The sequence below is a fragment of the Priestia sp. D3YE.R1 genome (assembly GCF_049199565.1).
Classification (GTDB): Bacteria; Bacillota; Bacilli; order Bacillales; family Bacillaceae_H; genus Priestia; species Priestia aryabhattai.
On record NZ_JBLTHW010000001.1, the window covers coordinates 2,113,550 to 2,226,281 of the forward strand.

A 112,732-nucleotide genomic window follows, 5' to 3' on the forward strand; every position below is an offset into this window, starting at 1 on the left:
GGCGGATATGGTTTCGATATGTTTAGAGTATGTTTTCGATAGAGCAAATAAAATATATATATATTGTTCTTATGAAGAAGGTCTTATTTTAAATGATTTTTTTTATAATATCAATGGTAAAATTGTCGAGAGACATAAACTTAATGATGCATTGATCAATGTAGAGAATAAAGACGATTTTTCTTATGATACTTCTGTAGTCCGTCAAAAAGCAGTTGTTAAAATAATCAATGAAGATATTAAAGAAATGATTAAATTATGCAAAGAATACAATCGTGAAATGCCAACAGAGATTAAACTGGTTTACGATGTTAAAGCAAATAAATTAACCGCAGATTATAAGTATGAGCTTGTGCATACAATTGATTCTAACGAAACTGCAAGTTCCGTTGCTAGGCGGTGGTTTGAGCAAGTTAAGAGGGAACATATTTAATAATAAAATAGCTTTTTACTTATTAAGAACCCTTGATTGAGTGTCAGTTACTCGTTAAAGGGTTTCTTTTTATAAAAGGCAGTTTCGCTACTGAGAGAAGGCGTAAATTTTGAGGAGGCTCCTAAGGGTACGTTTGAAGTTGCGCAGAAGAGCCCAGCTAGAACCTTTAACAATACGTATGGAGAAAGACTTGCACAAATACCGGTGAATAATGGAAAATAGAATGAAGAACGTGGTGACTCCACATTTGCTTATAAGAATGAGAGGGTCAATGAAACCCTAAGTGGAGTTTTTAAGGCAGGTAAAGTGAAAAAACAAGTAGAGGGTGGCAGCAATGAAGACCATTCAACATAAAATGTTTGGAGAATTAGCCTACTACCATGGTTGGAAGAGGGCTATGAACATTACCTTGTTTGGACATGAAAAGACTGTAACATTAAATATTGAAGCGGAAGATGATGCAGAATTTGAAGATGCACAGGTCAATGCTTATCATAAATTTTTTAATGATAAAGAACGTCTTTTGAACTTGGCTGAGGATGCTATATTGAACTATTATTTAGAAGTTTACGAAGATTACAGACAGCGACTTGATGAGAAATTCGCTGATAAGATGGCTCCTATCATATCCACAAAGGACGAGATAGCTAATATTGTTGAACCTAAGCAACTGATATTTCCTATGGTCTTTGATGAAGATGTAAGACAAGTTGGTTTGTTACTTGAATGCACGTGGGAACCTGAGCATGGTCTTGCGGTAAAATTTGAAGATGAAGAAATAGTCGAGGTTGGTTTTCAAGATATCGTTTTATAATTTTGAGGGCTACCTGGTAAAGCATACTGTAGAGTAAAGAGAATAACTCGGACTTGATACATATGTTCAGAGATAATGGTGTCCAACTAAATGAAAAAGCATTGACGTTGAACTTAAATTTGGAGCGGCTAAAGGAGTAAAGGTAGTATGAAAGAATTTGAAGATAAGTTTAGTGAGTTACAAGCTGATATGATATCTATATGTATGGAGTACGTTGAAGATAGAGCTGATAAAGTATATGTTTATGCTTCACTTGAAGGAGGAATTGTTTCAGGCAGTTTCTTTTATTGTATCAATAATAAGTATGTAGAATGTCATAAAGTGAATGATGCATTGGAGAATGGAGACGAAAGATATGATGTGTCTCAAAAAAGAATGCTTATGGTGTTGCGAATAATATGTGAAGATATCGAAAAGATTGAAGAATTATGCAAAGAATATGAAAGAGATATGCCAACGGAGATGAAGTTAATCTATGATGTTAAGAGTGGCAATTTTAAAGCTGGATACAAGTATGATTTAGTATATACTAACGATGATAGTAAAACAGCTGATCATGTTGCTGATGAGTGGTTTGAAGAAGTGAAAAATAACAAGCTTTAATTTAGTATTGGTGTGTGGTAATGAAGCAGTTAGTGCATATGGTAATAACATGATGAGAAATTACACCAATTTTAGAACTATCATAGATAATAAAATAATTGTTACTTTATAGTACATCAAATGGTTTGACTTAGTAAGCGATAATTGGTAACCCAATTATCGCTTTTGGTTTTAAATAAGGATACGGATAAAGCCAAGCATTTAGATGATATACCTAGAACAAAAGAAATTAAAGTGAAATTTACCTACAAAACTAAATTCGATTCATAAGAATTTACAAGACAGTTAAAAGATCAAGAAAAAGGGATGAATGAATTAACCATATATGAATATCAGAAAAATCGAGAGCAATTTATTGATAAAGGTAGAGCGAAAGAAGGAAATGCAGTTCAAAAATAGCTAGACAAAAAGCTTATGTACAAAAGGTAAATGAACTTCAAAGTGAGGGATTACCGTTATCACAAGCAAAGAAAAAAGCTCAGGCATGGTTAGTTACTCAAGCACCCTGACTCCTGACTAGATAGCAGGTGGAAAAGCTGAAATAATAGGAGATAAGAGGATTAATTTCTCTATATGTAGTTAATGGAGGTCTAGAATCAAGAGTATTGATAAACAAATAGAGGAAGTAGCGAAAAACATGACACCAGAACAATTTAAAAATACGTATTTGAATGTAAAGTTAACACTTTAGGGGAGGAGTTTGAATGGAGCAATATTTAAAAGATTTTAAGTTGCATAGTAAAGTTCCGAGTGAAATCATTGAAAAGTATAAAGAATTAGTACCAAATGAAGTGATAAATTTTTGGAGTAATTATGGATTTGGTACATTTATGCAAGGGTATTTTAAAAGCGTAAATCCAGAGGAATTTATAGAAATCTTGGAGGAGAGTTGTCCAAGATTTAAGGATTCAATCGTATTGTTTGCTACGAGTATGGGAGACTTGATTATTTGGGCGGATGGATATGTTGGATTACTTAATTACAGGTATGGCATAGTAAAGATTATTATGTTTACATTTGAATTCTTCTTTCAAAATATTGCTGATGTAGAATTCAGGGATGAAGATTTATCTTGGCAGCCTTATCCCGAAGCGCTTAAACAATACAATGAGTTAGAGTATGATGAGTGTTTTGGTTATACACCTCTATTAGGGTTAGGTGGAGCAGAAAAAGTAGAGAACTTAAAAAAGGTCAAATTGAAGGAACATATTCTTATTATTACTGGTTTTATGGGGCCAGTAGAGGTATAAGGTTCGTTCTAATGAAGTAGACTTACTACTTATTTTATATTTTACAAGCAGATCGTATAGGAAACACAATAACGAATATATAAATAAAAAAACAAAGTACGAGTGAAATGAGTAGAAAAAGAATTACGAGTCTAGGTGAGATGACATTTTATCATTTTAGTCTAGAAGACCCCTACCTGAAGGAGCGGAACGAGCTTAGCTCAGCGAGTAAGTGGGGGGAAGTTCCATGTATGACAAGTACAAAGACGTATATAAAAAAACATGGCATGAGTTAGGTTGTGATGTTAGTTAAAATAGGCATTACCTAGAAACTGAAAACACTGACCAAATACTTGAAATAATTAGCCTAGTGGGTATTATTGTTTCGTATAAGGATATTTATGATGAACGTGATATTGGACTAACATTTGATTGTACATGGGATATAGAAAATGGATTGGGACTTCGTTTATTAGATGAACAGGTGAACGACGTAGGGTGGCATGATGTGACCATCTAAATAAACTGTTTTTTATCCGACAACAATCTATAACCATATTTACAAGAGAAAACACGGTAGAAAATAAAGATAGTTTAATAAATGAATTTAAGCGGATAAATAGGAGTGATTCTAAGTGGATAAGTTGTCTTTTCTGCAACAATACAGAAAAAGTATGGAGTTTGTATCTAATGAAGACTTACTAAATATTAAGAAAGAGAACATCCCGAAAGAATGGGTGGAAGTATTTATAGAAACTGACAAGACTGAGAGGAAAGATAAACTAATTGCTTTATGGAATCGGGTATGTGAAAAAGAATTAAGTCACACGATTTCATATTTAAAAGAGAATTTAGTAGATGTTGAACTCATTATAGATAATGGACAGTACGCCAGTCTATATAGCGTGAAGAGTGAAAATGACGAAATTCTTTATTATGAAGGGGGAATACCAAACAAATCAATTTACAATTTAGACATGCAACAAGCCTGGTCAAGTGTTCCCCAATCTATTGTTAAATTTTACGGAAAGTTACATAATGGCTTTTATTATATGCCAAGTCGAGCAATGGGTCTAGTACCGTTAGAGAGAGTAACTTATTTTAAAGAAGATGAATGGGGGATTCTTGATGATTTAGAGCATCCATTAGAAATCAATCTTGATACCACTTATGGATTTTTTGAGAATGGTATGGGTGGATACGTTGCGGTAGATTTGAACAATTGTACGGATAATAGAGCAACACTGTGGTTCACCAATGACCAGCCTGAATATAGTGTTGATTTCTGGGATATTGTAGATGAATGGATTTTAATAGGGTTACAAGATAATTAAAAAATAATGTGTAAATAGACTAAGTAAGTTTATATAGCATATAGCACTTGATTGTCCATAAAAGGAAGCAGGTGCTTTCTTTTATGGACAATCAGTACAATCATAGAAAAGTTCAAAAATGAATTACGTGTACGTTAAAAAAATGGAAAGATTATTAAATAAACATAAAGAGGATTTTGTGAAAAATAAATTCATTCTTAATTTGCAAAGTGAACGAAAAGTTGGGGTTGTTTTAATTGTTGCTGAAAGAGTATTTTCTGTAATAAGTAAAGGTGATGAAAGATATCCAGCAGGTAGAGAAGCGTTAGACAAATGTTGGTTATGGGGTGAATCTCATACTGTAACTGGAGATGAACTCTATGAGCTTATTGACAATGCAGACTATACAGGGATCTCAGAATTTGCTGAGGAAGAAGAAGACTTGAATATGGCTAGGCTATGGTCACTACTAGTGGATGCCGCCGCTTATACATCTTGGGAAGCTTATAAAAACGAAAAAGTAAAATATGTACCGCAAGCACTGGAAGGTATCGGTGCAGATAGTAGCACTGTCTTTTTGAATAGCGCAGTTGAGACCGGTTTTATCATAGTAGAGGAAATTGAAAGAATGGAATTAGTTTTTTATGATTATGAGTGTACAAGCAATGAAACCTCAATAAAAAGAGAAGATTTTATGAAATTATTTTAACTCAGTGTATGGAACCCATTAAATAAAGAGAACGAATGAGTAAGTGTAGACCACTACAGCAAATAGTGAGAACTAACAGTCAGCAAACCTCAAAAAGCAGTTAAATGCATTATTTTTAACAGTACGTAATTGTTAAAGGAAAGAAAAAGGTGTTTTTTACGTTTTAGGATAGGGATCAATAGATCTGGTCAAATTTTATAAGTGCAAAACTATTAAATAACAATGTATCTTTAGTCTTAACAAGTCATCCCATTTTATTAAGGAGAATGTAAATGGAAATGGAATTAAATATCCAACAAAGAGTTGGAGAATATAGAGTGAAAAGTGATCAGTTATTTGAACAGAAAAATTATCAACAATCTGTTGATGTATTAATCAAAGGGTGGGAAGAAATTCCGCTTCCAAAAGGGTTATATAATGATACTTATGAGGTGGTAAAAGATATCATTGATACCTTTATCATAATGAATGACTATGAAAGTGCCCAATATTGGCTAACTCATCTATACTCATCAGGCTTTAAACGATTTGATGATGGTGAGAAAGAGTTTATTTCAGGCGTTATTTATTATGAATTGGGATCCCTTTTACTTGCCAAAGAATTTTTTGATATTGCTAATCGAAAATCAGAAGGAAGATTATTTGAAGGGAAAGATACGAAATACATAAAATTACTCAAAAGGTAACCATGTATGAAGGAGGATCACCCAATCGAATAAATCGATTTAATAATTTGAGCAAGGATGCTAAAGTCGTATATCTATTGTCGCTATCTAATTTAATTATCAACAAGATTTCTGAATCTAAAGGATTTGAAGTAGCGGTTGAGTCATTAGAAAAAGCTTGGGAATGGCTAAAATTAAAGGATTTTGACGCAGATAGCCTGTATGTATATTTAGAAAACATAGATGAAACAGATATCATGACTTATATGCAACTGGCCGATGATAAAGATAATGAAAAAGTATGGATATGTATTGGAAATGCTCTGGCATATACAATCTGGGAGGCGTATCAATATGAAAAAGAAAAGTATCTTCCCCAGACTATTGAAAGTGTTGATTATCAGACTGTTGAAAGCTTCATAACAAATTTTGAAAAGGTATATGAGAATAATAGTATCTCAGATAAGCTATTACACTTTCTTGAAGAAAACTATCCAAAGAATGCTGATAAAAGGGTAGATTTAATTTCAATAAAGACTTTTATTGATGAGTCTATTGAGAAATAGATAACTAAGAAACTTCTAAAAATGTGTAATGATTTAGCTATACTTTTAAAAGCAGATTTCAACTTCAATGATAAGCAGATGAGACTTTTATATGACAGCTGCTTTTGTTTTTTTGAGATATTTACATTTTGTATACTTGAATGATGCTTTATTAAAGTTCATGATTCATGAAGGTAGTATCATCAAGGAATATCAAGTTAATATTTGAATTTTATGAGAAGGACGATGATCAGAAGCCAAATGGATATATCGCCTTTTAATATTCATAATATTACACTTCATCATAATGTTAAGGAGGTATACAAATGGAATGTAAGGATGGATCAATCTTTTATCCCTTGCCGGACGATACTGTGCTTTCTGAAAAGGAAGGTAAATAGAGAATAAATTTACCAGAAACGTATAAAGAATTTGTAAAAAAATATAATAGTGGCGCTCCTATAAAGAATCGTTTTAAGTGCAGTAACTATATGTATATGATTGATAGGTTTTTATGTATTTTAAACATAACTGGGGAGAGAGATGATGAGTATTACGATATAGGAGTGGTTAGAACACAATTAGACGAAAGAAGTGTTTTTGATAAAAATTTAGTAGGTACGGAACTGCTACCAATAGCTGTTTTGTTTGCAGGTGACTTTGTGTGCTTAGACTATCGCAACAATGTTAAAGAGCCTATTGTATGCGTTCGGAAGCATGAAGAGTCTACAGATTTAAATCCTGTGACGTCTATTATCAGTAATAGCTTTGAAGAATTTCTAAATATGTTAACAGAATAGATGCTTGTTGGCAGTATTATTGTTTAAAAAACAAAGCGGATGGTATGAAAGAAATTGATAAAAGGAGTGCGATATAGTATGAAAGAATTTGAAGATCAATTTAGTGAATTGCAAGGAGATATGATACCCATTTGTATGGAATATGTTGAAGATAGCGCTGATAAAGTGTATGTGTATGCTTCGTGTGAAGAAGATATGATATCAAGCAGCTTCTTTTATTTAATTAATGATAAATACGTAGAGCGTCGTAGAGTGAATGATGCGTGGGAAAATAGAAAATATGATGTATCTATAAAGCGACAGTCCATGGTATTGAACATTATCAATGATGATGTTGAAAAAATTGAAGAACTATGTGGAGCGTATGAAAGAGATATGCCGACAGAGATGAAGCTGATCTATCATGCAAGGAGCGGCCGCTTTAAAGCAGAATATAAGTATGATTTTGTACACACAAATGATGATATTAAAACGGCTAGTGATATTGCTGATGAGTGATTTGAAGAAGTGGAAAATAATAAGTTTTAATTTTGTATTGATATGTGTGCTTAACAGAATTCAGTTTGGTTGGCACTGACAAATCATCTTTAAACCAATTCTTGATTAGTAATAAAAACAGCACTGTTAGTAGAAATATTATGGGAAGGTGTACAAGTGACTATGGAAATGTATTATTGTGACGAATGGTCAGATATCAAAAAGAAGCCTTGGAACATTCTCGATGAGCATACTGCATACACATACCACCAAAAACATAAACCCTATACGGTCGTACTAAGGGAAGATGAGAAGCACAAGTATATTATAAATATTACAAATGAATGGGTTTCGGTAGGGTTTTATGATGAACTAATTCGTAAATATTTAAATTATGATTTCGAAGTTATGAGTGAAGGTAAGCTTTTTTTAAGAACAGCCATGTATTGGGAATATGATGATAAAACTAATACAGAAGTAAGTAGTTTGATTTTGAATTTCCGAGAAGATGGTTACATAGCAATGGAAAAGCGAGATTTAAAGAATGGTTCAGTAGAGGAGCGCGAAACAAACAATACCCTTGAAAAAAACTGGGATGTGTTTCCTGAGTTTGGCCAATACTTATATTTGTGCAAAGAAGAACGCTAATTCTTTTGTAAAGCTAGAGTTCATAAGATGTGTCAGCTTAGTAGTTGCTACGATATATATATAAGTATCATACTTTTACTATGAAAGTTACCTCGCAGATTTTTTAAAGAAGTTGAATATTGAAAATAAATGTATGGAAGAAGTAGTAAACTTTGTGAATAAAAATGGTACAAGCTTACTTGAGACATCATTGATTAGTAGAAAGTTTGATACAGCAAAATTTTTACTAGACAACAATTAATTATGTAGGTGCTGTTGATGTAGCTTATAGACTGGTTGAAATGGGCGTGGATTTAAATTTAAAAGATAAAAAATTTGCTAATTCTGCAATATTGTCTCTATGTCAAGAAGTATTAAAAGAACGGACACAGGATGGAAATCATTTAGTTGTACATTGCTTAGAAAAACGACCGAATTTTAATAATTCCAATAAATTTGGTTGTTCATTAAAACAAGTAATTGAAGAACGTGGAACTGAGGATATGAAAAAAGTCATGAAGTCGTTAGATGAAAAAAGTAGTTTTTAATAAAACTATTCATAATTGGATAATCTGAGATAGCGTATTTTTGGCGAAAGGAGAAAAAAGTGAAAATTAAACGAGACACTGTAGTCAAGCCGTTACCTTTAGCGGAATTAATAAAAAAACATGAAAAATTATGGAGGCTTACATTACCAAATTCTTTTTTAAATTTTATCAAAGAAAATAATGGAGTAAAGGTTGAGGGCGCGACATTTGAGTGTAACAACCGTGGTTATGCTGTAGAAAGATTTTTGTGTATAGTAGATGATATCGAGAATCATCCAAAAGGGATTTATGACATAGATGTTGTATTTTCACAAATAGGTGAAAGGTTAACTGATAACGAAGACTTATTAGGAGCAGAGGTATTGCCAATAGCTAGTGTATTTGCGGGTGACTTTGTATGCTTAGATTTTAGAACAGATAAAAATAATCCATCTGTTTGTATATGGTCTCATGAAGAATCCGGTGAGTTTGAGCCTGTTACATATAATGTGGCAGATAACTTTACTGAATTTTTAAATGGTTTATATGAACCTAAATGACTAAAAAATGAAATGTTTATAACATATGAATAGAAAGCATTTGATATTCTATATGAGTATTAAATGCTTTTATTTGTCTAAGAACATATCATTTCAAGCGTCTTAAATTGTAATCAACTAGAACACCTAGCTTGAGAGCAAGAGACGAAAATAGGAAATGTAGAGGAGAGGTCAAAAAATGATTAACTATGGAGAGCTTTATTACGATCATTACAGTAAGTATCTAGGTGAGCCAATAGACAGAGAAATTTATCGGAATAATGAAGAGCTTCCTAGTATACAAATTTTAAAATATGAAAATGTCTTTGAAGAATGTTTCGTTTTTAATACCTTAGGATTAAGTAACTATGAAGAAGTTTTAAGAGATAATATGGAAATTTCAATGGTAGTGGATAAAGCATTCAATAGTACAGGATATATCTTAGCTAATGTGTTATTTTACTGTCTCGGTAATGAAATAGAAATAGGGCGTGGAACAGCGGTTAGCGGTATTGAAAGTATTGAAAAGTCATTTTATCAAAAATACGATAAAAATACCGTTTATTTTACTGAACCGTTTGCTTTTCCCGAAGAATATCATGAGCTAGATACTGAGAGCACACAACAAATGGGTGAAGTTTTGTTAGGTTTCTTTATTTCTCAGGCTGAATATGACTTTTTTATAACATACGGAGCGGAAAAGTTTGAAGAGTTGTTAGAAGAAAGCGATGTAGATCCTTTTAATGTTAATAGAAAGTCTGTAATTTGATAGCTGGTACTTACTGAAAACTATAATTGTAAAACACTTAGCTGTCTATATAAGGGCGTCACTGCAAAATACGAAGCAGCAAATGATACAGATGGTTTTACGGGTGACCTGTAATCCATCTCGTAATCGATTACAAACATAACTGATACTAATTCATTTAAAGAATGTACAGGATTTGACTCCGCGGGGAATTTAATATGTTTTGATTACAAAGGGCATGAAAATAATCCAATTGTAGTTTTTGGGGGAAGATGAAAACGCTTGGTAAAAAGAAATGTTAATCGAGGAAGAGGGTTTAACGGAAGAGCGTGAAAGAGAAAATGTATTTTATGTTGCACCAACATTTACTGAATTTCTTGATAAGTTACATGACTAAAGATTACATCAGCAAGTGACCGTGAATGTTTTGATGACTGAGTAGGAGGAGTCGTACATATGCACACCATTAGTTTAGTAGTTTTTAATGGCTCAAATGTTAATAAATATATTCCTTTATTAAGACAAAAAACACTTAAATCTATAAGCGACATAAAACAAAATATCAGTATGAGAATCCCTGTGATTGTATGTGATTATTATGATGCAGAAGCCTTGGAAGGTTTAGTAGCGTCTGCTGAAGAGTTACTTTTAATGGGAGCAAGTATTAAGGTTTATGAAGATGAAGAAGAGATTACACTTAATATGGTGAAAAATTTAATCAAAATGACAGAAGGCATTGCAAAAGATAGGGAAGAAATGGATAACTTAGTGCTTAATGAAGCAGAGGGAAATCATACGTCATTTGAAAATGAACTTCAAACACTTTATCGTAAACTTACTCAAAAGATAAGCGATATGATTCCTGTTGAATGGGGCAGCTTTTACTTTAATGGTGAAGTGAAAGATGGAGAAGGTGGAGTATACTTCTTTTATAAAGTTGTAGGAGAAGAAAATGAATATCAATATTCACATTTAATACCTCGAACATATCAAGTCGAAAAAAAAGCGTACAATCATTCTCTTCATGAATTATTTCATTTAACGGTTCAATTACAAAACGTATTTATGGAGAATCAACAAGAACCTTGGTATTCAGTTACGATGATAGTAAATGATGAAACAAAATTAAAGGTGCACTTTAGTTATGTAAACTGGAACGACTCACTATTTGGCCCTTCAGCTCGAATTAAGTATTTTGAGTACAAATATTTAAGTAGAGAATTGGCGGATGAAAAAGATGAAGAACAAATGATGAAAATGAAAAGATATGAAGAAGATTTTAACAGCAATAATCAATGAGTTATAGTATTTGAGTGTTTTTAAAAGGAGGCACGAACTTATGGATAAGGACGATATTCATTTTCTTAAACAGTTACTTAATAGCACAGATAAGGATTATATAATAAGTTATTTGTAGATGATAATGAAGGAGTTTGCATAGTGGACCGAAACCATAGTAAAAAATTGATAAGAAATGCCATTAAAACTGGCGATATCAACGCAGTGAAAAAACTAATAGGTGATGATATAGAGACTTTGAATACCGTGAATGTATTTGGTACGTGGTTACATGTAGCGGTTAAAAAAGAGAACCTTCAAATCGTCCGATATTTAGTTGAAAAAGGAATTGACGTTAATGCGAAAGGCGGGACATTTGATGCTTCTGCGTTAAATTTAGCAGCTGGGTCCGGTAATTTAGAAATAGTAAAGTATTTAATAGAATCTGGAGCAGAACTAGATGTGAGCTTAGCGAAGAGAAATCCACTGTTTGGAGCAATTTATGGGGGGCATCAAGAAGTAGTTAAATATTTAGTGCAAAAAGGAATAGATGTGTCGATTAGATACACGGGAGAAAATATCAAAAATATGAATGCCTATGAATATGCAAGAGAGTTTGGGCAGACTGAGATTGCTGAATATTTAAAGCAAAGGATGACTGAAAATTGATTGGGTTTAGATTGTCTCTCATGCAGGTGGTACAAATTGCTTAAGAGCAAAAAAATGAGGAGAGAAGTTGTTAAATTAGGAAAAGAATTCGAAAAGAGTCGAATTCTTTTTTTATGTTGGAGTAAAAAGTTAGTATTTGAAATGTAAAGAATGCAATGTAGGAAGTAGAGAGAAAGTATTTAGTACTTTAGTGTTTTATGATAAGAGTAATGATGAGTTTATTGTAGTGGTTTATAATAGTTATAGAGAAACATTAATGGATGGTACAGTAAGGAACGCGTTATAAACTGGAAAAACAGTTAGGTGGTCGAACATATTGAGTATGGAAACAGAAATAAATCAAATTTATAGGGGAATTTCTGAAACAGTGAATGAAATGATTCCTACCAAATGGACAAAGATTTATTTTTACGCTCAAATATCCGAAACGGGCGGAGGCACTTACTTTTTTTATAATACCCTTGAGAATGAAAAGAACTATAAATATAGTTTAGAAATTCCTTGTGAATACGACGATATTGATAAAGAATTTTATAAAATGAAGGATCGAGCTTTATTTGAGTTAAGTAATAGATTAAGAAACGTTTTTAAAGATAATCAGCAAGAACTTTGGTACTCTTTTACACTATCTGTTAATAGCGATGGCAAATTGAAGGTGCATTATGATTATACAAATTGGTTTGACACGGATTATAGCTTTGATGACCAGCTAGTGATTTGGGAATATAAATATTTAGGAACAGAACCAGATGATAGCGAAAGCAAGATTTTAATCAATAAGTATTTAAATGAGTATCCCAATAATCCAATTTAGCATAAATCCAGTATTTTTGGCTAAATTCCCACCTCATGAAGGTACTAAATTAACCCTGGAAAAATTACATCAGCGTTTGCGTAGTGATTACGGTCAAATAGTAAACGTTGATTCAATTAATTATAAAAAGGGGATACGAATGAAGAAGATCGTAGAATTATTTCATGATATAGATTGTACGTTGTCTCCCATGATCAGTTTTTATAGCGCTTTATCAGATCAAAAATTTTTAAAAGTCTTACACTATTTTTCAGAGGAAACTGGTTATGGAAATGAGTACCACATTTGTACATTTTCAGGTGACTTAGAGCCTTGGGAAGAGGGTTATGTTGAAAACGGAATTGAATTTCTAGACGGTACGGGTGACACTGACAAAAGTGTTATTGTCGATTATGAAACGTTTTTAACTTACTTGCACAAAATCTGCCGCGTATATATTGAAGATCATGCCCATGATAAAGAAAAAGTGATGGCTCTTTTACATAAAATTAAACAAAATCATAGTAATGAAGACTAGTAGGAGTATGTAAAGAAGCAACGAATGGAGTCTTGCTATAGAGAACAAGCTCTCCACACTACAGCGCATTACATCAAGCAAAGAGACGATATATTTTGGAGAGAATTCTACAAGGTAGAAAGTAGAGGGAAAACGAAAAATGGCAATAACTCAAATGACAAAAGCTATTAGAGGTGCTATAAAAGGTGGTCACTTAAATAAGGTAAGAGACTTATTTGAGAAAAATCCAGAAATGTTAACATGGATCACACCTTTTGGCACATGGCTACATGTAGCGGCAGCTCATGGTCATTTAGAAATCGTACAATACCTTATTCGTGCTGGAATAGATGTTAATGCACAAGGAGGAACTTTTTCTACCAATGCCTTAGAAAGAGCGGCTGCAAAAGGACATATAGATATTGCTAAGTATCTTATTAACCATAATATTGAACTTGATATTAGTGAACCGGATAGAAATCCGCTGTTTGCTGCCATATATAACGGTCATTTTGAGATGGTTAAACTGTTAGTTGAGAATCATATCAATATATCGATTACATACTCTGGTGAAAACATGAAAGAAATGTATGCTTACACATTTGCGATTGAACGAGGACAAATAGAAATTGCTGAATATTTAAAGGGAAAGTTGAAATAGATAATTTACTTAGGGAAAGGACATAGATAATTTACTTAGCGAAAGCGGGTGTAATGATGGTAGGCTCAAGAAACCTTATGAATAGTATATGGTTTGGTGAAAAAACCACTTTATCTCAAGCTGCAATAAAAGAACATCTATTGAAAAAACATACAGAAAGGGACATTTTATTTAATTTAATAGAGTTATATAAAATAGGGGATTTTACTCAAAAGCCGCTATTAATTCAATTGATGAACGGGACTAAAGATGAAGCGGTTTTGAATTTGTGTATAAGGGTCTTTTTCGCTATCGCAACACATGACGACTTAAGAGATTCAAACAACCTGCGATTTCTTAGTAAAGGTACTGAAGAAACAATTGATACGTTTGCATCAGCAGCGATAACATCACTTTCTCTTGAAGTAGTTCCATATTTATTGGGTTTACTTGAAGACTGGAACGAAATTGACGATACGGCTATTATCATAAGGGATTCGCTTGATTTTTTCCTTGACTATGAAGCGAAAATTGGAGAAGAGGCGACTGCCGAGGAAATAGGAGACTATTATGTTGAGTATTGCAATGAGAATGATCCAGAAAGTTATTACTTTCAACAAAATTTAGCTTTTCCCGGAGACTTAGCAAAAAAATTAGTCCAAAGAGCGATGATTGCAGTACATAACGAAGAACCATTAAAAATGGAGTTGATTCCATCTTTATTATCCATTTTAACTGGGGAAAAGGTGCCTGGAGATTACCGCACAATTATGAATGCAAGCTATTATAAAAAAATGATGGAGTATATTGATAATCTTTCCATTAAAAACTGGGAAAAAGGACAAAAGTATTTTTATGGGTATAAGCTATAGAAAGCAACCTTACGTACTGTCCAAACGCAATATATTTGGCAACAAAATTAGTGAAAAAAGAAAGGGAAGAATAATTGAAAAAATTCGTTAAAAATATAGGGCATAAAGTAGTCGTAGTTCAAGCAGAACACGAATTAAAAATGCAGGTTGAGAGTCTATTTCGTATCTTTGAAACGATAGAAAGAGAAAAATGGACTGATGGCTTTTCGATACAAATAGGGTGGTCGAACTTTATTGTTTCTGTAAAGAATGAAGAGTATTACATTCTTTCACCGGACTATTCAGGGAATCCCTTTGAGGATTATACAGAAGATTTAACGCTTGCTCTATGGGCGCAGTTGGAACAAGTTCACTTTTTGCGCAAGTTAAACATGAAAAATGGTGAAGGTGTCAGCTTTAGAGATAAAGTCGTGGTAGCTAAAAATATACTAGAAGTAGATAGTATTTACTTACAAAGAAGCGGCGGAGCTGAACGAGGAGATTCTGGCTGGTACATAGGGCCGGTAAATGAAGAAGATGATACAGAAGAGCTTGAGGCTTTTTATGTTTATCAATTATTGAAGATTCGTCCATCCCTTATTCAAGTTTTAGCTTTACCATATGAATATATGGTGATTTTTGAAAGAGATCAAGTGAAGGCAGTATTAAATGAAAGAGATGAAGATATTTTGAGTGGAGGAAGAAATGATACAAATTGACCCTGAAAAGCAAGTGAGAATTGAGAAATATAAGACCAAAAGCGATGAATGCTCTGAAAATAATGATTACGAAACATCTATAGATTTATTGGTACAAGCTTGGGGTGAAATTCCACAGCCTAAAGGTTGATATCCTGACACTTGCAATATTGTACGGGATATTATTGATACATTTACAGTGATAAAGAATTACAAAAGCGCTAAGCAGTGGTTAAATCGTTTATATACATCGGATTTTGAAAGAATAGATGACGGAGAGCGTGAATTTTTATCAAGAACTATTTATTATGAGTTGGGCGAATTAAATGTCGCAAAAGAATTTTTTGATATTGCTAATAAAAAGTCAGAAGGAAGATCGTTCGAAGGGCAAGATGTCAAATATATAAAGCTGCTAAAAGGATCATGAAGATGAAACCTTATTATTTCAGTAGGGAGATGCTGTAATGGAAATGAACGATCAACTTCACCAGCAAATTGTCAAGTTATGTGAAGAAGGTAATCAATTCGCTGAACTGAAACAAATGAGTGAAGCGATTGCTTCTTATCAACGAGCACTTGAATTAGTTCCAGAGCCAAAGGAAAAATGGTCAGCGGCTACGTGGATTTACGGAACTTTGGGTGATACATACTTTTTAATAAAAAACTACGAAGATGCTATACGCAGCTTGGAATATGCCTTGAAGTGTCCGGAAGGAAATGAAAATCCTTTTCTGTTGTTGCGGTTAGGGGAAAGTTTTTATGAGCTTGGAGAGTTTGAAAAAGCAAAAGCGTATTTGTACAAGGCTTATCAAATTGAAGATTATAAAATCTTTTTTCAGGAAGATGATAAATACTTTAAACTTATTATAGAATTAATTTAAATAGAGAAAAAATATAGTTTAAGTGAAGAGTAAAACCCTCAGTAGAGCATGCTATTGAGGATTTTTGGTTTTAATGTATATGAGTAGGGCGTGTGAACCAATATGCTGAAATAGAGTAAGAGTTTAATAGAGCACTATTTAAAAGAATATCCACATAATCCTATTTAAATCATTAGAAGAATTCTGGAAGGGGTTTCAGAAGGCTAAAGAAATCTCTCTGATACTATAAATTGGTGAAGAAGCCGTATGAACAAAAATATCTTAGGAGGTTTCTATGGATAATAAGGAAAAAGCAGTTAAAACCTATGATTTCATTAAGAACGGTGATACAGAACAAGCAAAAGAGATTCTGATTACAGATAAAAGGCTGCTTGAGTTTATAACTCCTTTTGGAACGTGGCTACACGTGGCTGCTAGAGCTGGTAGCCTTGATATGATAAAGTTCCTAGTTGAATACGGGATGGATATTAACACAAATGAAGGTGTACCAAAGTCAGCGCCAATTGCACATGCAGCGAGTGTAGGTGAATTTAGCATAGTTCAGTACTTATACGATAGAGGTGCAATATTAGATGTAAGCGATTCGAGTAGAAATCCTTTATTTTCAGCGATTTATGGTGGTCATCTTGATATTGTAAAATACCTTGTTCAGAGTGGTATTGATATTACTGTAACGTATACAGGGGATACGATGAAAAATATGGATGCCTGTGAATTTGCGATTGAACGAGGACAAATAGAAATTGCTGAATATTTAAAGCAGAAGATGGACAGTAAATGGTTTTGAAAGATGTATAGAGAATGCGAATAGTTACATAGAAAGATTAACTTCTTTATTAAATGATGATACGAATAGAAAAACAGTGAATGATCTGCGAACAAAAGTGTTAAAAGAACTACAAGTATGACAGTGAAGTTCACTGAACACAACTATTTAAAAGTAAAAACGGTAGAAACAGCTAAATTATTGAGGGAGATGTCTACATTAAAACACGGCAATAAAGGGCAACTAAATTAAGGGGGATATGCTTTGAAGAAAAACAGCGTCAATAAAGCAATAAGAAATGCAATTAAACGTGGTGACATTAACTCAGTCAAAGAATTAATAGGTAGTAATAAAGCAATTCTACACACCATGACTCCATTTGGTAGCTGGTTGCATATAGCAGCAAAAAAAGGACAGATGGAAATAGTAGAGTATCTAGTGCATAAAGGAATCGATGTAAATATAAAAGGTGATATATTTGATGCTTCTTCCTTACGAGTGGCAGCAGGTGAGGGGCATGTAGAAATAGTACAGTGCTTAATCCAATCTGGAGCAGAATTAGATGTAAGCTTGGCAAAAAGAAATCCTTTATTTGCAGCAATTTACGGTGGTCATAGAGAAGTAGTTGAACATCTAGTTGATCAAGGTATAGATATTTCCGTTCAATATACCGGAGAGAATATCAAGGATATGGATGCGTATCGATATGCTAAGGAATTTGGACAAATAGAAATTGCTGAATATTTAAAACGAAAGCTGAATGAAAAAGTACAAAAGAGAGTGCTTAAAGATTAATTAAATCGTATATAACAGGCCACAAAGCTAATAAAAGCAAGGAGGTCCATCTCATGCTAGAACCCATATATGCTGAAAACGTAATTGTCGGAGTTATACATAAAAAGCAGTTTCAATGGTATGTGACTGACCGAGAGCTATGGTATTTGGATTATGTGAAGTTTGCGCAAGCTTTTGAAAATGAAGGTGATTCAGCGGTTAATGAATACATCGAACCTGAACGAAAAGGGATCGAAGTTCTCAGCAATGAAAATGCTGAGCTTTTTTTAAAACGTATAGAGTCGTATCAAGCAGATACAACTACTCTTTTAAAGCTGTTTGAAGATAAAATAGAAAGCGTAGATGAAGAAGACGTATTAGATTTTAGCCCTTCGTTTTTGGTGGATTTTGATCAAAAGACGTTTTACTCACTGTTTCCTAAGCCGGCTTCATTTGAAGAATATGTTCCAAGCGATTGGAAAGGAACGTATAAAGACTTTACAGGTTTGATTCCAAAAATAGAAAAGTATTGGGTAAATAAGGACGGAGAAAATTTATTTAAGCTGTGAAAGCAAACAGGGCATGGAGGGATAATGTTGTTTCGTGTTCAAACGTTAATTAAGCGTCCAGGTATCTTGATTACCGATTTATCATCTCTATATGAAAAGGAATCGCACTATTTTATCGATATATCAAACGAAGAAGAACTCATTCGTTACGGTAATCAGCTTGATTTTACTTGTCTTGAAGGAGCTATTAAGCTTGAATACTACGGTGAGCCGCTTCTTGATGTATCTGCATGGGATGTTATAGATAGGATGTGGCTTTATTTGTTGGATGCAATGGAGAGTTTAAAAGAGACCGGGTATGGAGAGATGAATTTTCCAGATCAACCGTTAGTATTAACCTTAAAATCGGCTTCTGAACAGTTTGTACTGTATACCTTGCATACATCTCCTCCCGTAAAAGCAGTGCTTCCAAAACAAGACTTTTTTATGGTGGTGTTAGGAGGAGCGGAGCAGTTTTTTAAAACGATGGAGAGATGTTTTAAAGGGAACTTTCGGTATTTCAGTGAAATCAAACGTATTGAAGCGTTAAAAAGGCAGTAAGGAAGACGAGGTTACTAGTAAAAGATTACAGGAACTATGGCCACATTGTGACGGCAAGTGTAATTACTCGGCGTGCGCTTCCTTTTTCGAGCTGTTGTCCGATAGCACTTGATGTTTGCACCCAATTCACTTCATCAGGATAATTTGTAATGACTCCGTCACTTTTTGTTTTCCACAAAAATGAAGCGGGAAGCCGCTTGGTTCCAGACCACGGTGATATTTTCATTCCGGCAGAATGGACTTGGTGGATAAGAGCAGGCGTTAGGATGTCATAAGACGGGTTAAAGTAAGTGGCAAAAGCGGCGAATTGCTGAATTGAGTTTGGGCTTGCGTCTCGCTGTGAAGAAGTTAGTATGCCTATAGGAACGTTTGGGAGAAGCTCATGCATTTTTTTCATGGATGAAACGTTAAAAGACTGAATGATAACGTGATCGAGCTGTCGCTTGTTGATTTCAAAAGCTACTTTTTTTTCAATTCCAGGATAAAGTTCCGGCGCTTTTAACTCTATTAATATACCGATTTTTCCTTGAAATTCATCTAATACTTGCGAAAGAGTTGGAATTTTTTCATTCGTAAAAGAATCCCCTTTCCAGCTTCCTGCGTCCAAGCGCTGAAGCTCCGCGTACGTTAACTCTCGAATGTGTCCGCTTCCGTTTGTCGTTCGGTCTACGGTACGGTCATGCATAATAACGAGTACACCGTCTTTGCTTTGCTGCACGTCAAGTTCAATGTAATCCGCATTCATTTCTAGCGCTTGGTGAAAAGCAGCCATTGTATTTTCAGGTGCGTAGGCAGAGGCTCCTCGGTGCGCGATATTTGTGAGTTTTTCTTCCGTGCGTGCAAAAGCAGAAGAGGCGATTGAACAGCATAACAAGGCGACGGCGCTTAAACCAGCTAAATATTTTTTCATCACGTTTCTCTCCTATGCGTTGGTATAGAAATAGCGTAACGAAAAAATGTGATGCTGATATAGAGGAAGTGTGTAGAAAACGTTGACATTTCGTAAAGAAAACTAGGGATTTTTTCATGGTGATGTTTACAAAAAATGCGCAAACGAATAGGAATTTTAATTAAATATTAAGGAAACAGCGCTATAATAGAAGGTGTGAAAAAAAGAATAGGAATTTCTTAGAAAATAGTTGTATAATAGGTGAGTCAGTCAATGAAAGGAATGGAACATGGATATTCAGTACATACATACGTTTATGATGCAAACGAAAGAGGAGTGCCGGACGCTTCAGCAAAAGCTAAAAGCACAAATTGATTTAACATCAGGCGTCAAAATGACGCATATACATAACTGTGCTGGTGTTGATGTGGCATATTGGGAAGAAAACGGCATATCTTACGGAGCGTGCAGCATTGTAGTGGTGGATTATCAGACGAAAAACGTTGTGGAAAAAGTGCACAGTGTAGGAGAAGTAACCGTTCCTTATCTTCCTGGATTCCTAGCTTTTCGAGAGCTTCCTTTAATTCTTGAAGCGGCTAAAAAACTTCAAATAGAGCCCGACGTGTTTTTATTTGATGGCAACGGATATTTGCACTATGAGCATATGGGAGTAGCTACACATGCTTCGTTTTTTCTTAATAAACCTACCGTTGGAATTGGGAAAAGCTATTTAAAGATCAAGGGACATGATTACGTTATGCCTGAAGATGCAGCAGGCGCTTATGAAGATATTGTGATTGATGATGAAGTTTATGGTAGAGTAGTAAGGACAGCTAAAGGAGTAAAGCCTATTTTTCTGTCGTGCGGAAACTATATTAATTTGGACATGTCGTATCAGCTTATGATGCATTTTATTTCAAAAGAAAGTAAGCTTCCGATTCCGGTCCGCCTAGCGGATCTGCATACGCATGAGCTGCGGAAAAAGTACCGGCAGTCAACAGGGAAGTAAGCTGTTCATAGTGAGTTCATAGTTTCCTTTTATACTGATGGTTGGAATATAGTAGTAGTGTAAAATTATTAAAGAATGAGTAAGGTGATTAAAGGTGAGTTCATTTGTTGCGAGTATTTTGGATTTTTTAACGAGCCTTGGCTATTTAGGTATTGCACTCGGCTTAATGATTGAAATCATTCCAAGTGAAATTGTACTAGCCTACGGGGGGTATATGATTTCTCAAGGCATGATTAGTTTTCCTGGAGCAGTCATTGCCGGAATTATTGGCGGAACGATTGCACAGTGGTTTTTATATTGGATTGGAGCCTACGGAGGACGTCCGTTTCTTCAAAAATACGGCAAGTATTTATTTATTCATGATAAGCATATTGATCTTGCGGAAAACTGGTTTAATAAATACGGCGCGGGCGTTGTTTTCTCTGCTCGTTTTGTCCCGGTCGTTCGACATGCGATTTCGATTCCTGCAGGTATTGCTAAAATGCCGTTTTGGAAGTTTACGTCTTTAACCGTGTTAGCGATGATTCCTTGGTCGATTTTATTTATTTACTTAGGCGGAAAGCTAGGGGAGAACTGGGCGAACATTGAAGACGTAGCAAGCAAATATACGCTTCCGTTTGTGGTTGCGGCATTTGTTATTATTGTTCTTTATTTCGTATTTAAACGCACGCGTACAAAGCGCGTATAAGATTGTTTTTGAACTAAAAGCATGGCAAAAAGCCATGCTTTTTTTGCATGCGCAACCAGAAGCTCTTTTATTTGCTCATGACTTCTTCAAGTGCTATTATTTTTCATACGCACTAAAAAAGGAGACGATTTAACGTGGTACAAGAAATTGTATTAAATGATACGCCTATTCAAATTTACAGCTATGAACAAGAAATTGTAAAAGGCAAAACAAAAGTTTCAGTTGATTTTAAAGTAACGAGTGAGGAATATCATCATATTACTACACTGTTATATAAAGGTACTTTTCATGTAAATGTCCCAGAAGAAGATCTGGATTTTCAAGGGACGATTCATCAGTATTCCACATCTTTTACAAATTTATATGAAAAAGGACAGGTAGGGGATTTTTCATTAAGTTTAATTGAAGTGAACGAATAAGGAGCAGATGCGTGATGAAAGTAAGTATACTCGACCAATCGCCCGTTTCATCCCATCAGACTCCAGCGGAAGCGTTAGAAGCATCGATGCAGCTGGCCAAAGCGGGTGACAAGCTTGGCTATGAGCGCTACTGGATTGCAGAGCATCATGATTTGTCTGGACTTGCCTGTTCGGCTCCTGAAGTGATGCTTGGCTATATCGGCGCACAGACTAATAGAATTCGAATTGGATCGGGAGCGGTGCTGCTGCCTCACTACAAGCCGTATAAAGTAGCGGAAACGTATAATATGCTCGCAACGCTGTTTCCAGGGCGCGTTGATTTAGGGATTGGGCGCGCGCCGGGTGGATCGGCTGAAGCAACAAATGCGCTGTCGGATAATTTCTTGCAGCAAGTATTTAAAATGCCTGAACTTGTTGAAGAGCTTCTGCAGTTTTTAGACGATAAATTTCCGGCTGAACATGAATACGCAAAGCTTTCAGCTTCGCCGCTGCCGCCGGTCTCTCCCGAACCTTGGCTTCTTGGCACAAGTAAAAAAAGTGCTGAGCTCGCCGCTAGAAACGGAATGGCCTATACGTTTGGACAGTTTATGAGTGAACAAGACGGTTCAGCTATTATTGATCAGTACAAACAGGCATTTCAGCCAAGACGGACCGGTGATCAGCCCTATGCGATTGTCACTGTATCGGTCATTTGCGCTGAAACAGCCGAGCAAGCGCATCGCATCGCAACGAGCTCACTTCTATGGAAAATTCAGCAGGATAAAATGGAAGCAAAAGGCGTGCCTTCTATTGAAGAAGCGGCCAGCTATCCGCTTACAGAAGAAGAAGAGAAAAAAATGAAGAAAATGAAAGAAGCCATGATTATCGGAAGTCCAGAAGAAGTGCATGAGCGCCTTCAAGAGGTTCAAGCACGCTACGGAGCGGATGAACTCATGCTTGTCACCATTACGCACGACCCGGCTGACCGATTAAAATCATATGAGCTTGTCGCAGAAAAATGCAAAAAATAAGAGCCAAATGTCGGCTCTTATTTTTTATGCCCGTAATAGTACTCAAATAAATGCTGAAATGCTTCTATAGCACGTGAAAAAGAAGCGGTGTCTTGGCGGTCCTCGTCCTCTATTAACCAGCACGTGGCTAGTACAGAATGAGCGTATCCCCACAGTAAGATGCGTTTTTTACTTACGTTCAGTTCTTGTACAAATATATTGATTCGATGGTCAATTGTCTCTGCCACGTTTGTCTTAGGCAGATGATTTAAAAGAAAAGGGATGATTTCGTACTCTTTTTCTCCAATTAACCCTTTTGGATCAATTATTTTCCACGCCTCACCAGACTGTAAGATGTTATCATGATGCAAATCACCGTGAAGCAAAAAAAGCTGCTGAGAAGTGCGGTTTAATTCAGAGAAAACGGCTAGTGCGTGTTGAAGCGTTTCAGAAGAAAGAAAATCAATACCCCTTGGATACATTTGTGTACACTCCCGAAGCTGTTTCTCTCTTTTAACGGCTGTTTCGATAGTGGAGTCTGAATGCGGCATTCGCCATAGAGGTTTCATGAGCCTAGCAGCGATTAACGCAGCTTCGTCTTTAGTTGATAAAGAGGAAAGCGGGCATCCGGGAGACAGCTTTTCGAGCAGTAAAATGCCTTTTTCAGCATCGCTGTCCACTATTTTTACCGTGTTCTCACCGGCTAGTGCTGTCAGTGCTTCTTGCTCATGAAGCAGCTCTGAAGGCTCTACAAAAAATTTGACAACTAGTTCGCTTCCATCTGCTTTGCGCGCAGGGGCAACAAAGTGGTAAGAAAGGGGAAAGTGACTGTGAATGGTGATATGCCAGCGCTCTTCACAGTAGCGAATCAGCTGAGGAAAGTCAGTTAGCCACTTTTGGCCTTTATGAGAGTGAAGGTGAGTAATCGTATCACAAAACGTTTGAGGCAGCGTATGCATGCGTTTGTCTCCTTTGTTGTTTCCAATTTTTTCTGATAAACTCATCATATACAGCCTACATAGAATCTGTAAAGAAGGAGGAGATCCTACATATGAAGAGAAAGAAGGTGAAATCCCCTTGGGCTCTCGCGGGGTTTCCGATTTATATCATTGGATTTGCCATTTTACTTGCTGGAAGCGCAACGGAGTGGCTAGAAACAGTGAGTAAAATCATGATTGTTATTGGAGTCATTTTGCTTATCATTGCAGGAATTGATCTTAAAAAACGAAAAAAATCAGTACAAGCCTAAAAAACTGCCGTTTGGCAGTTTTTTTATTTGGAGAAAGGGTAACAAGATAACTAGATAAAAATGTTGAATTATTATTCTTTTTGATGTATAAATATAATATAGAAAGCAACGGTATTGAGAGGAGAATGAACGTGTCTTACGTAATAAAAAAAGAGGTTCCGCCATTTGAGCAGTTTGCTGATCTGCATGAAGCGAGCGGATTACATAAAAGTAAAAAAGGAAATTATACAAAAGAGCAGCTGTTTGAAGCCGCAGCCAACAGCTGGTTTAGAGTCGGTATTTATGACAATGAACGATTAATTGCATTTGGCCGTATGATTTCAGACGGAATTTATCAAGCGCTTATTTGCGACGTGATGGTTGATCCCACATATCAAAACAAAGGGCTTGGAAAGCAAATTATTCAAGAGCTGTTGACGAAATGTCAAGAAAGCGGAATTGAATCGATTCAGCTGTTTGCAGCAAAAGGAAAGCATCATTTTTATAAAAAATTAGGATTTCAAGAAAGAGAAGAAGACGCGCCAGGCATGTCGCTTGTTATGTAAAAAAGCTCAGTGATCAATCATACTCACTGAGCTTTTTGTATTATGCCGTTTTTAAAACCGTATTCTTTTGGACTAAATTCCAAGCAACTTTTACTAAATAAACAACAAGCAAAACGTTCAGCATAGACGTAGCAAACATAGAAAACGGGTATGACGTGCTGTTTTGCATATTGCTGTCACCGTATAAAACAAAAAAAGTGTTCATAAAAATACTGATGCTAAATCCAAGGGATAAGTAAAGCAAGTTTTTGTCTTTTAAATAAATATAAGCCACTAAAGCAAGCGCTGCTGCTGGAAATAAGTAGCGTTCATGCATGCTTGAAGAAAACGTAAATACCCCTGAAATTTGAATAAGCGCTGCAAGAGCGGCGTATTTAAAGCTCCGTCCTTTTATATAAATAAGCCAAGAAAAAACAGTTGTCGCGACGATAAAAATAAGTCCCCACGTATGATAGCTGAAAAACAGCAGCGTTGCAGAGCTGTCTTTATAGTTTGCGCCTATTAAACTAAAAAAGTTATAGGCGTTAACAGAAGCATACGGGTACTCTCCAATGGTGGATGAAAATAAATTAATAATCCACGTAGGACTTTTTCCAGCTGAAAAAGGCAATAAAATCACCCCAGCAGTGAGAGCCGCCGTTAAAGCAATTCCGAAGAAATGTTTCACTTGCTTTAGGCGAATGAGTTCGAAAAATAAAATGGGCAGGATAATAATCGCCTGCGGCTTCATTAAGACCGCTGCTGTAAAAATAACGGCTGACGCGTAAATTCTTTTTTCCGTAATCATTACAATCGCTAGGACAATAAGCAAAGTGAAAAATGAATCGACTTGCCCCCAAAACGTTGAATTAACTAAAATGGCTGGATTAAATAAATATCCAATTGCTAACAGATAGGCAAAAGAAGGTGCCAAGTATTTACGAGCTAAACGATAGAGTAAATAAGATGTGACAACATCTGCTAAAATAGGCGGAATTTTAATCAACAGCGAAAAATACTGCTGAAAATCCGGTAAACTGCCAACTTTCCCAACGATAAACAAGATATAAATATAAAAAGGCGGATAATCGCTTCCGCTTTTAGCGTAGAAATTTGAAAAATGATTAGCCGCAACCGATGCCCAGTTTTTGAAAAGCGACGCATCCATATGAGAGCCTACCCACGGAATCAGTGCAATCCGAATAAATAGTCCAGTGCCAAGTAATGACCATAAAATAACGCGAGAATGCCTTATCGAATGATGCCATTTCTTTTTCTTTACTAATCCGTAAACGAAAGCTGCTGCTATAAAAAAGCCCACCGTATAAAGAGCGAGCGGCGTTTCATAGTCTTTATTAGCTCCTTGACTTCCGGCACCGTTATCCATAGATAGATTATGAAAAGGCGTTACGTGTTCTCCGGAATTGCTGGGTGAAGCGGGACCGTTTCCTGAAGGAAGACGATGATCCCTCGAATGATTATCAGGAGCAGATATACCATTCGTAATCTTTTTTAACTGATGACTTTCTTGAATCGAAAATAAATGTTCTTCTCCTTTATAGTGTGATAGTGAAACGATACTGAAAACAAATGCTAAAAGAAAAGCAGCCATTACGATAAAAGCCGTTCTTTTTTGTAGTATGTTCATATAAAATCCTCCGATGACAATGTATCGAATAAGTAGTAGTGTGTATCCATACTATAAGGGGAGTTGGTGAAAATAAAGTGAAATTTCGTTAATAAAGAGCTGATGAGCACATAAAAAAGCAAGGTCTTGGTAGACCTTGCTTTTGGTACTGCTTATAGTACAGCATCAAACTTATTTACTTTCCACTGTGAACCAGATTTATAAAATGTAACGGTGCGTTTTACACTTCCTCCGTCAACTGTTGGAACCGTAAATTGATAAGAGCGAACATCGGCGCGCTGATAAGTTAGTTTTGCTTTTGCTTTGTTCCACTCTAGCATGCTGAATCCGTCACCGACAGGACGAGCAAGCTTTCCGTTATATGTGATGTAGCGATAGTTTGTTAATCCTTTTTGAATAGCACTGTTTGTAAAAGTTTCAGATAAATAGCTTACTAGTTTGCTTTTTGTATTAAAATCTTGACAAAGATATGAGTACTGAGTGCCTTTATAATTAAATGTTTTTTGAGTACATAAATTACCTTTAGATCCATGAAGTGCATTCCAGAAATGGTTGCTTGCGTTTGCTGCAATTTTTACCGCATTAGTCGTTGATAGATTTTGTGATGCTGCTTGAGCTGTAACTCCTGTGCTTAGTGAAAAGAAAAGAGCAAGTGATGCTAAGATTATTCCAAATTTTTTCATTTCCATTTCCCTCCTACTCATTCATTGAAATATATGTAACATTCATGCTGTTAATATTACAATTGTTACATTTATATTACAATACTTCTTTAAAGAAATAAAGAGTATTTCTTATATATGTTTGAATTATTCCCGTATTTTCTTAAATAAAACGTAGAATTAAAAGAAAACATATAAACAGTATGTCAATTATGTGTCACATATTTCGTCGCTTTACAAGTTCGTATATAATAGGAATAAACCGACCAATATGCTGATGTAGATAAATAGGTCAGGCACAAAAGGAGAACGTAGACTAATGGGCGTTTCAGAAGTAACATCAGGAATTATTATTACCACTGCTGTAATTGCTATTGTGATTATTACAGTTGGTGTTTTGGCTACAATGATTGCAATTGCGAAGAAAGCAAATAAAAAGTAAGTGTGTAGAGGAGAGTTAGTATAATAACTAATTCTCTTTTTTTTGAAAAAAACCTATTATTATTTTTATAATAAAAATGCATAAATGACGCGTGCATTATTCATAGAAAAAAGCAGGAAATTTACGTTTTGAAGCTAATAGATACATAAGGCAAGCTGCGCACTTTCATTACAAAAACAATGGAAGGGGTTCTAACAGACTTCAAGTGATATCGCCTATTTTATGTCATAATGAATGATATTCATTAACACAGCATCTTAGACGCACTTTATAACCAAATAATGAGGAGAGTGGTTGAGTTGCAACGACAAAAAGTAGCAGTGAATGGAGAAAGGTTAAAAAATACGCTTGAACGATTTGCCGATTATGGACGAACACCTAATAACGGTGTAACTCGCTTAGCCCTATCAGAAGAAGACCGCTTAGCACGAGACTATTTTTGTTCATGCTGTCGGGACCTTGGAATGGATATTAAAATCGACGATCTTGGATGTATTTATGCCACGCTTGAAGGACTAGAAGATAAGCCGCCTGTTGTGATTGGTTCACACATGGACAGCGTAAAAAAAGGCGGAAGGTTTGACGGAATACTTGGTGTAGTTGCAGGGTTAGAGTTAGTAAGAACGCTGGTTGAACATAATATTAAGCCGAAGGTGCCGATTATGATTGTTAACTTTACGAATGAAGAAGGAGCGCGTTTTGAGCCTTCTATGATGGCTTCAGGTATTTTATCGGGCAAATTTCAAAAAGACGTTATGATGAAGAAGACGGATGTTGACGGCGTGACGTTTGAGCAAGCCCTTCAATCATGCGGATATGAAGGCGACACGAGTAACCGTCTTACTGAAGCATCGGCATTTGTAGAATTACATATTGAGCAAGGGCCTATTCTAGAACGAGAAGCCAAATCGATCGGTGTAGTCGAGTGCGTGCTCGGCATGGTATGTTATGAAATTGAAATTACCGGGGAGTCAGATCACGCTGGGACGACGCCAATGGACATGCGAAAAGATGCTCTTTTTGCAACCAACAATTTAATTGCTGAAGCTCGTCATGAGCTCGGCAGATTAGATTCAAATTTGGTCTATACAATGGGGCGCATGAATGTGCTGCCTAATATTCATACCGTGATTCCAAATAAAGTTATTTTTTCGCTTGAAGCGAGACATACGGATGAAGATGTCATTGCATCCGTGGAAAAAATTATTCAATCACTGCCTGATCAAGTGGAGCTGTTAGAAGGCTGCGAAGTGCGGGTGACCAAGCTTTGGGGGCGCGATACCGTGTGGTTTGATAAAACCGTTTGCGATGAAGTGGAAGAATCGGTTCGTTCGCTTGGATATTCCTATAAGCGAATGGTAAGCGGAGCTGGACATGACGCACAGTTTTTAGCTAGCTATATTCCGACGGCTATGATTTTTATTCCGAGCGTAAACGGAAAAAGTCACTGTGAAGAAGAATTTACTCCTTGGGAAGAATGCGAAAAAGGTGTAAATGTACTTTTAGAAACAGTGATCAAGTTAGCGCAGAAGTAACAGGATGAAAGAGTAAACCTGCGGAGGTTTGCTCTTTTTTAGTGCTTAGAAAGACTCGAACTATTGCATTGAACTTTTGGTTTATTATGGATACAATAAATGAGAAGCATGCGGACGGATGTGAAAGAAGGATGTGAAAAAAAGTGAGATGTTCTCACTTAAAGAAATGAAAATTACTATTATTATTGCAGATGATAATTCGTTTATCCGAGAAGGAATGAAAATTATATTAAATACATATGAAGAATTCGACGTTGTCGCTACTTTAAAAGATGGTCAGGAAGCCGTTCAATATTGCAAGAATCATTCCGTCGATATTGCACTGTTAGATGTAAGAATGCCTATCATGGACGGTGTAGAGGCTACAAAGCTTATTTCAGAGTCAACGAAAGCAAAGCCGCTTATTTTAACTACGTTTGATGACGATGAATACATTATTGATGCTGTAAAAAACGGAGCTAAAGGCTACTTGTTAAAAAATACAGAGCCAGAGCGCATTCGAGACGCAATCAAAAGTGTCTTCAACGGGCATACGGTTCTGCAAGATGTTGTGCTTGATAAGATTAAATCAAGTTTAAACGCTGCAACTGAGCGCCAGTCCAAAGCGGATATGACACAGTTTACCGAGCGTGAAACGAGCATTATGACGCTGATTGCCAAAGGGCTTTCAAATAAAGAAATTTCTAAAACGCTTTTTATTTCAGAAGGTACCGTAGCAAACTATATTAGTTCAATTTTAAGTAAAACGGGGCTTGAGCATCGTACTCAAATTGCTATTTACTATTTAACCGGTAAAGGGAAGTAGGACTATGGAAGTCGGATTAATGATGACTAAGCTCATCCTTATACTGTTTTTGGCTATTACGTACATTCAGTTTAATTATGTACACTCGATTTCAGCTATTGTGTTAGCACTGCTTCTTTACAGCTGTGTTAATATTGCCGCGTCCATTGTGAAAAAGAGCGCGTTCAAGCGCATGTTTATTGTTGTTTCCATTGTCCTTATTCTATATTGTGCGTATCAACTTCATCCTTTGTTTTTTCTTCCTTTGCCGCTAAACCTTTGTGAGCTTATTGGAGAATCAGTCATAAAAAAATGGATGCTGCTCCTTGTTGTTTTGCTTCCAGTGCTGTTTGTTCCCTCTGATAGTAGCGCTCTGTATGTGTTAGTCGCTGCGTTTACTTTTTTTATTTATACAGGAGCAGCTCTCTATCAAAAACGGACGATCAATTACGAACAAAAACTGGATGAAGCGAGAGTAAGTATGCAAAAACTGCAAAAGCATGTGAATGAAAATAAAGAGTATGTGAGACAGTCTCAATATGCTTCAAAATTAGAAGAGCGAAATCGACTATCGCAGGAAATTCATGATAAGATTGGTCATTCAATGACAGGAGCGCTTATTCAAATGGAGGCAGCAAAGCATGTGATGAAGCAAGACGAGGAAAAAGCGCTGTCTCTTCTTCAAAATGCGATTACGATTTCGAAAGAAGGCATTGAAGAAATTAGGTTAACGTTAAAAAGTATAAAGCCTCCCGCTGAGCAAATAGGAATCAGCAGACTTAAATTATTTATTGGTGAGTTTGAGGCTAAGCATAGTATCGCAATGCCTCTTGTATACAAAGGTAATTTAGATCTTATCACGCCTCTTCAGTGGAAAATTATCCATAAAAATATAACAGAAGCTATTACAAACGCTTTAAAATATGCAGAAGCAACAATGATTGCCATTGAACTTCACGTACTAAATAAAATGGTTAAATTAGAAGTAAAAGACAATGGAAAAGGTGCTCACTTGTTTCAAAAAGGTCTTGGCATAGCAGGAATGGAAGAGAGAGCTGCTTCTATTAACGGAACGGTGATTGTTGACGGGGCAAACGGATTTTCTGTTACCACACTGCTGCCGATAGGTGAGAAACTTCATACATAAATAGTGAGATTTCTCATGGGGAAAAGGTGAACTTATGCACTGACGTAAGTTTGCCTTTTTTTCATAAAATAAGGATATACCAACACACTAGAGGTGAAATGATGAACGTATTATCAATTCAAAAATTAACAAAGAAATTTGGAGATTTTATTGCGGTAGATAATTTGTCTTTACAAGTAGAAGAAGGAGATATATTTGGCTTTTTAGGAACAAATGGAGCAGGAAAAAGCACAACGATTCATATGGTGGCTAGTCTGCTTCAAAGCAACAGCGGCGATATTGAAGTGCTTGGGAAAAATATAAAGAAACACCGAAATTTCGCAAAGATGAACATTGGAATTGTTCCGCAGGACTTAGCGATTTATGAAGATTTGACAGCCTATGAAAATGTGAAGTTTTTTGCAGGTCTCTACGGATTAAGAGGATCACTTCTTAACGAACGAGTCGAAGAAGCTTTAGCGTTTGTAGGGCTTTTGGATAAACAAAAGGCGTACCCGAAAAGTTTTTCAGGAGGAATGAAAAGAAGGTTAAATATCGCATGCGCAATTGCTCATCGCCCGAAGCTTATCATTATGGATGAACCGACGGTTGGCATTGATCCTCAGTCGCGAAATTATATTTTAACATCTGTAAAAAAGCTAAATGAAATGGGAAGCACAATCATTTATACCAGTCACTATATGGAAGAAGTAGAAGAGGTATGTACAAAGATTGCAATTATTGATCACGGCAAAATTATTGCAGAAGGAACAAAAGAGCAGCTGAAATCGATTATCACCGATACAAAAGATATTTGGATTGAAGTAAAAGAAGCAGACGATATAGATTGCAGCGGTCTAAAAGACATTCCGGGAGTAACAGCCGTTACGTACGAAGATGGAATCATTAAAATTAATTCAAATGCCGAAGTGAATAACTTGAACAAAGTCATTCATTATTTAATGACGCATCATATCGAAATTAAAGCAGTCAAGGAGCAAGCCCCCAATTTAGAGACGGTGTTTCTGACGCTCACAGGACGCAGTCTAAGAGATTTATAAAAGAAAGGAGGAATAACGAATGAATATTATTGCAATTGCTTTGAAAGAAATGAAAAGCGATCTGCGAGATAAGCGTGCATTTATTTTTATGATTCTTTTTCCGCTAGCTCTTGTCCTTATTTTAGGAACAGCTTTGTCCCAAGCCTTTAATAATGACATGACGATAGACGACAGTTACGTTCTCTACAAAATGGACACAAGTAATGAAGCATCTGCTGCTTTTGAGCAGTTTGCTGCACATGCAGAAAAATCCTGCATTCACTTTAAAGCGCTGAAAAAAGATCAGGATGGAAAAAAAGAAGTAAAAGAACAGCGCTATACAGCTTATGTAGAAGTGAAAGACGGAGGCATTCATCTCTACGGAAATGAAGAAAACAGCATTGAATTTAACATGGTGCAAGGTATGTTAAGCACGTTTGTTGATAAGTATAACGTGGCTATGGAAGTAGCCAAAGTAAATCCTCAGCAAGTGGAGAATCTGCTCCGTGCGTCTAAGCATGACTATATTCAAGAAACATCCCTTCATTCTCAAAAACAGCCCAATTCAATAGACTACTACGCCATTTCAATGACAACTATGATTGTTTTGTACGGATCTATCTCAGCGAGTTATTTAATTAGAGGAGAGCGTATGCGAAATACAGCTAGTCGATTAGTAGCCGCTCCGATTAAAACCGCTGAAATTTTTGTCGGGAAAATTTTAGGTACTGTTTTGGTTCACACTATTTGTGTGTTAGTGGTGATTATGTCGACTAAATACTTTTTTGATGCGAATTGGGGAGATCATTTACTTTTAGTACTCGTAATGTTAGTATCTCAAATTCTTTTTGCTATTAGCTTTGGACTAGGAGTTAGCTACCTTACGAAGACAGAAGCGGCGGCAAGAGCAATTATTATGGTTGTTATTCAAGTGTCTTGTATTGTAGGAGGAACCTATTTTCAAAACGGATCTGGAGAGGGCTTCGTCAATGTATCACCTTTAACTTGGATGAACAATGGACTTATTAAATTGATTTATACAAATGATATCGGCGCTTCTCTTTCAGCTATTGGGTTGAATGTAGGCTTCTCTATTTTGTTCTTGGGCATAGCCATTGTGCTTTTGAGAAAAAGAGAGGGGTTATAACATGAAAAATATCGTGTGGCTTGTCACAAATATGCTAAGAAATATGCTGCTTAGAAACAAAAGGACGCTTGTGCTTGTTATTGGTTTGCCTATTGCAGGAGTTTTAATGTCCGTTCTTATTTATGGAAATGCAGGAGGGACTTCGGTGAATATCGGAGTTGTCAATCACGATTCAACGGATATTACAAAAGATACCGTTCAGTTTTTAAAAGGGCTGCATAAAACAAATGTTAAAATGCTCACGGACAAAGAAGTGGATCATGAGATTACGTCAAAGAAAGTGGATGCGGTTATTACTTTTGAAAAAGGCTTTTCTGACAGCGTCAAAGCGAACAAACCAGATCATATTACGATTACTTCAATAAAAGGAGCAGAGGTAACGAGCTTTATTAAGTCTTATTTGTATCAATATATTGATAATATTTCTGCGCTGAATCAAGCTGCTGAAGGCGACGATGCTGCGTTTAAACAAATGTATGAGAATTATCAAAAAGCGCCATTCCACGTCTCTACGCATGCCCTTGAAGACAAAGGAACCGATCAAAACATTGTCAAGCAGACAATTGGGTATTTAATTATGTTTATGCTTTTTTCTGCGGTGAATTTATCGGCTCTTATCACAAAAGAAAAAGAGCAGCGAACGTATTTCAGACTGCTAGCTTCGCCAGTTAGTGCAAGGCAATACGTGATATCCAATGTTATGACAAATATGATCTTATTAACTCTGCAAGTAATGATTACACTTGTTTGTATTACGACTCTTTTTCACGTCGATATGAACATTCCTGTATGGCAGCTATTTTTTATTTTAGTTTTGTTTGGCCTAGTAGCCATCGGCTTGTCTCTTGTAATTATCGCTTTTACAGAAAGTTCAAAAGCAGCGAATGGTCTTCAGACGCTTATCATCACGCCAACTTGTTTACTGTCCGGCTGCTTTTTTCCACCTGAATTTATGCCGGATGTGATGCAGAAAATAGCCGACTTTCTTCCTCAAACGTGGGTATTAAGTACGTTGAAAAGTGTTCAACAAGGAGCTGGTTTAAGCAGCCTATGGTTAAATATCAGCATTTTACTAACTTTTGCACTCGTTTTTTTCCTGCTGTCTATTTATAAATTAAATCGAAATAATACTGTTCAAAAGTTTATTTAAATGGTAAAGTCAGAGAATACCTCTGGCTTTTTTTGTAATTTTTAAAAAGTTACAAAAAAAGATTGAAAAATATAAGATGAAATTTTAGAATGAAAGAGGAAAGGGGTATACAAAAAGAGAATAAATAGGGGAGAAAAACGAAGTTCATGTTGGTTTTTTGCACAAATAAATGAAATCGCTTACATAAGGCAGCATGAAATACGGAAGGAGAGATTGTCAGCGAGATAACAAAGGGGGAAAAACAGTGGGAATTTATGAACTACTTGTACCACGCACGGTTTTATATGGAGAAGGGTCATTTTCTAAAATTGGAGAACAGGCTGCACTGCTTGGGACAAAAGCGCTGCTTATAAGTGATGACGTTATGGTGAAAGCAGGCAATGTAGAAACTTGCCGTCGTTACTTAGCAGAAGCTGGCATGGACTGTGCCGTGTATACAGGCGTAAATTCAGAGCCGACAGATATTCATCTAGATGAAGCGCTTGCCATATGTAAAATGGAGCAGTGCGATGTGGTTATTGCCTTAGGGGGAGGCAGCTGTATCGATACTGGAAAAGCGGTTGCCATTATGATGACAAATGAAGGGCATCTACGAACGTATTTTCAAAATCAACAAGATTTTCAAGATAGTCCTCTTCCTTTGGTTGCCGTGCCTACGACTGCCGGGACGGGCTCAGAAGTGACGAAAGCGACGGTTATTACAGACACGGCGTACGATGTAAAAATGATGCTCGCAAGGCCTCAATTATTGCCTGATACAGCCATTGTTGATCCAGTATTAACTCTATCATGTCCGAAACACGTAACGGCAGCTACAGGAATTGATGCACTCAGTCATGCAGTGGAAGCGTATTTGTCTAAAAAAGCACATCCTTTTACAGATTCACTTGCGCTTCAAGCAATTGAGTTAATCATGAAAAATATTCGTCTTGTGTACAGAAATGGAGAAAATGTTCAAGCAAGAAACGAAATGGCCTATGCTTCTATGCTGGCAGGAATGGCGTTTTCAAATTCATCCGTTGCGCTAGTGCACGGTATGTCACGACCTATTGGCGCGTTATTCCATGTGCCGCACGGTATTTCTAACGCGATGCTCCTGCCTGCGGTTTTGGACTATACAAAAGAGGCTTCAATCGATCGTTTAGGTGAAATAGGACAAGCTCTTTTTCCGAATGTATCATATACAAAAAAAGAAGGAGCAGATGTGTTAATTGAAGCCATCAAGCAGCTTTGTATCGACTTAGAGATTCCTAATCTTCAATCGTGGGGCATTGATCGTCAGCTATTTTACGCGGCGGTTGAGAAAATGGCAGCGGATGCGATTCAAAGCGGAAGTCCTGCTAACCATCCGGTTGTACCGACGGCAGAAGAAATTATCCAGCTGTATTACACGTCCTATGAATATGAGTTTGAGTCTGCACTTTATAAAAAATAAGATACATTCAAGACAAATTGAATGAGGGATGAAAGGGGAAACATTATGGATTTGCTGATTATTTTGCTGTCTCTGGGGCTTTTGATGCTGATTGCTTACCGCGGATTTTCAGTTATTTTATTTGCTCCACTTTGTGCGCTGCTAGCCGTTATTTTAACGGAACCAAGCTATGCACTCCCGTTTTTCTCAAACGTTTTTATGGAGAAAATGGTTGGATTTATTAAAAACTACTTCCCTGTCTTTCTATTAGGAGCAGTCTTCGGGAAGATGGTTGAAATGTCTGGAGTCGCCGAATCGATTGCGAAAACCATTGTTAAAGTAGTAGGGGCTAAACGCGCCATCTTGGCGATTGTTTTAATGGGAGCAATCTTAACCTACAGCGGCGTAAGTTTATTCGTTGTTGCGTTTGCAGTTTATCCGTTTGCGGCTAACTTATTCCGCGAAGCGAATATTCCAAAACGATTAGTACCGGGAACGATTGCATTAGGAGCTATTTCGTTTACCATGGATGCACTTCCGGGTACACCGCAAATTCAAAACGTTATTCCAACGACTTTTTTTAAAACAGACATCTATGCTGCTCCGACACTGGGGATTATCGGATCGGTTATTGTCTTTAGCTTAGGTCTTTGGTATTTAGAAAGCCGAAGCAAAAAAGCAAGAAAAGCTGGAGAAGGCTACTACGGATTTAATAATGAACTAGCGGCTGCTGCAGAACTAGAAAAAGAGTCTGTGCCTTCTACAGAGCCTAAATATGAACCTAGCGTAGCAAGACAGATTTTAGCATTTGTTCCGCTCGTGCTTGTAGGGGTTGCAAACAAATTTTTCACGGTTTCTATTCCAAAGTGGTACCCAGACGGTTTTGATTTTGCCAAAATTGGTCTTGAAGCGTTCGGAAAAGTAGATTTAACTGCAGTTGTCGGTATTTGGTCAGTAGAGCTAGCACTTGTTATTGGAATTATTACGACGATTGCTTACGATTGGAAAAGAGTGACCACCGGTTTCCAAGCGGGTCTTAACGCAAGTATTGGCGGAGCGCTTCTCGCTGCGATGAACACGGGAGCTGAGTATGGCTTTGGAGGCGTTATTTCATCTCTTCCTGGCTTTGCAACCGTTCGTGATGGTATTTCACATACCTTTACAAATCCGCTTGTCAATGGAGCCGTTACGACAAACATCTTAGCTGGTATTACAGGCTCTGCCTCTGGAGGTATGGGAATTGCGCTTAGTGCAATGGGAGATAAGTATGTAGAAGCTATTAATCAGTACAACATTCCTCCTGAAGTTATGCACAGAGTTGTAGCGATGGCATCAGGCGGTATGGATACGCTTCCTCATAACGGAGCTGTTATTACCCTTCTTGCTATTACCGGGTTAACACACAAACAGTCTTACCGAGATATTTTTGCCATCACTGTTATAAAAACGCTTGCATGTTTCTTAATCATTGGAATCTACAGCTTAACTGGACTCGTGTAACAAATAAAGAGGTTGAGTGTAGTTGCAGAAAGATCCGAACGATTTATCGTCCGGATTTTTTTATTGTTGCAGTGATTTTGTATATCGAGCCTTTTGCTCTAAAACAGATTCTTTGACTTTCTAAACTGTAAGTATTATGATTACACTACTTTCTAGAATACTATATGCCGTTACATTAATTTTTAGCATGTTTATGAAGAAAGGAGAATGACTGTGAAGCTATTTGAAGAAAATTTAAAAGTAGGCGACTGGGTCAAAGGAAAATCTCGCAACGGTGAACTTATATATGGATATATTCAAACGATTAACCCGTCTAAAAAAGCAGCACTAATCAACGTTGTAAAAAGTGATGATGAAAAAATGGTCGGCACAACCATTGGCATGATGGATGGAAAAATAGAGAAGCTGCCCCTTCAAAAAACGGCGCACGAAGAGCAGATTCTTTCATTAATTGATCTTGCGCTGCTAACAAAAGACGAAGCTTGGTTTATCGAATTAACAGCTGAATTAAAAAGAGTACAAGATAAAAAGCAAGGCTGACATTCCTAGTAAAGGAATGAAGGCCCTGCTCTTTTTATTATTCATAGAGAGAAAAGCAGGAATGAAAAGCAGCTTGCGAGAAGAAGTAAATGACGACATTAAGAAAGAAAAGGTGATAAAAGATGAGTAAACGTGTCTTGATTTTAACAGGAGATGCCGTGGAGGCATTAGAAGTTTTTTATCCGTATTATCGCTGTTTAGAAGAAGATATTCAGTGTACCATTGCTTCCCCCGTAAAAAAGAAGCTCCAAACGGTTGTTCATGATTTCCTTCCAGAAATGGAAACTTTCACAGAGAAAACGGGATATAAAATTGATTCTCATGCTTCTGTCGATGAAGTGAATCCCGCTGATTATGATGGACTTATTATTCCAGGAGGACGGGCACCTGAATACATTCGAATGAACACAAAAGTTCAGGAAATTGCCGCGCATTTTTTAAAAGAAAATAAACCTTTAGGCGTTATTTGTCATGGTCAGCTCGTATTAACGACGGTTAGAGAGTACCTGCAAGACAGAGAAGTAACAGCGTATCCTGCTTGTCGTCCGGAAGTAGAAGCGGCAGGTGCTGTGTTTATCGAACAGACGCTTCACGTAGACAGAAACTTAGTAACTGGACAGGCTTGGCCGGATTTACCTAAATTTATGAAAGAGTTTTTTAACGTGCTAAAAAAAGCTGAAAAAGTGAACGCATAATAAAAAAAGCGGGCTGAGAGAAAAGAATTCTTTCAGCTCTTTTAATTGATTATAGATGAGGTGTAGACAACGTGCAGCTAGTGTCTGAACTATCGAAGAAAATTATAAAAGAAGTGCAGCTTGTGATGAACGAGCATGTGATTGTAACGGATCCACGTGGAATTATTATTGCATCAACAGAAGAAAAGCGAGTTGGTTTTTTTCACGAAGGTGCGTGGAACGTGATGCAAAGAAAGCAAAAACTATATATCTCCAAAAAAGAAGCAGCGGATTTAAAAGGAGTTAAGCCAGGCATTAACTTGCCCATCAGTTATCAAGGAGACATTATTGGTGTTATTGGCATTACAGGTACTCCAGAAGCTGTTGAGCCTTTTGCAGAGATTATTCGAAGGTTAACAGAGTTAATTATTCGCGAAGCATACTATATAGAAGCGAAGGAATGGGAAAATAAAGGAGTAGAAGCTTTTTTTCGTGAATGGATTTATAGCCAGCAGGTAGATGCAGAATTTATTGAACGAGGCCATATTTTAGGAGTGCAAGTAGACAGTTCTTACTGCTGCACGCTGTTTCAATTTGATTCATCTCTTTCGAAAAAGAAGCAGCAGCAAGTACAAGAAATGATTCGCTACTGGTTTGAAAGTCATAAAGGTGAAGGAGATTATATCGCAAATTGGGGATACGATCGCTTGCTTTTACTGAAAGAAGCGGTAGGTGAAAAGGTAAGACAAGGATTTAAAGAAGAATTAAAAAAATGTCAGCAGTACATTCAAGCAAACAACCAAGTTATCATCACTATTGGTGTAGGAAAGCCAGCGGAGCAATTTAATTTGCATGCTTCATATGAAGAAGCGAAAAAAGCGCTTAAAGTAGCTTCAAAACGTCAAGCCGTTGTTTTTTATGAGGAGCTGCTGATGGACATGATTTTAGAAGATGTTTCTGAACCTGTAAAAAAGGAATTCTTGAGTCGAGTGCTTTCCGCTCTTTTAAAAGAAAAAGAGCTGCTTGAAACGCTGAAATGCTATTTATCCAATGATCAATCATTAAAAAAAACGGCAGTTGATTTACATATTCATATCAATACGCTTCATTACCGCTTGAAGCAAATGAAAGAACTCACAGACATTGATCCTAAAAGTGTAAAGGGTCTCACGCTTTTTTACCTTGCGCTGTCTCTATTAGAGTAAGTGCGCCCTTCGTTAGATAAACATACAAAAAATGAGTTTTTAAAGCGCTTTTTTTTAGTTTTTTATCCATAGTCCCTCGTGGCTTCTGCAACTATAATAAGAGTAAGAGATATATAAGGAGGAACGTTATGCTTAATGAACGAACAAAAGCAAAGCTCATTGAAGTTGTAGGATCGGCCAACTTTCAAGATAGCAGTGAAGCAAGACTCGTGTACTCTTATGACGCAACCCCTAACTTTCAGTCGCTTCCTGATGCAGTTATTATGCCTGAAAACAAAGATCAAGTGAAAAGAATTTTAACGATATGCAACGAAGATCATGTTCCTATTGTGCCAAGAGGTTCAGGCACGAATTTAAGCGCAGGAACGTGTCCCACGCAAGGAGGAATTGTTCTTACCTTTAACCGAATGAATAAAATTTTGGAAATTGATGAAGAAAATTTAACCGCTACCGTGCAGCCAGGTGTTATCACGTTAGACTTAATTAACGCTGTAGAGGCAAAAGGTTTATTTTATCCTCCTGATCCAAGCTCTATGAAAATATCAACCATCGGAGGAAATATCAATGAATGCTCAGGAGGATTACGAGGCTTAAAATACGGCGTAACAAAAGATTACGTTCTTGGGCTTGAAGTAATTCTTGCAAACGGCGACTGCATTAAGACGGGAGGCAAGCTGGCTAAAGATGTAGCTGGCTACGATTTAACGAACTTGTTTGTCGGTTCTGAAGGAACGCTTGGCGTTGTGACAGAAGCAATTTTAAAGCTCATTCCAATACCTGAAACAAAACAAACTCTGCTCGCGCTGTTTGAAGACATGGACGCAGCTGCTAAGACGGTTTCAGCAATTATCGCCAATAAGATTATTCCAGCCACGCTTGAATTTTTAGATCAGCCGACGTGCGAAGTAGTAGAAGATTTTGCGCAAGTTGGGCTGCCAACAGATGTAAACGCTGTCTTATTGATTGAACAAGACGGACCGCCGGAAGTAGTGACTCGCGATATGGAAATGATTTCACGCATCTGCAGTGAAGGAAGCGCTGTATCTGTAAAAGTAGCAGCTTCGCAAGCAGAAGCAGAAGCGTTAAGTACAGCAAGAAGATCAGCTCTTTCTGCTTTAGCGCGAATGAAGCCAACGACGATTTTAGAAGACGCAACCGTTCCTCGTTCTAAAATTAGTGAAATGGTTAAAGGCATTAATGAAATTGCCGTAAAATATAACGTTAAAATCTGTACGTTTGGTCATGCGGGAGACGGAAATCTGCATCCGACTTGTTTAACAGATGCACGTGACGAAGAAGAGCTTCAGCGCGTTGAACAAGCTTTTGAAGAAATTTTTCACAAAGCCATTGAGCTTGGAGGAACGATTACAGGTGAACACGGAGTGGGAGAAATGAAAGCACCGTATTTGGCGCTGAAGATGGGCGGAGAAGGAGTAGCTGCGATGAAAGCAATTAAGTATGCTTTGGACCCGCAAGGAATTATGAATCCAGGGAAAATTTTTGCTAAAGACACGAGAAAAAGAGTGGTGGTTCGTTCATGACGGCAACAAAAGACATTCAGCAAGCGTTCAAAGAACGGTTAGATTATGACGAGTTAATGAATTGTATGAGATGCGGTTTTTGTTTGCCAAGCTGTCCGACGTATGGACAAACGAATCAATATGAAGCAGCGTCACCGCGCGGAAGAATTGCTTTAATGAAAGGAGTGGTAGACGGACTTATTGAACCTGATGAATCCGTTGAAAAGCAATTGAATCTTTGCCTTGGCTGCCGAGCGTGTGAGCCTGTTTGTCCTTCGGGTGTGAAGTACGGACACTTATTAGAAGAAGCGCGTGATATTATTCAGCAGAAAAAAAGACATAAATGGCCGGTAAAAGCGCTCAGGCATATGGTGTTTGAACACCTTTTCCCGCATAAAGAACGATTAAAAAATGTACATTCTCTGCTTGCTTTCTATCAAAGAAGCGGCTTGCAAAAAGCCGTTCAAAAAACAAACATACTAAATGTCCTGCCCGGTAATTTAGCACAAATGGAAAAAACGCTTCCGCCTGTGCCAACAAAAAAGGAAATGAAGAAACGTTCTTTTTTATTTGAAGCAGAAGGAACAGAAACACGTACGGTTGCTTTTTTTACAGGGTGTTTAATGGATACGATGTTTATGGAAACAAACAACGCGACGATTGCACTTTTACAAAAAGCGGGGTGTAAGGTCGTCATACCAGAAGTGCAGACGTGCTGTGGCGCACTGCATGCGCATGGAGGAGAAAAAGATCAGGCAAAAAAGTTAGCGAAGCAAAACATCATGGCGTTTGAATCTATTCAAGCGGATGATATTGTTCTTAACGCAGGAGGCTGCGGTGCATTGTTAGTGGAATACGATCATTTATTAAAAGAGGAACCGGAATGGAAAGAAAGAGCAGCGGTTTTTTCTGCAAAAGTTAAAGATTTTTCAGAGATTTTATTACAGCAGCAGTTTGTGGAAAAACAAAAGTTATCCCTGCCAAGTCAAATTATTACGTATCAAGACTCGTGTCATTTAAGAAACGTGATGAAAACGTCGAGCGCACCGAGAAAACTGATCCAAGCGATTAACGGAACGGTGTTTAACGAAATGGAAAATGCGGATCATTGCTGCGGCTCAGCCGGTATTTATAACTTAACGGAACAAGAGATGTCTATGCAAATTTTGGATTATAAAATGGAAAAAGTGAAAGAAACGCATGCACATACGATTGTAACAGCAAACCCGGGCTGTCTCATTCAAATGAAGCTAGGGGTAGTCAGAGAAGGAGTAGAAGAAAGTGTAAGAGCCGTTCATCTTGCAGATTTACTTCTTGAAGCAGTAGAAAGCAAATAAAAAGGCCGGACACGTCCGGCCTTTTTATTATTTGAACAGCTGAGAAACAATTTCGTACGAACGAAGGCGAGCTTTGTGATCGTAAATTTGAGCGTTAATCATAAGTTCATCTGCATCCGTTTCTTCAATAAACTGTTCCAGCTTGGCTTTAATTGTTTCAGGGCTTCCGACAATAGAAGAACCCAGCTGCTGTTGGAGAGAAGCTTTCTCAAAGTCCGTCCATAGTTCATCCATATTATCGACAGGAGCTTTTAGTTTACCCGGTGTGTTTCGAATTAAATTTAGGAACTGCTGTTGCATAGAAGTAGCCAAACGTTCAGCTTCTCTATCTGTATCAGCAGCAATTACGTTCACACCTAACATTGCATATGGTTTCTCTAACACGTCGGACGGCTTAAAATAACGACGGTACATGTTAAGAGCTGTCATTGTATTATTAGGCGAGAAGTGACTTGCAAATGAAAATGGCAAGCCTAGCTGTGCAGAAAGCTGTGCGCTAAAACCGCTTGAGCCAAGGAGCCAAATCGGAATATTTAAACCTTGACCGGGAACAGCTTTAACACGCATCTGACTTTTTGAAGCAGGCTTAAAGTATTCCTGCAGTTCAGCCAGCTGTTCTGGGAAGTCACTGCCGTCGCTCCTGCGGTCGCGTCGCAGCGCCTGTGCTGTCAGCTGATCTGTCCCTGGCGCTCTTCCTAAGCCTAAATCAATACGTCCTGGAAATAGTGATTCAAGCGTGCCAAAATGCTCAGCAATAACAAGCGGAGAATGGTTAGGAAGCATAATGCCGCCAGAGCCTACGCGAATGCGTGACGTGCCTCCAGCCACATGACCAATTACAACAGATGTAGCGGAGCTTGCGATACCTGTCATATTATGATGCTCAGCTAGCCAGTAGCGGTTGTATCCCCACTTTTCAGCGTGCTGAGCTAAGTCTAATGTATTTCTAAGTGAGTCAGATACAGTTCCTCCTTCAACTACAGGAGAAAGATCCAATACGGAAATCGGAATATCTTTTAATTCTTTACTCATCAATTTCATCTTCTTTCTTTTAAAGACTTCATAGGCCTTGTTATTTCAATGGAATACAAGTATTTTAACAATAATCTTTCGAGTTCCAAAATATTTTGCTTCGGTTATTTTTCTTTAATTCCTTACTCTTTTATTATACAAGCTCCTAAAAAGCAAAAAGCTTGTACGGTATAAGGCAGAAGCCGCCTCTTTCTATAAAAAGCTGTCATATTTTATAGAAGAAGGGAGGATGAATATGGTTACTTTAAATGAACTAAAAAGCAAGCAGTACGATATGATATACAGCTTAGGCTATAACTGTTTTCCAGGGATATACATGAAAAAATATTCTTTGCGAAAACAAGCCGGCGTGATTGATTGGTGTATTAGCATTTCTCTTTCTCATGTCAATCTGCTGTTGAAAAACCGGTGTAAAGACTTATTTTTATATGAACATTTAACCTATGTCAGTTCTTTCGGAGATGGTTCCACCCTTAGACTGCGTGATAAGGTGTATCAAATTGATTCTGCTCATGATTTTCCGTCGTCTATCAATACAGAAGATAACTGGCTTTCGTACAGTGAAGTCAAAGAAAAGTATGAGCGGAGAACGGAGCGGTTTTTAACGTCGATGGAGACCAGTTCTTGTATATTGTTTATTCGTATGGGTGGAACGTATGAAGAAGCGAAAGAATTAGAGCATATTTTAAAGCGAATGGTCAAAAACGATTTCTATATACTGCTGCTGACAAACAGCGAAAAAGAACTTTTGTCCGAAGCTAACTGGGACTTGCCTTACACGTGTGCCTTATATGCACCTATTTTTTCAATGGATGTACTGCGCGATGATAAAGTATGGGAAGAGCTCTTCAGCGGGCTTGTTATAAAATAAAAGAAACTCTTTTTGTTTAATACGGGAATGAAAAAGCTTGTTTTTTTCATAGACTTTGTTATATCTGTGTATCAAAGGAGATGAAAAGATGGAGTCCAATGTGCGGAAGGCGATAAAAGAAATTGTATGGCTGCTGCTAGAACAAGACCAGTGCTGGAACGAGTATTTAGCACAGCTGGAAGATTTAAAAATACAAGTGGATTTGAATAGTTCCGCATATGAAGTTCTCAGAAAGATGACGGGTAATTACGAAGTGCTGCTTGAACATATGGATCTCATTCAGCAGTTTGAAAATCATTCTAAAAGTGAAACGGCGCTGAATGACTTAGTTACCATCGTCATGAAGCACTATTCGTTAAAAAATTCATAAACCTGCTTTGTGCAGGTTTATGGAGTTTTATCTCTCAATGGAATTGGGTAAAGATAATCGTTTATAATAAGTACATATGGTAATGAAAGGGTGATCGATATGGAAGAGAAACAAGAAATTGTACCCGCTCGTACAGAGGAAACAGCCAAATATTATTCGGAAGAAAAATTTTGGGACAAGCTTAAAAAGTTTGGTAAAAAAGCGGGAGCAAACGTTGTTTATGCCGTATTGCTTTTATACTACACGCTGCAAAAACCTGATATTCCCCCAAAAGCAAAAGCAGTCATTATAGGAGTGTTAGGTTATTTTATTCTTCCTTTAGATTTAATTCCGGACTTTGCAGCAGGAGTTGGATTTACAGATGATTTAGGAGCTCTGGGGCTTGCATTGATTCAAGTTGCCATGTACATTGATGAAGGTGTTAAACTGAAAGCAAAAGAAAAAATTAAAACGTGGTTTTCAGAAGAACACAATTTTTCCATTATTGATGCTAAAATAAAGTAACGTTATGATCGAAATGTCATTATTAAATAAAGTGAGCAAAAGAAGGTGATAGATGAATCATCTTCTTTTTAAGCGATAATATATAGGTCTTTATGACTATTTTAATCCGTTTTATGTAAAAAAAGCAGGATTAAAATATTTTTTTCATTAAAATTTTAAGCAATGTAATTGAATAATTGCCCTACAAATGTTAAGTTAAAACATGTTCATAAATTCGTCACAGAAAGCAGTATACAAATAAGTAAGATTGTTTGTAAAAACTTTGTGAAATTATGGAACTTTTTAACTGAGAGTTTCAAACACTTAGAGATTCTTCCTCATCAATCAGAAGTCGCTTTCTTTCGTTCCAAGATTAAGCATCTTTCATTTGAAGGTGTTTTTTTTCAGCCTAAGTAAGCCAACAACATGATTGTATGACAAGTTTTTGCTAAGGTTGTATAGTTACTGTATTGTATGACAAGTTTTGTGTGATTTGATGTTAACTAAATGAACAGCTGCGAAGTAAATAAATGATTGCAGAAAAACAAAGTCCATGCGTTTTCATGAACCATTATACGTTACTTCATATTTGTAGAGATGTTTAGCAAAAAGGGAGATGAATGGCCTGACGTAAACAATATTCATAGACAAGCCTTAGAAGATAATTATCTTTCTAAGAAAGCAAATTTATAGGATTGATTCTAATCTAAACAATGGAGTGTTCAAAAATGGAAATTAGTCAAATCTTTATTATTTTAACCCCAATCTTTTTTGTTATTTTGCTAGGTTATTTAGCAGGGTACTTTAAAAAGTTTGATGCAACAACATCTAAAGGGTTAAATACGCTTGTAACAAAATTTGCGTTACCTGCACATCTATTCGTTGGTATTACAACAACATCAAAACAAACGCTTATTGAAAAATGGCCGTTTTTATTAGCATTAGTTCTTGGTATTATTGGATTTTATGTTCTTTTCTTACTTGTTGCAAAATATGTATTCAAATACTCACTAACAGGCGCGTCTATGTTCTCTTTAAACTCTACGCAGCCAACGTTTGCGTTTATGGGTATTCCAGTATTAGGTAGCTTGTTTGGCGCGGATGTAGTAGCAATTCCAATCGCCATTACGGGTATCGTAGTAAATGCGATGCTTGATCCTTTAGCAACTATTATCGGTACGGTTGGACAGCGTGAAAGAAGTGAAGGCGATTCAGAAGAAAGCTTATTTAAAGTAACAATTAAATCAATCTTACACGGTCTTTCTGAGCCGTTAGCCTGTGTTCCGTTAATCGCGGTAGTATTAGTATTATGTGGGTTCCAATCTCCAGATTTACTATCAAGCAGCTTAGACCAAATTGGTTCAATTACATCTGGTGCGGCTCTATTCGCAGTTGGGGTAACAATTGGTATCCGTAAAATTCAATTTAGCCCAGCGGCATTTGGTATTGCGATTTTAAAAGTGGCTATTCAGCCGCTTGTAATGTTAGGAATTGCAACAGCAATGGGTCTATCATCAGCTGACATCGTAAAATTAGTATTATTAGTAGCGTTCCCAGGTTCAGCTGTAGCAGCGATGATTTCAGTTCGCTTTGACAGCTTAGCTGGTGAAACAGCTTCAGCATTCGTACTTAGTGCCATTATGTCACTTGTTACATTACCGCTGTTAATTTCTTGGTTAATGTAATCACATATATGGATATAGAACAAAAAAGGCTTTGCTATTTTAGCAAAGCCTTTTTTTGTGCATCTATATTTAAAAAAGCTTTAAAAATTCTTGAGCAATTTTGGGAAGATAACTGTCGGTACGCCACGTAACTAAAGGCTCAATCACAAATGGATTATCTTCTATGTTTAAAATTTTAATATGTTCTAGTGAAAAAGAGGAAAGCATTGAATAAGGAACAATGGCAGCACCAAGGCCACGACATACTAAATTAAGAAGCATCGCTGAGTCATGGCATTCGCATAAAATATTAGGTGTTATATCCATCTTTTCAAATTCTTTTATAATGCGATTGTATATGCTTATTTCCCGGTTTGAGCGAAGAAGGATAAGAGGAAGTGAGGCAATTTCAGCTACCGAAATCTTTTCTTCTGCATAACTGCTTTCTTTGGGAACTGCTACAACAAAAACATCTGGTGCAAGTGTTTTTGTTTTTACCTGTTGATAAGGTAAGTCTGTAGTGGTGACTGCTACATCGATTTTTCCTTCCGTTAATAATTCGTTTAAATGAGCTGGTTCGTTTTCATAGATATTAAAGGTACTGTTTGGATACTGTTTTCGAATAAGAGCTAGCTTGTCGAGAACAGTTGATGCACAGTAGATTGTACATCCGACTTCAAGCTTTTCATTTGTTATGTTTTTACATTCCTGTACTTCTAATACGGATTTTTCGACCCTTTGCACAATTTCTTTCGCTCGTTTTAAAAAAAGCTCTCCTTCTGCTGTTAACAATAAGCGCTTGTTATTGTTTCGTTCAAAAAGCAAAAGACCTAGCTCATTTTCGAGCTGTTTTAGCTGCCTGCTTAAAGGAGGCTGAGCCATATGCAGGCGCTTGGCTGCTTTAGTTACATTTAATTCTTCAGCTATGACAATAAAATAATGCAGCTGTCTTAATTCCACTGTATTCAACTCCATACTTTAAAGGTATTATTATATATTTTATCAATATTTTAATTGTATGGAAAATGAGTGTAAAGTTAAATGTGTAACCAAAAGAGAGAGGAGAAAGAGAAATGAAAATAGCTGTAGGAATCACAGGAGCCACGGGAGCTATTTTAGGTATTCGAATTTTAGAGCTTTTGAAGAAGGCTTCTGTTGAAACGCATTTAGTCATGTCGCCTTGGGCTCATGCCACAATTAAGCTGGAAACACCGTATAGCGTTCAGCAAGTAGAAGCGCTAGCAGATTATTGCTATTCATATCAAGACCAAGCGGCAAAAATTTCGAGCGGTTCTTTTCGTATAGATGGAATGATTGTTAGTCCTTGCAGCATGAAAACATTAGCATCTATTCGAGTGGGGTTAGCAGACAACTTAATAGCGAGAACGGCAGATGTGATGCTAAAAGAAAGAAAGCCACTGGTGCTACTTCCTCGAGAAACGCCTTTGAATACGATTCATTTAGAAAACATGCTGGATCTTTCAAAAATGGGTGCTATCCTTGTACCTCCTATGCCAGCTTTTTATAACAAACCTGAGACAATTGATGATATTGTTACCCATATTGCTGTTCGAACATTAGATCAATTAGGAATTGAGCTTCCTGAGGCAAAAAGATGGAATGGAATTAAACATTTATCACAAGGAGGAAAATAAACATGGCTTATAAAGACTTTAGAGATTTCCTTGATACGCTACATAAAGAAGGGCAGCTGCTGACGATTACAGAGGAAGTGCAGCCAGATCCAGATTTAGGTTCAGCAGGTCAAGCCATCAGTAATTTAGGAGACCAAACGCCGGGATTATTATTTACAAATATTTATGGATATAACAACGCAAAGGTAGCTCTAAACGTAATGGGTTCCTGGTCAAATCACGCATTAATGATGGGACTGCCTAAGTCAACTCCTGTAAAAGAACAGTTCTTTGAGTTTGCTCGGAGATATGAAAAATTTCCTGTTAAAGTGAAAAGAGAAGAAACAGCGCCATTTCATGAGTGTGAAATTAAAGATGATATTAACTTATTCGACCTTTTGCCATTGTTTCGCTTGAATCAAGGAGACGGAGGCTATTATCTAGATAAAGCGTGCGTTATTTCTCGTGATCAGCATGATAAGGCGCATTTCGGTAAACAAAACGTAGGTATATATCGTATGCAGGTCAAAGGAAAAGACCGTCTAGGCATTCAACCTGTGCCACAGCATGATATTGCCATTCACTTGAAACAAGCCGAAGAAAAAGGTGAAAACCTCCCTATATCAATTGCTTTAGGATGTGAACCCGCAATTGTCACAGCAGCTGCTACGCCGCTTCATTACGATCAATCAGAGTATGAAATGGCAGGAGCTATTCAAGGTGAGCCTTACAGAATTGTGAAGTCTCAGCTTTCTGATTTAGATGTACCTTGGGGAGCAGAAGTGATTTTAGAGGGAGAAATTTTAGCTGGTGAACGTGAGTATGAAGGTCCTTTTGGTGAATTTACAGGTCATTACTCCGGTGGCAGAAGCATGCCTGTTATCAAAATCAATCGTGTATACCATCGCAAAGATCCTATTTTTGAAAGTTTATATATCGGTATGCCTTGGACAGAAACAGATTATTTAATTGGAATCAATACAAGCGTTCCTTTATATCAGCAGCTCAAAGAAGCATATCCTGAAGAGATTGAAGCTGTGAATGCGATGTATACTCATGGTCTCGTTGCTATCATTTCAACGAAAAGCCGATACGGAGGATTTGCTAAGGCGGTTGGTATGAGGGCGTTGACTACGCCGCATGGATTAGGATATTGCAAGTTAGTTATTGTAGTAGACGAAGATGTGGATCCGTTTAATTTACCGCAAGTCATGTGGGCGCTATCGACAAAAATGCACCCAAAACATGATGTTATAACCGTGCCTAATCTCTCAGTTCTGCCACTTGATCCAGGATCTGAGCCGGCTGGTATTACAGATAAAATGATCTTAGATGCTACAACACCAATTGCACCTGAAACAAGAGGCCACTATTCTCAGCCTTTAGATACACCACTTGAAACTGAAAAATGGGAAAAAATCTTAACGAATATGATGCAAAAATAAACAAGGAGGAATCGACATGTATACTTGTCCAAGATGTGAAGCCAAACAAGCGAACTTAGTATCTAAATCACCAGTTGAAGGAGCCTGGGAGATTTACTTATGCAACGTGTGTTTGTTTACCTGGCGTTCTTCTGAACCTGAGACGATCACCAATCCTGAAAAATACCCTCGACCATTTAAAGTTAATCCAAAAGCCGTACCGCTGGCAACGCACATGCCTCCTGTGCCACCCCGATCTTAATCAGCAAAGGTGGTAAGTAAAATGAATAAAGCAGAGCTGCCAAAAGCCGTGCGCGTATTTTTAAATGGAAAAAACTTAGAAAGAAAACAGCATGATGCGATGCTGCTATCTACAGTGACATCCGAAGGTTTTCCTCATGTAGCAATGATTAGCGCAGGAGAGCTGGTAGCTATTAGCTCTTCACGCGTCAAGCTGTTAGTATGGAAAGATACCACGTCTTCAACAAACATGATACAGAATCATAAGGCAACCGTTACATTAGTTGTTGAAGGAAAAGCTTATTACATTAAATTTTGGCTGAAAAAAGAAGCTCCTGTGTTATCAGGCTATGAGTTATTTACGGGAGAAGTAGCCGCTGTTAAAGAAGATTACGCAAAATATGCAGTTTTAACATCTGGCATTCAATTTCAGCTTCATTATTCCAAAGAGGTACTGAGCCGCTGGAAGCAATCAATTAAGGCTGTTCTTTCTACTGAGAAAACCGATTCTTAAAAATAAGAATCGGTTTTTTAGCTGTAGTGAAATTTTTTCAAATAGCATGCTAGCTGCACTTTTAATAGATGTTCACTATTTGTAAATGATATGTTCATTTTATCTTCGATTTTCTTCAACCGCTGATAGAGTGTATTAACGTGAATATGAAGCTGCTTAGCTGTAAGTGAAGCAGAGCGGTTGTTATCAAAATACGCTTCTAGCGTTTGTTCTAAAGGTTCATCATTCAAATGATTGTTTTTAAGAGGGACAAATACTTCATCAATAAAGGTTTTTACTTCTTCTTTCGATTGATTAATAAATAACCGGTTAATTCCTATTTCCTCATACAACATGCATCCATCTTGCTGCTGAGACAGAAGGTAAGAGATAGCTTTTTCAGCTTCGCGATAACTTTTTCCTATTTGGGTAAAGTTAGAATAACGACTTCCAATCCCTATTTTTACATGACATTCATTGTAGTAACGCCATTTTGAGAGTAAATCCTTTAATTGTTTGATAATAGCATGATGTTCTTCATAAGGATCAAGCGTAAATACAATGGTTACTTTCGTGTCGAATCCGTATACGACCGGCGCTTTTGAAGTGAAAACCGATTTGATGTCAGATACAAGGCGATGAAGATGTAAGTTTAAGAGCTGCAGGTCAGCTTGTGAACGAATCGTAATAAGAGCGACTAGAGTATGTTTTTTTGTATCAATGTTTAGCTCGTTTGCTTTTTGATACAGTAAAGTGGTGTCATAACATGATAAGTATTCACTAAATAGTTCATGCGTTCGCTTGTAAAATAAATCGACTAACGTTTGTTTTTTCAGCATTTCTAGTGCAATAACAGAGCTGCTTTGTTCGAGTGCCACTTGATCTAGAGAGGAAAGATCTCCTTGATTTGCCTGCAGAATAACTAACCCTAAGAGTGTATCAATGCCGTGTATCGGTTGAATGTAGACGCTGTGCTTCTGGTTGTGTGAATCAATAGTATAAAAGCAAGCCTTTGTATGTAAAAGAAAATGCGTGTGAAATTCAGCTGTTTTTGTGTCTATATCAAGGGATTTCAAGAAGCCATAGGTCTTATTATCAACAAAATCTACAATGGTGACGGGAGATGTAACCATTCGGCGTAATTCGGTAAGTATCGGTTCAATTCCTTTACTTTGAAGGGAAACGTTCATGAATGTGCGATGAATTTGATCGCGGCGTATTAAAAGTTCATTTTGTTTTTTTACATCTTCAAAAAGCGCTGAGTTTAAGAGAGCAATCGAAACTTGATCGGAAAAGCTTTCTAACAATTCTTTATCCTCTTCATTTAAAAGAGGGGTTGTACCGTTTTGATAAATAATGAGTACGCATACCGTTTGTTCCTCCATGCAAATTGGGACAGAAATAATAGATTGAATGTTTGTAAACGTATAGGACTGATTAAGATAGTGAATATTATCGTCAGTCATAGTAGAAGAATCGCGTAATATATCCGCTATTTCCGTATACATATAGCTTTTATTATGCTGAAATGTCTTTCCGATAATTCCTTCGCCCACTTTCATTTTCATGTTTTGAATTTCATTATTTGGCCCCCCGGACCAGGCCCGAGGCAAAAGAAATTGTGTAGAAGAATCAAACATCCACAGCACGCCCATATCCGCAACAGAAATAACTGAAAGAGCATTTTCCAGAATTCTTGTTAATAGATAGTCAGAGTCTTGTAAAAGCGAGATTTCCTTAATGCTTTTCATAAGTACGTTCAAAATGTGCTCATGCCGCTCGAGCTTTTTTTGCAGCATGTAAGAAGAAAAGTTAGCGGATAGCTCTTTTATTTGTTGTGGTGTCCAGTGATGCCTAGCAAATATGCGAACAACAAACGCATAGCGATTTGGAAAAGATAAGTAAATTTCTTCGAACTCTTCATATGCGATATGCTTTTGAATGGAATCACTGCCGTTATGTAGGCTAGTGGGAGGAGCATAAAGCAGAGATGAGCATGAAGAACTGGAAAAAATCATGTTGAAATTTGCAGAATCAATACTTGCCCAAATTTGATACGAACTGTTTTTTATAACAGATGTAAGATAACCTTTCATATTAGCTAATAAATCACTCATGTTAACAACCCCTTATAGACTACTTAATGTAAAAAAATACATAGTTATAGTTCTTATTATATAGAAATGCACATTGAAAAAATAGTCAGAATTTTTTAATATTTATATAACAAATTGATTTGTTACAAAACATTACATTAAATGGAATGAAAAGGAGATGAGTGCATTTATGCTAGCAAGAATGAACTGGAAATACGTCATTTTATTTTTATTATTTTTAGGCTGGTCGCTTGGGAACTTAGATCGTTTTATTATTAATTACGCTATTTTAGATATCTCAAAAGATTTACACCTTAATGCCTCTTCTACAGGCATCATCTTAAGCAGTTTCTTTGCAGGATACGCGCTGATGCAAATACCTGGTGGGTGGCTAGCAGACCGCTTTGGATTTAAAAAAGTTATTACAATTGCCGTGCTTTTATGGTCTTTGTTTACGGTTTTTACCGGAATGGCCTGGTCTTTTGCTTCTATTATTATCATTCGCTTTTTATTTGGATTAGGGGAAGGGAGCTATTTTCCATCTGCGTCAAAAGGAATCGCAGGGTGGTTTCCTCAGCAAGAACGCAGTAGAGCCATGTCCTTTTTGTTATCGTCAGGTACGATCATGGGTGTGGTCACACCGATTCTGGCGACGCAGCTGATGCAAACGATAAGCTGGAGAAGTATCTTTTATATCATAGGAGCCATCGGGCTCGTTATTACAGTTCTGTTTGTTTTTTTACTAAAAGAAAAGCAGCAGGGGGAAAAGAGAGAGGCTTCTGCTATTCCTGCTAAGCAGATGACATTAAAAGAAATTATCAGAACCCCGATGATTTGGAATTTATTTATTGCATATTTCAGTATTTACGCTATTAACTGGGGGCTCATGTCGTGGATGCCTACATATCTAGCCGAAGTACGACATTTAAATTTAACGGACATCGGTTTTCTTTCCGCTATCCCTGCATTTGTAGGTATTATTGGGATGTTTGTTAGCGGTTTTGTTTTAGACAAGCTTCCAGATGGAAAAGACAAGACGATAGCAGCGGTTTTTGGTTTACTGATGGGCGTTTTTCTTTGCTTAATGGCTATTTCACCTAGTGTAGGCATGTTTATCGTTTTTCAAAGCGCAGTGACTTTACTGTTTTCGTTTAATGTAATTTTAATCGCTTCAGCTCCTTTAAAAATGTTGCCTGAATCAGTGGTCGGTTCAGCAAATGGGTTTATTAATACAGGGGCTCAAGCAGCCGGCGTATTAACACCGATGCTTATTGGTTTTTTAGTACAATCGTTTGGCGGGTCGTATAATGCAGCATTTGCTTTATTAATTATCTGCGCTCTTGTCTGTGCTATTTCGTTATTTTCGATTCGACCTGCAAAAGTGTTAGTTGACGCACAAAATGCTGTTAAATAATAAGGGGAAAAAGGAGAGTGTCTCATGGATATTATCAAAGAAGTCGAACAACTTATTGAAAAAAAGCGAAACGAGCTGACTCAAATCAGTGATCAAATATGGGAATATGCAGAAACAAGGTTTGAAGAGTATAAGTCGGCACAGCTGATTTGCGACATGTTAGAAAAAGAAGAGTTTACGCTTCGTACACATATTGCTAACCTTGAAACAGGTTTTGTTGGAAGTTACGGGCATGGTTATCCGATTATCGCTATTCTCGGTGAATATGATGCGCTTACCGGGCTGAGTCAAAAAGATAAGTGTGCAGTAGCAGATCCAGTCAAAAAAAATGGAAATGGCCACGGGTGTGGACATAACTTACTTGGCGTAGGCTCACTAGCAGCTGCGCTTGCTGTAAAAGAATATTTAAAAGAAAAAAATGTTCCGGGGACCGTTCGATACTATGGATGTCCAGCTGAAGAAAGTGGATACGGAAAGACGTATATGGTACGAGAAGGATTTTTTCAAGATGTAGACATCGCGTTTTCGTGGCATCCGGCTACCGTTAATGGTGTCATGCATACGTCATCGAATGCGGTTATGCAAGCAACTTTTAAATTTAAAGGAAGAAGCAGTCATGCAGCTGCTAGTCCTCACCTTGGAAGAAGCGCTTTAGACGCTGTAGAGTTAATGAATATTGGCGTGAATTATATGCGTGAGCACATGATAGACGAAGCGCGGGTACACTATGCGATTACAAACAGCGGAGGGATCTCTCCTAATGTTGTTCAAGCAGAAGCGGAAGTGATGTACTTAATTCGTGCTCCGAAGCCATCTCAAGTAAAAGAACTTTTTGAACGCGTTGTGAAAATTGCAAAGGGAGCAGCTTTGATGACTGAAACACAAATGGAACAGGAAATTCAAGGCGCCTGCGCAAATCTGATTCCAAATCAAACAATGGAGCAGCTGATGCATAAGCAAATGCTGAAGATAAATTTACCTGAAATTAAACAAGAAGACATGGCCTTTGCCAAAGCTATTTACGAGTCTACATCCGCCGAAGACAAAGAAGCAGCAAAAAAACAAGTCGGTTCACTGCTAGACAAAAATTTAGCGAATCACCCAGTCTTCAACCAAATTGCTCCTATGTCTAAAAATGTTTCGTTTATGACGGGATCGACCGATGTTGCAGACGTCAGCTGGAATGTTCCCACTGCACAGTGCGTGACGGCAACATGGGCTTATGCTACGCCGTTTCATACATGGCAAGCTGTTGCTCAAGGGAAAACGGAGTATGCTCATAATGCGATGTTATTGGCTGGAAAAGCCATCGCGGCTACGGCGATTGAAATGATAGAAAATCAAGAGCTGATTAGTCAAGCGAAACAAGAGCTAGAGGGTAGACTAGAAGAAGAAAGCTATGAATGTCTTGTGCCTTCCCATATACAGCCGCCTAATTACTCAGAAAATAAACAAGAAGACTATAGCGTGGTATAAAAACGAGGTTGGGAAAAACGTATTGTAGTTGAAGGGAAATCCGAACGATGAATCGAGATTCTTGGTTGAGAATCAAACTCGTTCGGATTTTTTCATTGTGATAGTGAACGTAAGTTTCAAGTATCCCGTTTGTTCGTCTTTAGATTGGATTCATGTAGTTGTGGCTCAATCTCTTTTTTGTTTTCATTAAAAATAAATGGTTAAAAATATATCTCTTTGCTGAACCTAACCCTATCTAATTGTTCAAGAAAAGAGGTAAAAACATGAGAGCATATAAAGTAGAAAAAGATGGTTCAATTTCAACTTCATTAAAAGGAAAATCGGTTTTATCCACTTCTTATTTAAATAAAGGTTCTGCTTTTACTGAAGAAGAAAGAGAAGAGCTTCATCTGCAGGGACTTCTTCCTCCAACGGTCTTAACGTTAGAAGAGCAGGCAAAAAGAGCATATGAGCAGTTCAAAAAAGCACCGAATGATCTTCAAAAAAATAATTCGTTAAATGATCTGCATAATCGAAACGTCGTGCTGTTTTATCGTTTATTAACCGATCATTTAAGTGAAATGCTTCCCATTATTTATACGCCTACTGTAGGTCAATCCATTCAAGAATACAGCCATGAATACCACCGTCCTGACGGCTTATATTTATCCGTAAATGAAGCCGATCGATTAAGTGAGGCAATTGAAAACTTAGGGCTCGACAGCGAAGATATTGATTTGCTGGTAGTTACGGATTCAGAAAGTATTTTAGGAATTGGGGACTGGGGTGTAGGAGGGATCAATATTGCAGTTGGAAAGTTAGCGGTTTATACAGCTGCAGCAGGAATTGACCCAAGCCGCGTACTGCCTGTTGTTCTTGACATGGGGACCAATAACAAAAAGCTTCTTGAAGATCCTTTGTATTTAGGAAATCGTCATGAGCGAGTAAAAGGAGAAGACTATAATCGCTTTATTGCTCAATTTGTAAAAGAAATAACGACCAAGTTTCCTAAAGCGCTTCTTCATTGGGAGGATCTTGGGAATATTAACGCGCGTCACATTATGAAAGAATACGGCGATAAAATTTTAACGTTTAATGATGACATTCAAGGAACGGGAGTGATTACTCTTGCAGCCGTTTTAACAGCGGTGCGCATTACAGGTACGCCTTTAAAAGACCAGCGGGTTGTTGTATTTGGACCGGGATCTGCTGGAATTGGGAATGCTGATCGTATTCATAGTGCGATGATGCTTGAAGGGCTGTCTGAAGAAGAAGCGTATGATCGTTTTTGGGCATATGATTACAGAGGTCTATTAACGGAAGATATGGAAGATTTAGCTCCTTTTCAACAGCCTTACGTTCGTCAAAATGAAGAGATTAAAGAATGGGAAAAAGACGATGAAAATAAAGTTTCACTATTGGAGCTTGTCAAGCAAGTGAAGCCAACGATTTTAATTGGAACGTCAGGCGTAACGGATGCTTTTAGCGAAGAAATTATTAAAGAAATGGCAAAGCATGTGGAGCGCCCTGTTATCATGCCGCTTTCAAACCCAACCAAACTTGCTGAAGCTGTTCCAGAAAATATTATAAAATGGACGGAAGGAAAAGCCCTTATTGCAACGGGAAGTCCATTTGAACCCGTTGAATATAACGGGCACACTTATGAAATCGGACAGGCTAATAATGCATTTGTGTTTCCGGGTCTTGGTTTAGGTGCAATTGTGGTTCGCGCTCAAAAGTTTACTGAATCTATGTTTGCTGAAGCTGCCAATGCAGTAGCGCGTATAGCAGAAACAGATACAAAAGGAGATACGCTTCTTCCTAATATTAAAGATCTTCAAAAAGTATCAAAGGCGGTTGCTGTGGCAGTTGCCGGTGCTGCTGTAAAAGATAACGTAGCAACTGTTACGGAACAAAATGTAACTGAACTTGTAGAAGCAGCGGTATGGCAGCCTGTTTATAAACCTGTTAAGGCAAGAAATGAATGAGGTGAATGATAAATGAGCATAGGTCAAATTTTTCTCATTCTCGCGCCTATCTTTTTTGTCATTTTACTTGGTTATTTAGCAGGGCATTTTAAAAAATTTGACAAGCAAACGTCTAAGGGGCTTAACACATTAGTAACGAAGTTTGCGCTTCCTGCACACTTATTTGTAGGTGTGACGACAACGCCAAGAAAAACACTCATAGACGAATGGCCGTTTTTAGTTGCGCTGATTTTAGGAATTGTCGGGTTTTATCTCATTATATTGCTCATTGTAAAGTACGCAGGGAAGTATACGTTAACTGCCTCTTCTATGTTTGCCCTAAACTCAGCTCAACCAACGTTCGCTTTTATGGGTATTCCAGTACTCGGAGGATTGTTCGGTGCAGGCGCAGTAGCGATTCCAATTGCCATAACAGGAATAGTGGTGAACGCGATTTTAGATCCGCTGGCAACGATTTTGGGAACTGTTGGCCAAAGGGGACGAAGGGAAGGGGAAGAGAAAACAAGTTTATTCAAAGTAACGGTTCATTCTATTTTGCATGGTTTATCTGAGCCTTTGGCATGTGTCCCGTTAATTGGAGTGATTTTAACGCTTTGCGGCTTTCAGTCACCTAAACTGTTACAGGATATGCTTAATCAAATCGGAAGTATTACATCAGGAGCAGCTTTGTTTGCGGTAGGAGTAACGATTGGAATTGGAAAAATTAACTTCAGTAAAGGTGCGCTTGGGATCGCTGTCTTAAAAGTAGCGGTTCAACCAATCGTTATGCTTGGAATTGCAGTATGGATAGGATTGTCTTCAGATGAAGTGACAAAAGCTATTTTACTGGTAGCTTTTCCTGGGTCTGCTGTTGCTGCGATGATTGCTTTGCGGTTTGAAAGCTTGGAAAACGAAACGGCATCTGCTTTTGTCATTAGTGCTATTTTATCGTTGATTACGCTTCCGCTTCTTATTTCTTGGCTTATGTAAATAAAAAAACGAAAGAGGAGAATTCCTCTTTCGTTTTAAGAAGGATTAATAAGCTAATGCAAATAATCCTTTGATATGAGATAAGTAACGAACGTTACTTGCTTCTTTCATAAGTGATGCTGGTAAACCTTTTAATTGCGTTTTGTTTCCGCCGATTGTACCAATTGCATCTTTGCGTCCAAGACTTCCTAGTGTACCAGAGAAGACAGGAACGAATGATTCCATTGCTCCGCCGCGAATAGCTACTGCTAAGTTCACGCCTACAACTTCACCCATTTGCCAAGCTAATTGAGCAGTAGGTGGGTAAGGGCGACCTTCTGGACCCATTACAACCGCTGAGTCACCAGCAAGGAATACATCTTTATGAGATGTAGATTGTAAGAATTCATTTACAAGTGCACGACCGCGGTTTACTTCGATACCTGAGTTAGCAACTACAGAGTTACCTTGAACTCCGCCAGTCCATACCATTGTTTTTGTTTCAATTTTGCTGCCGTCTTTAAGTTCAACAGTTGTAGCATCCATTTTTGTTACAGGTGTACCAGTAACAAATGTAACGCCACGTTTTGTTAAGCTTGATTGAGCGCGCTCTACTAATTCAGCAGGGAAGCCTGGAAGAACTGTAGGAGCTGCTTCTACACAGTATAGAGAAATTTCTTTTGGATCAACACCGTGTCTTAGACATAGGCTTGGCATTAAGTCAGCGTATTCACCAACAAGTTCGATACCTGTTAATCCGCCACCGCCAACTACGATTGTACCATCAGCTTTATTTTTTGTTTTGCTGTATTCAGCGATACAAGCTTCTACGTGCGCACGTAAACGGTTTGCATCATTTACTGATTTAAGAACGAAGCTGTGCTCTTCTAAACCAGGGATACCGAAGTAAGCAGTTTCACTACCTAAAGCTGTAACAAGGTAGTCGTAGCTTAATTTTGTACCATCTTCAAGAGATACTTCACGTTGATCTGGTGAGATTTCTTTTACCGTTGCAATTTTTAAATCAACGTTGTAGTTTTTAAGTAATTTATCAAGTGGTAAAGCTACCGCTTGTTCAGAAACGCCGCCTACAGCTAGACGGTGTAATTCTGTAATGATTTGGTGAGTAGCAAAACGGTTCACTACTGTAATTTTTGCTTCATCCGCACTTAGGTGTTGGCGAGCTGTCATTGCAGTTAATAAACCACCGTAACCGCCGCCTAAAATTAAAATATGTTTTGACATAGTCGATCCTCCGTCCACACTTTTTAATGAAAATTATTTTTGTTTTTCGTTTGTAATGTCTAAATACGCTTGTGCAAAGCGGAATAGTTTTTGAGCTTGTGGATCTTTAAGCATGCGTAATAAACCGAATAAACCGATTGAATTAGAAGCATTTGCTTCTGCACGATCGTTTGCTTCGATTGCAGTAGCTGCAAGACCTTTTACTGTTCCTTCTACTGGCTCGATAAATTCTTTTACTCCACCAAGTAGATCTTCTTTTAATACGTCGTCAGTTAATAATGATTGCGCAACGTCGTAAGTTTTTGTAAGCACCGTTACCATTTCAGATAATTTTGGTAAATTATCTACAAGAACAGTAAGAGCTTCTTGTACTTCAGGCTTTAACAATTGATCTAACACATCCGCTTGACCTTTGTTAACTGCCGCTTCTGTTTGTACAGCAGCATTTTCCTCTGCAGCTGATTTTTGAATAGTTGATTGAGACATGAAAAGTCCTCCTTTGCTGGATACTGTTGCATATGTAGTTCCTAGTTATCTGCTAGACTTTCAAACTACATTGTGAAGTTGTGAAATCTTGCACATAATTCTATTTTAATTTTAATACGAGATAAAATCAACTCATTTCGTTGAAAAAATAAGTGAAGAACCTCGTAACCCTTTGTTTAATAAAAGTTTATAAAAAATAAAGCGAATAATTGCCTAGGTAAATAAAATTAAAATAGGGAACTAACATGATTCCTCTTCCTACGATAAAACAAATAACGTCATATTTCAACACATACGAACTTAATATTCTATAAGTATTAAAAAGATAGGGCGCATTTACTATTTAAAGAGTTTTCAAAAAATTACATTGACTTACTATAGTGTTCTACATATAATCAGAATATAACATCTTATGTAAGGAGATATAACATGGTTATAGTGGATGAACTTTATCATAATGTGGTCATTACATTGCCTCAATTAAAATTAATTGAATTTATAATGAAGTTAAAAGAAGCTAAAGCACAAGAAATAGAAGATATAAAAACGAAAATTAGTAAATACGAAGAGAAGAAACGTGCTGAAGAAGCTTGGTATCAATCACTATCACCGTTTCGTAAATTTTTTACCGGGCGTCCTTTAAGTCAGCATCAAGCGGTCGAGTATATGGTATACGTAAAGGAACGCTTTAAAAAAATTGATCACCTTAAAGCACAAATGCGAGAACTTCATGAAGTTCTTGAATTAATAAAAGCGGAAAATGAAGAAACAAGTGAAATTACGCTTTCGCCTGCTATTGTACAAGAAATAAAACGATTAAAAAGCAGTGGAGGCGTGGGGATATGAGTGTTAATGAACTAAGTTTAGGTATAAATACAACGTGGGTCGTCTTAACAGCGGCGATGATTTTGTTAATGGAAGGCGGATTTGCCTTGCTAGAGGCAGGTTTTGTCCGCTATAAAAATAGCGTGAATATTATTATGAAAGTATTTGCTGATATTACAATAGGAACGCTTTGTTTCTATTTAATTGGTTTTGGATTAATGTACGGAGATGATTTAGGTGGAATCGTCGGTAAAAGCGGTTTTGCGCTATCAGGTAATTTATCGCACCTTGACATTCCAATTGGGCTTGAAACGTTTTGGTTGTTTCAGTGTGCATTTGTGATTGCGGTCATTTCTATCGTTTCTGGAGCAGTAGCAGAACGAATTAATTTCCGTGCATACCTTTTATATGCGATTTTAATGACTACATTTATTTATCCTGTAGCGGGCCACTGGATTTGGGGAGGCGGATGGATTAGTAAGTTAGGGATGCTTGATTTTGCTGGTTCCGCAGTTATTCATGCTTTAGGCGGTTTTTCAGCTTTAGCAGCTGCAATAATGATTGGACCAAGAAAAGGGAAATTTACGAAGAATGGAATTAGTTCCGTTTCTCTTCCAAGCAATTTGCCGCTTGCATCAGTTGGTGCCTTTTTATTATGGTTTGGATGGTTCGGGTTTAATGCAGGAAGTACGCTAAGTGCCACTGACGTTAGAATTGGTCACATTGCTATTGTCACAATGTTATCAGCAGCAGCAGGCGGAGCAGCTACTTTATTTTATACCTTATTTCGCTACAATCGTTCAGATGCGCCTTCTGTGATAAACGGCTCGCTTGCCGGACTGGTTGGTATCACGGCAGGGTGTGCTTTTGTGAATACACCATCTGCTATTTTTATTGGAGCTGTATCCGGATTATTAATGATGGCAGCTACAAACTGGCTTGAAGCGCGTCAAATCGACGATCCTGTAGGAGCTTTTCCTGTTCATGCAGCTTCCGGAATATGGGGAACGTTGGCTGTGGGTTTATTTTCTACAGACGGCGGAGTGTTTACAGGAGGGAGCTGGACGTTATTAGGTGTTCAACTTCTCGGATTAATTGCTCTATGCGCTTGGGGATTTGTTACAACATGGATAGGGTTAAAGGTTATTTCCTTGGTGGTGCCGCTTCGGTCTACGGAAGAAGAAGAGGAAGTGGGCTTAGATATTAGCTATCATGGCATCATGGCAGCTCATCAAGCTCCTGAGTTTATTGAATATGAAAACTACTATGCGGAAGTGAAAGAAAAAAACGCAGATTCTTAAAAAAAGGCCGCGCTTTATAACAAAAGGGCGGCCTTTTTATGTGGGAAAAAATAGTTTTAAAATACTTGGTTTAAATGATTGAAAAGTCAGAATATTTGTGTTATATTATAAAAAAGCCAAGGAGTTGATTTCTTATGAAAAAGAATTTACTTAATTCACCGCAAAAATCCAACGGAAAGGTGCTTGATGCATTATTCGCTGAGATGGTTTTAGACAAGGCGATTGCAGAATTTCGTAAAGCACAGCTAAAAGAAGAAATCGACCGCACGCTATTGATGAAAAATAAAGAAGAGTTTTTAAAACTCTCATCAGAACTTAAACAAATTTCTTAATTACTTACTATACTTCACACACCATCTATTTTAGATGGTGTGTTTTATTTTTGAGACCTGCTAAAAGGGATTAATTAGTAATAATTATGAATATGTTCCTATTTGAAACTTTATTTACATTAATTGTATTGACTTCTTTTATGGATTTTTTTAACATAAACAAGAATTAAAGAGGAGGGGTTTGGTTGGGACATCTATTATTAGTAGATAGCTTAATTGCAGGTATTGTTTGTATTGTGTTAGGAATTTTATTTAGAGCTCACAAAATAAGCAAATTTTTGTACGGGATAGGAATTGTATTTGGTCTTATTTTTGTAGTTGGAACGGTTAGTCAGTCTTCATCTCATACAGAAACTTCGTCAGTTACAACTGAGAAAGTAGAAGCAAATCAAAAGAGCAGTAAAGACACGTCAGAACTTAAAGCCCTCGTTACTAAGGGAATGACAGATAAAGAATTTCAAAAAGAAAAAGAGAAAGCCGCTTTTCAACAGTCAGACTTAATTGCGTTAGGTAATGGAGAAGTCGGATATGTGATCAAAGCTGAAGATGGTTACGTTGTAGCTGATACGAACGGTGAAACTATTTCAAGCGTTGAAACGTTTAAAACGGCTGATGAAGTAGAACAGTATGGATTAAACGAAGTTAAAAAAGTACATAAAGATGTAAGAACAGTTGATGCTCACTATACGGCTTCAGATTTAGAAAGCTTAGAAGATTTTGATCAAAAAATTAATGAAGTGCTGAAGCGCGTCGATCTTACAAAAAAAGAGTTTAATGAATTAAAATTAAAAGAGGTGAAAACATTAACTTCTCATGAAATAGAAGCGATGAAGACTATTCGTGACTCTGTTTCGCCCATTACAAAAGATACGCTGCTGCAAAAAACGATCCCTGCTAAAGATATTGAAAAGTATGTAGATGGATCTTATACAGCGCTAGGAGGGTATGTAGCTAAAGCTGAAGATGTTCATGATATTACTTCGTACAAAGATTTTGTGGAAAGCTTACGTTTAGATTACACCGATGGTTCAGGCAAAAGGCCGTTTCCTGAAGAAGGATCAACGTACGGTGTAATCAAATTTAAATCGCAAGCGGTAAGCCACGTTGATATTCCCTACGGAACTGTGTTCGGAGGAAAAACAACAGACGGACCTCCATGTACGCTTAATGGGTTTACAGGATCTCGAAACGGGGAAACCGTTCCAGAGTTCAAATTTGATAACTATTATCCACCAGCAAACGGAGCGGAACTATACCAAGTGGTAAATGGGGAAGAAGTACTTTTAGCTACCTATGTGGCAGAAGAAAAACGATTTGTACCAGCGGTTGCTAACCCAATGTAAAGGACTGGTTTTTTGTGATTCGAAAAGGTTTGTATGCAGCATATAATGAACGAGATTACGAATGTTATGAAACGGAAAACGGGTGTGTAAAGCTGATTAGCTATGATAAAGGAGACGTAGCAAATGGATTCATTCCATACAATGACACGACTTTCACAAAAGAAGTTCCTCGTGATGCTGTTGAAGAAGTGTTTTTTGTAGCTCCGTATGCTGCTTATCAAAATGAAACGTTTGGTGTGTCAGCTGCTTCTGATGGTCAAGTACTTCTGACCACATCTGAAAAAGAAAAAGCTGATAAATATCATTTTCAACGAACGGATAAATATCTATACGAAAAACGTGTGTTAAAAGAAGAAGTGAAGTTAATGGAGAAAAAAACTCCTTACTCATAAGACGCCATAATAAAAAGAGGATGCACTCGCATCCTCTTTTTATTTAATCAATTTTCTTGAAGTGTTGCTGTTCGTATTATCATTTGTACGAAGGAAGGTAATACCAAGACCGATTAATCCTCCTACAATAGCAGGAACTACCCAGCCGAGACCCACTCCATACATAGGTAGAATCGATGTAAACAGATCGTTTATTGCCGCAATTTTGAATCCAGCAGCATTTAAGCCATCAAATAAACTAACGATAAACGTGAACAGAAGGCTTACTTGGTAAACTTCAGAACGTCCTTTAAATAAAGGGTGTAAGAATGTTAAAGCAATTAACACAATAGCTAACGGATAAATAGCTGTTAAGACCGGAACCGAAATAGCGATTAATTCCGTTAAACCAAAGTTTGCTACAACGGCACTGAATGCTGATAAAATGACAGCAATCAACTTATAAGAAACACTTGGAAACAGCTTATGGAAAAAAGATGAACAAGATGTTACAAGACCTACACTTGTCGTTAAACAAGCAACGGTAATCATCAGACCTAAAAGAATTCCACCGTAAGAGCCAAAGTAGTAATTTGATACTTCAGCTAAAACCGTACCTCCGTTATCAAGACGTCCAAGCTCTGATACGCTTGAAGCACCCATATAGGACAATGCACTATAAATAAGAGCTAAAATAACGGCAGCGATAGCCGTAGCTTTTGCACAAATTGTGATAATTTGTCGGTTAGTTTTTGCTCCTTTTTCTTTAATTGCATTAATAATAATAATTCCAAAAACAAATGATGCTAGTGTATCCATTGTCAAGTAGCCTTCTTGGAAGCCTTTAAAAAATGAGTGTGTTGTATAAGCTTCGCTTGGTGCTTCAAATTTTCCAATTGGGTTCACAACGGCTACAACTACCAATATTCCAATAAACGTTAATTTAATAGGTGTTAAAACTTTTCCTACTAAATCGACAATTTTCGCAGGGTTTAGCGAAAAAAAGCAGGTAATAGTAAAGAAAATTACCGTGAAAATGATAAGGGGAAGGTGCCCTGGATTTTCTGATAAAAAAGGCTTAACGCCAATTTCGAACGAAACGCTTCCTGTTCTTGGCATCGCAAAAAGCGGTCCGATTGCCAAGTATAAAATCGTAGTAAAGATAATACCGAAAGCTGGGTGTACGCGACTAGCTAAAGACTGCAGATCCTCTTTTCCGGAAAAACCAAATGCGAGAACGCCTAGAAGAGGCAGACCTACACCCGTTACTAAAAATCCAGCGTTTGCTGACCAAATATTGCTTCCGGCAGACTGACCTAACATTGCAGGGAAGATTAAATTACCTGCGCCGAAGAATAGGGCAAAAAGCATAAAGCCAATAACCACTATAAATGAAAAAGGAACTTTGTTTGACACGTTAAAACCTCCAAAATTATAAATGCTTTTTATTATCGTGTTGAATAATTAAAATTTTCAGAATTTTATATTCGAATAATAAAAATAAACATGTATCGTATTATACTAACCTAAAATGCATATTTCAATATAAAATTTTATTTTTTTAATTTATTCGCTGAAATAGCAAAAATAGAAAAATACTTAGCAAAAAAATCTCAGTGTACAACAATTATTTGATATGATAAAACAGAACCGTGGCTTTTAAAAATTTGCAAGTGCGGCCTTACATTCTTATTAGTAAAGAACTGTTTACATAAGGTGCTGTAAGGATGTATATTTATACACGGTTCGTTGAACCGCATATGCTCGATGGATGAAAGTCAACTGTGCGAAAGGAGCAAGAAAGTGAAAAGGTTAGGTCTAGCAACTCAGATTCTAATTGGACTGATTTTAGGCGTAGCTGTAGGTGCTATCTTTTACGGAAGCGATACGGCCATTTCTATTTTACAGCCAATTGGAGACATATTTATTCATTTAATTAAGATGATTGTCGTACCGATCGTGATTTCAGCATTAATCGTAGCGGTCGCAGGAGTAGGCGATATCAAAAAATTAGGTAAGCTTGGCGGAAAAACAATTCTTTATTTTGAGATTGTTACAACCATTGCGATTGTAGTGGGGATTATTGCCGCGAACTTATTCCACCCTGGTGCAGGGGTTGATATGGGACATATTGAAAAAAGCGATATTTCTCAATATGAGGCAACGGCAAAAACGTCTGAAAGTACAGGGATTGCTCAGGAGCTTCTTCATATTGTTCCGACAAACGTCTTTCAATCGGTAGCAGAAGGCGATCTTTTACCAATCATTTTATTTTCCGTACTGTTTGGTGTAGGCGTAGCTTCGATTGGAGAGAGGGGAAAACCTGTTTTAGCCTTTTTTGAAGGCGTCTTGGATGCAATGTTTTGGGTAACTAATTTGGTGATGAAATTTGCTCCAGTAGGTGTATTTGCACTTATTGGTGTTAATATTATAAAGTTTGGTGTCGGATCACTTATTCCATTAGGGAAATTAGTATTCGCCGTTTACTTCACCATGATTTTCTTTGTGCTTGTGGTTCTTGGAATTATTGCTAAAATGGCTGGAACAAGCATGTTTACGCTCCTAAAAGTGTTAAAAGACGAGCTGCTTCTTGCTTTTACAACGGCAAGCTCAGAAGCTGTTTTACCTTCTCTTATCAAAAAAATGGAAGACTTCGGTTGTTCTAAGTCGGTTACGTCGTTTGTAATTCCAACAGGCTACACGTTTAACTTAGATGGTTCAACCATTTATCAGGCGCTGGCATCGCTGTTTATTGCTCAAATGTACGGCATCGACCTTTCCATTATGGATCAAATTCAGCTCCTTCTTGTGCTAATGTTAACGTCAAAAGGAATGGCTGGTGTACCAGGGGCATCGTTTGTAGTTGTACTTGCTACACTTGAATCCATGGGCTTCCCTCTTGAAGGCATGGCATTTATTGCAGGAATTGACCGCATTCTTGATATGATGCGTACCACAGTTAACGTAGTAGGAAATGCTTTAGCTGCGATTGTAATGTCCAAGTCTGAAGGCGAGTTTGATAAGCAAAAATCATTAAATTACACAAACGAATTAAAGAAATCAAACATAGCTTAATGCAAAAAAAGCCGGGCAGCCGCCCGGCTTTTTTGTTTGGGGCTGCCTGTTATCTTTTTTGAAACATATGGTAAAATAAAAGAAATGAGAGACAAAGGAAGTGTCATAATGACGGAAACTGTTCAGTTAATTAAAAAGCTTGTTTCGATTCCCAGTCCTTCTGGAAATACAGAAAAGGTTATTTCGTTTGTCGAAGACTATGTAAAAGAGCTAAATATTCAAACGTATCGCAATCGAAAAGGAGGCTTAGTCGCTACTATTCCTGGGAAAAATACGGATCACCACCGTATGCTGACGGCTCATGTCGATACATTAGGTGCTATGGTAAAAGAAATCAAACCAAGTGGACGTCTGAAAATCGACTTGATTGGAGGGTTTCGCTACAATTCCATTGAAGGGGAATATTGTGAAATCGAAACGTCAGCAGGAGAAATATTTACAGGAACCATCCTTATGCATCAAACATCTGTTCATGTGTATAAAGATGCAGGAAAAGCTGAGCGGAATCAAGAAAATATAGAAATTCGATTGGATGAAAAAGTACATAGCACAGAGGATGTTCGCAGCCTTGGAATTGAAGTCGGCGACTTTGTTTCCTTTGATCCTCGTGTAGAAATAACAAAAAGCGGTTTTATTAAATCTCGTCATCTCGATGATAAAGCAAGCGTAGCTTTATTGCTTCAGCTCATGAAAATAATTCAAGAAGAACAGATCGAACTGCCATACACTACGCACTTTCTCATTTCAAATAATGAAGAAATTGGATACGGAGGAAATTCGAACATCACGCCTCAAACAGTAGAATACTTAGCGGTTGATATGGGTGCCATGGGAGATGGACAATCTACTGATGAATACACCGTGTCTATTTGTGTAAAAGATTCAAGCGGCCCATATCATTACGGTTTGAGAAAGCATTTGGTAGAGCTGGCTAAACAGCATGATATTCAGTACAAATTAGATATTTATCCGTTTTACGGATCAGATGCTTCTGCTGCTATTCGTGCCGGGCATGACATCGTACACGGCTTAATTGGTCCAGGAATTGATTCTTCTCATGCGTTTGAGAGAACGCATCAAGATTCATTGAATCATACGTATAAGCTTCTTTACCACTATGTGCAGTCGAACATGGTTCTGCTTTAAGAAAGGAATATTTAATTAGTGAATTTTTATGCGAAATAAAGAGCAGGACGGGATTGTGATGTCTGTTTTTTCCTTTCCTAGAAAAGAAGCCGGATAGCCGGCTTCTTTTTTAATAGATCGTATATATTTTTTCTGGGGAAGCAACAGTGGGTTAAAAAAGCACCTTTTCAAAGAGGTATAATGCTACTTAAACCTTTTGTACATTTTGTTCATTTAGAGAAGTTAAAATGTTTTTAAATTTTTAAAAGTTTCTTGTGACAAGTTTTGTAGAATGGGTTTTCAAAAGGAAATGGTTTCGTCATAATGTGGATATAGCGATCACTACAATAATCGGAGGCGAATCTTTTCATGTGGGTACTGACGGTATATGCTGGAAAAGAAATGAAAATGTTTGAATTTGAAACTGAAACGCAGGCGAGAGAAGCTTTTGCAAAAACAAATGGCTGTAAAGTTCTTTCAGAAGTCGTGTATTATAATGATCCTCATTTAACATTAGTAGCTATATAATGAAAAAACAAGAGCTAACTTTATGCTCTTGTTTTTTTATAGCCTCTTGTATCTTACGAAAAGAATAGAGTTGAAATAAAAAAAAATGTACGCTATGATATGGTAGTTACTTCTATTATTCTGATAGTTTAAAAGGTTCATATATATCAAACAGCAACAGTAAAGATGCCAAGAAGGCTTAATAGGGAAACTGGTGAAAGACCAGTACTGCCCCCGCAACTGTAAGTGTGGACGAACGAGTATAACCACTGTGGAAAAATCACGGGAAGGTTCTCAAGTAGAATGATACACAAGTCAGGAGACCTGTCTTTATTGTGAAGTTTCTATTTCTCCGGGGAGCGGGAAGGGAAAAGTTGGCTTAAAGTGGCATTCGTGTACACTTTTATTCTGACGTTTTACCCGCTCGCATATTAGCGAAGCGGGTTTTTCTCGTAGCATAAAACTACATATCGTGCAAAAAAGGTGCGCAATATTGAAATTGCGTTAAATGGGAAGTCTGGTGTGAAGCCAGCGCGGTACCCGCCACTGTGAAGAGGAGCTGATTGCATATGCCACTGTATTCGGGAAGGCGCAATCAAGTGATGAATCGAAGTCAGGAAACCAGCCTTTTTCTAATGCGAAGCTTACTCTACGGGATATAGGTGGAAGTGCAAAAACTTAGTTTGAATTTTTCTGCGCCTCTATCACTGATAGAGGCGTTTTTTAGTAAAGGAGCGGATGAGTGTGACGACGTGGAACTTAAATGGAACAAAGCATCACGTATTGATTTGTAATGGAAGCAGCTGTATGAGAAAAGGTGGAGAAGAAGCCACGCAAGCTATTCGAAATAAAGTGACTGAACTGAATCTAGATGAAGCGGTTCATACAACCCGTACGCGCTGTAACGGAAGATGCAAAGATGCTCCTGTAGCTATCGTGTACCCTTCAGGAGATTGGTACAAGCAGGTCACTGAAAATGTAGCTCATCGAATTGTCGAAGAGCATTTAGCAGGAGGCTGCAGTATAAAGGAATCGCTTATTTATGAATATGATCAACAAGGTTTTGTTTCTCCAGAAAACAGTGACTCCATAGAAGGAATCGACAAAGTAAAAAGTAACGTATAAAGGAGGAGCTAGCATGAAAGGTAAACTGTTAGTTATTGGATTCGGTCCGGGAAGCTTTGAACATATTACACAGCGGGCAAGAGAAGCCATTCAAGAAAGTGATATGATCATCGGTTATAAAACCTACGTGGAATTAATTCAAGGACTGTTAACGAATCAGCAAATTATTAGTACAGGAATGACCGAAGAAGTCAGCCGTGCACAAGAAGCCGTAAAGCAAGCTGAAGCAGGGAAAACCGTGGCGGTTATTTCAAGCGGAGATGCAGGAGTATACGGAATGGCCGGCCTTGTGTATGAAGTGTTGATTGAAAAGGGCTGGAAAAAGGAAACGGGCGTAGAGCTGGAAGTAATTCCTGGCATTTCGGCTATTAATTCATGCGCATCTCTCCTCGGGGCGCCCGTGATGCATGATGCCTGTACGATTAGTCTAAGTGATCATCTTACGCCTTGGGAGCTAATCGAAAAACGAATTGAAGCAGCTGCACAAGCAGATTTTGTAGTAGCTTTTTATAATCCAAAAAGCGGAAGACGAACAAGACAAATTGTTGAAGCACAAAGGATTCTATTAAAATACCGTTCCCCCGATACGCCTGTTGGCCTTGTGAAAAGCGCTTATCGTGACCGTGAAGAAGTCGTAATGACTAACTTAAAAGACATGTTAAACCATGAAATAGGCATGCTGACTACCGTTGTTGTCGGAAATTCGTCGACGTTTTTTTACGACGATTTAATGATTACACCGCGCGGGTATCAGCGGAAATATACCCTCAACCAAACGGAGCAGCCGCTAAGACCTCACCAGCGACTTCGAAAAGAAGCAGAACCGTGGGCTCTTGATCAAGAAGAGGCTGTAAAGCAATCAGCTTCGACTATTGAAGCGGTTCAGAACACAAGAGAGGAAAAAGCAGCTTCACGAGCTCTTGCAGAAGAAGCGCTTCAAGCAATTTTAGGTGAATCCACTTCTGCGGTCGTACATCAGCCAATAGAGTCTATCTTTGAAGTGGCGGTTAGTCCAGGGCTTGCAAATAAGAAGTTTACGCCCGTTCAAATGACAACACTAGCGGAAGTTGTTGGTGAAAAAGGTACGATGGAGTATACACCTGACCATCAAATCAAACTGCAAATTCCAACGGCTCAGCCAGATGTGATTATTAAAAAGCTCCAAGCAGCTTCCTTTTTACTATCTCCGGTCGGAGACGTGTTCACAATCAAAGCGTGTGATTTTTGTGATGGAGAAAAAAGCGACGCCATTCCACATACGGAAGAATTACAAAAGCGTCTCGGGGGAATGGACATGCCAAAAGAGCTGAAGCTTGGTATTAATGGATGCGGTATGGCCTGTTACGGTGCTGTTCAAGAAGATATCGGCATTGTCTACAGGAAAGGTGCGTTTGACTTATTTTTAGGAGCTAAAACGGTTGGTCGCAATGCGCATTCAGGTCAAATTGTAGCGGAAGGCATAGCACCCGATGACATTGTTGAAATAGTGGAAAACATTATCCATGAATATAAAGAAAAAGGTCATCCTAATGAGCGGTTTCATAAATTCTTTAAGCGCGTGAAGAACGTTTATGGATTCGACTATCAAGATATAACACCAAAAATAAAAGTAGAACCAGCTCCGTGTGGAGATTAAAAAATAGGAGGGCATTATATGAAATCAGTTTTATTTGTCGGGCATGGAAGCAGAGATCCTGAAGGGAACGATCAAATTCGCGAATTTATTTCGACTATGAAGCATGATTGGGACGCATCTATTTTAGTAGAAACGTGTTTTCTAGAATTTGAACGCCCAAATGTAAGTCAAGGCATTGATACATGTGTGGCAAAAGGAGCACAAGATGTAGTTGTAATTCCAATTATGCTTTTGCCTGCTGGCCACTCTAAAATACATATTCCAGCAGCTATAGATGAAGCTAAGGAAAAATATCCACACGTAAACTTCGTGTACGGACGTCCTATTGGTGTTCATGAAGAAGCCCTTGAAATTTTAAAAACGAGATTACAAGAATCAGGAGAGAATTTAGAAACTCCAGCTGAAGACACGGCTGTTATTGTCTTAGGGCGAGGGGGAAGTGATCCTGATGCAAACAGTGATTTATATAAAATTACGCGCCTTCTTTGGGAAAAAACAAATTATAAAATCGTTGAAACTTCTTTTATGGGCGTGACCGCTCCACTGATTGATGAAGGCGTGGAGCGTTGTTTGAAACTGGGCGCTAAAAAAGTGGTTATTCTCCCGTATTTCTTATTTACAGGAGTACTAATTAAGCGTTTGGAAGAAATGGTGAAGCAGTATAAAATGCAGCATGAAAACATTGAGTTTAAGCTAGCCGGCTATTTTGGTTTTCATCCAAAACTGCAGACAATTTTAAAAGAACGTGCTGAAGAAGGATTAGAAGGTGAAGTGAAAATGAACTGCGATACGTGTCAATATCGCCTCGGCATTATGGAACATATTGATCACCATCATCATCACGATCATGACCATGATCACGGACACCATCACCACGATCACCATCATGATCACGACTATCACGAAGATAAGGTCGGCGAGCTAAAATGATTTTATTGTTAGCGGGAACTAGCGATGCACGTGCATTAGCTGTCCAAGTGAAAAAAGCAGGTTACGAAGTTACGGCAACGGTTGTAACAGACAATGCAGCAATCGAATTACAGCGGGCAGAAGTGAAAGTGAAAATTGGACGCCTCACAAAAGAGGATATGATGGATTTTATAAACGAACATGGTGTAAAAGCTATTGTTGATGCAAGTCACCCTTTTGCGGAAGAAGCATCTAAAAACGCCATCGGCGCCGCTGCTGAAACAGCGATCCCTTACATACGCTATGAGCGGGCTTCGCAGGCTTTTACCTATGATAATATGACGATGGTTTCTACGTATGAAGAAGCAGCAGAAGTAGCAGCTGAGAAAAAAGGAGTTATTATGCTGACAACAGGCAGCAAGACGCTGCAGGTTTTTACAGAAAAGCTGCTTCCTCTTTCAGATGTACGGCTTGTTGCTCGTATGCTTCCAAGGCTGGATAATATGGAAAAATGTCAGCAGTTAGGACTGCCGCAAAAAAATATTGTTGCTATTCAAGGTCCGTTTACAAAAGAGTTTGATCAAGCGCTGTATAAGCAATACGGGGTAACGGTCATGGTCACAAAAGAAAGCGGAAAAGTTGGATCTGTGGATGAAAAAGTAGAAGCAGCCAAAGAGTTGGGCTTAGATATCATTATGATAGGGAGACCAAAAATCGAGTATGGAACCGTGTATTCTACTTTTGAAGAAGTGGTTCATGCTTTAGTAAACCAAACTAGGAGTTGATTGAGATGGATTTTCGTACAGAATTTAAACCGTTAACTGTTCAGCCTCAGCAAATTGAAGGAAAAAGTTTTGAGATGATTACAGAAGAGCTTGGACCTCATCCGTTTACAGATGAACAGTACCCAATTGTTCAGCGCGTAATTCATGCGTCTGCAGACTTTGAGCTTGGACGCAGCATGCTGTTTCATCCGGATGCGATTCAAGCAGGAATTAAAGCCATTCGCAGCGGCAAGCAAGTAGTTGCAGATGTACAAATGGTACAAGTAGGAACAAACAAGCAGCGAATTGAAAAACACGGCGGTGAAATCAAAGTTTATATTTCAGATCCGGACGTAATGGAAGAAGCAAAGCGCTTAAATACAACGCGTGCAATTATTTCTATGCGAAAAGCAATTAAAGAAGCAGATGGCGGGATTTTTGCAATTGGAAACGCCCCGACAGCTTTACTTGAGTTAATTCGTTTGATTAAAGAAGGAGAAGCGAAGCCTGGGCTTGTTATTGGTCTGCCGGTAGGATTTGTTTCAGCAGCTGAATCTAAAGAAGAACTTGCAAAACTTGACGTGCCGTTTATTACAAACATCGGGCGAAAAGGCGGCAGTACGGTAACGGTTGCTGCATTAAATGCAATTTCAATTCTTGCAGATCAGGTGTAACACATGAAGGAAGTGCCAAAAGAACCTAAGAAACTCAGAGAAGGCTATACGACGGGCGCTTGTGCAACGGCAGCTACGAGAGCAGCTCTGCTTACGCTAATTTCAGGAGAAGTGCAAGATGAGTCAACGATTTACTTACCTGTCGGCCGCTTTGCTACGTTTCATCTTGAAGAATGCGAGTATCGCACAAGCAGCGCTGTAGCCAGCATCATTAAAGATGCTGGAGACGATCCCGATGCCACGCACGGAGCGCTGATTATTTCTGAAGTTTCGTGGTGTAATGGTGCAGACATTATCATTGATGGAGGAGTGGGAGTAGGGCGTGTGACAAAACCCGGTCTCCCAGTTCCTGTCGGTGAAGCAGCCATTAACCCTGTTCCAAGAAAGATGCTGAAAGAAACGGCTGAACAGCTTCTAGCCCAATACAATATACAAAAAGGCGTAAAGATTGTCATCTCGGTTCCTGAGGGAGAAGAAATGGCGAAAAAGACACTAAATGCGCGTCTAGGTATTTTAGGAGGCATTTCAATACTGGGGACGCGGGGGATTGTTGTTCCGTTCTCAACAGCTGCTTATAAAGCAAGCATCGTGCAGGCAATCAGCGTTGCTAAAGCGAGTAATTGTGAGCACGTTGTTATTACGACAGGGGGCCGAAGCGAAAAGTATGGAATGAAACAGTTCCCTGAACTTCCGGAAGAAGCATTTATAGAAATGGGAGATTTTGTTGGATTTACTTTAAAACAATGTAAAAAGCAAGGAATGAAAAAAGTGTCGCTCGTAGGCATGATGGGAAAGTTTTCAAAAGTCGCGCAAGGCGTGATGATGGTTCATTCAAAAAGTGCACCCATTGATTTTAATTTTTTAGCAAAAGCAGCTTCTGAGTCAGGCGCTTCTGCTGAACTGGTAGAGGAAATAAAAGGCGCAAATACAGCTTCTCAAGTGGGAGATTTAATGACGCAAAGCGGTCATCATCAGTTTTTTGAAAAACTGTGCGAGTACTGCTGTTTATCAGCATTAAAGGAGGTAGGGGACGGAATCGATGTCGATACGTCTCTTTACACATTAAAAGGAGATTTTTTAGGACAGGCGGTGCAACATGGCAATTAAAATTATTGGAATTGGTGACGACGGGAAGTTAAGTCTGCTTCCTATGTATGAACAGTGGGTGTATGAAAGTGATGTGCTAATTGGAGGAAAGCGTCACCTTGACTTTTTTCAAGATTTCGAAGGAGAAAAAGTAGCGGTTGAAGGAGGTCTTTCTTCCCTTGTTGGACGTTTAAAAAACGAAGAAGGAAACGTGGTTGTGTTAGCCTCAGGCGACCCGCTGTTTTACGGAATCGGAAGCTATCTTTCTACGAAGCTCGACGTTGAAATATATCCTTATTTAAGCTCTATTCAACTTGCATTTTCACGTCTAAAAGAGCGCTGGCAAGACGCTTATTTTACAAGTGTGCACGGCAGAAGCATAAAGGGACTGGCTCAGCGCATAGACGGTCACAAAAAAGCAGCGATTCTAACAGATGAGCAAAATTCCCCTAATGTTCTGGCAAACTACTTATTGTCATTTGGCATGACTGAATACAAGATGTTTGTAGCAGAGAATTTAGGAGGGAAAACGGAGCGCTGTCAGCTGCTTTCGTTGGAAGAAGCGGCGAATCAAGTTTTTTCTCCGCTTAATGTCGTGATATTAAAGCAGGTGGAAGAAAGTCCAGTGTGGCCGCTTGGAATAGAAGATGGTGAATTTATTCAACGCAAGCCGGATAAAGGACTTATCACTAAAAAAGAAGTTCGCACACTTAGTATTAGCGCCCTGCAGCTAAAGAAAGACAGCGTGGTATGGGATATCGGAACGTGTACAGGTTCAGTCGCGATTGAAGCGGCTAAAATTGCGCGTGAAGGACAAATTTTTGCTGTGGAAAAAAATGAAGCAGACTTGGAAAACTGCAGAGAAAATCTATTGAAATTTCGAGTAGACGCCCACACTGTGCACGGAAAAGCACCGGAAGGGTTAAGTGAGTTTGCTGATCCTGACGCGGTGTTTATTGGAGGGACAGCAGGAGGCATGGAAACCATTTTGGACGTGTGCTGCAGCCGATTAAACGCAGGAGGGCGCATCGTATTAAATGCCGTAACGATTGAAAATTTAGCAGAAGCAATGAAAGCTTTTAAAGAACGAGGGTTTGAGACTGCAGTTACCCTTGCACAAATTTCAAGAAGCAAGCCCATTTTACATTTAACACGATTTGACGCTTTAAACCCCATTTATATTATTACAGCTAAAAGAGGAGAATGAATATGATTGGAACATTGTACGGACTCGGAGTTGGACCGGGAGATCCAGAACTAATTACAGTAAAAGCATTTCGTAAATTAAAAGAATCACCCGTTATTGCGTATCCTAAAAAGCAAAAAGGAAGCAAAAGCTACGCCCAAAAAATTATTGATGTCTATTTCAGTGCAAATGAAAAAGACATGCTGGGCCTTGTGTTTCCAATGACAAAAGATCCTGCTATTTTAGAAAAAAAGTGGACCGAAACGGTAGAACGAGTATGGGAAAAGCTCGAGGAAGGAAAAGATGTAGCATTTGTCACAGAAGGCGACCCTATGCTTTACAGTACGTTTATTCACATGATGCGCCTGATGCAAGAACGCCACCCTGAAGCTCCGATTCAAGTAATTCCTGGTATTTCATCCATTAATGGAGCTGCATCTCGCTTAGGTATTCCCTTAGCAGACGGGGATGAACACGTAGCCATTGTTCCTGCTCGTGAAGATTATGAAACAATGAAAAAAGTATTAGTGGAAAACGACTGCGTCATTTTTATTAAAGTGGCCAAAGTCATCGATTTTATGGTCGGTCTTTTAAAAGAGCTTGATCTGCTTGAAAAAGCGTCAGTTGTGACAAAAGTAACGTCAGATGAAGAGATTATCTGGAAAGCTTCAGAACTAGAAGGAGCCGATTTACAATACTTAACGCTAATGGTGGTGCGAAAATGAAGTTATACATAATCGGAGCTGGACCCGGAGATCCAGATTTAATTACCGTAAAAGGCTTAAAATTACTTCAGCAAGCAGACGTTGTCTTATACGCTGACTCACTGGTAAGTCAAGAGCTAGTTGCTAAGTCTAAACCAGGAGCTGAAGTGTTAAAAACAGCGGGTATGCATTTAGAAGAAATGGTCGGTACGATGCTTGAGCGCATGCGTGAAGGAAAAATGGTTGTAAGAGTTCATACCGGAGATCCTGCTATGTACGGAGCCATTATGGAACAAATGGTACTTTTAAAAAGAGAAGGCGTTGATATTGAAATCGTTCCGGGCGTCAGCTCCGTATTTGCTGCAGCTGCAGCGGCTGAAGCGGAATTAACCATTCCAGATTTGACTCAAACGGTTATTTTAACTCGTGCTGAAGGAAGAACGCCTGTACCTGAGTTTGAAAAATTAACTGATTTAGCAAAACATAAATGTACCATTGCTTTGTTTTTAAGCGCGACGCTCACAAAAAAAGTAATGAAAGAATTTATAAGCGCGGGTTGGAGTGAGGACACGCCGGTTGTAGTAGTCTATAAAGCAACGTGGCCAGATGAAAAAATTGTTCGCACAACGGTAAAAGACCTTGATGATGCTATGCGAACAAACGGCATTCGCAAGCAGGCGATGATTCTGGCAGGCTGGGCACTTGATCCACACATTCATGACAAAGATTATCGTTCAAAACTTTATGACAAAACATTTACCCACGGCTTTCGAAGAGGAGTGAAATCGGAATGATTCAACTCCAAGAAGGAAAAAAACCTCTTATTACACAACATGGAGATTATGCCGTTGTAGCTATTACAAAACACGGCGTAGAAATTGCAAGAAATCTCGGTCGTATCTTTCAGCAGTCCGACGTGTATTACATGAGCAAATTTGAAAAAGGAGACGAAAAAGAGCAGAACATTCAGCTGTTTTCAGGAAGCGTTCGGATGCTTTTGCCTTCTCTTTTTGAATCGTATAAAGGACTTATTATTATTATTTCACTGGGAGCAGTCGTACGTATGATTGCACCTATTTTAAAAGATAAGAAAACGGATCCCGCGGTTGTTGTGATTGATGATAAAGGCGAAAATGTCATCAGTGTGCTCTCAGGTCATATCGGAGGAGCAAATGAGCTTACGCGTGAAGTGGCGGCAGCACTTGAAGCCCATCCTGTTATTACAACAGCATCCGATGTTCAAAAAACGATTCCGGTTGATTTATTTGGCAAGCGCTTTGGTTGGGTGTGGGAATCAGCAGAAAAATTAACGCCTGTGAGCGCTTCTGTGGTGAACGAAGAAGAAATAGCGGTGGTTCAAGAATCAGGTGAAAAGAGGTGGTGGCACTATGAGCACCCTGTTCCAGCTAACATTAAAACGTACTCATCGATTCAGACAGCTCTAGAAGCATCGCCACATGCAGCCTTGGTGGTAACGCATCGCAATTTAAAAAAAGAAGAAGAAGCGATCTTAGAAAACGGTGTTCTTTACCGGCCAAAAGTATTAGCGATTGGGATGGGATGCAATCGAGGGACAAGTACAGCTGAAATTGAAACCGTTATTGAAAAAACGCTGGCTGAACTTCAGTTTTCAATGAAAAGTGTAAAAGCATTATGTACAATAGAGTTAAAGAAAGATGAAGAAGGGCTGCTAGAAGTGGCGTCTAAGTACGGCTGGGAGTTTGTCTACTATTCGCCCCAAGAGCTAAACAGCATAAGTATCCAGCAGCCTTCAGATACTGTCTTTAAATATACAGGTGCATATGGTGTTAGTGAACCTGCTGCTATGTTATACAGCGGTGCTGATACGCTTGAACTTGTGAAGAAAAAGTCAGGGAATGTCACCATTTCAGTGGCACTTATTCCAAATGACTAAAGGAGAGAACAACATGTCAAACAGAAGACTCGTCATTGCGGGTACCGGAAGTGGCGTAGGGAAAACAACACTTACAATCGGGCTGATGGCAGCATTAAGACAAGCTGGTTATAAAGTTCAAGGGTTTAAATGCGGACCTGATTATATTGATCCAACGTATCATACGGCTGTTACAGAACGAGCGTCTCGTAATGTAGACAGCTGGATGCTTGAACACGATATGGTTAGAGAAATTGTCGCTCGAGCTAGTCAAGATGCTGATATTTCCATCATGGAAGGGGTTATGGGATTTTTTGATGGGAAAAATCCGTTAACAAACGGAGGGTCAACAGCAGAAATTAGTTTAATCACAAATAGCCCCGTCCTTTTAGTTGTCAATTGTGCTAGTATGGCTAGAAGCGCAGCGGCAATTGTAAAAGGGTTTCAGCAATTTTTACCCGAAGCGAACATTGTCGGTGTGATTGCTAACCGAGTTGGAAGTGAAGGGCATTATAAACTTGTTAAGGCAGCAATTGAGCAGGAATGTCATATTCCTGTAGTAGGCTACTTGAAAAGAAACGATGATCTTACGATTCCTGAACGTCACCTCGGGCTCATTCCATCGATTGAACGAGGAGAATTAACACCGTTTTTTGAACAGTTAGGTCAGCTTGTTCATGATACAATTGATATTGAAAAAGTATATGAACTGGCTTTAGCTCCTAAAATAGAAATTAATGATCCTATCTTTACAAAGCCGTCCGTACCTCAAGTGAAAATTGCTGTGGCAAGAGATGCCGCTTTTAACTTTTATTATGAAGAAAATTTCGAATTGTTAAAAGCTTACGGAGCAGAGCTTGTAGAGTTTTCACCTTTAAAAGGAGAAATGGTCCCACAAGATGCTGACGGCCTTTACATAGGAGGCGGATTTCCAGAAGAATTTGCTGAAACGCTGGCTCAGCAAAGTGACGTTAAAAATTCTGTTCGAGCAGCCATCGAAAAAGGGATTCCTACACTTGCTGAGTGCGGAGGCTTTATGTTCTTAACAGATGCTATTGTCACAACAGATGATACATGCCATGAAATGGTGGGGCTTATTCCCGGACAAGTAAGAATGCAGACAAAATTAGCTGCGTTAGGATACCGGGAAGTGACGGGAAAGCCAGGGAATTTTTTATTTAAAGGCGATATACAAGCTAAAGGCCATGAATTTCATTATTCAACCTTTTCTTCAGAGAAAGAGTTTTCGCCTGCCTATGATACAAAAGGGATGCGAGGAATGAAAGAAGAAGGCTATATGAACAATAATTTAATTGCCGGCTATACGCACTTTCATTTTGGCTCTTCTACGAAGATGGTAGAAAACTGGGTGGAACAGTGTAAAGCGGTAAAAAAAGAAAGAAGAGATGCCGTGTGACAGTTGGAAAAGTATATTTAGTAGGAGCCGGACCAGGAGATCCGAAGCTAATAACCGTATATGGAATGGAGTGTATTCAAGAAGCGGATGTCATTTTATATGACCGCTTAGCTAATGAACAGTTATTAAACTATGCTAAAAAAGACGCGGAGCTTATTTTTTGCGGGAAATTACCGGGCAAGCACGGAGTCATCCAAGATCGTATTCACGAACTGCTTGTTGAAAAAGCACTTCAAGGAAAAGTAGTGACGCGCTTAAAAGGAGGGGATCCTTTTGTGTTTGGCCGTGGAGCAGAGGAAGCTGAAGTACTTGCTACTCAAGGAATTCCTTACGAAGTCGTGCCTGGTATCACGTCAGGAATTGCAGCTCCAGCGTATGCAGGAATTCCTGTTACCCACAGAGATCATGCCACTTCTTTTGCCATTGTAACGGGGCATGGAAGAGAAGAAAAAGGAAAAGATTATTTAAACTGGTCAGCGCTTGCTCAAGGAATAGATACAATTGCATTTTATATGGGCGTTGGAAATTTACCTCATATATGCAAGCAGTTGATGGACCATGGACGAGATAAGCATACGCCAGTAGCGCTTGTTCAATGGGGAACGACGAAGTATCAGCGCACCGTAACGGGAACACTTGCCACAATCGAAGACATAGCAAAAAAAGCAGAAATTGCTCATCCTGCCATCGTGCTTGTAGGTGAAGTTGTGACAATTAGAGAAAAAATAAAATGGTTCGAAGAAAGAGCGGAAAATATTCTGCTTTAACGTTAAAAGGAGGAGACAATATGACGATTATTTCACAGCTAAAAGAACGAAGAGCGGTACGAGATCATGAAACGCGTGAAGTGGAACAAGAGAAAATCGAACAGCTGCTTGAAGCAGCGACGTGGGCTCCAAATGACCGAATGAGAGAGCCCTGGAGCTTTTATGTGATTCAAGGAGAAGCAAAAAAGAAGTATGAAGAACTGGCTGAAGCGTATTTAAAGGAGCGCTTTCCTACAAAGCCTCATTTAGTAGAAAGTTCACTAAAAGCAGTGAAAAATACACCTGTACATATTGTCGTAACAGCTGATACAGTTGAAGGAGACGAAGAAGCCACGGAAGATAACAAATATGCGGTTTCGTGCGCGATTCATTCCATGTGGCTAGCAGCTAAAGAATTAGGGCTTGGATTCGTTTGGAGAACAAGAGGCGTTGGTCTTGTTCGAGACGAGCGACTGTATGAGTTTATCGGAAAGCCTTCAGGTAAAGTCGTGGTAGGTAATGTATTTTTAGGCTATCCAAATGAAGAGTCTCTTACAAAAATGAAAGAGCCTGCTAGAACACCGTTTACAGAAAAAACAACATGGCTGTAAACTGAAATTCGAAGAAAAAGAGGTTTTTAGATTGAAAGACAAACGTGGTCTTACGTTAATTTATACCGGAGACGGAAAAGGGAAAACAACCGCTGCTTTAGGTCTTGCGTTGCGCGCTACGGGACGCGGACAAAAAGTATTAATAATTCAATTTATTAAATCTCCTCAGCGTACATATGGAGAAAAGCTGATGTTTGACAGAATAGGAATTGAAATGATTCAAACAGGAGTCGGCTTTACGTGGACAAAAACACCGCCTGAACATCGTGAAGCTTTGCAAAAAGCCTGGGCGCTCACGAAGGAAAAAGTCTTCTCGAACGAATATGATGTGGTTATTTTAGACGAGTTAAATAATGCACTGGCTATCGAGAAATTTCCTATTGATGATGTGCTACCGCTACACGAAGTAATTGACCTTATTCAAAAGCGTCCTGAGCATATGCATTTGGTCATTACCGGACGCTCTGCAAAAAAAGAAGTGATGGAAGCAGCAGATCTTGTGACGGAAATGAAGCCTCATAAACATTATTATGATGAAGGAATTCCTGCTGTAAAAGGAATTGAATTTTAAAAAGCCCTCAATGAAGAGGGCTTTTTTTATTGAGCAGGAGCATCTACTTTTTCAGCTTGCCAATAAAATTGGCTAATGACATCAGACAGTGCTTTTGTTGTGTTGGTTAGTTCATCAAAGTTATTATCAACTCCGCCCACTTCAATTAAAATCGCATTTTTAGAAACATCTTGATTATATACACCGTTACCGCTGGATTTGTTTTTGCCAATAACTCCGCGGCTTAAGCCGGGATATTTCTTTTCAAGACCTTCATGAAGCGCTTTTGCCATTTTTAAGTTTTGTTCAAAGTTTTGATTTGCTTTCCCTAAAACAAACACAACTTTTGCATATGATTTATTGTTAATCTTAATGGTTGTATTATCTTTTCGAAGCGAATCTCGGTGCAAATCGATAAAGTACGTTAAATCTCTATTTTCAGTCATCGCCGTTTCAATTACTGTGCGAGACATGGCGTACGATTGATTGGTGTTCCAACCTTTTTCTTTTAATTTCTGTCCAATATTGGTTTGATCTACTTCTGCCCCAATTCCCTGAGCCTCTAAATCTTTTCCTAGCATATTTGCAACAATATTAATATTTGTTTTGCTATCCACTGCTTTATTAGCATCTGGATCACCTTCAAGTCCTAACAGAGGCAAGTAAGATTCCCAGCTGTGCGTATGATAAATATAAAATACCTTTTTTCCGCCAGTTGTATTATTATTTGGAGCGTTCGTACCATTGTTTTCTTTAGGCTGCTGAACTTTTGTAGTAGAATTTCTTTCTTTTAGCGTTTCATCTAGCGGCGGTGCAGATTCTCTAGGGAAGTTTGTGAAATTTGTGCCTTCACCGGCGATAATAATATTGGAATCGTAAATACTGAATCCAGGAAGTTCGGAACCAAACAAGCTTCTCGCGTCTTCTGCTCGAATACTTGTTGATAACTCGAGCAGTGTAGAAGAAAGACCTGGAGGCGAGTAGTTTTTATCAAAAGCCGTTGAAAAATGATGGTTTTCTTGGCTCATTAAATAATAAAGACTTTCTGCTTTATGCTTTGATAACGTTTGATAGACAATAGAAGAATTGAACTGTTCTTTAAATGCTGAGTAACTTACTAGAACAATGATAGATGATGTCATTAAAACAACGGATAAAATAACCAGAACCATCTTATATGTTAACACTACAAAATTGGCGCGATTACTAGATTTCAATGTCGAAATCTCCTCTCTATGTCAGCGTCAGGCTAATAGGTATGAAGGACTTTGCTAATCTAGTAATAATTATATGAATGGAGATTTCTAATTATGATAAGCATTTAATAGAGAAAGTAGTCTTCAAAATCAAAAAAGAAGAATCACGTGAGATACAATCTCATATTCTCCGTGATTCTTCTTCAAATAGACGTCGGATGGCTTCTCCTTTTGGAGTGAGGCTGAATCCTTTTTTCTCTTTTTTAAGCAGCTGACAGTTTTGTAATTCTTGTAAATACGTAACAATGCGCTTGCGCTTTACGGAATTTAATAATCCAAACGCGGGTATTTTATCGAGCTCTTTTTGACGAATGCTGTTAGTAGAAACGCCTTCTAAAATTTGTACGTAACTCTGCTGAGTTTCCGTGTTTTTTAAGGCATCTATAAGTGTTAATAACTGTAACATTTGGTTTGAATCAAAAGTTGTTTGACCGATTTTTAGCGGAGTCGAAAGCAGGTCCTGACGCTGCTTATGAAGTTCATTTTCTATCTTAGCGCTTATTTCTGTCAGCTTCGTTTCTATTTCGTTTGGACCCATATAACATGTGAATTTGTTTGTTTCCTGCAGCATGGTGACATCTGGAAAATCCCATTGCGAAAACCATTGAATGGAACCAACTTTGAGATTGGCATTCGGTGTTTTTACTTGTAATACGTTTTGAATGAAGGAAAGAAAGGGATCGTTTTCCTGTAAAACTTGTCTTTGATTAAGCTGATAAGTGGTTAGGCTGCACAATTTATCTTGGATTTCTTTGATGTGCACTTCATGATGCTTTAAAAGACTTTTCCATTTAAAAAAGACAAGCAGTTTTTGAATCACTTCTTCATTTTCATCTATAATCTCTTCGAACTGCCGCTGAGTTGTGGCTAAGCGTTTGGCTGCTAGCACTACATTATACTCATCATCGAGTGAAACGGCATCGTCTGTGACATCATATGTTACGGCGAGACCTCTGTTTTCTGAAGTTAAGCGAATGATCTCGTTTTCTCCGTGAACAGTTAATACCGTATCTTCCGTATCTGAAAATCCTCTTTCAAAGGCGGTGGAAGAAAGAGAGCGAAAAGGTCTCATAATGATTTCAATCCGATTGCGCCAAAAAGCAATTTGCTCAGGGTTTTTCATAATAAAAAGCAAAGGTGATTTTTTTGATTGTTCAATTGCTTCAATCACATCTGCATTTCGGTGATAAAGAGAAATGAGCGGATGTTTGAAAAAACACTTATTAATGTGTTGAATCCATTCTTCTTTTGACGAATCATGTATTCTAGCGCAAAACATGTAATCTTTCATAATACTACCGAGATAATTTTCCAACTCATTTTTAGTCAAAACCGTAAAATCTTGAGAATAAAACTCATCATGATGAATAGGAATGCCGCGATTCTTATTATATTCTTTCCATAGAAATGAAGTTGGTTTCCAAAAGTGAGGATAAACGTCTTCATTTTTATCAATTGCGACGGGAAAACCGCCCCTATGACTTCCATATAAGAATGTTTGAAAAAGGATGATATCTTCTTGAGGCAACTCATTCATTGCTCGCTCAAAGTAGTCATTTAAACGTCCAAGTAGCCCTTTAGTATGTTTACTTCCTAGGGAGCGAATCGATTTATTTTTACGTCCGAGTGGAAGGAATGTTAAGTGGTTATAAGCTGTAAAATCAACATGCAAATTCTCTGGTAAAGTCATTTATCTAACTCCTTTCATTTATTGAGTATTTTACCCATTAAAGAAAAGAAGAAAAAGTTTTAATGTGTCCTTAAACGCAAGAATAATTTTTGAATTTTCTGTTAATTAATCTGCAGAAATAAAGAAAAGGGATTCAAAGTAATTTTGAATGGGTATAGTAATAAAAATTTTGACACATATTATCGAATATATATGAATGTTGTCAAAAAAACCAACAAAAGTGATGATTCATCCAAAGGAGGAAGCTTATGGAGAATAAAGGTCCGTTTAAAAAGACGATATCCCTATTAGATTTAACATTGATTGGATTAGGGGCAATCTTTGGTTCCGCTTGGCTGTTTGCCGTTAGTAATGTCGCTACGCAAGCAGGTCCTGCAGGAAGTTTTTCTTGGGTTATTGGTGGAGTTATTATTTTATTAATAGGCCTTGTATACGCTGAGCTAGGGGCTGCCTTGCCTCGTACAGGAGGAATTATTCGATATCCTGTTTATTCACACGGTCATCTTGTAGGCTATATGATTTCGTTTATTACCATCGTAGCGTACACTAGTTTAATTGCTATCGAAGTAACAGCGGTAAGACAGTACGTGGCTTACTGGTTTCCGGGTTTAACAAAAGCTGGATCTGATTCACCGACGATATCTGGATGGATTCTACAATTTGTGCTGCTTTGCTTATTCTTTTTACTCAATTACTGGAGCGTAAAAGCATTTGCGAAATCGAATATTATTATTTCCATTTTTAAATATTTTGTACCGCTTACAGTAATCGTAACGCTGGCATTTTATTTTAAGTCAGGAAACTTTACGATGGGAGAGTTTGCTCCCGGGGGATTTGATGGTATCCAGGCCGCCATTGCTACAGGTGGAGTTATGTTTGCTTACTTAGGCCTTCATCCGATTGTATCGGTAGCTGGAGAGGTGAAAAATCCTCAGCGTAATATCCCAATTGCTCTTGTGATTTGTATCATTCTAGCGGCACTTATTTATACCGCTCTGCAAGTCTTATTTATCGGGGCCATTCCATCTGATATGATCACAGGCGGTTGGTCCGGCATTCAAGATAAATTTTCACTGCCGTTTAAAGACATCGCTGTTGTTCTTGGTCTTGGCTGGCTAGCAACACTTGTTATTTTAGACGCTATTTTATCACCGGGTGGTAACGGCAATATTTTTATGAATACAACATCTAGACTTATCTATGCTTGGTCTCGTAACGGTACGTTATTTAAAACGTTTGCTCATGTGGATAAAAAAACAGGGATTCCACGATCATCTTTATGGCTTTCATTAGGACTTTCGATTTTTTGGACACTGCCATTTCCTTCGTGGAATGCACTCGTAAACGTATGCTCTGTTGCGCTTATTCTTTCTTACGCGATTGCACCAATTTCATCAGCGGCCTTTATGGTGAACGCAAAAGATTTGGAAAAGCCTTTTAAATTAAGAGGAATGAGTATAATTGGTCCGTTATCCTTTATTTTTGCTTCCTTTATTGTGTACTGGTCAGGATGGAAGACCATTTCATGGCTGCTAACTTCTCAACTGATTATGTTTGTTATATATTTGATTTTTGCTAAATATGTGCCTAAAAATGAAGTAAGTCTTCGTCAGCAGATTAAATCAACATGGTGGTTAGTTGCTTATTATATCATCATGCTCTTTATTTCTTATATCGGTTCGTTCGGCGGAGGGAAAGGTTTAATTGATACGCCTGTAGACTTAATTATCATAGCGTTCGTATCTCTTGGGATTTATTATTGGGCTAAATATACAGGCCTTCCAAAAGCGCTTATTGATTACGATCACCATCCTGAACAGGAAGAAAAAGCGCCTGTATAACCTGTAAAGCAGTGATATTCGCTGCTTTTTTCTATGTTATTCAAACATGAATTTCTAAAGTTTATCGTATAATTGAGTAGGAAAGAAGGAATTAGCACATTATTGTTTAATTAATGTAATGTAACCGTTTTAAATCCAACGCTTGGAGGAAGAGTATGATTGAAAAAATAATAAATTCACTTCGAAAGCGGCTGTGGGAAAACAATAATGTTATAGAAGTGTGTAAAAATGAAGGAGAAGTATACAGAACCACTTGTACTTTTTTTGATGGAGTAAGCAAGAACCAACTGCAAGTTTTTGAAGAAGAAATGCATGTATCACTTCCTGAAGACTACAAGCAGTTTTTGCAGCTAACAAATGGGTGTAATTTGTTCATTGATGCTGACAAAAAAATAACAGGGAATCTTTATAGCTTAGAAGATGTAAGAGAAACAGCTTATAAAAGTCAGAGTCTTTATATGACAATTGGGTCTGTTGGAGAAGAAGAGATTATCATTGACTCTAAAAAATCAGCGCATCCTGCATATATAATAGTAAAAAAGCGGACCGCATCGTTTCAAGATGCACATGTATTACATATGAATTTTCAGAAATGGCTGGATTGTTTTATAGTGAGTCAAGGGAATTGTTTTTGGCACTGGAATGGGGTTTGTAATAAAGCTCATTCAACGGATAAAAAGACAACGGCTCAATAATATTATCTTCTAATAAATAAACGAGCACACTAGTGTGCTCGTTTATTTATTAGAAGGAAGACGTTCCCAACCGTATGCTTCGTCTTCAACTTTAGTTTCTCCAAACTGACTTGTGCGATTCAAGATTTTTTTACCGCCTAATTTTTTATAAAACTGAGTCGCTTTCTTATTTTTCTTCATAGCCCAAATAATCATAGACGTATAGTGCTGATCAGCAAATTCTTTTACTGAATGAGAAAATAGAAGATGACCAATTCCTTGGCTTTGCACTTCCTTACAAACGTATAGCGCGTATATTTCAGCGCTGGACAAATGAGGCTTACCCGCTGAAAAGCCGACAATCTCTCCTCGTTCATCGATAGCGAGCAAAATAAAATGAGAAGGATCGGTAAGAAAAAGGGACCATTTTTCTGCACTTTGTTTATAAGACAAGTTGTTTAAATAAGCATCAGGTACTAACTCTTTGTATGTAATGCGCCAGCTGTCTACGTACAGACGGGCAACAGAAGGGATGTGAGAGGAAGTAGCTTTAATAATTTTCATTAAAAAGTCTCCTTTTTTAAAATATTAAGGCATATAGTATACCTTTCAGCCTAAGAATATTATGAAAAATAGATCATAATTTTCCAGTAATTCATAAAATGGTAAAAAAGGTGGTGTTCATTCTCACTCTATCACGGTAAAGTGAGAATATACATTTGTTTTCTTGTTTTAATTTTTGCTACATGTATAATGTCTAACGATCTATTTGTTATTCACCTTTACTAGTCTATCAAATAGTTTTGTTAAAGCCAAAGGGGCATAGGGGAAGAAATGTCAATTCAGCTGCGTTTTGTTTTAACGTATATCAGTATTGTGTTTGTCTTTATTATTTTGCTTTTTTTATCGGGCTTTCTCATTTTCTTCTCCATTACTGGAGACGCCGATTTTGTAAGAAAACTGTACAGTCACTCCTATGAGTATAAATTGTTAACGCCAGAAGAAGAAAATGCATTCTTAGATTTAAAGTTATTGAGTGAAAAAAAACCAGAACAGCTGCTGCGGCCGAAGACGGTTAAAAAATATGAATTTGAAAATATTGATATTGTGATTCAAAAAAACACAGAGATTGTATATGCTTCAGAATCCATTAAAGGAGAAAACCTTCGTAAATACTTGCCAAAGCATCAAAAAAGTAAAGGAAATCATTCGTATCAGCAGGACATGTTGCGCATAGGCAAGCAGTATTTTACATATATCAACCTTGATTTTCCTTTCTCGAATCAAGAAAAAGGAAGCATTTACGTTTTGCGAAAAATCAGCCCTTATGTAGGTATTATTAATCGAATTTTCCCTTTTTTAATCTTTCTACTATTAATTTTAGTCATTGTGATTATTGGATTTTTAAACTATCTTGTTTCAAGAAGCATTATTAAACCCATTCGTGAATTAAAAGAAGCGGCTGAAAAAATAAAACAAGGTGATCTTCACTTTGAGATCTCTGCTAATTCAAAGGATGAAATAGGGGAATTAACGCAAGCTTTTGAAGAAATGAGGCAAAAACTAAAATCTTCTGTTGAACTGCAAATTCAATATGAAGATAATCGAAAGCAGCTGCTTTCAAGTATTTCACACGATTTACGAACTCCTATTACTTCCATTGTAGGATATGTAGAAGGAATTCAAGATGGAGTAGCTAATACGCCAGATAAGCTTTCTAAATATTTGTTAACGATTTCAACAAAAGCAAAAGACATGAATGCGTTAATCGATGAGCTGTTTTTATTTTCTAAATTGGATTTGCACGAAATTCCGTTTGTGTTTAAAAAACTTAATATTTCTGCCTTTATGGAAAGTTATGTGCAAGAGCTTCAGTTTGAAATGAGCGAACATGATATTGATGTTTTATTTTCTAATGATTCTCTAACGACACTGTATGCAAAGGCAGATGCTGAGCAGCTGCGAAGAGTTTTAATAAATTTAACAACCAACAGCATTAAATTTATGGATAAAGAAAGAAGAAGAATCGATATCGTTCTTTCTGCTACCGAAAGTGAACTCATTATTGAAGTAAAAGACAACGGCTCTGGAATTTCACCGGAAGCATTAGCGCATATTTTTGACCGGTTTTATCGAGCAGAACAGTCCCGCAATAGCAATACTGGAGGAAGTGGACTTGGACTGGCCATTGCAAAACAAATTGTTGAACGCCACGGGGGAGACATCTGGGCACTAAGTAAGCTTGGCGAAGGAACAAGTATTTTCTTTTCTTTGCAAAAAATGAATGAAAATGGTGATACACATGAAGAAGATATTATTAATTGAAGATGAAGTAAGTATTGCTGAATTGCAAAGAGATTATTTAGAAATTAACGATTTTGAAATAGACGTTCAATATAGCGGGGATAAGGGGTTAGAAAAAGCATTAAATGAACATTTTGACCTGGTTATTTTGGATATTATGCTCCCTAAAGTGAGTGGATTTGAAGTGTGCAAGCAAATTCGAGCTGCAAAAGATATTCCAATCATTTTAGTTTCAGCTAAAAAAGAAGAAATTGATAAAATTAGAGGGCTCGGGCTAGGTGCAGATGACTATATTACCAAGCCATTCAGCCCTGGGGAGCTGGTCGCAAGAGTCAAAGCGCATGTAGCGAGATATGAAAGACTCTCTGATAAGCAGGAAAAGCGTATGATTCGTATTCATGGCTTAGCGATTGACACGCTCGCTAGAAGAGTATTTGTGAATGACAAAGAAGTGTTTTTTACAGCGAAGGAATTCGATTTGCTGAAGTTTATCGTTTCTCATCCAAATCAAGTATTAAGTAAAGAACATCTATTTGAAAAAATTTGGGGATTTGATTCTTCAGGAGATATTTCAACCGTAACAGTTCACATTCGAAAACTAAGAGAAAAGTTAGAAGAAAACCCAGCAGATCCTCAGTACCTAGAAACGGTTTGGGGAGCAGGGTACCGGTTTAATATTTAAAAAAAGAGATCCGAACGATTAATCGTTCGGATCTCTTTTTTATTACGTAGTAACGATTCTATGACGAGCTTTAATCTTACTCACGGGAGGTTCGGAAGAAAATATATTTTTTTCACCGATTTTATCATATAGACCGGTTGACTTTAACATTTCTTTCGGCTGGTGCTGTAAGCCAGAAATAACGACTTGGCTATGCGAATCTTTCAAACGTTCGACCACCTTCGATAGTAAAGCTTCTCCAGATGTATCAATAAAGGAGACTTGGCTCATTCGAAGCAATAAAACTTTCGGTTTCGCTTCAGCGATGTTATCAAAGGAATTTTCTAATACTTCAGCAGATCCAAAGAAAAGAGATCCTTGCATGGTATATTCCATCAACTCAGATTTGTGAGCGTTCTCAGATGTTTCCGCTAAAACCTTTGATATCTTCAGTGATCCGCTCATTCGTTTCACGAACATAACAATAGCTAAAAGTAGACCCACGCCTACACCTGTTGTTAAATCGATTGAAACTGTTAATAAAAACGTAGCTACAAGTACAAATGAATCAGCTGACTTGGTTTTTAAAATATGCGCAAATTCTTTACGCTCACTCATATTCCAAGCCACAAACATTAAAATAGGTGCCATACTTGCCAGCGGAATGTTTGATGCATAAGGAGCCAGCATCACAAGGACCAATAAAACAACTAAGCCGTGTATAACTCCTGATAACGGAGAAGCTGCGCCGTTTTTGATATTGGTCGCTGTTCTGGCAATGGCACCAGTTGCTGGAATTCCGCCAAATAGCGAGGTAGCGATATTAGCAATTCCTTGGCCCACAAGCTCTTTATTGCTATTATGCTTGGTTTTGGCCATATTATCAGCAACAACAGCTGATAGTAAAGATTCAATACCTCCAAGCATCGCAATTACGCAGGCAGCAGGAAATAGCATCACGATGTTATCCCATGTTAAATCTGGGAAGCTAAAAGATGGTAGTTTACTCGGAATGGCACCGTAAGTAGAGCCAATCGTTGCAACTTTTCCTGGGAACAGTGTAATGGCTACAAGTGTGGAGACAAGAAGACCTAGAAGGGCACCGGGAATTTTAGGTAAAAACTTTGGCGTTATAATCACGATAGCTAAACAAATAGCGGCTATGATGACGCTGTAAATGTTAATCGTTGCAATTTTTCGTAGGATTTCAATCATATTCAAATGAAATTCCTCATGTTTTGCAATTCCCTTTAGTCCTAAAAAGTTAGCGATCTGACCTGAGAAAATAATAATCGCAATTCCTGCTGTAAATCCAATCGTCACAGGGCGCGGAATAAACTTTATAAGTTTCCCTAGTTTAAATATTCCGAGAAGCGTAATCATAATTCCAGCCATAAAGCCGGCAATAATGAGGTTCTCATAACCATATTGCATGACAACTCCAAGCAGCACCGGAACAAATGCACCTGTTGGGCCTGCAATTTGAAATTTCGATCCGCCTAATATTGAAACCATAATCCCTGCGATAATGGTTGTATAAATCCCGTATTCAGGTCTTACACCAGAAGCGATGGCAAAGGCCATTGCTAAAGGAATAGCAACGACCCCAACAACCAAACCGGCGATAATGTCTTTTTGTAAATGCCCTGCTGAATAGCCTTGAAATCGGTTATCTTTTAGCATTCGATAAAATCCTCCTTCATGAGCTTACGGTTTCAGCTCGGTCTTGGGAATAGCCGTTTACAACGACGTCAAGTTTTCCTGTTGAAGGATGAATGACCATTCCAGAAACAAGCACGTCTTTTGGTAATAAAGGATGATTTCGAATCATATCCACACTGTTTTCGACACTATCTTCTACACATTCAAATCCAGTCAGCCATGATTCTAAATCAATACCAGCATATTTTAGATTACGAATTTGTTCCGTGCTAATCCCTCTTTGTTCAGCAGAGGCTAAAATAGCTTCAGCTTTCATACCCGTCATTCCACATTCATGATGACCGATGACACATACTTCATCAGCTTGCAAAGCATAGACGGCAACTAAGATACTTCTCATGACGCTTCCAAAGGGATGGGAGATAACAGCTCCGGCATTTTTAACTATTTTTGCATCTCCATTTTTTAGCCCCATAGCTTTAGGAAGTAATTCTAACAAACGTGTATCCATACAAGTTAAGATGACTATTTTTTTGTTAGGAAATTTGGATGTTTGAAAAGCCTCAAATTGATTATTTGTTACAAATTTTTCATTAAACTTTAAAACTTCAGATAGACAAGTCATTGTTTTCCTCCTGCGTTATTTATTTTTAACTTATTTTTTAGTCTAAAGATAAAGTTTAAAAACGAACTAAATAAAATATTAAATTTTTCTTAAAACATTCAGAAAAAACTTGTAAATAAATCAAATTTATATGCGTGAAATTATATAAGCGTATTCTTTCCTTCTTTTCACGAAAAAATAGGAATTATATGTTAAAATGGTACAAAGTTGGAATTGTCTAAAAGAATGGTAGAGAGGAGGAAGGCAAAAGTGAAGGCTCTTATAGCAATAGGCATTATTTTTTGTTGTTTAGTAGGGTGCAGTTCTAATGCTCAAGTCACCAATGACAAAGAAATGGGGCAAAATATTCAGCAATCATTTGAAAAAAAAGGTGTAAGCTCAGTCGATATATTGAAGTTAAGTGATTTTAAATGGGAAAAAGGATATTTATTCACAAACAAAAGCAAGAAAGCCGACGTAGAAAAACTTGTAAACGCACCGATCAGTGAAGAGGTGATGAAAAAAATATCTGCTGCTAATCAAATGTTTGTGTTTGTACATGAAGGAGAAGTTGTCCGCTATGTAGAACTACCCCAAGATTTCATAGCGCATGATAAAAACCAACTTGAATTTTCATCTTCTCATTCTGAACTAAAATTTAATAAAAAAAGGGAGGGCAAGCCTATAAAAGCAGGAGATAAAACGTTAAGTTCAGAAGATGCTTTAGCTGTAGAATCAATTATGAAACAAATTCAATGGAAAAAAGCTGATTACAGCGTCGCTCTTGACCCAGATGTACAGCTTACTTATGAAGGAGTCGTATACAATATACGATTCACCTCGGAGAGTGCGGAACTTACTTCTAAAAGACGAGGAGTGTACGGTAAAGTAACAGGAGAAACAGCACAGCAGCTATATGACATATTGATGTAACCTATTGATTTATCAATAGGTTTTTTGGTGCACATATTTTTTAAATTTACATAAAATGTCTTGGTATTGTTGACATTAACGTTAACGTTAATCTATAATGGTAATATAGAATTGACGTTAACGTTAATGTTAAAGGGTGGAGGGGAAAACATGTATCTAATCGATGACGTGACGAAAATGACAGGTTTGACCAAGCGTACTCTTCGGTATTATGAAGAGATTGGACTCATTTTACCCCCGCAGCGCACAAAAGGAAATGCGCGGATTTATTCAGAAGAAGAGGTAAAAGAACTAAGGAAAGTAGCAGAAGCAAAAGAAGTTCTCGGTTTTTCTTTACAGGAGCTACAGCAGTTTATGTCGCTCAAAAGAATGATTGAAGAAAGAAGTGAGCAGCAAGGATTATCAGCGAAAGAGATAACTAAAATAGAAAATTTACTGGAAAATCAAATCAAAATGATTGAATTTAAAGTGGTTAAAATGCAGGCATTTAAAACAGAATTAAAAGAAATGCGAGAATCTGCTATGGAAATACATGAAAAAACAAAAACAAAAACAAAAGGAGAGATGAAAGAGTGGAAGGACAGCATTCAAATAACCGATTAGGTCAAATTATTACGGTAGTAGCTACTTTTTTAGCGTTTATGGGGATCGGGGTAGTAGATCCGATTTTACCAGAGATTGCTAAGCAAATTGGAGCTTCCCATTGGCAAGTAGAAATGTTATTTACTTCCTACTTGTTAATGATGGCTATTATGATGATTCCAGCAGGCATCTTAGCATCACGTGTAGGAGACAAGCGTTTGATGGTAACAGGACTTATCATTGTGACGATTTTTGCAGCGCTATGCGGGTTTTCTAACAATATTCCTCAGCTTTCCATTTTCCGAGCAGGATGGGGACTTGGTAATTCGTTTTTCTTTGCAACAGCTATGACGCTGCTTATTGCATTATCAGGTGAAGTGAAAAAAGCAGTAGGATTATATGAAGCTGCAATTGGTTTGGGAATGGCCGGAGGACCGCTTGTAGGAGGCGTGTTAGGAAATGCTTCTTGGAGATTGCCTTTTTTCGGTACAAGTGCTTTAATTTTTATCGCCTTTATTTTAGTATTAACGATTGTTAAACAGCCTACAAGCACTAAGCCTCGTAAAGCAGCGGGTTTTAAAGATATGGTTAAACTTTATAAATTAAAACCATTTACTCAAGGCGCTGTATCAGGCATGCTTTATTACTACGGATTTTTTACAGTGTTAGCTTATACGCCGCTTATTCTATCGATCGGAGCTCTTCAAATTGGTTTTGTTTTCTTTGGATGGGGATTATGTTTAGCTTATGGCTCAGCGGTTTTAGCACATCAGTTAGAAAAAAGATATCAGCCAAAACAAGTGTTACACGTTAGCTTAATTGTTTTTTCACTTATTTTAATTTGTTTATTTGCCTTTGATGCAACATGGTTGCGCATTGTTTTAATCATGGCAGCAGGTCTTGTATCAGGACTTAATAATGCATTATTTACGAGTCATGTCATGGAAGTATCTCCTTATGAACGAGGAATTACATCTGGAGGATATAATTTCTTAAGGTGGTTAGGTGCAGCGTTTGCTCCTTTATTATCAGGAGTTATTGGCAATGCCGTAGCGCCTCAAGCTCCTTTTCTCGTAGCAGCGATTCTTGGGTTGTTAGCTTTTGTTATTATGGTTATAAAAGTAAGAACAACTTCTCAAACGAATGAAGCTGTATCTAAATAAACGTTGAAATAAAAGGCTTTTTCCTGTAAAAAGCCTTTTATTTTGTTTTATGTTATAATAGTAAAAACGTTTTTAATCATAAAAATGAAACTCTTTACCAACTTGTACGTATACTTTATATGTACATAAATCTTTTTAGGAGCGTGATGCCCATGGCCACCTGTCAAAATTGTAATCATAAATGGAACTGGAGGACAACCTTTAAACAACTGTTAACATTTAGAAACGTTTTAGAATGCCCACACTGTGACAAACAACAGTATATCTCTGCAAAATCCCAAAAGCGATTATCAATCTACTCATTTGCACCCCTTATTATTTGGCTTATTCTCTCCCTATTTGACTTTTCCTTTCCATCCATTGTTGTCGCGGAGCTTATTTTCTTCATAGCAGCGGTTGTTATGATGCCACTTTCTTATGAAGTAAGCAGCGAAGAAGAACCCTTGTGGTAATAAAAAAACCTTCCGTTAAAACGGAAGGTTTTTTTATGCGGCTTTACCGTCTAGCTGTTGTCCATGATGGCGCTGATAATACACCCACCCAGCATTCAACAGTAGAAGAACACTCGTTGTTAAGAATACATAAGGAATTCCTTTAGCTCCGGCAATTTGTCCGCCAATAACTGGACCGGCTAAATTCCCGAAGTATTGTGCTGTTTGATTATAGCCAAACATTTTACCTGTAATCGAGTCCGGCACAATTTTCTTTAAATAAGAATTAATAGAAGGTAACAATCCTCCCATTGCAAAACCGAGTAAAAAACGCAGTAAGAATAGCTGCCAAGTACTATGCACAAAGGCCTGTAAGCCGCAAATAACCGCTACGATGAGCAGGCATATTTGAAGCACATTTTGAGGCCCAACGCGATCGCTGACTTTGCCAAGTCTGGATGCAGCTAAAATATTTGATATTCCTGTTGCCGCCACGACAAAACCTGAAATAAGGGCAAGGTGATCGGTATGAGTAGACAGTTGTTTTACATACAGTGTAACGATTGGCTGAATAGCCATAACCGCAAGCTGGAGTAAAAAAGTTGTAACAAATACACCAATCACGGCCTTTGAATTCTTAAGAGAAAGTAACCCAATGTTAGATTCTTTCGTCGTTTTCGCCGCCTCTTTTTTGTCTTCTTGAATTAAATTTACAATTAAAAAAGACAAAAACATAAATGCGCCCGTTACGAAAAAGACGTGGCGCAATCCAATTGTATCTCCTAAGTAGCCGCCTACTAGCGGTCCTAATAAAGATCCTGATACAGCACCTGTAGACAACGTCCCTAATGCTTTACCGCTGTGCTCTTTAGGTGTTTGAGTCGCTACTAACGTAATGGCTGCAGAGATGAAGCCGGAAACGGCCCCCATTAAAAAGCGCAGTCCGACAAGCTGATAGACATTTTGTACAAAACCAATAGAAGTCATAACAATTGCCATACCCAAGCTTGCCCGAAGGAGCATAAGCTTTCGCCCGTATTTATCGGCCAAACTTCCCCATAAAGGAGAAACAATAGCTGCCATTAAAAAGGTAGCTCCAAATGCAATACCAGCCCATCTGCTGATGGAGCTCGTATCGTGAACTCCCAGCTTTTCAATATAAAGCGGTAAAAACGGAATAACTAAACTCATCCCGGCCGTGGTGCAAAAAGAACCGAACCAGCAAATGTACAAGTTTCGTTTCCATAATTCCATTCTATTTCCTTCTTTCGTAGTGCCGCATGGCGTGAAAACAACAAAAGAGCGAAACCATACGGCCTGCTCTTTTAGCATACATGCAGCATCTTTTTATCGGTTTAAATTATACCATATATCAGAAATATTTAAAAATAAAATGATTTACTTAGTGAACTATTAACGTGAAATGAAAATAGAAAGATATGCTTTGTTTACACTCGGCTTAGAACATAAAGTGACCCTTGGTTCCCTCATTACCTTATGCTCTAACAGTAGGGAATATGTAAAGAACTCATGCTGTATCGAAAAACGTGTCAGATAAGGTGCCCAAAATATATGTTGTCTCCGCAAATGTTGGCTATCTATTAAATAATGTGTAAAACAACCTGATAAATGGAGTGAATTTTCTGTTTTTTAACTTTATATTAAAACTATGTTCTCATTATTCATAATGTGCAGAGTGTTTTAAGGGGGACTTCATATTGGAACAGATGATTAGTACAATAAGTGAAATGATTTGGAGTACCTTTATCTATGTATAGGAGTGGGGCTTTTATTTACTATTCTCACTAGATTTGTACAAGTTCGGTATTTGAAAGATATGGTTATTTTATTGTTTAATGGAAAAAGTTCAGAGTCGGGCGTTTCGTCTTTCCAAGCGTTAACACTTGCTTTATCAGGGCGCGTAGGAGTTGGAAACATTGCGGGAGTTGCAACAGCAATTGCATTCGGTGGTCCAGGAGCAGTTTTTTGGATGTGGTTTATTGCTTTTATAGGTTCAGCTAGTGCATTTATTGAATCAACACTTGCTCAAATTTATAAAGTAAAAGATAAAGAAAATGTTTCATAAATCAAAAAAGTCAGCTGGGGTTATCCCGTTGGCTTTTTTTAGTTTGTGAAGCAGCTCTTTCGACCGCTTGAAAATGGTAATGATTCCTTCTTTTCGGGTATAATGTGGCATGAAGCGTCCTCAATTTATTTTCGTTTGAGCATTTATTTATAACAGAAGACATGTAAAAGGACGGTGGTATGTAAATGACTAAAAAAGAAAATGAATCCATTTATATTCAGCAGCATTTAGCAAATGAACGAACGTATTTAGCGTGGATTCGAACGTCTATTGCTACACTCGGCATTGGTTTTGTTGCAGGCGGCGTGCATTTCAATTCAGGAAAAAAAATAAGTGAAGCAGCCGATACTCTTATTATTGCTGTTATCATCTTTTCTTTAGCTGCAAGTGCAGGTTTGCTTGTTTTCTCAACCTATCATTATTTTTCAACCCGCGAAAAAATTAACAGCCAAACGTATCAATCTTCTCACGCTTTGGTTATTTTTGTTTCAATGATTATGCTGATGCTGATCGGTGCTCTTATATTTTACTTTTTTAACATAGCGTAAAAAGTTTAAGATGTAAGAAAAAAGAAAATACAGTCCCAAAGAATTTACGGTTTTATGAAAGAAAAAGAAGATCTATTGATATGGTGGTAATGGCAGATGTAATTATAATAATATCTTCTTTATGAACCGGCTGTATAATTTTACAGGTTAAATTCTTTGTTAACGGCGGATAATGGAAAAGGAAAGCTTTATAAGCCGAAACTTATCTAATCCATGTTGAACATGAAAATTGAATATAAATTTCACTACAGGGTGAAGCGAAAGTAAAGGAGAACGCTGTATGATTCAAACATCTAAGACCGTTGCCGCTCGTTTTTTTACGGAGCGTTTCTTTGATCAGGCTGCTCAAACAGCCTACTATTTTTTGTTATCTTTTGTGCCGTTTATTATCTTTCTTTTTTCTCTGCTGAGTTTCTTTCCAATTGACACAAACAATTTGCTGATATTTATTGAACCATTTACGCCTAAAAGCGCCTACGACGTAATTGAACGGTCAATTGAAACAGTTAACAATAGCGGAAAAAAAGTTTTATCTTTTAGTTTATTGGCGACTTTTTGGCTCGCATCTATGGCTATACAATCTTTGGTTCGCTCGTTAAATGACGCCTATCATATTCAAAGAAAACAAACGTTTTTGCGCGGTTTAATCAATGATTTAATTTTGACTTTTGGTTTTATGGTTGTGGTAGCTATTTCATTGTTCGTACCAATTATTGAAGAGGTCATTCGACATTTGGTCCTAACAAAAGTCCATGTTCCTGATATATGGTTTCAAAGCTGGACAACAATTAGATGGGGAATTGGGACATTGTTTTTATTAGGCTTTTTTATTCTTTTTTACAAGCTGATGCCAAGTGCAAGAGTAACGTGGAAAGATGTACTTCCAGGAGCTGTTTTCTCCACGCTAGGATGGCAAGTTGTATCTACCGGATTTGGATACTATGTCCAGTTTGGAAGCTACTCACAAATCTATGGTCAGCTTGGAAGTATTATTATTTTAATGGTCTGGTTTTATTTAACGGCCGCTATTTTATTAATTGGCGGTTTAATAAACGGTAATAAGTTCATCAAAGCTCACAAGACGACATATAGAGACGCGGAAAATGACTAGGGAAACCTAGTCGTTTTTTTATATTCAGTTTTACAGTTAGAAAGTTTATCAAAAAAATATTGCGGGTACCTATTGAATATCTCGTTACCTTTTCCTGTACACACAACAAAAAAGCAGTAGGAGTTTACGTTGAGATGAGGTGGAAAATTGAATAATTTTAATCGGTTTTTAATCGCAATTATTGGAATTGCAGGACTGATTTGTTCCGGTATGTTAGCACTGATGGTCTATAGGGTTCCTCACCTTTCAAACTGGTTAGAAAAGTGGCGGCATCAGGAGTGGTTTTACTACACAATTTTGTCAATAAGCGCATTTTTAGCAGTTATTTTTATTATTTTTCTTTTAACAGGCATATTTAGCAGACCGCCTAAAAAGAATTTAGCAATTGTAACTGGTGAAGGCAAAATAACAATTTCTAAAGCAACGATCGAATCTACAGCTTTACGAGCAATTAGAAGCTTTCAGGGAATACGCTCTCCTGAAGTCCAGGCCTCTATTCATTCTCGCAAAGAAAAAGTTAGTCTGTATATCAACTGTTCGTTGTTTGGACGAGATGGACTACCGACACTAGGAAAAGAGATGCAGCTTGAAACAAAACGCGCCGTGGAGGCCTTACTGGAGCTTCCCGTTCACTCCGTCCGTATTGACTTAACAGATACACAAACACGAAAGAAAGAGCGTGTTGTGTGATGAAGGAGGGACATAATGAGTACTCCAGATAAATTGATTCCGTACCGTGGCCGGGTACTTGGTATTCTGGCAGGTTTAGTGTTGGCAATTTTGCTATTAACAATTGGTTTTGGTCCCACGCTGCTAATTGTAGCTTTTATGGGAATTGGTTATGTAATCGGGAAGTGGCGAGATGGTCATTTAGACCTGAATACTTGGGTAGGATTCTTTACTAAAGGAAGATAGAAAATCACTTTAAGGGAGATGTTCGTTATGGCAGTCAATGAAACAAATACAGCAGTAAAATCTCAGGAAAATACAAATCAAAATACATTAACATTTGAAGATCAAGTCATTAAAAAAATTGCTGGAATTTCAGCTAATGAAATTAAAGGAATTTTATCAATGAGCGGCGGATTTATGAGCGGCTTAACAGATCGCTTCCGCAGCACTGAAGATATCACAAAAGGGATTAACGCTGAAGTAGGAGAAAAGCAAGTTGCCCTTGATTTAAAAGTAATTGTCGAATACGGAAAAAATGTTCCATCCATTTTCTCTGAAACTGTTAATAACGTAAAAAAATCAGTTCACGATATGACGGGATTAGAGGTAGTAGAAGTAAATATGCACGTAGAGGACGTAATGACTCGCTCTGAATTTGAAGCGAAAACGGATCGAGACAAAGAGCAGGAGTCAAAGCGTGATCTTGAATAAAATATAAAAGGTAAACACTTCCATTCATCATATATTCTTTGTATGATGAATGAGAAGTGTTTTTTTGGAGGGGAGGGAAAATTCTGTGATTTTAGTTAGTTCCTGCTTAGCAGGTCAAGGGTGCAGATATAACGGAAGCAGTGCCTTGGTTAAGGAAATTGAAGCGCTTATTGAAAATAAAGAAGCGGTGATGATGTGTCCGGAACTGTTAGGTGGGTTTCACACGCCTAGAGAACCGGCAGAAATTATAAAAGGAACGGGAATAGACGTAATAAACGGACATGCGCGAGTTGTTGAACGATCAGGAAAAGACGTGACAGATATATACATAGACGGGGCCTATAAGGCACTGAACATCGCAAAAGAAATAAAAGCAACTATTATTGTTCTAAAAGAAAACAGTCCTTCATGCGGAAGTGAACAGATATATAACGGAGCATTTCTAGGTGTTAAAATAGCCGGTGAAGGGGTAACGACGGCGTTGCTAAGAAAGCATGGTTTTATCGTTATGGCAGAATCTCAATTTGCTGCTGAAATGCATGAAGATCAATCATAATCAAAAAAAGCGTACACCATGTGTGTACGCTTTTTTTATAAAATCTTATTTACTGTGAAGCGTATCTGCTGTGCTTTCTGTTCGTGTTACAGCATAAAGAGAGCAGAAAAGGCCAAGCAAGACAAAAATAGAGCCGACCCAGCCGTTATAAACAACAGAGTATTGATTAACGATAATTCCTCCAACATAGGAGCCGATTGCAATTCCCACGTGTGAAATCGCTGCATTGGTGCTGATTAAAATGTCCGACGTGTCGCGTGCACTATGAATAATTAAATTGCTTTGAGCAGGTGAGACCGCCCAGCTGAGCGCACTCCAAATAATCATAAGAAGCAAGAACACAACAAATGGCAAATGAACGCCAAAAGGCATAGCAATCATGCTAATAAAAAAGAGAGCAATCATGGTGATAACAGACGAAGAAGGGTTCCATCTATCAGAAACAGCTCCTCCAAGTCCTCCTCCTGCCACGGCAGCAAGACCGAAAATACCATAAATAATGGTTACCATCGTTGTATTTAATCCTAGCGTTTCTTGTAAAAATGGCGTGAAGTACGCGTAAAGCGTTAAATGGCCCGCAAGTACAAACAATGTTGCTAGGTGAATAGCGAGCATTTTTTTATTGCGTAAAGCTTTTACCTGAGTTTTTAACGGTACAATTGGAGCAGGAGCTAGACGCTCCATTGTAAACCAAACGGTAATCATAATAATGGCAGTCAAAATTGCAATCATAACAAATACTTGACGCCAGCCAAGAGCATTTCCAATCAAAATACCAAGAGGAATGCCTAAAACAAGTGAGCCGCTGATTCCCATAAATACGATGCCAATTGCTCTGCCTTGATATTCAGGTTTTACCATTCTAGAAGCCATTGTGGTAGATAATACAATGATAAAAGAGCCGCTTGCAGCAGCAAGAATACGTCCAATTAGTAGCATATAATAGCCCGAACTGTAGGCTGAAAATACATTGCTCAATAAGAAAATAAATAATGTCCACATATAAACTTTTTTACGCTCTATCTTAGCCGTCACATTTAGTAAAATCGGCGCAGACAAGGCATAAACAAACGAATAAATAGAGATTAAATAACCTGCTTTTGCTAATGATACATGAAATGCATCGGCAATTAAGTCTAAGATGCCTCCTAGAATTAATTCGACCGTTCCAACAACAAAGGAAGCAATCGCAAGTATGTAAACTTTTTTATTCATCAAAAAACCCCCTCTTTAAAAAGTTACAACTAGAATAGTAACCTTTTTAGGAGAGGATTTCAATAGGTAATATTAAAAAGGTTACTAATGAATTAGTAACCTTTTTAATAACGCAGTCGAGTAAGCAGCTCCATGATCTCAGAATCTTGAAGAAGCTGCTCTTGATATTTCTTTGTAATATGGGTAAGTGCGACGTCATGATAAAAGAAGTCAGCAAAAACTTTTACAAGCGGCTGCGACATGGTTTTTATTGCTTTCCAGGTGTCATGTTCAATGCCCGCAAATAAAAGGTAAGCATCGTCCACAATAATCAACTGCGACGGCTCAAGGTTTTTATGATCATCTATTGGATTTAATGTATGTAAATGTTTGAGGGCAGTCTGCAAGTTTCCTATGGTTAAGACCTCGACGTTTACGCCTTGTTTCTCTTTTTCTTCGAGCAATGAGCGGTAATGTTCCAACTCATCATTCCAAGCCGATAAAATAATAGAACATTCCGCTTCTTGAATCAATTGTTCAATGTGAGCAGAAATAGAGGATTTATCTTTTAAGCTCCAAACATGATCATCTGTAAACGTTTTTTTAATTTTATATGTTTTTAATGCATTAATGTCATTTTCAAAATCAGCAGTAAGTTTTTGAATGACGGTTTGAAGGGCTACCGCTGAATAAAGTTTCTTTTTCCCAGACAATGTATTTACTACAATGCCTTTATCAATTAAACGATTAAGTACTTCATAAATCTTTGCTTTTGGAACATGCGAATACGTGACAATCGAGCTAGCATCCAGCGGACCTTCATTCGCAAGCAGCGCTTCATATACTTGACTTTCATACTGAGAAAAACCAAATTTTTGCAGCATAATTCTCTATTCATCATCCTTTCTTTTTTTAAGTATATCACGGTTTGTAAAAGTATTACTAATTGTAATTATATCTTATTAAACTATGTTCTAAATAATCAACAAAGATAAAAAATAGGCTATTAAAGGGCCTTTACTGCGATAAAACTATTTTTAACCATGTGCTTTTCATACTAAAACACTCATCATCGGGTAAAGAAAAGAGAGAGGTGAAAAAAATGAAGAAAAATGAAGAACTACTGTTGAAAAAAATGAACATGAAACAGCAAAGAGAAGTTTCTGCTCAGCTTGAAGACGTATTGGATTCCTTACTGTCTCTTGAAGAAAAATTATGCTCAGCGCCTGATAATAGCGAGTGGCTTTCTTTACAAGCTCAGCTTGAAAAAAGAGAACATGAGCTGAGATTTAAGCATAAAATGCTGTGTGAAGAATGGACTACACTATAAAAGACAGGCATTTTGTCTGTCTTTTATTGCATCTAAATTTTCATTACTCGAATAGGACTCACCATCAAAATAGCTAAAATAATCATAAGATAAGGATTTACGTAATAAAACATGCCAAGCAGTGCGATAATTAAAGCAGGAAAAGGAATAGGCAGCCCTATAAAGTAACCTACGGTTGGATTTGCGCTAAATTTAGCTAATCTTAATGCCCCCAGGCTTGGATAAATCATAAAGGCTAGCACGGTTAGCCAAGAGTGAGGAGAAAGAGTATGAAACAACATTGCAGGCGCTACGCCAAAGCTTATAATATCAGCTAAAGAATCTAGCTCTACACCAAACTCACTGTTAACTTTTAGCTTTCTCGCAATTTTGCCGTCAAATAAATCGAAAAAAGCGGCTAGAAAAATAAAAATAGCAGCTAAGCGTTCGTAGCTGTTCATATTAAAGGCTATGGAAAATACGCCGCTTAGCAAATTTCCAATCGTAAAGAGATTCGGAACCCATTTTAACAGTCGAAGAATCAATGTCATACAACCGCCTTTCACAGTGTGTACGATTAGTGTAACTGTTAAATCGTATTATTATGTGAGATGCAAGATAAAAAGAAGGGAGTATTGAAAACTGGCTGTCATTTCTATAATATATATCGTATAATACGATAATAACTAAAAATGCGATATAAAGGAGCAGGATCATGAAAGTAGAGGAGTTAAACAGCTATTGGACGTCTATTTATTATCATTTGCACTATACGCATCAAGAGAAAATTACGCACCAAACCATACGTCTTTTACAGCATATCGATAAATCGTCTGCGGTTGGAATAAGAGAAATCGCGGATTATTTAACTATTTCACATAATACGGCATCTGAACATGTAAAGAGAAGTATCGAGAAAGGATATGTGTATAAAAATAGAGATATACAGGATGAAAGAAAAGTAATTCTGCATTTAACAGAAGCAGGAAAAGACATCTTAAAACGAAATTCAAGCTTGGACGAAGAAAAAATATCAGCTATTTTACGTGAAATGACAGCATCTGAAAAACAGCTGATTCAACAGGCTTTTCAGTTATTAAGCGAGCGTGCAAAACATGTATAGTATGATTAAAATTTTAATATCAGCTCTTATTATTGCAGGGGTAACAGAAATGGCCAAAAGATTTCCGACATACGGTGGAATTGTGGCTGCGCTTCCAATTGTGAGTTTACTAAGTATTGTATGGTTATCGGTGCAAGGAGAAAAAAAGGAAGTGGTCAGTCAGTTTACACTCGGCGTTCTTTATGGACTGCCAGGCACTATTTTATTACTTGCTGTCGTCTATATTTGTTTAAAGAACTCCCTTCATTTGTTTGTGAGTTTATCGATAGGAGTTATGTGTTGGGGCCTGTTTTTAGTCCTTCAAAAGATGGTGATTAAACTAATTACTACATAAACTGTTGGAATTTAATCCAATTTTCTGTAAAATAAAGGTCTAAGCAAAAGATAGGAGCTGAGTAGAGTTGAGTTTAGCAGAGAAAAAGTTAGAAATTGACCGAGTTGTCTTTATCGGGAGAACGTTTGAAGAGTATAAAGCTATGTTTAATTTGAATGAAAGGCACTTAAAAGGAAAAAAAGTGTTAGATTGTGCTAGCGGAGCTTGTTCTTTTACTGCTCATGCCTTGCAGCAAGGTACAACGGCTACTAGCTGTGATATTGCCTATACATTTACGGCAGAAGAGCTTGAAAAAAAGGGAAGTTTGGATTTAATTCATACGATGAATCAAATGCAGCGCGTACAGGAGCAGTATGTGTGGAAGTATTTTTCGTCTATTGATAATTTAACTGAACACCGAAAAAGAGCATTAAAAGATTGTATCGCTCATATGAAAAAGAACCCCGAAGCCTATCAGTACGGAGCCCTTCCTAATCTGCCGTTTCAAAAGAACGAATTTGATTTAACGCTTTGTGCAAACTTTTTATTTATGTACAGCGACCGGTTAGATTATGCGTTTCATTTAGAGGCTTTAAAAGAACTGATACGCGTTACAAAAGAGGAAGTGCGCTTGTTTCCTTTAACGGACCTGAGCGGCAAGATTTCTACCTATTTGCCGAAGTTGTTAAAAGAGATTGCGCCTCTAGTAAAAGGAACAGAAATAGCAGACGTCCCCTATGAATTTCAAAAAGGTGCCAATCAAATGCTGAAAATATATGTATAACAAATGTAATGAAGAAGCTGGGACAAAAGTATTTTAACCTAAGTGAAAAACGAACCCTTGATCAACATGTTTGATGAGTGGTTCGTTTTTTTGTCAGGGTAAACGTAGGTTTCATCTGTTTCATTCCTTTCAGCAGTTGATTGGAGGGCAAGGCGAAGACTCCTGGGGGAAAAGCGGAACAGGTGAGACCCCGCAGGAGCGGAAGCGACGAGGAGGCTCACCGTCTGCCCGCGGAAAGCGAAGCCTTGCACGGAAATCAACTGCGTTGTCATAAGCCGTTCAGCTCATGTATCCCATTTGTTTATCTTTAGATTGGATTCATTTCGTCATGTCTCAACCTCTTTTAACATTCAAACGTTTTTTGGCAGTTTGAGTATGCTTCGTTATGGTTTCAGATCCAAGCGCTTTAGTTAAGCCGAACGACGGTTACATACACTGATTCTTAATTCCATAAACAGGATAATATTCAATAAAAAAACGCGAGAGTTATGCACTCTCGCGTCTAAAAAAAGGTTTGTATTGCTGAACCATCATTTGCGAAGCAGCAATAAATAAAAAGATAAAGCCTCCACACATTAGCAACATGACAGCACCTATTCTCCATAAAAGCTTTGGCATCAGCATATCTCCTTTTTTGAAGTTATTACCTATAGTGTAAAGAATAGCTTGCAAAAATTCTAGTCATAACTAGATATAATTTTATGACTTTTTTAGACTGACTCTTCCTTTGGATCATCTTCATCAAAAATAGGAACTTCTGTATACGCTTCTTCTTTTTCGAAAGTGGAAGAAGAATTCTCTTTATCCTCTTGTGCAGGCTTCGTTTCACCAGAAGAAATATCTGATTTAGCGTTTTTTAACTCTTCCATATCTTTTTGGATTTGGTCCGTGAAATCTTTTGGTATAGCTCCACTTCCGTATGTAGCTCCGATGTTTAAAGCGCCGCCGAGCTCCTTAATGCCAACTTGGCCAATATTGTTGTTTTGTTCGTATTTATCAAGAAAAAATTTATCAATATGAATAGGCGGGGGAGCATTTTCTAAAAGTGCCGCTTTTTGATGAATCAATTTTATTTCTTCTTGAAGGGAAGATGTCCGTTTTAGCATGTCCACCTGTACTTCAGTTAAAAGCGACATGCTGCGTTCTAATGCTGAAACTCTGTGATCCAGTTCGGTCATTTTTTCGATATAAGGAGCCATTTGTTTTTCTACAGATTGTTCTACTAAGCTAGCTATATCCGGATAAGGCACGGCTTCTATCTTTTTATCGCGAGGGTTTTGCGTGGAGATGATTTGTTCCAATTGTGCTACTTTTTCTTTTAAAAAATGAAGCTGCCTAGCAGTCTCTTGCATGTCTTTTGTATATGATTGTTCAGCATTTTTATGAGTACTTCTTTGTAAAGGTGAAGAATCATTGGAGTGCGAGGGCTGAGCCTCCAGCTTTTTTTTGAACATTATGAGAGAACCCATTTGCGGTTCGAGTTTTAAAAAACGGTTCATGTGAACTTCAAGCGTGTTAATGCGCTTGATTTGATGTTTGAAGTCCGCTAGCTCAGTTTGAAGATGTTGGTTAGTCTGTTTGGGGTTAAAAAATCCTTTCATAGACATTTCGCTTCTCCTCATCTTGGGCTTATTTTCTCTGTAATCACAGTTAGATAAATACATATTGATCCAGTTTAGGAGTTAATATTAAATTTTTTGCATTTATAAATGCTTATGTGCAGCACTGAATTTCATTCGTAAAACTACTAAACCTTATTCAATATGAATACGCTCTTCTTGAAAAAACTGCCTGTGATAAGAAAGAATAAGCAGTCCATTTTCAAATTTTGCACGCAGATGATGCGCATCTGTAGGCTCTGGCAATTCAATAATTCGGTTAAAATCTCCAGAAGGTCGTTCTTGTACAACGGGCTGCCCTGTAATGAGAGGATGCGGCGAGCCTTTTAATAGAAGCCGGCTGCCTGAAACAGAAACGTGCAAGTTTTCTTTTAGATAGCCAGGCAGGTCAGCGATAACAATGATCTCGTGAGGAGTAACATAAATGTCGATAGGTGGAAAATTACTTCTAGGAGGTTGAGGAGCCTGATGTGAATCCTGAACATTCATATCCATATTTTCTTTCATAAATTCGTTAAAAGCAGTTTGATCAAAAACACCGTTCCAAAAGTCGTTTGTTTGATATTTTTTAGCGAATTCCATCCACTGCATAAGTTTATCAAAGTCCATATGGTTTCCTCCTTACCACACATCATAAAAAGATGGAATTTGAATATAGTTTGAAAAGGGGGTGGTTTAAATGGCAGGTGCATCTATAAATATTAATATTTTAATGCTAAAAATAAATTCCTTTGAAAATGCGTCTGCAGTAAATATCGGACAGAATTTACTAGCAGACTGGAATAATTCAGATAAAAAAACACAGGGGTTTGGGCAGAATTTCGGTGATGATAGCGGCTTTATAGGAACGAGAAGCTGTGTCGATGATCGAGATCAAATTGACAGCCCATCATCTTTTCAAAAAGTCCCCATTTCATAGAAAGAGCCTAATAAATATAGCCAGTTCAGATGCAGGTTATATTTATTAGGCTTCAGATTGAATACTGATAGACGAATAGATGAAGGTATGCTGCTAGTCATGTTCGTTAGAGGCGGTGTAGAAGCTTAAATTACGCTGTTTTTAACTGAGTTTGAATCGTTTACATCTGAATCTATAATCCACGAGAACGGAGTTACGTTTGGAGAAAAATCTCCGTTTGATTCTCCTAGTCCTTGATTACGTTTATAAGATACGAACACGTCAAGCTGCTGATTAGGTCCTATGCTTAAAACGGATGAATTATCCAGAACGTTCACTTTGAAGGCTTGTAAGTTAATGACCATAGGCGAAAAAATCATATGGTTTCCTCCTTATTTATCATTTTTTGTTGCAAATGCATCTACATAATCATTATCTACAGTTTTGTAAGCAGATCCTGCTGAAAAACATTGATCAGCGAGCTGCTGTCCGAAGGCCTGATTTTTCTTTGCTGTGACATACCTTGTAACTTTTAACGTATTTCCAATAGAAATATTACTTGCTTGATCAGCACTGCGAACGTTCAATTTTCCTAGGTTGATTTTTGTTGAGTCAAATAGCATATTATTCTCCTTTCAAACGACAGTTCTTCTAAGTCTTTAAAAGCTTATTGTAGCTTCGTTGAAAATATGAATAATACATGGATTCGTTCCGAGAGCAGAAGTAGCCTACTGTAGCGTATTTTAGTTCTCCACAAAACGTGAAAAGATTTTAAAAAATTAGTAGTAAAAGGAGGGAATAATAAAAATGCACGATATTTTATATGCTGTAGAAAGATCAACAGTAAAAAGCGTGTTGGCAACGATTGTTCATGTAGAAGGATCCTCATATTTAAAAGAAGGAACCTCCATGCTGTTTCAAGAAAATGGGGAGAACATTGGGATGTTAAGCGCTGGTTGTGTAGAAGCAGATATTGCCGAGCGCGTAAAAGAGTTGTTCGACACTGAGCGCGTATTAACCGTTACGTACAATTTAAAAGAAGAAGGTGACGCAGGATGGGGACAAGGAGCAGGCTGCAATGGAATTCTCTATATTCTCCTAGAGCCTGTAACTGCGAGGATGAAGCAAAATCTTTTGCGGGTAAAACGTCATTTAGATAATCGAAATCCCGTTTTACATATTAAAAAATTAGACAAAAACTTTATTCAAACAACCTCTTTTTATGTACAAAAGACAGGCGAAACATTTGGTGCAAATAGCGACGAATTATCTTTTACAACAGATGATTGGAATGGGAGAAAGAGTGGTATTCAACTTTCAAATGGCTCCCTGCTCACATATGCTCATCTATATAAACCAAAGCCTCGTCTAGTTATCTGGGGAGCAGGTGCCGATGCAAAATATTTAGTATCACTTGCTGCCAATACGGGTTTTCTTATTACTTTATGCGACTGGAGACCGGCTTTATGTAATAAGGAACATTTTCCGCTAGCAGAGGAAATACATATTGGATTTCCAGAGGAAGTAGACAAACAATTGTCCATTCAAAGCGATGATTTTGTTGTGATCATGACGCATAATTTTTCTCGCGATCAAGAAATTCTCTCACTATTAAAATCAAAAGCTATAAAGTATATAGGAGTTTTAGGATCTAAAAAGCGAACACTTCGATTATTGAATGCTGATATTTCTTCACGCATTCATTCCCCGGTGGGGCTTTCTATAGGAGCGGTAGGCCCGCAGGAAATTGCCGTTAGTATTCTTGCTGAATTAATTCAAAACCTCCGAATGTATGATAAAAAAAAGGGATAAAAATGTCCGGGGTAAATATTGTTGGTGTTTATCTTGCCGCCGGAGCTAGTAAAAGGATGGGCAGCAATAAGCTGCTGCTGCCTTTAGGGAATGGATGTTTGGGGAGTAAAGCTTTACGAAAAGCGGTTTCTTCAAAAGTAAATCATACGATAGTAATAACAAAGAAAGGAGATTCTCTTGAGTGGATTGACCCTATTCTTTTTTCAGAAGCATATCAGCAGAAGTGGAGTCATACTTCTTGTAGTAGCGCCTTAAAAGGTCAGTCTGCGTCTTTAAAGTGCGGATTAAAAAAAGCAAAAGAATTAGGCGCTGATGCTATTATTGTGCTGCTAGCAGATCAGCCCCTTGTAAGTATCATGCTGATTAATACATTTATTTCTCTGTTTGAGAACCATTCCTCCGTTCCGTTTATTTCATCTTTTTATCAAGGAATTGCCAGAGCGCCGGTTTTATTTTCAAAACAAATGTTTTCAAGCTTGGATAAGCTGCAAGGAGATCAAGGGGCAAGAAAAATCATAAGACAAAGTGGACTTGAAAATGGAATGTTTTATGAATGTACCGATGCTTCCCTTTTTATGGATGTTGATACAAAACAAGCGTATGAACGCATTAAAAAGATATACAAAGAGAAACGTGGACTGTTTTGATTGATGGAGGTGAAAAGAGTGGATGTCATTGGAAAAAGCGTTATTCGAAAAGATGCATTAGAAAAAGTAACGGGTACGGCTAGGTACACAAATGATTACATGTTTAAAGGGTCCCTGCACGCCAAAATAGTAGTCAGCCCTTACGCACATGCAAGAATTCAAGCAATAGACGTCCAAGCGGCGATTGCTATTCCCGGTGTTCACGCGGTTGTGACGGGAGAGCATTTGCCGTTAACCGGAGAAGGAGTTCGTGACCGGCGACCGCTTGCATTTGAAAAAGTACGGTATCACGGAGAAGCCGTAGTCCTAGTAGTAGCAGAAAACCCAGCACTCGCTGAGCGTGCGGCGAGTGCTGTTCATATTCAATATGAGCCGTTACCTGTCGTTCATTCTCCTAGTGCCGCTATTGAGCCAAATTCTCCTTTAGTGCATGAAAATATGCACACTTACAAGCACGATGAAACGGTGTATCCAGAGCCAGGGAGCAACGTAGCTAACAGAGTTAAAATACGAAAAGGCAATATGGAAGAAGGTTGGCGTAAAAGTGAGCTAGTAGTGGAAGAAACATTTTCTTTGTCTCCTTCAGATCACGCGGCAATGGAAACAAGAAGCGCCGCTGCTGAAATCCTTCCGAATGGAGTAGTTAAAATTACCACTTCTTCTCAAGCTCCTTTTATGGTGAAAAAATTAATCAGTGAGTACTTTAAAATTGAAGCGGGAAAAGTGGTCGTTGAAACACCGCTAGTAGGAGGAGGCTATGGAGGAAAAGCGGCTGTCCAGCTAGAGCTGCTGGCTTATTTAGCTTCAAAAGCAGTTGGGGGAAGACTGGTTAGAATATTGAACACAAGGGAAGAAGATATGCTCACTTCGCCTGTTCATATCGGTCTAGATGCCAAAATCAAGCTAGGTTGTTCCAAAGAGGGAATTTTGCAGGCTGCCGACATTCTTTATTTGTTTGACAGCGGTGCTTATGCAGATAAAGGAACGGACCTGAGTAAAGCTGCAGCAGCTGACTGTACGGGACCTTA

At 37.8% G+C, this 112,732-nt stretch carries 130 protein-coding genes, 3 pseudogenes and 2 riboswitches (1 of these 135 only partly in view); of the genes and pseudogenes, 109 read left to right on the forward strand and 24 right to left on the reverse strand.

The window, feature by feature from the left end:
- Window positions 1-7: 7 nt before the first annotated feature.
- The 31 genes and pseudogenes from ACOZIR_RS11200 to ACOZIR_RS11350 all read left to right on the forward strand — a co-directional run bounded on the left by ACOZIR_RS11200 (window position 8) and on the right by ACOZIR_RS11350 (window position 19,005).
- On the forward strand, window positions 8-433 hold the full coding sequence (locus tag ACOZIR_RS11200) for a DUF600 domain-containing protein (protein WP_410904263.1): 426 nt from the start codon (window positions 8-10) through the stop codon (window positions 431-433).
- 334 nt (window positions 434-767) lie between these two features.
- Window positions 768-1,247: a DUF6985 domain-containing protein gene (locus ACOZIR_RS11205; protein ID WP_251465954.1), complete on the forward strand. Its 480-nt coding sequence runs from the start codon at window positions 768-770 to the stop codon at window positions 1,245-1,247.
- 147 nt (window positions 1,248-1,394) lie between these two features.
- Entirely contained in the window at window positions 1,395-1,850 is a 456-nt protein-coding gene (locus ACOZIR_RS11210; protein WP_415382668.1) for an immunity protein YezG family protein, read from the forward strand.
- A 306-nt stretch (window positions 1,851-2,156) separates the two neighbouring features.
- Window positions 2,157-2,249, forward strand: coding sequence for a hypothetical protein (locus ACOZIR_RS11215; RefSeq protein ID WP_226555440.1), 93 nt, complete (start codon window positions 2,157-2,159; stop codon window positions 2,247-2,249).
- A 305-nt stretch (window positions 2,250-2,554) separates the two neighbouring features.
- Window positions 2,555-3,100 carry a T6SS immunity protein Tdi1 domain-containing protein gene (locus ACOZIR_RS11220; RefSeq protein ID WP_328121126.1) on the forward strand — a complete coding sequence of 182 codons (546 nt, stop codon included), beginning with the start codon at window positions 2,555-2,557 and terminating at the stop codon, window positions 3,098-3,100.
- Window positions 3,101-3,416: 316 nt separating this feature from the next.
- Window positions 3,417-3,599 (forward strand): annotated as a pseudogene (locus tag ACOZIR_RS11225) (DUF6985 domain-containing protein); the annotation flags it as partial.
- Window positions 3,600-3,714: 115 nt separating this feature from the next.
- Window positions 3,715-4,413 carry an SMI1/KNR4 family protein gene (locus ACOZIR_RS11230; RefSeq protein ID WP_415382671.1) on the forward strand — a complete coding sequence of 233 codons (699 nt, stop codon included), beginning with the start codon at window positions 3,715-3,717 and terminating at the stop codon, window positions 4,411-4,413.
- 178 nt (window positions 4,414-4,591) lie between these two features.
- Window positions 4,592-5,101 carry an Imm6 family immunity protein gene (locus ACOZIR_RS11235; protein ID WP_421535601.1) on the forward strand — a complete coding sequence of 170 codons (510 nt, stop codon included), beginning with the start codon at window positions 4,592-4,594 and terminating at the stop codon, window positions 5,099-5,101.
- A 272-nt stretch (window positions 5,102-5,373) separates the two neighbouring features.
- A complete protein-coding gene (locus ACOZIR_RS11240; RefSeq protein ID WP_071273886.1) occupies window positions 5,374-5,787 on the forward strand; it encodes a hypothetical protein in 414 nt (137 codons plus the stop codon).
- Between the two features lie 2 nt (window positions 5,788-5,789).
- Window positions 5,790-6,332 carry an Imm6 family immunity protein gene (locus ACOZIR_RS11245; protein WP_421535602.1) on the forward strand — a complete coding sequence of 181 codons (543 nt, stop codon included), beginning with the start codon at window positions 5,790-5,792 and terminating at the stop codon, window positions 6,330-6,332.
- A gap of 383 nt (window positions 6,333-6,715) precedes the next feature.
- Window positions 6,716-7,111, forward strand: a complete 396-nt coding sequence (locus ACOZIR_RS11250; protein ID WP_340142136.1) for an SMI1/KNR4 family protein — start codon at window positions 6,716-6,718, stop codon at window positions 7,109-7,111.
- A 78-nt stretch (window positions 7,112-7,189) separates the two neighbouring features.
- Window positions 7,190-7,609, forward strand: coding sequence for a DUF600 domain-containing protein (locus ACOZIR_RS11255; protein WP_421535603.1), 420 nt, complete (start codon window positions 7,190-7,192; stop codon window positions 7,607-7,609).
- 162 nt (window positions 7,610-7,771) lie between these two features.
- The gene (locus ACOZIR_RS11260) at window positions 7,772-8,236 is read left to right on the forward strand and encodes a hypothetical protein (protein ID WP_221817381.1); all 465 of its coding nucleotides are present in this window, start codon (window positions 7,772-7,774) and stop codon (window positions 8,234-8,236) included.
- A gap of 287 nt (window positions 8,237-8,523) precedes the next feature.
- Window positions 8,524-8,763 (forward strand): hypothetical protein, encoded by a 240-nt coding sequence (locus ACOZIR_RS11265; protein ID WP_237758428.1) that lies wholly within the window; start codon window positions 8,524-8,526, stop codon window positions 8,761-8,763.
- Window positions 8,764-8,822: 59 nt separating this feature from the next.
- Window positions 8,823-9,302 carry an SMI1/KNR4 family protein gene (locus ACOZIR_RS11270; protein WP_045291785.1) on the forward strand — a complete coding sequence of 160 codons (480 nt, stop codon included), beginning with the start codon at window positions 8,823-8,825 and terminating at the stop codon, window positions 9,300-9,302.
- Window positions 9,303-9,480: 178 nt separating this feature from the next.
- Window positions 9,481-10,050 (forward strand): suppressor of fused domain protein, encoded by a 570-nt coding sequence (locus ACOZIR_RS11275; protein WP_045291784.1) that lies wholly within the window; start codon window positions 9,481-9,483, stop codon window positions 10,048-10,050.
- A gap of 174 nt (window positions 10,051-10,224) precedes the next feature.
- Window positions 10,225-10,426, forward strand: a pseudogene (locus tag ACOZIR_RS11280) (SMI1/KNR4 family protein); the annotation flags it as partial.
- Window positions 10,427-10,485: 59 nt separating this feature from the next.
- Complete coding sequence (locus tag ACOZIR_RS11285) at window positions 10,486-11,328, forward strand: immunity protein YezG family protein (RefSeq protein WP_237758427.1); 843 nt, start codon at window positions 10,486-10,488, stop codon at window positions 11,326-11,328.
- A gap of 141 nt (window positions 11,329-11,469) precedes the next feature.
- Entirely contained in the window at window positions 11,470-11,976 is a 507-nt protein-coding gene (locus tag ACOZIR_RS11290; RefSeq protein ID WP_045291783.1) for an ankyrin repeat domain-containing protein, read from the forward strand.
- 322 nt (window positions 11,977-12,298) lie between these two features.
- Window positions 12,299-12,790 (forward strand): immunity protein YezG family protein, encoded by a 492-nt coding sequence (locus tag ACOZIR_RS11295; protein WP_045291821.1) that lies wholly within the window; start codon window positions 12,299-12,301, stop codon window positions 12,788-12,790.
- A 139-nt stretch (window positions 12,791-12,929) separates the two neighbouring features.
- Complete coding sequence (gene cdiI / locus ACOZIR_RS11300; RefSeq protein WP_025751646.1) at window positions 12,930-13,307, forward strand: ribonuclease toxin immunity protein CdiI; 378 nt, start codon at window positions 12,930-12,932, stop codon at window positions 13,305-13,307.
- Between the two features lie 139 nt (window positions 13,308-13,446).
- The gene (locus ACOZIR_RS11305) at window positions 13,447-13,947 is read left to right on the forward strand and encodes an ankyrin repeat domain-containing protein (protein ID WP_340142016.1); all 501 of its coding nucleotides are present in this window, start codon (window positions 13,447-13,449) and stop codon (window positions 13,945-13,947) included.
- A 56-nt stretch (window positions 13,948-14,003) separates the two neighbouring features.
- The gene (gene imm47 / locus ACOZIR_RS11310; RefSeq protein WP_415382871.1) at window positions 14,004-14,798 is read left to right on the forward strand and encodes an Imm47 family immunity protein; all 795 of its coding nucleotides are present in this window, start codon (window positions 14,004-14,006) and stop codon (window positions 14,796-14,798) included.
- Window positions 14,799-14,872: 74 nt separating this feature from the next.
- Window positions 14,873-15,496: an immunity protein Imm33 domain-containing protein gene (locus ACOZIR_RS11315; RefSeq protein WP_047750813.1), complete on the forward strand. Its 624-nt coding sequence runs from the start codon at window positions 14,873-14,875 to the stop codon at window positions 15,494-15,496.
- Window positions 15,483-15,626, forward strand: a complete 144-nt coding sequence (locus ACOZIR_RS11320) for a hypothetical protein (protein WP_231503799.1) — start codon at window positions 15,483-15,485, stop codon at window positions 15,624-15,626. Before ACOZIR_RS11315 ends, ACOZIR_RS11320 begins: the two co-directional genes overlap by 14 nt.
- A gap of 48 nt (window positions 15,627-15,674) precedes the next feature.
- Complete coding sequence (locus ACOZIR_RS11325) at window positions 15,675-15,902, forward strand: hypothetical protein (RefSeq protein WP_231503800.1); 228 nt, start codon at window positions 15,675-15,677, stop codon at window positions 15,900-15,902.
- A 37-nt stretch (window positions 15,903-15,939) separates the two neighbouring features.
- Entirely contained in the window at window positions 15,940-16,356 is a 417-nt protein-coding gene (locus ACOZIR_RS11330; RefSeq protein WP_340142017.1) for a tetratricopeptide repeat protein, read from the forward strand.
- A gap of 274 nt (window positions 16,357-16,630) precedes the next feature.
- Window positions 16,631-17,143: an ankyrin repeat domain-containing protein gene (locus ACOZIR_RS11335; protein ID WP_045291781.1), complete on the forward strand. Its 513-nt coding sequence runs from the start codon at window positions 16,631-16,633 to the stop codon at window positions 17,141-17,143.
- Between the two features lie 243 nt (window positions 17,144-17,386).
- Window positions 17,387-17,917, forward strand: a complete 531-nt coding sequence (locus ACOZIR_RS11340; protein WP_421535604.1) for an ankyrin repeat domain-containing protein — start codon at window positions 17,387-17,389, stop codon at window positions 17,915-17,917.
- Window positions 17,918-17,970: 53 nt separating this feature from the next.
- Window positions 17,971-18,465 (forward strand): hypothetical protein, encoded by a 495-nt coding sequence (locus ACOZIR_RS11345; RefSeq protein ID WP_421535605.1) that lies wholly within the window; start codon window positions 17,971-17,973, stop codon window positions 18,463-18,465.
- Between the two features lie 24 nt (window positions 18,466-18,489).
- Complete coding sequence (locus tag ACOZIR_RS11350; protein WP_152640841.1) at window positions 18,490-19,005, forward strand: hypothetical protein; 516 nt, start codon at window positions 18,490-18,492, stop codon at window positions 19,003-19,005.
- 34 nt (window positions 19,006-19,039) lie between these two features.
- Here ACOZIR_RS11350 and ACOZIR_RS11355 read toward each other — a convergent pair whose 3' ends face one another.
- Window positions 19,040-19,915, reverse strand: coding sequence for a glycerophosphodiester phosphodiesterase (locus ACOZIR_RS11355; RefSeq protein WP_045291777.1), 876 nt, complete (start codon window positions 19,913-19,915; stop codon window positions 19,040-19,042).
- A gap of 268 nt (window positions 19,916-20,183) precedes the next feature.
- Between ACOZIR_RS11355 and ACOZIR_RS11360 the strand changes: the two genes are divergently transcribed.
- From ACOZIR_RS11360 to ACOZIR_RS11375, 4 genes are all read left to right on the forward strand, one after another.
- Complete coding sequence (locus ACOZIR_RS11360; protein ID WP_045291776.1) at window positions 20,184-20,903, forward strand: endonuclease V; 720 nt, start codon at window positions 20,184-20,186, stop codon at window positions 20,901-20,903.
- A 94-nt stretch (window positions 20,904-20,997) separates the two neighbouring features.
- A complete protein-coding gene (locus tag ACOZIR_RS11365; RefSeq protein WP_013057365.1) occupies window positions 20,998-21,591 on the forward strand; it encodes a DedA family protein in 594 nt (197 codons plus the stop codon).
- 134 nt (window positions 21,592-21,725) lie between these two features.
- On the forward strand, window positions 21,726-22,010 hold the full coding sequence (locus ACOZIR_RS11370; protein ID WP_045291775.1) for a DUF3219 family protein: 285 nt from the start codon (window positions 21,726-21,728) through the stop codon (window positions 22,008-22,010).
- Between the two features lie 14 nt (window positions 22,011-22,024).
- Entirely contained in the window at window positions 22,025-23,020 is a 996-nt protein-coding gene (locus tag ACOZIR_RS11375; RefSeq protein WP_045291774.1) for an LLM class flavin-dependent oxidoreductase, read from the forward strand.
- A 17-nt stretch (window positions 23,021-23,037) separates the two neighbouring features.
- Here ACOZIR_RS11375 and ACOZIR_RS11380 read toward each other — a convergent pair whose 3' ends face one another.
- On the reverse strand, window positions 23,038-24,006 hold the full coding sequence (locus ACOZIR_RS11380; protein WP_421535606.1) for an aminoglycoside phosphotransferase family protein: 969 nt from the start codon (window positions 24,004-24,006) through the stop codon (window positions 23,038-23,040).
- A gap of 44 nt (window positions 24,007-24,050) precedes the next feature.
- Here ACOZIR_RS11380 and ACOZIR_RS11385 point away from each other — a divergent pair, with 44 nt between their 5' ends.
- Together ACOZIR_RS11385 and ACOZIR_RS11390 are read left to right on the forward strand one after the other, a co-directional pair.
- Complete coding sequence (locus ACOZIR_RS11385) at window positions 24,051-24,248, forward strand: hypothetical protein (RefSeq protein WP_045291772.1); 198 nt, start codon at window positions 24,051-24,053, stop codon at window positions 24,246-24,248.
- Between the two features lie 125 nt (window positions 24,249-24,373).
- Window positions 24,374-24,793, forward strand: coding sequence for a GNAT family N-acetyltransferase (locus ACOZIR_RS11390; protein ID WP_217916018.1), 420 nt, complete (start codon window positions 24,374-24,376; stop codon window positions 24,791-24,793).
- A gap of 40 nt (window positions 24,794-24,833) precedes the next feature.
- Here the strand turns inward: ACOZIR_RS11390 and ACOZIR_RS11395 are convergent, their stop codons facing one another.
- Together ACOZIR_RS11395 and ACOZIR_RS11400 are read right to left on the reverse strand one after the other, a co-directional pair.
- Window positions 24,834-26,420 (reverse strand): hypothetical protein, encoded by a 1,587-nt coding sequence (locus ACOZIR_RS11395; RefSeq protein WP_328121153.1) that lies wholly within the window; start codon window positions 26,418-26,420, stop codon window positions 24,834-24,836.
- A gap of 152 nt (window positions 26,421-26,572) precedes the next feature.
- Complete coding sequence (locus tag ACOZIR_RS11400; RefSeq protein ID WP_014459798.1) at window positions 26,573-27,109, reverse strand: IseA DL-endopeptidase inhibitor family protein; 537 nt, start codon at window positions 27,107-27,109, stop codon at window positions 26,573-26,575.
- A 292-nt stretch (window positions 27,110-27,401) separates the two neighbouring features.
- Here ACOZIR_RS11400 and ACOZIR_RS11405 point away from each other — a divergent pair, with 292 nt between their 5' ends.
- The 14 genes from ACOZIR_RS11405 to ACOZIR_RS11470 all read left to right on the forward strand — a co-directional run bounded on the left by ACOZIR_RS11405 (window position 27,402) and on the right by ACOZIR_RS11470 (window position 42,496).
- Window positions 27,402-27,524 (forward strand): hypothetical protein, encoded by a 123-nt coding sequence (locus ACOZIR_RS11405; RefSeq protein ID WP_013057357.1) that lies wholly within the window; start codon window positions 27,402-27,404, stop codon window positions 27,522-27,524.
- A 299-nt stretch (window positions 27,525-27,823) separates the two neighbouring features.
- Window positions 27,824-29,059, forward strand: a complete 1,236-nt coding sequence (locus ACOZIR_RS11410; protein WP_328121155.1) for a Zn-dependent hydrolase — start codon at window positions 27,824-27,826, stop codon at window positions 29,057-29,059.
- A gap of 166 nt (window positions 29,060-29,225) precedes the next feature.
- On the forward strand, window positions 29,226-29,864 hold the full coding sequence (locus ACOZIR_RS11415; RefSeq protein WP_045291819.1) for a response regulator: 639 nt from the start codon (window positions 29,226-29,228) through the stop codon (window positions 29,862-29,864).
- Window positions 29,865-29,868: 4 nt separating this feature from the next.
- Window positions 29,869-30,990: a sensor histidine kinase gene (locus ACOZIR_RS11420; RefSeq protein ID WP_421535607.1), complete on the forward strand. Its 1,122-nt coding sequence runs from the start codon at window positions 29,869-29,871 to the stop codon at window positions 30,988-30,990.
- Between the two features lie 101 nt (window positions 30,991-31,091).
- A complete protein-coding gene (locus ACOZIR_RS11425) occupies window positions 31,092-32,030 on the forward strand; it encodes an ABC transporter ATP-binding protein (protein WP_074680786.1) in 939 nt (312 codons plus the stop codon).
- A gap of 19 nt (window positions 32,031-32,049) precedes the next feature.
- A complete protein-coding gene (locus ACOZIR_RS11430; RefSeq protein WP_045291767.1) occupies window positions 32,050-33,156 on the forward strand; it encodes an ABC transporter permease in 1,107 nt (368 codons plus the stop codon).
- Window position 33,157: 1 nt separating this feature from the next.
- Entirely contained in the window at window positions 33,158-34,306 is a 1,149-nt protein-coding gene (locus ACOZIR_RS11435; protein ID WP_045291766.1) for an ABC transporter permease, read from the forward strand.
- A gap of 244 nt (window positions 34,307-34,550) precedes the next feature.
- Window positions 34,551-35,741, forward strand: coding sequence for an iron-containing alcohol dehydrogenase (locus ACOZIR_RS11440; RefSeq protein WP_328121161.1), 1,191 nt, complete (start codon window positions 34,551-34,553; stop codon window positions 35,739-35,741).
- A 45-nt stretch (window positions 35,742-35,786) separates the two neighbouring features.
- Window positions 35,787-37,220, forward strand: a complete 1,434-nt coding sequence (locus ACOZIR_RS11445; RefSeq protein ID WP_045291764.1) for a GntP family permease — start codon at window positions 35,787-35,789, stop codon at window positions 37,218-37,220.
- A gap of 207 nt (window positions 37,221-37,427) precedes the next feature.
- Entirely contained in the window at window positions 37,428-37,760 is a 333-nt protein-coding gene (locus ACOZIR_RS11450) for an IDEAL domain-containing protein (protein WP_224357859.1), read from the forward strand.
- 122 nt (window positions 37,761-37,882) lie between these two features.
- On the forward strand, window positions 37,883-38,455 hold the full coding sequence (locus ACOZIR_RS11455; protein WP_045291762.1) for a DJ-1/PfpI family protein: 573 nt from the start codon (window positions 37,883-37,885) through the stop codon (window positions 38,453-38,455).
- 71 nt (window positions 38,456-38,526) lie between these two features.
- Window positions 38,527-39,639: a CdaR family transcriptional regulator gene (locus ACOZIR_RS11460; protein ID WP_310878622.1), complete on the forward strand. Its 1,113-nt coding sequence runs from the start codon at window positions 38,527-38,529 to the stop codon at window positions 39,637-39,639.
- Window positions 39,640-39,767: 128 nt separating this feature from the next.
- On the forward strand, window positions 39,768-41,180 hold the full coding sequence (gene glcD, locus ACOZIR_RS11465) for a glycolate oxidase subunit GlcD (RefSeq protein WP_045291761.1): 1,413 nt from the start codon (window positions 39,768-39,770) through the stop codon (window positions 41,178-41,180).
- Window positions 41,177-42,496: a (Fe-S)-binding protein gene (locus tag ACOZIR_RS11470; RefSeq protein WP_310878623.1), complete on the forward strand. Its 1,320-nt coding sequence runs from the start codon at window positions 41,177-41,179 to the stop codon at window positions 42,494-42,496. The genes glcD and ACOZIR_RS11470 overlap by 4 nt, the downstream gene beginning before the upstream one ends.
- Window positions 42,497-42,523: 27 nt before the next feature.
- Here the strand turns inward: ACOZIR_RS11470 and ACOZIR_RS11475 are convergent, their stop codons facing one another.
- A complete protein-coding gene (locus ACOZIR_RS11475; protein ID WP_045291759.1) occupies window positions 42,524-43,528 on the reverse strand; it encodes an LLM class flavin-dependent oxidoreductase in 1,005 nt (334 codons plus the stop codon).
- A 235-nt stretch (window positions 43,529-43,763) separates the two neighbouring features.
- On the opposite strand from ACOZIR_RS11475, the gene ACOZIR_RS11480 reads away from it, so the two are divergent.
- From ACOZIR_RS11480 to ACOZIR_RS11495, 4 genes are all read left to right on the forward strand, one after another.
- Window positions 43,764-44,399: a DUF1796 family putative cysteine peptidase gene (locus ACOZIR_RS11480; protein ID WP_045291758.1), complete on the forward strand. Its 636-nt coding sequence runs from the start codon at window positions 43,764-43,766 to the stop codon at window positions 44,397-44,399.
- 88 nt (window positions 44,400-44,487) lie between these two features.
- Entirely contained in the window at window positions 44,488-44,769 is a 282-nt protein-coding gene (locus ACOZIR_RS11485; RefSeq protein ID WP_045291757.1) for a hypothetical protein, read from the forward strand.
- Between the two features lie 99 nt (window positions 44,770-44,868).
- Window positions 44,869-45,273 carry a YkvA family protein gene (locus ACOZIR_RS11490; protein WP_045291756.1) on the forward strand — a complete coding sequence of 135 codons (405 nt, stop codon included), beginning with the start codon at window positions 44,869-44,871 and terminating at the stop codon, window positions 45,271-45,273.
- Window positions 45,274-45,980: 707 nt separating this feature from the next.
- Window positions 45,981-46,937 (forward strand): AEC family transporter, encoded by a 957-nt coding sequence (locus ACOZIR_RS11495; RefSeq protein ID WP_028408284.1) that lies wholly within the window; start codon window positions 45,981-45,983, stop codon window positions 46,935-46,937.
- Window positions 46,938-47,006: 69 nt separating this feature from the next.
- On the opposite strand, the gene ACOZIR_RS11500 is transcribed toward ACOZIR_RS11495, so the two are convergent.
- A complete protein-coding gene (locus tag ACOZIR_RS11500; RefSeq protein ID WP_045291755.1) occupies window positions 47,007-47,876 on the reverse strand; it encodes a LysR family transcriptional regulator in 870 nt (289 codons plus the stop codon).
- A gap of 113 nt (window positions 47,877-47,989) precedes the next feature.
- On the opposite strand from ACOZIR_RS11500, the gene ACOZIR_RS11505 reads away from it, so the two are divergent.
- Genes ACOZIR_RS11505 through ACOZIR_RS11520 form a run of 4 tightly spaced genes read left to right on the forward strand, consistent with a single transcriptional unit; the run spans window position 47,990 to window position 50,728 of the window.
- A complete protein-coding gene (locus tag ACOZIR_RS11505) occupies window positions 47,990-48,571 on the forward strand; it encodes a non-oxidative hydroxyarylic acid decarboxylases subunit B (protein ID WP_045291754.1) in 582 nt (193 codons plus the stop codon).
- A gap of 2 nt (window positions 48,572-48,573) precedes the next feature.
- Complete coding sequence (locus tag ACOZIR_RS11510; RefSeq protein WP_045291753.1) at window positions 48,574-49,995, forward strand: non-oxidative hydroxyarylic acid decarboxylases subunit C; 1,422 nt, start codon at window positions 48,574-48,576, stop codon at window positions 49,993-49,995.
- Between the two features lie 16 nt (window positions 49,996-50,011).
- Window positions 50,012-50,236: a non-oxidative hydroxyarylic acid decarboxylases subunit D gene (locus tag ACOZIR_RS11515; RefSeq protein WP_045291752.1), complete on the forward strand. Its 225-nt coding sequence runs from the start codon at window positions 50,012-50,014 to the stop codon at window positions 50,234-50,236.
- A 21-nt stretch (window positions 50,237-50,257) separates the two neighbouring features.
- Window positions 50,258-50,728 (forward strand): hypothetical protein, encoded by a 471-nt coding sequence (locus ACOZIR_RS11520; RefSeq protein WP_045291751.1) that lies wholly within the window; start codon window positions 50,258-50,260, stop codon window positions 50,726-50,728.
- A gap of 17 nt (window positions 50,729-50,745) precedes the next feature.
- On the opposite strand, the gene ACOZIR_RS11525 is transcribed toward ACOZIR_RS11520, so the two are convergent.
- Complete coding sequence (locus tag ACOZIR_RS11525) at window positions 50,746-52,824, reverse strand: helix-turn-helix domain-containing protein (protein WP_045291750.1); 2,079 nt, start codon at window positions 52,822-52,824, stop codon at window positions 50,746-50,748.
- 169 nt (window positions 52,825-52,993) lie between these two features.
- Between ACOZIR_RS11525 and ACOZIR_RS11530 the strand changes: the two genes are divergently transcribed.
- The 4 genes from ACOZIR_RS11530 to ACOZIR_RS11545 all read left to right on the forward strand — a co-directional run bounded on the left by ACOZIR_RS11530 (window position 52,994) and on the right by ACOZIR_RS11545 (window position 58,629).
- Window positions 52,994-54,217 carry an MFS transporter gene (locus ACOZIR_RS11530; protein WP_045291749.1) on the forward strand — a complete coding sequence of 408 codons (1,224 nt, stop codon included), beginning with the start codon at window positions 52,994-52,996 and terminating at the stop codon, window positions 54,215-54,217.
- 24 nt (window positions 54,218-54,241) lie between these two features.
- The gene (locus ACOZIR_RS11535; protein WP_045291748.1) at window positions 54,242-55,693 is read left to right on the forward strand and encodes a M20 family metallopeptidase; all 1,452 of its coding nucleotides are present in this window, start codon (window positions 54,242-54,244) and stop codon (window positions 55,691-55,693) included.
- Window positions 55,694-55,956: 263 nt separating this feature from the next.
- Entirely contained in the window at window positions 55,957-57,660 is a 1,704-nt protein-coding gene (locus ACOZIR_RS11540; protein WP_045291747.1) for an NAD-dependent malic enzyme, read from the forward strand.
- Between the two features lie 12 nt (window positions 57,661-57,672).
- Window positions 57,673-58,629 (forward strand): AEC family transporter, encoded by a 957-nt coding sequence (locus tag ACOZIR_RS11545; RefSeq protein ID WP_328121170.1) that lies wholly within the window; start codon window positions 57,673-57,675, stop codon window positions 58,627-58,629.
- 45 nt (window positions 58,630-58,674) lie between these two features.
- On the opposite strand, the gene ACOZIR_RS11550 is transcribed toward ACOZIR_RS11545, so the two are convergent.
- Window positions 58,675-59,853: an NAD(P)/FAD-dependent oxidoreductase gene (locus ACOZIR_RS11550; protein WP_421535608.1), complete on the reverse strand. Its 1,179-nt coding sequence runs from the start codon at window positions 59,851-59,853 to the stop codon at window positions 58,675-58,677.
- A gap of 33 nt (window positions 59,854-59,886) precedes the next feature.
- Complete coding sequence (locus ACOZIR_RS11555; RefSeq protein WP_013057327.1) at window positions 59,887-60,339, reverse strand: DUF1641 domain-containing protein; 453 nt, start codon at window positions 60,337-60,339, stop codon at window positions 59,887-59,889.
- A 429-nt stretch (window positions 60,340-60,768) separates the two neighbouring features.
- Between ACOZIR_RS11555 and ACOZIR_RS11560 the strand changes: the two genes are divergently transcribed.
- From ACOZIR_RS11560 to ACOZIR_RS11580, 5 genes are all read left to right on the forward strand, one after another.
- A complete protein-coding gene (locus ACOZIR_RS11560; RefSeq protein WP_013057326.1) occupies window positions 60,769-61,185 on the forward strand; it encodes a hypothetical protein in 417 nt (138 codons plus the stop codon).
- A complete protein-coding gene (locus tag ACOZIR_RS11565; protein ID WP_411304405.1) occupies window positions 61,182-62,465 on the forward strand; it encodes an ammonium transporter in 1,284 nt (427 codons plus the stop codon). The genes ACOZIR_RS11560 and ACOZIR_RS11565 overlap by 4 nt, the downstream gene beginning before the upstream one ends.
- Before the next feature lie 134 nt (window positions 62,466-62,599).
- Window positions 62,600-62,797: an IDEAL domain-containing protein gene (locus tag ACOZIR_RS11570; protein ID WP_045291744.1), complete on the forward strand. Its 198-nt coding sequence runs from the start codon at window positions 62,600-62,602 to the stop codon at window positions 62,795-62,797.
- 185 nt (window positions 62,798-62,982) lie between these two features.
- On the forward strand, window positions 62,983-64,140 hold the full coding sequence (locus ACOZIR_RS11575; protein ID WP_421535609.1) for a hypothetical protein: 1,158 nt from the start codon (window positions 62,983-62,985) through the stop codon (window positions 64,138-64,140).
- Between the two features lie 14 nt (window positions 64,141-64,154).
- Window positions 64,155-64,532 (forward strand): hypothetical protein, encoded by a 378-nt coding sequence (locus ACOZIR_RS11580; RefSeq protein WP_045291742.1) that lies wholly within the window; start codon window positions 64,155-64,157, stop codon window positions 64,530-64,532.
- 39 nt (window positions 64,533-64,571) lie between these two features.
- On the opposite strand, the gene brnQ is transcribed toward ACOZIR_RS11580, so the two are convergent.
- Entirely contained in the window at window positions 64,572-65,927 is a 1,356-nt protein-coding gene (gene brnQ, locus ACOZIR_RS11585) for a branched-chain amino acid transport system II carrier protein (protein WP_045291741.1), read from the reverse strand.
- A 387-nt stretch (window positions 65,928-66,314) separates the two neighbouring features.
- Here brnQ and ACOZIR_RS11590 point away from each other — a divergent pair, with 387 nt between their 5' ends.
- The 17 genes from ACOZIR_RS11590 (at window position 66,315) to cobO (ending at window position 82,541) form a co-directional block, all read left to right on the forward strand.
- Window positions 66,315-67,586 carry a cation:dicarboxylate symporter family transporter gene (locus ACOZIR_RS11590; RefSeq protein WP_045291740.1) on the forward strand — a complete coding sequence of 424 codons (1,272 nt, stop codon included), beginning with the start codon at window positions 66,315-66,317 and terminating at the stop codon, window positions 67,584-67,586.
- A gap of 108 nt (window positions 67,587-67,694) precedes the next feature.
- Window positions 67,695-68,732 (forward strand): M42 family metallopeptidase, encoded by a 1,038-nt coding sequence (locus ACOZIR_RS11595; protein ID WP_411304400.1) that lies wholly within the window; start codon window positions 67,695-67,697, stop codon window positions 68,730-68,732.
- Between the two features lie 348 nt (window positions 68,733-69,080).
- Window positions 69,081-69,239: a hypothetical protein gene (locus ACOZIR_RS11600; RefSeq protein WP_014459832.1), complete on the forward strand. Its 159-nt coding sequence runs from the start codon at window positions 69,081-69,083 to the stop codon at window positions 69,237-69,239.
- A gap of 146 nt (window positions 69,240-69,385) precedes the next feature.
- Window positions 69,386-69,564, forward strand: a riboswitch (cobalamin riboswitch).
- 118 nt (window positions 69,565-69,682) lie between these two features.
- Window positions 69,683-69,862: riboswitch (cobalamin riboswitch) on the forward strand.
- A gap of 100 nt (window positions 69,863-69,962) precedes the next feature.
- Window positions 69,963-70,343 (forward strand): (2Fe-2S) ferredoxin domain-containing protein, encoded by a 381-nt coding sequence (locus ACOZIR_RS11605; RefSeq protein ID WP_045291738.1) that lies wholly within the window; start codon window positions 69,963-69,965, stop codon window positions 70,341-70,343.
- A 13-nt stretch (window positions 70,344-70,356) separates the two neighbouring features.
- Window positions 70,357-71,979 (forward strand): precorrin-3B C(17)-methyltransferase, encoded by a 1,623-nt coding sequence (gene cobJ / locus ACOZIR_RS11610; RefSeq protein ID WP_045291737.1) that lies wholly within the window; start codon window positions 70,357-70,359, stop codon window positions 71,977-71,979.
- Window positions 71,980-71,997: 18 nt separating this feature from the next.
- Window positions 71,998-72,909 (forward strand): sirohydrochlorin chelatase, encoded by a 912-nt coding sequence (locus ACOZIR_RS11615; protein ID WP_421535610.1) that lies wholly within the window; start codon window positions 71,998-72,000, stop codon window positions 72,907-72,909.
- A complete protein-coding gene (cobK, locus tag ACOZIR_RS11620) occupies window positions 72,906-73,673 on the forward strand; it encodes a precorrin-6A reductase (RefSeq protein ID WP_415382730.1) in 768 nt (255 codons plus the stop codon). Before ACOZIR_RS11615 ends, cobK begins: the two co-directional genes overlap by 4 nt.
- A gap of 5 nt (window positions 73,674-73,678) precedes the next feature.
- Window positions 73,679-74,326, forward strand: coding sequence for a precorrin-8X methylmutase (locus ACOZIR_RS11625; RefSeq protein WP_013083415.1), 648 nt, complete (start codon window positions 73,679-73,681; stop codon window positions 74,324-74,326).
- Window positions 74,327-74,329: 3 nt separating this feature from the next.
- Entirely contained in the window at window positions 74,330-75,433 is a 1,104-nt protein-coding gene (locus ACOZIR_RS11630; RefSeq protein ID WP_028408304.1) for a cobalt-precorrin-5B (C(1))-methyltransferase, read from the forward strand.
- Window positions 75,423-76,619 (forward strand): precorrin-6y C5,15-methyltransferase (decarboxylating) subunit CbiE, encoded by a 1,197-nt coding sequence (gene cbiE, locus ACOZIR_RS11635; RefSeq protein ID WP_421535611.1) that lies wholly within the window; start codon window positions 75,423-75,425, stop codon window positions 76,617-76,619. Before ACOZIR_RS11630 ends, cbiE begins: the two co-directional genes overlap by 11 nt.
- Window positions 76,620-76,621: 2 nt before the next feature.
- On the forward strand, window positions 76,622-77,323 hold the full coding sequence (gene cobI, locus ACOZIR_RS11640; RefSeq protein ID WP_045291732.1) for a precorrin-2 C(20)-methyltransferase: 702 nt from the start codon (window positions 76,622-76,624) through the stop codon (window positions 77,321-77,323).
- Window positions 77,320-78,096: a precorrin-4 C(11)-methyltransferase gene (gene cobM, locus ACOZIR_RS11645; protein ID WP_025751698.1), complete on the forward strand. Its 777-nt coding sequence runs from the start codon at window positions 77,320-77,322 to the stop codon at window positions 78,094-78,096. The genes cobI and cobM overlap by 4 nt, the downstream gene beginning before the upstream one ends.
- The gene (locus ACOZIR_RS11650; protein ID WP_421535612.1) at window positions 78,093-79,217 is read left to right on the forward strand and encodes a cobalt-precorrin 5A hydrolase; all 1,125 of its coding nucleotides are present in this window, start codon (window positions 78,093-78,095) and stop codon (window positions 79,215-79,217) included. Before cobM ends, ACOZIR_RS11650 begins: the two co-directional genes overlap by 4 nt.
- Before the next feature lie 13 nt (window positions 79,218-79,230).
- The gene (locus ACOZIR_RS11655) at window positions 79,231-80,613 is read left to right on the forward strand and encodes a cobyrinate a,c-diamide synthase (RefSeq protein ID WP_421535613.1); all 1,383 of its coding nucleotides are present in this window, start codon (window positions 79,231-79,233) and stop codon (window positions 80,611-80,613) included.
- Complete coding sequence (gene cobA / locus ACOZIR_RS11660) at window positions 80,610-81,380, forward strand: uroporphyrinogen-III C-methyltransferase (RefSeq protein ID WP_045291729.1); 771 nt, start codon at window positions 80,610-80,612, stop codon at window positions 81,378-81,380. The genes ACOZIR_RS11655 and cobA overlap by 4 nt, the downstream gene beginning before the upstream one ends.
- A gap of 20 nt (window positions 81,381-81,400) precedes the next feature.
- Window positions 81,401-81,970, forward strand: coding sequence for a nitroreductase family protein (locus ACOZIR_RS11665; protein WP_045291728.1), 570 nt, complete (start codon window positions 81,401-81,403; stop codon window positions 81,968-81,970).
- A 31-nt stretch (window positions 81,971-82,001) separates the two neighbouring features.
- Window positions 82,002-82,541 (forward strand): cob(I)yrinic acid a,c-diamide adenosyltransferase, encoded by a 540-nt coding sequence (gene cobO / locus ACOZIR_RS11670; RefSeq protein ID WP_045291727.1) that lies wholly within the window; start codon window positions 82,002-82,004, stop codon window positions 82,539-82,541.
- Window positions 82,542-82,567: 26 nt separating this feature from the next.
- Here cobO and spoIIP read toward each other — a convergent pair whose 3' ends face one another.
- Together spoIIP and ACOZIR_RS11680 are read right to left on the reverse strand one after the other, a co-directional pair.
- Entirely contained in the window at window positions 82,568-83,737 is a 1,170-nt protein-coding gene (gene spoIIP, locus ACOZIR_RS11675) for a stage II sporulation protein P (protein WP_045291726.1), read from the reverse strand.
- A gap of 160 nt (window positions 83,738-83,897) precedes the next feature.
- Window positions 83,898-85,466, reverse strand: coding sequence for an RQC-minor-2 family DNA-binding protein (locus ACOZIR_RS11680; RefSeq protein ID WP_310878634.1), 1,569 nt, complete (start codon window positions 85,464-85,466; stop codon window positions 83,898-83,900).
- Window positions 85,467-85,714: 248 nt separating this feature from the next.
- Here ACOZIR_RS11680 and ACOZIR_RS11685 point away from each other — a divergent pair, with 248 nt between their 5' ends.
- Window positions 85,715-87,307: an APC family permease gene (locus tag ACOZIR_RS11685; protein WP_310878635.1), complete on the forward strand. Its 1,593-nt coding sequence runs from the start codon at window positions 85,715-85,717 to the stop codon at window positions 87,305-87,307.
- A gap of 155 nt (window positions 87,308-87,462) precedes the next feature.
- Window positions 87,463-88,002 (forward strand): SMI1/KNR4 family protein, encoded by a 540-nt coding sequence (locus tag ACOZIR_RS11690; protein ID WP_310878636.1) that lies wholly within the window; start codon window positions 87,463-87,465, stop codon window positions 88,000-88,002.
- A gap of 42 nt (window positions 88,003-88,044) precedes the next feature.
- Here the strand turns inward: ACOZIR_RS11690 and ACOZIR_RS11695 are convergent, their stop codons facing one another.
- A complete protein-coding gene (locus ACOZIR_RS11695; RefSeq protein ID WP_310878637.1) occupies window positions 88,045-88,545 on the reverse strand; it encodes a GNAT family N-acetyltransferase in 501 nt (166 codons plus the stop codon).
- Between the two features lie 270 nt (window positions 88,546-88,815).
- Between ACOZIR_RS11695 and ACOZIR_RS11700 the strand changes: the two genes are divergently transcribed.
- Entirely contained in the window at window positions 88,816-90,306 is a 1,491-nt protein-coding gene (locus ACOZIR_RS11700; RefSeq protein ID WP_074680914.1) for a sensor histidine kinase, read from the forward strand.
- Window positions 90,284-90,967, forward strand: coding sequence for a response regulator transcription factor (locus ACOZIR_RS11705; RefSeq protein WP_045291721.1), 684 nt, complete (start codon window positions 90,284-90,286; stop codon window positions 90,965-90,967). Before ACOZIR_RS11700 ends, ACOZIR_RS11705 begins: the two co-directional genes overlap by 23 nt.
- Window positions 90,968-91,009: 42 nt before the next feature.
- On the opposite strand, the gene ACOZIR_RS11710 is transcribed toward ACOZIR_RS11705, so the two are convergent.
- Window positions 91,010-92,629 carry a SulP family inorganic anion transporter gene (locus ACOZIR_RS11710; RefSeq protein ID WP_045291720.1) on the reverse strand — a complete coding sequence of 540 codons (1,620 nt, stop codon included), beginning with the start codon at window positions 92,627-92,629 and terminating at the stop codon, window positions 91,010-91,012.
- Between the two features lie 16 nt (window positions 92,630-92,645).
- A complete protein-coding gene (locus tag ACOZIR_RS11715; protein ID WP_013057294.1) occupies window positions 92,646-93,233 on the reverse strand; it encodes a beta-class carbonic anhydrase in 588 nt (195 codons plus the stop codon).
- 249 nt (window positions 93,234-93,482) lie between these two features.
- On the opposite strand from ACOZIR_RS11715, the gene ACOZIR_RS11720 reads away from it, so the two are divergent.
- From ACOZIR_RS11720 to ACOZIR_RS11735, 4 genes are all read left to right on the forward strand, one after another.
- Window positions 93,483-94,145, forward strand: a complete 663-nt coding sequence (locus tag ACOZIR_RS11720) for a hypothetical protein (protein ID WP_045291719.1) — start codon at window positions 93,483-93,485, stop codon at window positions 94,143-94,145.
- Between the two features lie 150 nt (window positions 94,146-94,295).
- Window positions 94,296-94,748, forward strand: coding sequence for a MerR family transcriptional regulator (locus ACOZIR_RS11725; protein ID WP_421535614.1), 453 nt, complete (start codon window positions 94,296-94,298; stop codon window positions 94,746-94,748).
- On the forward strand, window positions 94,718-95,890 hold the full coding sequence (locus ACOZIR_RS11730) for an MFS transporter (RefSeq protein ID WP_045291818.1): 1,173 nt from the start codon (window positions 94,718-94,720) through the stop codon (window positions 95,888-95,890). Before ACOZIR_RS11725 ends, ACOZIR_RS11730 begins: the two co-directional genes overlap by 31 nt.
- 152 nt (window positions 95,891-96,042) lie before the next feature.
- Window positions 96,043-96,342 (forward strand): TIGR04104 family putative zinc finger protein, encoded by a 300-nt coding sequence (locus tag ACOZIR_RS11735; protein ID WP_016764349.1) that lies wholly within the window; start codon window positions 96,043-96,045, stop codon window positions 96,340-96,342.
- Window positions 96,343-96,375: 33 nt separating this feature from the next.
- On the opposite strand, the gene ACOZIR_RS11740 is transcribed toward ACOZIR_RS11735, so the two are convergent.
- Entirely contained in the window at window positions 96,376-97,575 is a 1,200-nt protein-coding gene (locus tag ACOZIR_RS11740) for a multidrug efflux MFS transporter (protein ID WP_045291817.1), read from the reverse strand.
- Window positions 97,576-98,048: 473 nt separating this feature from the next.
- Here ACOZIR_RS11740 and ACOZIR_RS11745 point away from each other — a divergent pair.
- The 7 genes and pseudogenes from ACOZIR_RS11745 to ACOZIR_RS11775 form a co-directional block, all read left to right on the forward strand.
- A pseudogene (locus ACOZIR_RS11745) lies at window positions 98,049-98,386 on the forward strand (alanine:cation symporter family protein); the annotation flags it as partial.
- A gap of 206 nt (window positions 98,387-98,592) precedes the next feature.
- Entirely contained in the window at window positions 98,593-98,955 is a 363-nt protein-coding gene (locus tag ACOZIR_RS11750) for a DUF202 domain-containing protein (protein WP_310878641.1), read from the forward strand.
- 280 nt (window positions 98,956-99,235) lie between these two features.
- Window positions 99,236-100,066, forward strand: a complete 831-nt coding sequence (locus tag ACOZIR_RS11755) for a YihY/virulence factor BrkB family protein (RefSeq protein ID WP_013057287.1) — start codon at window positions 99,236-99,238, stop codon at window positions 100,064-100,066.
- A 147-nt stretch (window positions 100,067-100,213) separates the two neighbouring features.
- Complete coding sequence (amaP, locus tag ACOZIR_RS11760; RefSeq protein ID WP_016764345.1) at window positions 100,214-100,756, forward strand: alkaline shock response membrane anchor protein AmaP; 543 nt, start codon at window positions 100,214-100,216, stop codon at window positions 100,754-100,756.
- A 15-nt stretch (window positions 100,757-100,771) separates the two neighbouring features.
- Window positions 100,772-100,981, forward strand: a complete 210-nt coding sequence (locus tag ACOZIR_RS11765) for a DUF2273 domain-containing protein (RefSeq protein ID WP_045291717.1) — start codon at window positions 100,772-100,774, stop codon at window positions 100,979-100,981.
- A 27-nt stretch (window positions 100,982-101,008) separates the two neighbouring features.
- Window positions 101,009-101,449 carry an Asp23/Gls24 family envelope stress response protein gene (locus tag ACOZIR_RS11770; RefSeq protein WP_045291716.1) on the forward strand — a complete coding sequence of 147 codons (441 nt, stop codon included), beginning with the start codon at window positions 101,009-101,011 and terminating at the stop codon, window positions 101,447-101,449.
- Window positions 101,450-101,534: 85 nt separating this feature from the next.
- The gene (locus ACOZIR_RS11775; protein WP_045291715.1) at window positions 101,535-102,005 is read left to right on the forward strand and encodes a DUF523 domain-containing protein; all 471 of its coding nucleotides are present in this window, start codon (window positions 101,535-101,537) and stop codon (window positions 102,003-102,005) included.
- Between the two features lie 45 nt (window positions 102,006-102,050).
- Here ACOZIR_RS11775 and ACOZIR_RS11780 read toward each other — a convergent pair whose 3' ends face one another.
- A complete protein-coding gene (locus ACOZIR_RS11780; RefSeq protein WP_045291714.1) occupies window positions 102,051-103,220 on the reverse strand; it encodes an MFS transporter in 1,170 nt (389 codons plus the stop codon).
- Between the two features lie 104 nt (window positions 103,221-103,324).
- Complete coding sequence (locus ACOZIR_RS11785; RefSeq protein WP_421535615.1) at window positions 103,325-104,083, reverse strand: TrmB family transcriptional regulator; 759 nt, start codon at window positions 104,081-104,083, stop codon at window positions 103,325-103,327.
- 218 nt (window positions 104,084-104,301) lie between these two features.
- Here ACOZIR_RS11785 and ACOZIR_RS11790 point away from each other — a divergent pair, with 218 nt between their 5' ends.
- Window positions 104,302-104,529 carry a hypothetical protein gene (locus ACOZIR_RS11790; RefSeq protein WP_340142031.1) on the forward strand — a complete coding sequence of 76 codons (228 nt, stop codon included), beginning with the start codon at window positions 104,302-104,304 and terminating at the stop codon, window positions 104,527-104,529.
- 32 nt (window positions 104,530-104,561) lie between these two features.
- Here ACOZIR_RS11790 and pssA read toward each other — a convergent pair whose 3' ends face one another.
- On the reverse strand, window positions 104,562-105,053 hold the full coding sequence (gene pssA, locus ACOZIR_RS11795) for a CDP-diacylglycerol--serine O-phosphatidyltransferase (RefSeq protein ID WP_170923481.1): 492 nt from the start codon (window positions 105,051-105,053) through the stop codon (window positions 104,562-104,564).
- Window positions 105,054-105,223: 170 nt separating this feature from the next.
- Here pssA and ACOZIR_RS11800 point away from each other — a divergent pair, with 170 nt between their 5' ends.
- From ACOZIR_RS11800 to ACOZIR_RS11815, 4 genes are all read left to right on the forward strand, one after another.
- Entirely contained in the window at window positions 105,224-105,631 is a 408-nt protein-coding gene (locus ACOZIR_RS11800) for a MarR family winged helix-turn-helix transcriptional regulator (protein WP_071274084.1), read from the forward strand.
- Complete coding sequence (locus ACOZIR_RS11805) at window positions 105,624-105,965, forward strand: DUF3147 family protein (protein ID WP_045291709.1); 342 nt, start codon at window positions 105,624-105,626, stop codon at window positions 105,963-105,965. Before ACOZIR_RS11800 ends, ACOZIR_RS11805 begins: the two co-directional genes overlap by 8 nt.
- 67 nt (window positions 105,966-106,032) lie before the next feature.
- Window positions 106,033-106,728, forward strand: coding sequence for an SAM-dependent methyltransferase (locus ACOZIR_RS11810; RefSeq protein ID WP_045291708.1), 696 nt, complete (start codon window positions 106,033-106,035; stop codon window positions 106,726-106,728).
- Between the two features lie 73 nt (window positions 106,729-106,801).
- On the forward strand, window positions 106,802-107,002 hold the full coding sequence (locus ACOZIR_RS11815) for a hypothetical protein (protein ID WP_340142159.1): 201 nt from the start codon (window positions 106,802-106,804) through the stop codon (window positions 107,000-107,002).
- Window positions 107,003-107,214: 212 nt separating this feature from the next.
- Here the strand turns inward: ACOZIR_RS11815 and ACOZIR_RS11820 are convergent, their stop codons facing one another.
- The 3 genes from ACOZIR_RS11820 to ACOZIR_RS11830 form a co-directional block, all read right to left on the reverse strand.
- A complete protein-coding gene (locus ACOZIR_RS11820) occupies window positions 107,215-107,346 on the reverse strand; it encodes a hypothetical protein (RefSeq protein ID WP_013057274.1) in 132 nt (43 codons plus the stop codon).
- A gap of 92 nt (window positions 107,347-107,438) precedes the next feature.
- Window positions 107,439-108,335 (reverse strand): hypothetical protein, encoded by an 897-nt coding sequence (locus tag ACOZIR_RS11825; protein WP_340142032.1) that lies wholly within the window; start codon window positions 108,333-108,335, stop codon window positions 107,439-107,441.
- Window positions 108,336-108,482: 147 nt separating this feature from the next.
- Window positions 108,483-108,956 (reverse strand): Hsp20/alpha crystallin family protein, encoded by a 474-nt coding sequence (locus ACOZIR_RS11830; RefSeq protein ID WP_045291706.1) that lies wholly within the window; start codon window positions 108,954-108,956, stop codon window positions 108,483-108,485.
- A 70-nt stretch (window positions 108,957-109,026) separates the two neighbouring features.
- On the opposite strand from ACOZIR_RS11830, the gene ACOZIR_RS11835 reads away from it, so the two are divergent.
- Window positions 109,027-109,266, forward strand: a complete 240-nt coding sequence (locus ACOZIR_RS11835) for a hypothetical protein (RefSeq protein ID WP_013057271.1) — start codon at window positions 109,027-109,029, stop codon at window positions 109,264-109,266.
- A gap of 125 nt (window positions 109,267-109,391) precedes the next feature.
- Here ACOZIR_RS11835 and ACOZIR_RS11840 read toward each other — a convergent pair whose 3' ends face one another.
- Window positions 109,392-109,625 (reverse strand): hypothetical protein, encoded by a 234-nt coding sequence (locus tag ACOZIR_RS11840; protein WP_013057270.1) that lies wholly within the window; start codon window positions 109,623-109,625, stop codon window positions 109,392-109,394.
- 12 nt (window positions 109,626-109,637) lie between these two features.
- A complete protein-coding gene (locus ACOZIR_RS11845) occupies window positions 109,638-109,868 on the reverse strand; it encodes a hypothetical protein (protein WP_045291705.1) in 231 nt (76 codons plus the stop codon).
- 184 nt (window positions 109,869-110,052) lie between these two features.
- Between ACOZIR_RS11845 and ACOZIR_RS11850 the strand changes: the two genes are divergently transcribed.
- The 3 genes in view from ACOZIR_RS11850 to ACOZIR_RS11860 are tightly spaced (at most 18 nt apart) and all read left to right on the forward strand, a layout consistent with a single transcriptional unit that may run on beyond the window.
- The gene (locus ACOZIR_RS11850) at window positions 110,053-111,057 is read left to right on the forward strand and encodes an XdhC/CoxI family protein (protein WP_340142033.1); all 1,005 of its coding nucleotides are present in this window, start codon (window positions 110,053-110,055) and stop codon (window positions 111,055-111,057) included.
- Between the two features lie 2 nt (window positions 111,058-111,059).
- Window positions 111,060-111,704 (forward strand): NTP transferase domain-containing protein, encoded by a 645-nt coding sequence (locus ACOZIR_RS11855; RefSeq protein WP_340142034.1) that lies wholly within the window; start codon window positions 111,060-111,062, stop codon window positions 111,702-111,704.
- A gap of 18 nt (window positions 111,705-111,722) precedes the next feature.
- Window positions 111,723-112,732: the 5' portion of a xanthine dehydrogenase family protein molybdopterin-binding subunit gene (locus tag ACOZIR_RS11860; RefSeq protein WP_421535616.1), read on the forward strand. The gene runs 1,321 nt beyond the window's last position; 1,010 of the gene's 2,331 nt are visible here — the first part of the coding sequence; it begins with the start codon at window positions 111,723-111,725; the stop codon falls past the right edge of the window.

Excerpts from the sequence above, each read along its gene's own strand:
- ACOZIR_RS11395 (WP_328121153.1), bottom strand. The coding sequence starts at position 26,420 with ATGAACATACTACAAAAAAGAACGGCTTTTATCGTAATGGCTGCTTTT.
- ACOZIR_RS11245 (WP_421535602.1), top strand. The coding sequence starts at position 5,790 with ATGTATGAAGGAGGATCACCCAATCGAATAAATCGATTTAATAATTTG.
- cdiI (WP_025751646.1), top strand. The coding sequence starts at position 12,930 with ATGAAGAAGATCGTAGAATTATTTCATGATATAGATTGTACGTTGTCT.
- ACOZIR_RS11380 (WP_421535606.1), bottom strand. The coding sequence starts at position 24,006 with ATGATGAGTTTATCAGAAAAAATTGGAAACAACAAAGGAGACAAACGC.
- ACOZIR_RS11540 (WP_045291747.1), top strand. The coding sequence starts at position 55,957 with ATGAGAGCATATAAAGTAGAAAAAGATGGTTCAATTTCAACTTCATTA.
- ACOZIR_RS11560 (WP_013057326.1), top strand. The coding sequence starts at position 60,769 with ATGGTTATAGTGGATGAACTTTATCATAATGTGGTCATTACATTGCCT.
- ACOZIR_RS11805 (WP_045291709.1), top strand. The coding sequence starts at position 105,624 with ATGTATAGTATGATTAAAATTTTAATATCAGCTCTTATTATTGCAGGG.
- ACOZIR_RS11220 (WP_328121126.1), top strand. The coding sequence starts at position 2,555 with ATGGAGCAATATTTAAAAGATTTTAAGTTGCATAGTAAAGTTCCGAGT.
- ACOZIR_RS11740 (WP_045291817.1), bottom strand. The coding sequence starts at position 97,575 with ATGGAATTATGGAAACGAAACTTGTACATTTGCTGGTTCGGTTCTTTT.
- ACOZIR_RS11375 (WP_045291774.1), top strand. The coding sequence starts at position 22,025 with ATGAAAGTAAGTATACTCGACCAATCGCCCGTTTCATCCCATCAGACT.
- ACOZIR_RS11385 (WP_045291772.1), top strand. The coding sequence starts at position 24,051 with ATGAAGAGAAAGAAGGTGAAATCCCCTTGGGCTCTCGCGGGGTTTCCG.
- ACOZIR_RS11275 (WP_045291784.1), top strand. The coding sequence starts at position 9,481 with ATGATTAACTATGGAGAGCTTTATTACGATCATTACAGTAAGTATCTA.
- ACOZIR_RS11815 (WP_340142159.1), top strand. The coding sequence starts at position 106,802 with ATGAGTGGTTCGTTTTTTTGTCAGGGTAAACGTAGGTTTCATCTGTTT.
- ACOZIR_RS11450 (WP_224357859.1), top strand. The coding sequence starts at position 37,428 with ATGACTGTGAAGCTATTTGAAGAAAATTTAAAAGTAGGCGACTGGGTC.
- ACOZIR_RS11480 (WP_045291758.1), top strand. The coding sequence starts at position 43,764 with ATGGTTACTTTAAATGAACTAAAAAGCAAGCAGTACGATATGATATAC.
- ACOZIR_RS11415 (WP_045291819.1), top strand. The coding sequence starts at position 29,226 with ATGAAAATTACTATTATTATTGCAGATGATAATTCGTTTATCCGAGAA.
- ACOZIR_RS11550 (WP_421535608.1), bottom strand. The coding sequence starts at position 59,853 with ATGTCAAAACATATTTTAATTTTAGGCGGCGGTTACGGTGGTTTATTA.
- ACOZIR_RS11785 (WP_421535615.1), bottom strand. The coding sequence starts at position 104,083 with ATGCTGCAAAAATTTGGTTTTTCTCAGTATGAAAGTCAAGTATATGAA.
- ACOZIR_RS11215 (WP_226555440.1), top strand. The coding sequence starts at position 2,157 with ATGAATGAATTAACCATATATGAATATCAGAAAAATCGAGAGCAATTT.
- ACOZIR_RS11800 (WP_071274084.1), top strand. The coding sequence starts at position 105,224 with ATGAAAGTAGAGGAGTTAAACAGCTATTGGACGTCTATTTATTATCAT.
- ACOZIR_RS11615 (WP_421535610.1), top strand. The coding sequence starts at position 71,998 with ATGAAATCAGTTTTATTTGTCGGGCATGGAAGCAGAGATCCTGAAGGG.
- ACOZIR_RS11430 (WP_045291767.1), top strand. The coding sequence starts at position 32,050 with ATGAATATTATTGCAATTGCTTTGAAAGAAATGAAAAGCGATCTGCGA.
- cobM (WP_025751698.1), top strand. The coding sequence starts at position 77,320 with ATGAAGTTATACATAATCGGAGCTGGACCCGGAGATCCAGATTTAATT.
- ACOZIR_RS11565 (WP_411304405.1), top strand. The coding sequence starts at position 61,182 with ATGAGTGTTAATGAACTAAGTTTAGGTATAAATACAACGTGGGTCGTC.
- cobK (WP_415382730.1), top strand. The coding sequence starts at position 72,906 with ATGATTTTATTGTTAGCGGGAACTAGCGATGCACGTGCATTAGCTGTC.
- ACOZIR_RS11495 (WP_028408284.1), top strand. The coding sequence starts at position 45,981 with ATGGAAATTAGTCAAATCTTTATTATTTTAACCCCAATCTTTTTTGTT.
- ACOZIR_RS11515 (WP_045291752.1), top strand. The coding sequence starts at position 50,012 with ATGTATACTTGTCCAAGATGTGAAGCCAAACAAGCGAACTTAGTATCT.
- ACOZIR_RS11685 (WP_310878635.1), top strand. The coding sequence starts at position 85,715 with ATGGAGAATAAAGGTCCGTTTAAAAAGACGATATCCCTATTAGATTTA.
- ACOZIR_RS11425 (WP_074680786.1), top strand. The coding sequence starts at position 31,092 with ATGAACGTATTATCAATTCAAAAATTAACAAAGAAATTTGGAGATTTT.
- ACOZIR_RS11285 (WP_237758427.1), top strand. The coding sequence starts at position 10,486 with ATGCACACCATTAGTTTAGTAGTTTTTAATGGCTCAAATGTTAATAAA.
- ACOZIR_RS11850 (WP_340142033.1), top strand. The coding sequence starts at position 110,053 with ATGCACGATATTTTATATGCTGTAGAAAGATCAACAGTAAAAAGCGTG.
- ACOZIR_RS11845 (WP_045291705.1), bottom strand. The coding sequence starts at position 109,868 with ATGCTATTTGACTCAACAAAAATCAACCTAGGAAAATTGAACGTTCGC.
- ACOZIR_RS11400 (WP_014459798.1), bottom strand. The coding sequence starts at position 27,109 with ATGGAAATGAAAAAATTTGGAATAATCTTAGCATCACTTGCTCTTTTC.
- ACOZIR_RS11420 (WP_421535607.1), top strand. The coding sequence starts at position 29,869 with ATGGAAGTCGGATTAATGATGACTAAGCTCATCCTTATACTGTTTTTG.
- ACOZIR_RS11435 (WP_045291766.1), top strand. The coding sequence starts at position 33,158 with ATGAAAAATATCGTGTGGCTTGTCACAAATATGCTAAGAAATATGCTG.
- imm47 (WP_415382871.1), top strand. The coding sequence starts at position 14,004 with ATGGTAGGCTCAAGAAACCTTATGAATAGTATATGGTTTGGTGAAAAA.
- ACOZIR_RS11355 (WP_045291777.1), bottom strand. The coding sequence starts at position 19,915 with ATGAAAAAATATTTAGCTGGTTTAAGCGCCGTCGCCTTGTTATGCTGT.
- ACOZIR_RS11295 (WP_045291821.1), top strand. The coding sequence starts at position 12,299 with ATGGAAACAGAAATAAATCAAATTTATAGGGGAATTTCTGAAACAGTG.
- ACOZIR_RS11405 (WP_013057357.1), top strand. The coding sequence starts at position 27,402 with ATGGGCGTTTCAGAAGTAACATCAGGAATTATTATTACCACTGCTGTA.
- ACOZIR_RS11735 (WP_016764349.1), top strand. The coding sequence starts at position 96,043 with ATGGCCACCTGTCAAAATTGTAATCATAAATGGAACTGGAGGACAACC.
- ACOZIR_RS11260 (WP_221817381.1), top strand. The coding sequence starts at position 7,772 with ATGGAAATGTATTATTGTGACGAATGGTCAGATATCAAAAAGAAGCCT.
- ACOZIR_RS11240 (WP_071273886.1), top strand. The coding sequence starts at position 5,374 with ATGGAAATGGAATTAAATATCCAACAAAGAGTTGGAGAATATAGAGTG.
- ACOZIR_RS11345 (WP_421535605.1), top strand. The coding sequence starts at position 17,971 with ATGCTAGAACCCATATATGCTGAAAACGTAATTGTCGGAGTTATACAT.
- ACOZIR_RS11530 (WP_045291749.1), top strand. The coding sequence starts at position 52,994 with ATGCTAGCAAGAATGAACTGGAAATACGTCATTTTATTTTTATTATTT.
- ACOZIR_RS11770 (WP_045291716.1), top strand. The coding sequence starts at position 101,009 with ATGGCAGTCAATGAAACAAATACAGCAGTAAAATCTCAGGAAAATACA.
- ACOZIR_RS11525 (WP_045291750.1), bottom strand. The coding sequence starts at position 52,824 with ATGAGTGATTTATTAGCTAATATGAAAGGTTATCTTACATCTGTTATA.
- ACOZIR_RS11690 (WP_310878636.1), top strand. The coding sequence starts at position 87,463 with ATGATTGAAAAAATAATAAATTCACTTCGAAAGCGGCTGTGGGAAAAC.
- ACOZIR_RS11520 (WP_045291751.1), top strand. The coding sequence starts at position 50,258 with ATGAATAAAGCAGAGCTGCCAAAAGCCGTGCGCGTATTTTTAAATGGA.
- ACOZIR_RS11555 (WP_013057327.1), bottom strand. The coding sequence starts at position 60,339 with ATGTCTCAATCAACTATTCAAAAATCAGCTGCAGAGGAAAATGCTGCT.
- ACOZIR_RS11705 (WP_045291721.1), top strand. The coding sequence starts at position 90,284 with ATGAAGAAGATATTATTAATTGAAGATGAAGTAAGTATTGCTGAATTG.
- ACOZIR_RS11535 (WP_045291748.1), top strand. The coding sequence starts at position 54,242 with ATGGATATTATCAAAGAAGTCGAACAACTTATTGAAAAAAAGCGAAAC.
- ACOZIR_RS11780 (WP_045291714.1), bottom strand. The coding sequence starts at position 103,220 with ATGAATAAAAAAGTTTACATACTTGCGATTGCTTCCTTTGTTGTTGGA.
- ACOZIR_RS11790 (WP_340142031.1), top strand. The coding sequence starts at position 104,302 with ATGAAGAAAAATGAAGAACTACTGTTGAAAAAAATGAACATGAAACAG.
- ACOZIR_RS11665 (WP_045291728.1), top strand. The coding sequence starts at position 81,401 with ATGACGATTATTTCACAGCTAAAAGAACGAAGAGCGGTACGAGATCAT.
- ACOZIR_RS11820 (WP_013057274.1), bottom strand. The coding sequence starts at position 107,346 with ATGCCAAAGCTTTTATGGAGAATAGGTGCTGTCATGTTGCTAATGTGT.
- ACOZIR_RS11545 (WP_328121170.1), top strand. The coding sequence starts at position 57,673 with ATGAGCATAGGTCAAATTTTTCTCATTCTCGCGCCTATCTTTTTTGTC.
- ACOZIR_RS11210 (WP_415382668.1), top strand. The coding sequence starts at position 1,395 with ATGAAAGAATTTGAAGATAAGTTTAGTGAGTTACAAGCTGATATGATA.
- ACOZIR_RS11305 (WP_340142016.1), top strand. The coding sequence starts at position 13,447 with ATGGCAATAACTCAAATGACAAAAGCTATTAGAGGTGCTATAAAAGGT.
- ACOZIR_RS11390 (WP_217916018.1), top strand. The coding sequence starts at position 24,374 with ATGAACGTGTCTTACGTAATAAAAAAAGAGGTTCCGCCATTTGAGCAG.
- ACOZIR_RS11490 (WP_045291756.1), top strand. The coding sequence starts at position 44,869 with ATGGAAGAGAAACAAGAAATTGTACCCGCTCGTACAGAGGAAACAGCC.
- ACOZIR_RS11700 (WP_074680914.1), top strand. The coding sequence starts at position 88,816 with ATGTCAATTCAGCTGCGTTTTGTTTTAACGTATATCAGTATTGTGTTT.
- ACOZIR_RS11320 (WP_231503799.1), top strand. The coding sequence starts at position 15,483 with ATGATACAAATTGACCCTGAAAAGCAAGTGAGAATTGAGAAATATAAG.
- ACOZIR_RS11755 (WP_013057287.1), top strand. The coding sequence starts at position 99,236 with ATGATTCAAACATCTAAGACCGTTGCCGCTCGTTTTTTTACGGAGCGT.
- ACOZIR_RS11750 (WP_310878641.1), top strand. The coding sequence starts at position 98,593 with ATGACTAAAAAAGAAAATGAATCCATTTATATTCAGCAGCATTTAGCA.
- ACOZIR_RS11840 (WP_013057270.1), bottom strand. The coding sequence starts at position 109,625 with ATGATTTTTTCGCCTATGGTCATTAACTTACAAGCCTTCAAAGTGAAC.
- ACOZIR_RS11725 (WP_421535614.1), top strand. The coding sequence starts at position 94,296 with ATGTATCTAATCGATGACGTGACGAAAATGACAGGTTTGACCAAGCGT.
- ACOZIR_RS11630 (WP_028408304.1), top strand. The coding sequence starts at position 74,330 with ATGAAGGAAGTGCCAAAAGAACCTAAGAAACTCAGAGAAGGCTATACG.
- ACOZIR_RS11350 (WP_152640841.1), top strand. The coding sequence starts at position 18,490 with ATGTTGTTTCGTGTTCAAACGTTAATTAAGCGTCCAGGTATCTTGATT.
- ACOZIR_RS11835 (WP_013057271.1), top strand. The coding sequence starts at position 109,027 with ATGGCAGGTGCATCTATAAATATTAATATTTTAATGCTAAAAATAAAT.
- ACOZIR_RS11205 (WP_251465954.1), top strand. The coding sequence starts at position 768 with ATGAAGACCATTCAACATAAAATGTTTGGAGAATTAGCCTACTACCAT.
- ACOZIR_RS11255 (WP_421535603.1), top strand. The coding sequence starts at position 7,190 with ATGAAAGAATTTGAAGATCAATTTAGTGAATTGCAAGGAGATATGATA.
- ACOZIR_RS11475 (WP_045291759.1), bottom strand. The coding sequence starts at position 43,528 with ATGAGTAAAGAATTAAAAGATATTCCGATTTCCGTATTGGATCTTTCT.
- ACOZIR_RS11710 (WP_045291720.1), bottom strand. The coding sequence starts at position 92,629 with ATGCTAAAAGATAACCGATTTCAAGGCTATTCAGCAGGGCATTTACAA.
- cbiE (WP_421535611.1), top strand. The coding sequence starts at position 75,423 with ATGGCAATTAAAATTATTGGAATTGGTGACGACGGGAAGTTAAGTCTG.
- ACOZIR_RS11570 (WP_045291744.1), top strand. The coding sequence starts at position 62,600 with ATGAAAAAGAATTTACTTAATTCACCGCAAAAATCCAACGGAAAGGTG.
- ACOZIR_RS11485 (WP_045291757.1), top strand. The coding sequence starts at position 44,488 with ATGGAGTCCAATGTGCGGAAGGCGATAAAAGAAATTGTATGGCTGCTG.
- ACOZIR_RS11765 (WP_045291717.1), top strand. The coding sequence starts at position 100,772 with ATGAGTACTCCAGATAAATTGATTCCGTACCGTGGCCGGGTACTTGGT.
- ACOZIR_RS11830 (WP_045291706.1), bottom strand. The coding sequence starts at position 108,956 with ATGGACTTTGATAAACTTATGCAGTGGATGGAATTCGCTAAAAAATAT.
- ACOZIR_RS11505 (WP_045291754.1), top strand. The coding sequence starts at position 47,990 with ATGAAAATAGCTGTAGGAATCACAGGAGCCACGGGAGCTATTTTAGGT.
- ACOZIR_RS11335 (WP_045291781.1), top strand. The coding sequence starts at position 16,631 with ATGGATAATAAGGAAAAAGCAGTTAAAACCTATGATTTCATTAAGAAC.
- cobJ (WP_045291737.1), top strand. The coding sequence starts at position 70,357 with ATGAAAGGTAAACTGTTAGTTATTGGATTCGGTCCGGGAAGCTTTGAA.
- ACOZIR_RS11360 (WP_045291776.1), top strand. The coding sequence starts at position 20,184 with ATGGATATTCAGTACATACATACGTTTATGATGCAAACGAAAGAGGAG.
- glcD (WP_045291761.1), top strand. The coding sequence starts at position 39,768 with ATGCTTAATGAACGAACAAAAGCAAAGCTCATTGAAGTTGTAGGATCG.
- ACOZIR_RS11855 (WP_340142034.1), top strand. The coding sequence starts at position 111,060 with ATGTCCGGGGTAAATATTGTTGGTGTTTATCTTGCCGCCGGAGCTAGT.
- ACOZIR_RS11510 (WP_045291753.1), top strand. The coding sequence starts at position 48,574 with ATGGCTTATAAAGACTTTAGAGATTTCCTTGATACGCTACATAAAGAA.
- ACOZIR_RS11715 (WP_013057294.1), bottom strand. The coding sequence starts at position 93,233 with ATGACTTGTCTATCTGAAGTTTTAAAGTTTAATGAAAAATTTGTAACA.
- ACOZIR_RS11695 (WP_310878637.1), bottom strand. The coding sequence starts at position 88,545 with ATGAAAATTATTAAAGCTACTTCCTCTCACATCCCTTCTGTTGCCCGT.
- ACOZIR_RS11655 (WP_421535613.1), top strand. The coding sequence starts at position 79,231 with ATGTCAAACAGAAGACTCGTCATTGCGGGTACCGGAAGTGGCGTAGGG.
- ACOZIR_RS11680 (WP_310878634.1), bottom strand. The coding sequence starts at position 85,466 with ATGACTTTACCAGAGAATTTGCATGTTGATTTTACAGCTTATAACCAC.
- ACOZIR_RS11650 (WP_421535612.1), top strand. The coding sequence starts at position 78,093 with ATGATTCAACTCCAAGAAGGAAAAAAACCTCTTATTACACAACATGGA.
- ACOZIR_RS11825 (WP_340142032.1), bottom strand. The coding sequence starts at position 108,335 with ATGTCTATGAAAGGATTTTTTAACCCCAAACAGACTAACCAACATCTT.
- ACOZIR_RS11595 (WP_411304400.1), top strand. The coding sequence starts at position 67,695 with ATGACGGAAACTGTTCAGTTAATTAAAAAGCTTGTTTCGATTCCCAGT.
- ACOZIR_RS11330 (WP_340142017.1), top strand. The coding sequence starts at position 15,940 with ATGGAAATGAACGATCAACTTCACCAGCAAATTGTCAAGTTATGTGAA.
- ACOZIR_RS11445 (WP_045291764.1), top strand. The coding sequence starts at position 35,787 with ATGGATTTGCTGATTATTTTGCTGTCTCTGGGGCTTTTGATGCTGATT.
- ACOZIR_RS11470 (WP_310878623.1), top strand. The coding sequence starts at position 41,177 with ATGACGGCAACAAAAGACATTCAGCAAGCGTTCAAAGAACGGTTAGAT.
- ACOZIR_RS11200 (WP_410904263.1), top strand. The coding sequence starts at position 8 with ATGGTTTCGATATGTTTAGAGTATGTTTTCGATAGAGCAAATAAAATA.
- ACOZIR_RS11455 (WP_045291762.1), top strand. The coding sequence starts at position 37,883 with ATGAGTAAACGTGTCTTGATTTTAACAGGAGATGCCGTGGAGGCATTA.
- cobI (WP_045291732.1), top strand. The coding sequence starts at position 76,622 with ATGATTGGAACATTGTACGGACTCGGAGTTGGACCGGGAGATCCAGAA.
- ACOZIR_RS11625 (WP_013083415.1), top strand. The coding sequence starts at position 73,679 with ATGGATTTTCGTACAGAATTTAAACCGTTAACTGTTCAGCCTCAGCAA.
- ACOZIR_RS11600 (WP_014459832.1), top strand. The coding sequence starts at position 69,081 with ATGTGGGTACTGACGGTATATGCTGGAAAAGAAATGAAAATGTTTGAA.